Source organism: Amycolatopsis sp. NPDC102522 (assembly GCF_055584485.1).
In genome coordinates, this window is the sequence record NZ_JBVJLY010000032.1 from 381 (window position 1) to 83,387 (window position 83,007).

At 69.6% G+C, this 83,007-nt stretch carries 48 protein-coding genes and 1 pseudogene; 30 read left to right on the plus strand and 19 right to left on the minus strand.

Annotated features, from left to right (window positions below):
• The first annotated feature begins 299 nt into the window (after positions 1–299).
• From ACZ6YV_RS40945 to ACZ6YV_RS40955, 3 genes are all read left to right on the plus strand, one after another.
• Complete coding sequence (locus ACZ6YV_RS40945; RefSeq protein ID WP_465514781.1) at positions 300–1,028, plus strand: hypothetical protein; 729 nt, start codon at positions 300–302, stop codon at positions 1,026–1,028.
• The gene (locus ACZ6YV_RS40950) at positions 1,028–1,399 is read left to right on the plus strand and encodes a GntR family transcriptional regulator (RefSeq protein ID WP_465514782.1); all 372 of its coding nucleotides are present in this window, start codon (positions 1,028–1,030) and stop codon (positions 1,397–1,399) included. Before ACZ6YV_RS40945 ends, ACZ6YV_RS40950 begins: the two co-directional genes overlap by 1 nt.
• Before the next feature lie 102 nt (positions 1,400–1,501).
• Positions 1,502–2,830, plus strand: a complete 1,329-nt coding sequence (locus ACZ6YV_RS40955; RefSeq protein WP_465514783.1) for a nucleotidyl cyclase domain-containing protein — start codon at positions 1,502–1,504, stop codon at positions 2,828–2,830.
• Between the two features lie 20 nt (positions 2,831–2,850).
• Here ACZ6YV_RS40955 and ACZ6YV_RS40960 read toward each other — a convergent pair whose 3' ends face one another.
• Positions 2,851–3,357, minus strand: a complete 507-nt coding sequence (locus ACZ6YV_RS40960; protein ID WP_465514784.1) for a MarR family winged helix-turn-helix transcriptional regulator — start codon at positions 3,355–3,357, stop codon at positions 2,851–2,853.
• Between the two features lie 94 nt (positions 3,358–3,451).
• On the opposite strand from ACZ6YV_RS40960, the gene ACZ6YV_RS40965 reads away from it, so the two are divergent.
• Positions 3,452–4,375, plus strand: a complete 924-nt coding sequence (locus ACZ6YV_RS40965) for an EamA family transporter (RefSeq protein ID WP_465514785.1) — start codon at positions 3,452–3,454, stop codon at positions 4,373–4,375.
• Here ACZ6YV_RS40965 and ACZ6YV_RS40970 read toward each other — a convergent pair.
• Positions 4,326–10,670 carry an SDR family NAD(P)-dependent oxidoreductase gene (locus ACZ6YV_RS40970; protein WP_465514786.1) on the minus strand — a complete coding sequence of 2,115 codons (6,345 nt, stop codon included), beginning with the start codon at positions 10,668–10,670 and terminating at the stop codon, positions 4,326–4,328. The genes ACZ6YV_RS40965 and ACZ6YV_RS40970 overlap by 50 nt on opposite strands.
• A 149-nt stretch (positions 10,671–10,819) precedes the next feature.
• On the opposite strand from ACZ6YV_RS40970, the gene ACZ6YV_RS40975 reads away from it, so the two are divergent.
• Entirely contained in the window at positions 10,820–11,380 is a 561-nt protein-coding gene (locus tag ACZ6YV_RS40975) for a PE-PGRS family protein (protein ID WP_465514787.1), read from the plus strand.
• 110 nt (positions 11,381–11,490) lie between these two features.
• Here ACZ6YV_RS40975 and ACZ6YV_RS40980 read toward each other — a convergent pair whose 3' ends face one another.
• On the minus strand, positions 11,491–12,708 hold the full coding sequence (locus tag ACZ6YV_RS40980; protein ID WP_465514788.1) for a cytochrome P450: 1,218 nt from the start codon (positions 12,706–12,708) through the stop codon (positions 11,491–11,493).
• Positions 12,709–12,841: 133 nt separating this feature from the next.
• Between ACZ6YV_RS40980 and ACZ6YV_RS40985 the strand changes: the two genes are divergently transcribed.
• Together ACZ6YV_RS40985 and ACZ6YV_RS40990 are read left to right on the plus strand one after the other, a co-directional pair.
• On the plus strand, positions 12,842–13,774 hold the full coding sequence (locus ACZ6YV_RS40985; RefSeq protein ID WP_465514789.1) for an ATP-binding cassette domain-containing protein: 933 nt from the start codon (positions 12,842–12,844) through the stop codon (positions 13,772–13,774).
• A gap of 71 nt (positions 13,775–13,845) precedes the next feature.
• Complete coding sequence (locus ACZ6YV_RS40990) at positions 13,846–14,568, plus strand: ABC transporter permease (protein ID WP_465514825.1); 723 nt, start codon at positions 13,846–13,848, stop codon at positions 14,566–14,568.
• Here ACZ6YV_RS40990 and ACZ6YV_RS40995 read toward each other — a convergent pair.
• The 3 genes from ACZ6YV_RS40995 to ACZ6YV_RS41005 all read right to left on the minus strand — a co-directional run bounded on the left by ACZ6YV_RS40995 (position 14,552) and on the right by ACZ6YV_RS41005 (position 19,208).
• Positions 14,552–17,677, minus strand: coding sequence for an AfsR/SARP family transcriptional regulator (locus ACZ6YV_RS40995; protein ID WP_465514790.1), 3,126 nt, complete (start codon positions 17,675–17,677; stop codon positions 14,552–14,554). The two genes, ACZ6YV_RS40990 and ACZ6YV_RS40995, sit on opposite strands and share 17 nt — an antisense overlap.
• 83 nt (positions 17,678–17,760) lie before the next feature.
• Positions 17,761–18,312 carry a YbhB/YbcL family Raf kinase inhibitor-like protein gene (locus tag ACZ6YV_RS41000; protein ID WP_465514826.1) on the minus strand — a complete coding sequence of 184 codons (552 nt, stop codon included), beginning with the start codon at positions 18,310–18,312 and terminating at the stop codon, positions 17,761–17,763.
• Between the two features lie 134 nt (positions 18,313–18,446).
• The gene (locus ACZ6YV_RS41005) at positions 18,447–19,208 is read right to left on the minus strand and encodes an NBR1-Ig-like domain-containing protein (RefSeq protein WP_465514791.1); all 762 of its coding nucleotides are present in this window, start codon (positions 19,206–19,208) and stop codon (positions 18,447–18,449) included.
• A gap of 254 nt (positions 19,209–19,462) precedes the next feature.
• Here ACZ6YV_RS41005 and ACZ6YV_RS41010 point away from each other — a divergent pair, with 254 nt between their 5' ends.
• Positions 19,463–20,284 (plus strand): peptidoglycan-binding domain-containing protein, encoded by an 822-nt coding sequence (locus tag ACZ6YV_RS41010; RefSeq protein WP_465514792.1) that lies wholly within the window; start codon positions 19,463–19,465, stop codon positions 20,282–20,284.
• Between the two features lie 65 nt (positions 20,285–20,349).
• Positions 20,350–20,751, plus strand: coding sequence for a hypothetical protein (locus ACZ6YV_RS41015; protein WP_465514793.1), 402 nt, complete (start codon positions 20,350–20,352; stop codon positions 20,749–20,751).
• A 19-nt stretch (positions 20,752–20,770) separates the two neighbouring features.
• Here the strand turns inward: ACZ6YV_RS41015 and ACZ6YV_RS41020 are convergent, their stop codons facing one another.
• Positions 20,771–21,454, minus strand: a complete 684-nt coding sequence (locus tag ACZ6YV_RS41020) for a helix-turn-helix domain-containing protein (protein WP_465514794.1) — start codon at positions 21,452–21,454, stop codon at positions 20,771–20,773.
• Positions 21,455–21,598: 144 nt separating this feature from the next.
• Here ACZ6YV_RS41020 and ACZ6YV_RS41025 point away from each other — a divergent pair, with 144 nt between their 5' ends.
• Positions 21,599–22,414 carry an oxidoreductase gene (locus ACZ6YV_RS41025; RefSeq protein WP_465514795.1) on the plus strand — a complete coding sequence of 272 codons (816 nt, stop codon included), beginning with the start codon at positions 21,599–21,601 and terminating at the stop codon, positions 22,412–22,414.
• Positions 22,415–22,574: 160 nt separating this feature from the next.
• Here ACZ6YV_RS41025 and ACZ6YV_RS41030 read toward each other — a convergent pair whose 3' ends face one another.
• Together ACZ6YV_RS41030 and ACZ6YV_RS41035 are read right to left on the minus strand one after the other, a co-directional pair.
• Positions 22,575–22,796 carry a hypothetical protein gene (locus tag ACZ6YV_RS41030; RefSeq protein WP_465514796.1) on the minus strand — a complete coding sequence of 74 codons (222 nt, stop codon included), beginning with the start codon at positions 22,794–22,796 and terminating at the stop codon, positions 22,575–22,577.
• 62 nt (positions 22,797–22,858) lie between these two features.
• A complete protein-coding gene (locus ACZ6YV_RS41035) occupies positions 22,859–23,476 on the minus strand; it encodes a TetR/AcrR family transcriptional regulator (protein ID WP_465514797.1) in 618 nt (205 codons plus the stop codon).
• Positions 23,477–23,544: 68 nt separating this feature from the next.
• Here ACZ6YV_RS41035 and ACZ6YV_RS41040 point away from each other — a divergent pair, with 68 nt between their 5' ends.
• The 4 genes from ACZ6YV_RS41040 to ACZ6YV_RS41055 all read left to right on the plus strand — a co-directional run bounded on the left by ACZ6YV_RS41040 (position 23,545) and on the right by ACZ6YV_RS41055 (position 26,503).
• Positions 23,545–24,186 carry an MSMEG_1061 family FMN-dependent PPOX-type flavoprotein gene (locus ACZ6YV_RS41040; protein WP_465514798.1) on the plus strand — a complete coding sequence of 214 codons (642 nt, stop codon included), beginning with the start codon at positions 23,545–23,547 and terminating at the stop codon, positions 24,184–24,186.
• A 13-nt stretch (positions 24,187–24,199) separates the two neighbouring features.
• Positions 24,200–25,105: a PDR/VanB family oxidoreductase gene (locus ACZ6YV_RS41045; RefSeq protein WP_465514799.1), complete on the plus strand. Its 906-nt coding sequence runs from the start codon at positions 24,200–24,202 to the stop codon at positions 25,103–25,105.
• A gap of 60 nt (positions 25,106–25,165) precedes the next feature.
• The gene (locus tag ACZ6YV_RS41050) at positions 25,166–26,122 is read left to right on the plus strand and encodes an alpha/beta hydrolase (RefSeq protein ID WP_465514800.1); all 957 of its coding nucleotides are present in this window, start codon (positions 25,166–25,168) and stop codon (positions 26,120–26,122) included.
• Between the two features lie 84 nt (positions 26,123–26,206).
• On the plus strand, positions 26,207–26,503 hold the full coding sequence (locus ACZ6YV_RS41055; RefSeq protein WP_465514801.1) for a DUF1540 domain-containing protein: 297 nt from the start codon (positions 26,207–26,209) through the stop codon (positions 26,501–26,503).
• Positions 26,504–26,796: 293 nt separating this feature from the next.
• On the opposite strand, the gene ACZ6YV_RS41060 is transcribed toward ACZ6YV_RS41055, so the two are convergent.
• The 5 genes from ACZ6YV_RS41060 to ACZ6YV_RS41080 form a co-directional block, all read right to left on the minus strand.
• Positions 26,797–27,027 (minus strand): hypothetical protein, encoded by a 231-nt coding sequence (locus tag ACZ6YV_RS41060; RefSeq protein ID WP_465514802.1) that lies wholly within the window; start codon positions 27,025–27,027, stop codon positions 26,797–26,799.
• Between the two features lie 99 nt (positions 27,028–27,126).
• On the minus strand, positions 27,127–27,816 hold the full coding sequence (locus ACZ6YV_RS41065) for an FG-GAP repeat domain-containing protein (RefSeq protein ID WP_465514803.1): 690 nt from the start codon (positions 27,814–27,816) through the stop codon (positions 27,127–27,129).
• Between the two features lie 163 nt (positions 27,817–27,979).
• On the minus strand, positions 27,980–30,160 hold the full coding sequence (locus tag ACZ6YV_RS41070) for an RICIN domain-containing protein (RefSeq protein WP_465514804.1): 2,181 nt from the start codon (positions 30,158–30,160) through the stop codon (positions 27,980–27,982).
• A 159-nt stretch (positions 30,161–30,319) separates the two neighbouring features.
• Positions 30,320–31,198 carry a helix-turn-helix domain-containing protein gene (locus ACZ6YV_RS41075; protein ID WP_465514805.1) on the minus strand — a complete coding sequence of 293 codons (879 nt, stop codon included), beginning with the start codon at positions 31,196–31,198 and terminating at the stop codon, positions 30,320–30,322.
• Between the two features lie 18 nt (positions 31,199–31,216).
• Positions 31,217–33,037, minus strand: coding sequence for a glycoside hydrolase family 15 protein (locus ACZ6YV_RS41080; protein ID WP_465514806.1), 1,821 nt, complete (start codon positions 33,035–33,037; stop codon positions 31,217–31,219).
• A gap of 141 nt (positions 33,038–33,178) precedes the next feature.
• Between ACZ6YV_RS41080 and ACZ6YV_RS41085 the strand changes: the two genes are divergently transcribed.
• Positions 33,179–34,510, plus strand: a complete 1,332-nt coding sequence (locus ACZ6YV_RS41085; RefSeq protein WP_465514807.1) for an MFS transporter — start codon at positions 33,179–33,181, stop codon at positions 34,508–34,510.
• A 90-nt stretch (positions 34,511–34,600) separates the two neighbouring features.
• On the opposite strand, the pseudogene ACZ6YV_RS41090 reads toward ACZ6YV_RS41085, so the two are convergent.
• The 3 genes and pseudogenes from ACZ6YV_RS41090 to ACZ6YV_RS41100 form a co-directional block, all read right to left on the minus strand.
• Positions 34,601–34,840 (minus strand): annotated as a pseudogene (locus ACZ6YV_RS41090) (ion channel); the annotation flags it as partial.
• 179 nt (positions 34,841–35,019) lie between these two features.
• Entirely contained in the window at positions 35,020–35,364 is a 345-nt protein-coding gene (locus ACZ6YV_RS41095; RefSeq protein ID WP_465514808.1) for an SHOCT domain-containing protein, read from the minus strand.
• Between the two features lie 93 nt (positions 35,365–35,457).
• The gene (locus ACZ6YV_RS41100; protein ID WP_465514809.1) at positions 35,458–38,079 is read right to left on the minus strand and encodes a winged helix-turn-helix domain-containing protein; all 2,622 of its coding nucleotides are present in this window, start codon (positions 38,077–38,079) and stop codon (positions 35,458–35,460) included.
• A 160-nt stretch (positions 38,080–38,239) separates the two neighbouring features.
• Here ACZ6YV_RS41100 and ACZ6YV_RS41105 point away from each other — a divergent pair, with 160 nt between their 5' ends.
• Together ACZ6YV_RS41105 and ACZ6YV_RS41110 are read left to right on the plus strand one after the other, a co-directional pair.
• A complete protein-coding gene (locus ACZ6YV_RS41105; RefSeq protein ID WP_465514810.1) occupies positions 38,240–38,596 on the plus strand; it encodes a hypothetical protein in 357 nt (118 codons plus the stop codon).
• Positions 38,593–38,865, plus strand: coding sequence for a hypothetical protein (locus ACZ6YV_RS41110; protein ID WP_465514811.1), 273 nt, complete (start codon positions 38,593–38,595; stop codon positions 38,863–38,865). Before ACZ6YV_RS41105 ends, ACZ6YV_RS41110 begins: the two co-directional genes overlap by 4 nt.
• Positions 38,866–38,939: 74 nt before the next feature.
• Here ACZ6YV_RS41110 and ACZ6YV_RS41115 read toward each other — a convergent pair whose 3' ends face one another.
• Positions 38,940–39,446, minus strand: a complete 507-nt coding sequence (locus tag ACZ6YV_RS41115) for a DUF1269 domain-containing protein (RefSeq protein WP_465514812.1) — start codon at positions 39,444–39,446, stop codon at positions 38,940–38,942.
• A gap of 201 nt (positions 39,447–39,647) precedes the next feature.
• Between ACZ6YV_RS41115 and ACZ6YV_RS41120 the strand changes: the two genes are divergently transcribed.
• The gene (locus tag ACZ6YV_RS41120; RefSeq protein WP_465514813.1) at positions 39,648–40,112 is read left to right on the plus strand and encodes a DUF7144 family membrane protein; all 465 of its coding nucleotides are present in this window, start codon (positions 39,648–39,650) and stop codon (positions 40,110–40,112) included.
• A gap of 143 nt (positions 40,113–40,255) precedes the next feature.
• Entirely contained in the window at positions 40,256–42,757 is a 2,502-nt protein-coding gene (locus ACZ6YV_RS41125) for a winged helix-turn-helix domain-containing protein (protein WP_465514814.1), read from the plus strand.
• A gap of 8 nt (positions 42,758–42,765) precedes the next feature.
• On the opposite strand, the gene ACZ6YV_RS41130 is transcribed toward ACZ6YV_RS41125, so the two are convergent.
• Positions 42,766–43,977 carry an AI-2E family transporter gene (locus ACZ6YV_RS41130; protein ID WP_465514827.1) on the minus strand — a complete coding sequence of 404 codons (1,212 nt, stop codon included), beginning with the start codon at positions 43,975–43,977 and terminating at the stop codon, positions 42,766–42,768.
• Positions 43,978–44,527: 550 nt separating this feature from the next.
• Here ACZ6YV_RS41130 and ACZ6YV_RS41135 point away from each other — a divergent pair.
• The 11 genes from ACZ6YV_RS41135 to ACZ6YV_RS41185 all read left to right on the plus strand — a co-directional run bounded on the left by ACZ6YV_RS41135 (position 44,528) and on the right by ACZ6YV_RS41185 (position 82,559).
• Positions 44,528–45,880 carry a hypothetical protein gene (locus ACZ6YV_RS41135; protein ID WP_465514815.1) on the plus strand — a complete coding sequence of 451 codons (1,353 nt, stop codon included), beginning with the start codon at positions 44,528–44,530 and terminating at the stop codon, positions 45,878–45,880.
• Positions 45,881–46,250: 370 nt separating this feature from the next.
• Entirely contained in the window at positions 46,251–47,282 is a 1,032-nt protein-coding gene (gene vanH / locus ACZ6YV_RS41140; protein WP_465514816.1) for a VanH-AOV family D-lactate dehydrogenase, read from the plus strand.
• A 1-nt stretch (position 47,283) separates the two neighbouring features.
• Positions 47,284–48,327 carry a D-alanine--(R)-lactate ligase gene (gene vanA / locus ACZ6YV_RS41145; protein ID WP_465514817.1) on the plus strand — a complete coding sequence of 348 codons (1,044 nt, stop codon included), beginning with the start codon at positions 47,284–47,286 and terminating at the stop codon, positions 48,325–48,327.
• Positions 48,324–48,932 (plus strand): D-Ala-D-Ala dipeptidase VanX, encoded by a 609-nt coding sequence (gene vanX / locus ACZ6YV_RS41150; RefSeq protein ID WP_465514818.1) that lies wholly within the window; start codon positions 48,324–48,326, stop codon positions 48,930–48,932. The genes vanA and vanX overlap by 4 nt, the downstream gene beginning before the upstream one ends.
• A 1,141-nt stretch (positions 48,933–50,073) precedes the next feature.
• The gene (locus ACZ6YV_RS41155) at positions 50,074–51,039 is read left to right on the plus strand and encodes a streptomycin biosynthesis protein (protein WP_465514819.1); all 966 of its coding nucleotides are present in this window, start codon (positions 50,074–50,076) and stop codon (positions 51,037–51,039) included.
• Positions 51,040–51,479: 440 nt separating this feature from the next.
• A complete protein-coding gene (locus ACZ6YV_RS41160) occupies positions 51,480–52,343 on the plus strand; it encodes a prephenate dehydrogenase (protein ID WP_465514820.1) in 864 nt (287 codons plus the stop codon).
• 161 nt (positions 52,344–52,504) lie between these two features.
• Positions 52,505–54,457, plus strand: a complete 1,953-nt coding sequence (locus ACZ6YV_RS41165; protein ID WP_465514821.1) for an ABC transporter ATP-binding protein — start codon at positions 52,505–52,507, stop codon at positions 54,455–54,457.
• Positions 54,458–54,459: 2 nt separating this feature from the next.
• A complete protein-coding gene (locus ACZ6YV_RS41170; RefSeq protein ID WP_465514822.1) occupies positions 54,460–63,858 on the plus strand; it encodes an amino acid adenylation domain-containing protein in 9,399 nt (3,132 codons plus the stop codon).
• A 761-nt stretch (positions 63,859–64,619) separates the two neighbouring features.
• Positions 64,620–76,757, plus strand: a complete 12,138-nt coding sequence (locus ACZ6YV_RS41175; protein WP_465514823.1) for a non-ribosomal peptide synthetase — start codon at positions 64,620–64,622, stop codon at positions 76,755–76,757.
• A gap of 19 nt (positions 76,758–76,776) precedes the next feature.
• Positions 76,777–82,353, plus strand: coding sequence for an amino acid adenylation domain-containing protein (locus ACZ6YV_RS41180; protein WP_465514824.1), 5,577 nt, complete (start codon positions 76,777–76,779; stop codon positions 82,351–82,353).
• Complete coding sequence (locus tag ACZ6YV_RS41185; protein ID WP_378242044.1) at positions 82,350–82,559, plus strand: MbtH family protein; 210 nt, start codon at positions 82,350–82,352, stop codon at positions 82,557–82,559. The genes ACZ6YV_RS41180 and ACZ6YV_RS41185 overlap by 4 nt, the downstream gene beginning before the upstream one ends.
• Positions 82,560–83,007: the final 448 nt, after the last annotated feature.

An 83,007-nucleotide genomic window follows, 5' to 3' on the forward strand; every position in this document is an offset into this window, starting at 1 on the left:
GGGGGGTTGGTTGTTTGGTGTTCGTTCTCCCTTACATCCTACCCCAACACCCCCCCCCCCCCCCCCCCCCCCCCCCCCCCCCCCCCGCCAGGCCCGCGCGGCGCAGCAACCCGGGCGACCCGCTGTGACCACGAAGCGTTTGCCCTGCCTCTCGGTTATTGAGAAGCAGGGTTACCCGGCCTTCGTGACAGGTCCGGTCAGGCGGGACTGTGTGGATTTCTGGTCATCCAAAGCGCCCGCGGTGCGGCACGACGTCCAGTCTTGTATCGTGTACTTGATACAAGACTGGGAGGCTGATCGTGCCGTTCGACAACATCATGGCCACCGCTCTGTTCATGGGCCTGGTCGGGCTGGTGCTCCTGATCCTGCTGTGGCCGGGCGAGAAGCAGGGCGCCAAGGTGCTGCGACGGTGGGGCGTCGACGATCCTTCGCTGTCCGACGTCGACGAGGCCGTGCGTTATCTGCGCCGCCGTCGGTTCTGGTATCCGTGGCTGTACCTGGGGTTGCCGCTGCTGGCCGAGTCCGCCGGGGTGCGCGGGGGCGACACGTCGTTCTTCCTGGCCACGCTGCTCGTCGGCGCGCTGATCGCCGAGGTGCTGGCGCAGCGGCCGCGGAAGGGTGCCCGCCGCGAGGCGGGGTTGGACCGGCGTGGGGTGCGCGGGCTCATTCCCGTCTGGGGCCTGGTCACCTACGCGGTGATCGTCGTGGCCGCGGCGGCGTGGCTCGTGGTCCATCGCTGGTGGGCGCTGCTCGGGGTCGCCGCGGCCGTCTCGGCGGTCACGTGGCTGGTCATCCTGCTCGCCGTGCGCCGACCGTCCACAGGGGACAGTGTGGCTGACACCGCGTTGCGGGTTCGGAGCGCGCGGGTCGCGGCGGGGCTGGGGCTGGCTGCCACCGTGACACTGGCGATCCCGGAGGTGACGAACTTCGGCTCGTGGATCCTGGTCGTCGGCGGGTTCGCCGGCTGGTACCACCTCGCGCACCGCTCGCGGGCCGAGGTCGCCCGGTCGCGTCCCGAAGCAGCCTGATGCCGCTGAAGGTGGTCGTCGACACGGATCTCGGGATCGCGCCGTGGCGGCAGGTCCGGGACCGGATCGTCCAGTTGATCACCACCGGCGCGCTGGCGCCGGGCACCCGGCTGCCGTCCATCCGGCAGCTCGCCAGGGATTTGGCGCTGGCTTCGGGCACGGTGGCGCGCGCCTACCGCGAGCTGGAGGAGGACGGTTGGGTGCACACGGCTCGGGCTAGGGGCACTGTCGTCGCCGAAGCCGCCGACCGTCCGGGTAAATCCGCCCTATTGCGGGCCGCGGCGGACGAATACGCGCGTGTCGCTCAGGAACTCGGCGTCGAACCGGGCGACGCGCTGACTGCCGCGGCCGCCGCACTGAGTGCGGACTGATTCGGCCGTCCGCCGATTTGCGCTTTCCTTCTGGGCAATGGTAGGAACGCCTCGCTGTTGCCCGGGGAGGGGTGACCAGGCTGAGAAAGGCAGGCGGGTTCCGTGGATGAGCCGCTCCAGAAAGCGGTCGTCATGGTCGACGTCGCAGGTTTTGGCGCGAGAAGCAACCCGCATCAGCTGACGGTGCGCGAGTGGCTTTTTTCCACACTCGAAGAGATTCTCGTCGGGAAAGGTCGTTCGCAGCCAGGTTTCTCCCTCGACGAAAGGGGCGATGGTGCCCTCATCGTGATTCCGCCTGACATTTCGTTGACCCGGGTCGTGCGTGTTTTCACGGTGGACCTCGCCCGGCGGGTGCGTGAGCGGAACGATGCCAGCCCTGTGGCACAGCGGATCGCTCTGAGGGTGGCCGTGCATGTCGGGCTGGTGCACGCCGATCCCTGGGGTTCGGTGGGGTCGGATGTGAACCTTGTGGCCCGGCTTGAGGGCGCCAAGACCTTTCGGCGGATGATGCGATCGGCCGAGGCCGATTTCGGCGTGATTGTTTCGGGCGCTGTTTACGAGCAAGTCGTCCGCCATCATTACGAGGACATAGATCCAGCAGATTACCGGCGGATATCGGTTTCCAGCAAAGAGACCCGCACCCGGGCATGGGTGACCTTCGCTGGTGCCGGGTCCCCGAGTAAACGAAGGCGCTTCGATAAAAGCCGAAATAGAGCCCTTATCGTCGTGATCGCGGTGCTTGTGGTGATCGTTGTCGCGGGCGCGGTCTTGATCGCCGTGCCTTCGACGACCGAGGACGGCCCCGTCTACCGGATTCCGTTCACGGCTCATGCGGAGTATCTGCTTGAGGACTATCCGACGGCCGTTCACTCCGAATCGCTCACCCCGGACGGCATCCCCGGATCGAGGTACTGCCGAGATCTGGAGAGTGCGGTCGTTCGGCGAGGCGGATGGTTTGCCAGTGGGACACCGGTGCGTCTCACGCTGATCGGGCTCGGCGGCCGGACGGTGGTGATCCGCGGGATCCAAGCGCGGATCGTGGAACGGGGGAAGCCTGCGACCGGAACGGCCTTCGCATGCACACCCTGGAACAGTGCCCACCCGAGCATTCCACTCGGCGTGGATCTGGACGCCCCGGATCCTCGTGTGAGGAAGGCGCCAGAACGAGTGAACGGGTCACCTTCCTACTTCGCCGACACCGTGGTCGAGTTGGCTCCCACGGAAAGTGTCACCTTCGACATCAAGCCGATCACCGAGGACTGTGCGTGCGGTTGGGTGGTGCATCTTTCGTATGTGGATGAAGGGCAGGTCCGGGAAACGGAGATCGGAGGGAAGGCGGGCCAACTGCTCCGTACGTCGTCGGTCCGGTCCGCGGGACAGAGATACTCCGAAACCGGCGGTGTCTGGCGGCGCATTCAGGGTGAGCGATGATCTCCTGTTCGTTGATCGGGTCACTCCAGTGACGTGTCGCCGAAGTGTTCGAGCAGCAGTCGCAGGGCGCCGACCAGTTCGGCCCACTGCGCGGGCTTGAGGTCGGGCAGAAGCCGAGCCTCGTTCTCCAGGTGGAGCACGAAGACCTCGTCCACCATCCGCCGTCCCTCGTCGGTCAGCCGGATCTTGACCGAACGGCGGTCGTCGCTGTCGCGCACGCGCTCGACCAGGCCTTTGGTCTCCATGCGGTCGATGCGGTTCGTGATCGCCCCCGACGTGACCATCGCGGCCTTGAGCAGCGCGCCCGGGGTCAGGCCGCCGGCCTGCCCGGAGCGGCGGAGCGTGGTGAGTACGTCGAACTCCCACGATTCGAGGCCGTGCTCGGTGTTGAACTCCTTGAGCTTCTTGTCGAGGATCCGGGAAAGCCGCTGGAGGCGCCCGATCACCTCGGCGGGCCAGAGCTTGTCTTCGAGGTCCGGCCGCTCGTGCCGCCAGAGCCCGATCACCGCGTCTACCGCGTCGGCCACGGGACACCTCCACTCATCTCAACATTAAGAGACTTGACATTGACAGAACTCGCTGGTGTTATCTCAACGTTGAGATTATCAGTGAGGAGACATCATGGCGATCATCGCCGAGCGACCCGCCGTCCCGACCGAGCAGGCGCCCGCGAAACCGACACTTCGCGACGCCGGGCTCGCCGCGCTGGCACCGGCCAGCTGGGGCACCGTCTACGTCGTCACCGCGACCATGCTGCCCCCGGATCGGCCCCTGTTGGCCGCCGCGCTGCGGGCGCTCCCGGCCGGGCTGCTCCTGCTGGCTCTGACCCGCCGGCTCCCGCGCGGGTCCTGGTGGGGGAAGACGGCGGTGCTCGGGATGCTCAACTTCGGCGCCTTCCTGCCCCTGATCTTCTACGCCGCGTACCACCTTCCCGGCGGGGTCGCCGCGACCCTCGGCGCCCTGCAACCCCTGCTGGTGGCCCTGCTCGCGTTACCGATGCTCCGCGTCCGGACACCGGCGCCGATCCTGCTCGCGGCGATCGTCGGCGCGGGCGGCGTCGCCCTGCTGACCCTCTCGTCGGAAGCCCATCTCGACCCGCTCGGCCTGGCCGCCATGCTCACCGCCGTCGCGCTCATGGCCGTTTCCCTGGTCCTCACCAAGAAATGGGGCCGCCCCGAACACCCGCTCGCGATGACCGGCTGGCAGCTGACCCTGGGCGGGCTCGTCCTCGCCCCGGCGACACTCCTCTTCGAAGGCCTCCCCGGCTCGCTGACCACCGCGAACCTGATCGGCTACGGCTACATCGGCATCGTCACCACCGCGCTGGCGTACCCGCTGTGGTTCCGCGGCATCGACCGCCTGGCCCCGACGTCGGTCTCCCTGCTGACGCTGACCAACCCCCTGGTCGCCACGGCCGCGGGTTTCCTGGTGCTCGGCCAGACCCTCACCGGCTGGCAGCTCACCGGATTCGCCATCGCCCTCACCGCCTTGACGCTCAGCCAAACGCTCGGGGCCGTTCGTGCAGGAGCCCGGCGAGTTCGGTGACGGTCGGATGGTCGAACAGGACGCGCGCGGGGACCTCCACCCCGGTCAGCTCCCGGAGCCGGGTGCGCAGGTCGATGACGGCCAGCGAGTCGAGCCCGAGGTCGGTGAACGGTTTGTCCTCGGGGATCGTGGCGGGGTCGTGGTGGCCGAGGACCTCGGCGAGCTCGACGCGGAGCAGGTCTCGCAGCTCCTCCTCGGCGGGATCGTCCGGCCAGCGCCGATCCGGTGACGGCGGTGCCGGGCGGCCGAGTCCTTCGGCGATCGGGGGCAGGCCTGCGGCGGTGGGGTCGAGCCGGGCGGCGATCAGGACCGGTTCCGCGTGCCCGAGCGCGGCGTCGAACAGGGCCATTCCCTGCTCCAGGGTCAGCGCGGCCACCCCGGAGGCTCGGATGCGATGCCTCGCCGCGTCGGGGATCTGCGAGCCGAGCCCGATTTCCAGGTCCCAGAGACCCCAGGCGATCGACGTCGCGGGCAGGCCCTCGGCCCGTCGCCGGACGGCCAGCGCGTCGAGAGAGCGGTTCGCCGCCGCGTAGTTCGCCTGTCCGGCATTGCCGAAAATGCCTGCCAGCGAAGAAAAGAGCACGAACGCCGAAAGCGGAAGATGCCGGGTGGCCTCGTGCAGGACTTGGGCGGCGTCGGCCTTCGGACGGAAAACCGTGTCGAATCCGGCGGGCGTCTGAGCGGTGAACGCGGCGTCGGCGACGACGGCGGCGGAGTGCACCACGGCGGTCAGCGGCGGGTCACAGGAGTCGACCAGCTGCCGGACGATGGCGGGATCGGCGATGTCGGCGCCGACGATCCGCACGTCGGCGGGCAGCTGCCGGAGCTCTTCCGCGCCAGGCGCGTCCGGGCCGCGGCGGCTGACGAGCAACAGGTGCCGGACACCGTGCGCGGACACGAGATGCCGGGCCAGCGCCCCGCCGAGCCCACCGGTGCCGCCGGTGATCAGCACAGTTCCCGCCGGATCGAGCGGCCGGGCGGACGCGGGCGCGGTCCGCGCGATCCGCAGCGCGTGCGGCACGCCGTCCCGGATCGACAGCTGGGGTTCGGGGTTGCCGCCGACGAGTTCGCGCACCTTCTCCACCGGCAGCTCGGTGGCCACCACGGTGATCAGGCCGCGGTACTCGGCCGAGGCCGCGGTACCGAGCCCGAAGACGGCGGCCGCCGCCGGATCGATCTCGTCGCGGGTGACGACGACGGTGCGTTCTCCGCGCGGCAGCGTGTCCTGCAGCTCGGTGAGCACCTTGGCGGTTAGAGGCAGTACGTCGTCGCCGTCGCGCGTGTCGATGATCCGAACATCGTCGGCGCGCGCGGCCGGCACGGGGAGCCATCGCGGGCGGTAGAGCATCGTGCTCCCGGCGGGCAGCGGCCGGGTGAACAGGGATTCCACGAGCGCGACAGGTGTTCCGTTGGGGTCGAACAGTTCGACGCGGACCTCGCCGGGGCCTGTCCGTACACAGTGGACTCGCCCCCGGCGCTCGCCGGGGGCGAACACGTGGACGCCACTCCAGAGGAACGGCACGCGCACCTCGGCGTCCGGCGGTTCGGCCAACGCCAAGGTGTGCACGGCCGCGTCGAGCAGGACGGGATGCACTTCGAACCGGCCGTCGACACCTTCGGGGAGCGCGACGTCGGCGAACAGTTCGTCGCCGTCGCGCCACAAACCCGTCACCGCACGGAAAGCGGGACCGTAGTCGAGGGCCGCGTAGGCCCGGTCCAGGTCGACCGGCCGGGTGGCGGGCGGCGGCCACTCGCCTTTCCACGGCTGCGCGACGACGTCGGACGGCCGCAGCCTGCCCGTGGCGTGCCGTGTCCAAGCTTCGGAATCCCGGGCGTAGAGGTCGATCCGGGGTCCGTCCACGACCACTTGGAGCGCGACGTCCTCGGCCGGGCCGAGCCGCAGCGGCGTTTCGATCGTCAGCTCGGCCACGCTCATCTTACCCGCGTGCAAGGCGAGTTCGACGAAAGCGGTCGCGGGAAACAGTGTCGTGCCACTGACGACGTGGTCGGCGAGCCACCCGTGCGTGCGCACGCCCGCCGAACCGCCGTGCACGATCCTGGGGGAGTCGGGCGCGACCAGCGCAGGGCCGAGCATCGCGTGCCCGTCACCCGCCGGGCTCCGGAGCGGTTGCGGGTCGAGCCAGAAACGCTCGCGCTGGAAGGGATAAGTCGGCAACGAAAGACGGCGCGCCGTGCTGCCGTCGAACACCGATCGCCACGACACGGGGACTCCGGTGGTGTGCAGCTCGCCCGCCGCTTCCAGTACCCCACGGCTGGAGTCCAGTGTGGACACAGTGGGGAGCACGGCTCCGGCGGCCCTGCTCAGGACGGCCGACGGGCCGATTTCCAGGCAGATACCGGTTCCTTCGGCGGCGACGGTGTCCAGCGCGTCGGCGAACCGGACCGTGTCCCTGGCGTGCCGCACCCAGTACTCCGGGCCAGTGCCGGTGAGCACGCGGCCGGTCAGGCCGGAGATCAGCGTGCTTTCCGGGTTGAGGTAGGTCAGCCCGGCGGCGACCTCACGGAACTCGGCGAGCATCGGATCGATCAGCGGCGAATGGAACGCGTGGCTGACGCGCAGCCGCGTCGAACCCGGCCACTGGGCCGCGATCGCTTCCGTCACGCTTCCGGCTCCAGACAGGACAAGGGATCGAGGGCCGTTGACCGCGGCGATCGCCACCTGGTCGGCGAATTCCCCGACCAGCGGCGCGACCTCGCTTTCGGCCGCCCGGATCGCGATCATCACGCCGCCGGGCGGCAACGCGGCCATCAGACGGCCGCGCGCGGCCACCAGGATCCCGGCGTCTTCGAGGGAAAGAACACCGGCGACGTGCGCGGCGGCGATCTCCCCGATCGAATGCCCGGCGACGACACCGGGCCGGACGCCCCAGGATTCCAGCAGCCGGTACAGGGCGACCTCGAAGGCGAACAAGGCGGCTTGTGCGTGATCGGTCCGGTCCAGCAGTTCGCCGCCGTCGAAAGCGACGTCACGGACTTTCCCGCCCAGTGCTTCACAAGCCGCGTCGAACGCCGTGCGGAACACGGGGAAAGCGTCCGAAAGTTCCTTGCCCATGCCCGCACGCTGCGCGCCTTGCCCGCTGAACAGGAACGCCGCCGTCGCCGGTCCGCGCACGATCCGGCCGCGGCGTTCGCCCGTGGCGAGTGCGCGCAGCGCGGCGAGATCGCCGGACGAGACCATCGCGCGATGCTCCAGCGAGGTACGGGTGGTGAGGGTGAACGCGACGTCGCCCTCGTCCCGGCCGCCCGCCGTCGCCAGCAGCCGGGAGGCGACCGCTCGCAGCGCGCCGTCGCCGGCGGCGCTCAGCAGCCACGGCGCGGTGAGCGACGCCGGCCGTCCGGCCTCGGCCGAAGGCGGCGCTTCCGAGACGAGGACGTGCGCGTTGGTGCCGCCGATCCCGAACGCGGAAACCCCCGCGTGCCGGGGTTTCGGCCCGGCACGCCATTCCCTGGCCTCGGCGAGCAGGGTCACGTCGCCCGCCGACCAGTCGATGCGGGGACTCGGATCGTCGGCGTACAGCGACGGCGGCAACTGTTCGTGCCGCAGCGCTTCCACCATCTTGATCACCCCGGCCACGCCCGCCGCGGCCTGGGTGTGCCCGATGTTGGCCTTCACGGACCCGAGCCACAACGGCCTGTCACGCCCGGCGCCGTACGCGGCGATCAGCGCCTCCGCCTCGATCGGATCGCCGATCGGGGTGGCCGTCCCGTGCCCTTCCACGGCATCGACGTCTGCGGCAGACAGGCGGGCGACGGCCAGCGCCGTCTCGATCACCGCGCGCTGGGCCCGTCCGCTCGGCGCCGTGATCCCGTTCGACGCCCCGTCGGAGTTGACGGCCGAACCGCTCACCAGCGCCAGCACCGGATGCCCGTTCCGGCGGGCGTCCGAAAGCCGCTCCAGCAGGACGACCCCCGCGCCCTCGGCCCAGGCCGTGCCGTTCGCGCCCGCCGCGTAGGAGCGGCAGCGCCCGTCCGGGGAAAGGCCGCGCTGGCGGCTGAATTCGAGGAACGTGCGCGGCGTCGACATCACCGTGGAGCCCCCGGCCACGGCGAGCGAACACTCCCCGGCACGCAGCGCGCGCACGGCCCAGTGCAGCGCGACCAGAGAAGAGGAGCACGCGGTGTCGACCGTGACCGCCGGACCGTTCAGGCCGAAAGCGTAGGAGATCCTGCCCGACGCGAGCGCGTGTGAGGACCCGATGCCCAGCCGTCCTTCCAGCTGATGCCCTTGCAAGCGACTGGCGTAGTCCTCGTTCATCACCCCGACGAACACGCCGGTGTCGCTGCCCCGCAACGTGGCTGTGTCCAGACCGGCGCGTTCGAACAGTTCCCACGACGTCTCCAGCAGGAGCCGCTGCTGAGGGTCGGTCGACAGTGCCTCGCGCGGCGACATGCCGAACAGGGCGGGGTCGAAGTCCGCGGCGTCGTAGACGAATCCGCCGCGACGGGTGATGGATCCGCCGATCCGGCCGGGGTCCGGGTCGTACCGCACGGCCTGGTCCCAGCCCCGGTCGGCCGGGAAGTCCCCGGTGGCGTCGACACCGCCGGCCACCAGGTTCCACAGGTCTTCGGGCGAGGTGACGCCGCCGGGGAACCGGCAGGCCGTCGCGACGATGGCGATCGGTTCGTCGCTGCCGGCGGGCGCGGTTCCCGCCGTGACGGGCCGTCGTTCCCCGGACAGCAGCCGGTCGAGTTCGCCGATGACCGCCGCCGGTGTCGGGAAGTCGTAGACGAGGGACTGGGGGAGGGCGAGGCCGGTCGCCTCGGCCAGCCGGTGCCGCAGGTGCACGCCGCCCAACGACGTCAGGCCCAGTTCGGCGAACGGCAGGTCACGCCATCGCTCACTCGCGTCTCCTTCGCACAGTTCGGCGACCGCCTCGCGCACCAGCGCTTCCACGTCGTCGGCCGGGGGAATCCGCAACTCCCGCCGTAGTGCCTTTCCCGACGGCGTCCGCGGAAGCCGCTCGACCAGGTGAAAGGCCACGGGAACTTTGTAGGGGGAGAGCCGCTGACGGCACAGACGGCGTACCTCGTCGAGGTCCGGCTCGTCGGACACGAGGAACGCCACCGGCACCGCGCCGAGGACCTCGTCGGGTCTTCCCGTCACGAGGACGTCTTTCACCGCGGGGAGTTCGGCGATGACCGCCTCGATCTCCGTCGGGTGCACGTTCTGGCCGCCGCACACGATGAGGTCGTCGGCCCGTCCGTCGAGCGTGAGCCGTCCGTCGGCGAGGCCGCCCAGGTCGCCGGTCCGGTACCAGCCGTCCACGCCCGCCGCGCTCGGCGCCACCCCGGGACCGCGCACCTCGATCTGCCCGTCGACGAGCCGGATCTCCATACCCGGCACCGGAATCAGGCCCTCCTCGCCGTGGACCTGGACGGCGATCTTGCCGCTGGTCTCCGTACTGCCGTAGCCGTCGAGGACCGGGATGCCGAACAGGTCACGGACCGCGGCCCGCGCCGACGGGGTGCAGGGCGCGCCGCCGGACAGGCACAGGCGTGGTGCGGGGAGCGTGCCGCGGACCTCCTGCCGCAGGTTCAGGAAGGTCGCCGGGACTCCGGCGAGGACGCCGCCGGGATACGCCGTGAGCGCTTCCCGCAGGTCGTGGCCGACGATCCGGGTGTGCGTGCCCAGCGCGATCGTCCCGGCGAAGGCCAGCGACAACGCATACGCGTGGTGCAGCGGAAGCGGCCAGAGCAGAGTGTCTTCGCCGGTGATCCCGTACATCGGGCCGTAGCACGCCGCCGACGACCAGAGGACCGCGCGCTGTGTCGTCAGGACGCCTTTCGGACGGCCTGTCGTGCCCGAGGTGTACAGCAGCCAGGCGGGCTCGTCGAGACCGAGATCGTCGCGCGGTTCACCCTGGGACGGCATCGGCTCGTCCTCGACGAACACCACCCGCATCCGTGGCCGCTCCGCCTGGATTTCCCGCACGGCCGCCGCGTACCGGGCCTCCGTGATCAGCAGGACGGCGCCGGAGTCGTCCGCGATCCGGGTCAGCTCGGCCGCCGTCGACCGCGCGCTCGCCGGAACCCCGATCCCGCCCGCGCGCAGCACCGCCAGGCAGTACTCGGCGAACTCGACGCGCCCGCCGAGGTGGATCAGGACCCGGTCGCCGCGGGCGATGCCGAGCGCGGTCGCCAACCGGCCGCTCGAGTCCAGCAATTCCCCGAAAGTCAGGGTCCGGTACTCGTCGGTGAACGCCGACCGAGCACTCGGCAGTTCTCGCAACAAAGTCACCAATGGCCGCAGCGGCCCGCCGCGAATCTCGGTCATTACACGAAGGTATAGCCGCGCTGCTCCACGCTGGTACAAATGGACGCGGCCGCGAACACAGCGAAGTCTTTTCTTGCCCGATCGTGCACTTTCCGCCGACGGATCGCGCATTCCAGACTGGATGTTCCGCAGTGAACCCAGGAGGAAACATGACGGAGACCGCGGCCTCGGCCGAAGTCGCACAGATTTTCGAAGCCGTTGAGGGCGAACAGAAAATCCACGTTCCGACGGACGCGAAGTGGGGCCGGTTCACGTTACGAGGAGGGCAGGGAGGACACGGCAACGCGGATTCCGGCGGCCCCGGCCACGGCGCCGAGGTCGAAGCGACCGTGCCGGTCAAAGGCGGGGAAAAACTCAAAATCCAGGTGGGCAAACAAGCAGGCAGATCGGGCGGTTCCGGATTCCGCACCGGTGGCAGAGGCGGGTCCGGGGAAACCGATTCCGGCCGCAACGGCGGAGGCGGCGGTGGAGCGAGCGCGGTCTGCCGCGGCGACGTGCCGTTGATCGTCGCGGCCGGTGGAGGCGGCGCCGGCGGCGCGGGGTACGCGCTGGACGGCGGTGGAGGAGGCGGGGGCGGCAAGTCGGGCACCAACGACTCGGCGGGCGGCGGCGGTGGCGCCGGGGCTTCGTACTACGTCGAGGGCGCCCGGAACCCGTCGATCCACAAGACCGGTGCGAAGGGGAACCGTTTTAGAACTCGTGAGTGGTAATGACGGTTCTAACGACACTTACCACTCACGAGGACGGTAAAGGGGACATTCACCGTCCCCAATGCCACATTCGGCGCACACCACTCACGAGCGTCAAGCCTTACCGGTCCTTATTCCGTCCAGGTGACCGGCAACGCATGCACGCCGTAGATGTTCATGTCGGTCTTGAGCTTGACCTCGTCGGCGGGGACGGCGAGCGCGAGGGTCGGGAAACGGCGCAGCAGGCCCTCGAAACCCGCGCGCATTTCGATCCGCGACAGCTGCTGGCCGAGGCACTGGTGCACGCCGTGCCCGAACGAGAGGAGACCGCGCGCGTTGCGGTGGATGTCCAGGGTGTCGGGAGCCTCGAAGCGCCGCGGGTCGTGGTTGGCGGCCAGCAGCGAGACGATGACCGTCGAGCCCGCGCGGATCGTTTCGCCGCCGAGTTCGAGGTCTTCCGTGGCGTAGCGGAAGAAGATGTCGGCGACGGACAGGTAGCGGAGGAGTTCCTCGACGGCGCCGGGGAGCAGCTCCGCGTCGGCACGCAGTTCGGCCAGCTGCTCGGGGTTCTCCAGCAGCGCGAAGGTGCCCAGCGCCAGCATGTTCGCGGTGGTCTCGTGCCCGGCGAGCAGCAGCAGGAAGGCGGCACCCGCCAGCTCTTCGATGGTGAGGTCGTCGTAGCGGCCCAGGTCGGACAGGATGTCGTCGTCGGGAGTCTCGCGTTTGCGGGTGACCAGTTCGGTGAGGAAGGTGTTCATCCCGATGAACGCGGCCATCTTCTCTTCCAGCGTCTGGTCCCGGACCATGAGCTGGGCTGAGTTGGCCTGGAAGTTCTCGCGGTCCTCGTAGGGGACGCCGAGCAGTTCGCAGATCACCAGCGACGGCACCGGCAGCGCGAACTCCTTGACCAGGTCCACCGGCGGGACCAGCTTCGCCATCGCGTCCAGATGCTGTTCGGTGATCTCGACGATGTGCTCTTCGAGCTGCTTCATCCTCTTCACGGTGAAAGCGCCGGTGAGCCGCTTCCGCAGCCGCCCGTGGTCCGGCGGGTCCATCGCGACGAACATGCCCGGTATCGGCGGGGAAGGTTCGGTCGGGGCGGGCATCCCCGGGGTCTCGTACGGCATGTGCAGGATGCCGATGTCCTGCCGCGAGCTGAACCGGGTGTCGGCCATCATCTGCCGGACCTCGTCGTAGCCGGTGACGAGCCAGCCTTCGTGACCGTCGGGGAAGACCATGGGACTCACTGGGCGGGCCGCGCGCAGCCGGGTGATCTCGCTGGGCGGGTCGAAGGGACCCGCGTCACGCTGCATCGGGAGGCCCTGCGGGACGGGAACCGTCTGAGTCATCGGGTCGCCTTTCGTGGTGGTTGTGAAGACCACTGTCCTCGGAGCGCCTGACACGCGGCTGACACGGCGCTGACACCACCCGTGTCAGCGCCGTGGCGGGGGCATGTCAGCAGGGCCGCCCAGAGTGATGCCCATGAACGACACAGCGATTGCGGTCTCCGGGCTGCGAAAGACCTTCGGCGACAAGGTCGTGCTCGAGGGGATCGACCTGGAAGTCCCCGCGGGCACCATCTTCTCGCTGCTCGGCCCGAACGGGGCGGGCAAGACGACCACGGTGAACCTGCTGACCACCTTGATGAAGGCCGACGGCGGGACGGCCAGGGTCGCCGGGCACGACCTCGTGACCGAGGCCAAGGCGGTGCGGGCGGCGATCGGCGTCACCGGCCAGTTCGCGGCGGTCGACGAACTGCTGACCGGGCAGGAGAACCTGCAGCTGATGGTGGACCTGAACCGCGGCGCCGCGGGCAAGCGGGTCGTGCCCGAGCTGCTGGAACGCTTCGACCTGACGGAATCGGCGCGGAAGCCGGCGTCGACCTACTCCGGCGGCATGCGCCGGAAGCTGGATCTGGCGATGACGCTCGTCGGCGACCCGCGGATCATCTTCCTCGACGAGCCGACCACGGGACTGGACCCGCGCAGCCGTCGCACGATGTGGTCGATCATCCGCGAGCTGGTGGCGGGCGGCGTGACCGTCTTCCTCACCACTCAGTATCTCGAGGAAGCCGACCAGCTGGCCGACCGGATCGCGGTCCTCGACCAGGGCCGTTTGGTCGCCGGCGGCACGCCCGACGAGCTCAAGCGCCGGATGCCCGGCACGCATGTCCGGCTCCGGTTCACCACCGTCGCCGAACTCGACTCCGCGGCACGGATCTTCCCAGGCGCCACCCGGGACGACGAGACGCTGGCCCTGCGGGTCCCCAGCGACGGCGGGACGAAATCCCTGCGTTCGCTGCTGGACCGGCTCGACGAGCACGCGCTCGCCGCCGAAGAGTTCTCCGTCCACACCCCTGATCTCGATGACGTTTTCCTCGCCCTGACGGGCCACGACACGGAGGCCGCGAAGTGATGACCACCCGGACCACGACCACGCAGACCAAGACCACCTCGACCGCGCGCGCCAAGTCCCCTTCGCTGGTGATGCTCCGCCGCAACTTCAAGCACCTCACCCGCAATCCGACCTCGGTGTTCAACGCGATCCTGATGCCGGTCGTGATGATGCTGATGTTCGTCTACGTGTTCGGAGACGCGTTCAGCGTCGGCGTCGACTACATCGACTACGCGACACCGGGCCTGATGCTGCTGGCCGTCTGTTACGGCCTCGGCGGCACCGCGACGGCGGTGAACTCCGACATGACGAAGGGCATCATCAACCGTTTCAAGGTCATGGACGTCTCCCGCGGCGCGGTGCTGACCGGGCATGTCGTCACCAGTCTGCTGACCAACCTGATCGCCATCGCGGCGCTCACCGGAGTGGCGTTCCTGCTGGGTTTCTCCCCGGCGGCGGGTTTCCTCGACTGGCTCGGTGTCATCGGCATCGTCGTACTGCTCGGTTTCGCGGCGGGCTGGCTCACGATCGCGCTGGGCTTGGCGGCGAAGTCCCCGGAAACCGCGGGGATGGCGTCGGTGCCGCTGGTCATGCTGCCGTTCTTCAGCAGCGCGATCGTGCCGGCGGAGAAGATGGGACCCGGGCTCCGGGAGTTCGCGGAGTACCAGCCCTTCACCCCGATCATCGAGACCCTGCGCGGGCTGCTCAACGGGGCCCCGGCCGCGGGCGACGTGCTCCCCGCCCTCGGCTGGTGCGCCGGGATCGCGCTCGTCGGCTACCTGTGGGCGTCCTCGACGTTCAAGAAGCGAGCGTGACCTCGACCAGGTGCTTCCATTCCGCAGTGGTGCCTTCTCGCGCCGCCTCCGCGAACTTCGTTTCGCCGAGGCGGCGCAGCACTGTCTCCTCGATCCGAGTCACGTCCGGACGTGACCGGTCCGGCAGCCCACGCAGCTCGTCGGCCGCCGCGAGCAGCCGCGCGGCCTGCTCCGGATCGTCGCGGCGCAGGGCGAAGTCCGCGATCCCGACGATCATGTGGGCGATCAGGGGTACGTGCCGCACCTCGGCCGCCGCCTGCCAGGCCGCTTCCCGGTGCTCCCGTGCCTTGTCGAGGTCGTCCGCGAAATAGCCCAGCAGGTCGTTGGCGATGGCACGGACGTGTCCCAATTCCGCTTCGTCGCCCATCACGCTCATCGCGATGTCGAGCTCCCGTGCGGCTTCCCCGGTCTCGCCGCGCCAGTGCGCGAGTTCCGCGCGGGCGAGGGCCAGCATGCCGAGCGCGCCCGGCCACGTGACCTGTTCGGCGCACCGCTGCGCTTCGGCCGCGGCGGCCGCGCTGGCCTCCTCGTCGCCCATCAGCCAGTACAGCTGCGCCTGCCGCGACCGCAGCCGGATCAGGTCCTCGACGGATCCGACCTCGGTCACCACCGTGATCGCCTGTTCGTAGTACTCGCACGCGGTCGCGAACTCGCCGCGGGTGGCGATCCGGTCCGCGAGTTCGGTCAGGGCGAACGAGATCCCGAACCGTTCGCCGATGGCCCGGAACTCGGTGAGCGCCTGTTCGAGATAGGTGTCCGCCTCTTCGCCGGGATGGCCGAGCGTGATCCGCATCTTGCCGAGGTGCAGCCGCGCCATCGCGCGGACCCACGCGTTTTCGTTCTCCAGCACCGGTTCCCAGGCGGACAGCGTTTCCTCACCGGCCAGCATGCGCACCAGCGGGGCCACGAGCCCGAGCAGCGGATGGTTGTCCTCGCTCTTCTGTCCGAGCCGGTACGACTCGTGGATCCACTTCTCCGCGGTGTATTCGTCGGCGAAGCCGGAGCTCACGAACAGCGAGACGAGGCCGTACACGATGGCCGCGACGTTGTCGGGCACTTCGCCCGGTGTCTCGACGGCCGCCTTGACCAGTTCCATGCCTTCCGTCCGGTGCCCGCTGAGCCACCAGTACCAGCCGCAGGCCGCCGCGAGCCGCATCGCCGCCGGTGCCTCGGCCGCCGCGAGCGCGCGGCGCATCGCGGAGGTGATGTTGTCGTGGTCGGCGTTGAGCTTCGCGAGCCATTCCAGTTGCTCGGCCTGGCGGAGCATCGGTTCCGCGGTCTCGGCGAGCTCGATGAAATAGGCGAGATGCGCGTCGCGCGCCAGCGCCGATTCCCCCGCCTCGGCGAGCCGGAGTTCGGCGTACTCCTTGATCGTGCCGAGCATCCGGTAGCGCGGTGCTTCGTCGCCCGCGGCGACCAGCAGCGACTTCTCGGTCAGCGCGGTGAGCAGTTCGAGCACCTCGTACTGCTCGACGGCTTCGCTCACGCAGACGTGCTCGGCCGCTTCCAGGCTCGCCCCGCCCGAGAACACCGAGAGCCGGCACAGGACCGTCCGCTCGGCGTCGCTCAGCAGCTCCCAGCTCCAGTCGACCATGGCGCGCAACGTCCGGTGCCGGGGCAACGCGGTCCGGCTGCCGCCGGTCAGCAGGCGGAAGCGGTCGTCGAGCCGGTTGGCGAGCTGGTCGATGGACATGGTGCGCAACCTGGCCGCGGCCAGTTCGATCGCCAGCGGCATCCCGTCGAGCACCCGGCACACGCGCGCCATCGTGGCCAGCGTGGCTTCGTCGGCCACGAAATCCTTGCTCACCGCGCTCGCCCTGTCCCGCAGCAACCGGACGGCGGGGGAGGATTCGATCTCGCCGGGAGCGGCGTGCGGGTCCGGCAGTGCCAGCGGCACGACCTGCCACAACGCCTCACCGGTGATGCCGAGCGGTTCCCGGCTCGTCGCCAGGATCCGCAGACGGCGGCATTCCCCGAGCACTCGATGTGCGAAGGCCGCGGCCTGCTCGATCACGTGCTCGCAGTTGTCGAGGATCAGCAGGACTTCCCGGTCACGGATCGCGGCGATGACCCGCTCGGCGGGCTCGGCGCTCGGTGCGTCGCCGAGCAGCGCGTCCCGCAGGCCGAGCGCGGCCAGCGTCGCTTGCGCGACATCGCCGTCCGGGCCGATGGCCGCGAGTTCCACCAGCCAGGCCCCGTCCGGCAGGTCGCCGAGCATCGTGCGCGCGGTTTCCGTGGCCAGCCTGGTCTTTCCCGAACCGCCGGGCCCGATCAGGGTGGTGAGCCGGTGCTCGGCGACGAGTCCGCGGACCTTGGCGACATCGGTTTCCTTGCCGACGAAACTGGTCAGCTCGGCGCGCACGTTGGTCTTGCGGTTCTCCTCCCGCCGTCCCAGCTCGCCCCGCAGCAGCGCGACATGCACCGCGGACAGCTCCGGCGAGGGGTCGACGCCCAGCGCGTCTGCCAGCGCTTCCCTCGTGCGCTGGTAAACGAGCAGTGCTTCGGTGTCTCGCCCTGTCGCGGCGAGGGCCCGCATCAGCGCGGCGACGAGCCGCTCGCGCAGGGGATGCGCGGCCGCCAGGTCGGTCAGTTCGGTGACCAGTTTCGCGCCGTGGCCGAGTTCGAGCTCCGCGTCGAACCGATCCTCCATGGCCGTCAGGCGAAGACCTTCGAGCCGGGTGACCGCCGCGTCGAACGCGCCGCTGTCCTGCAGGCCGACGTCCTGCATCGCGGCACCGCGCCACAGGGCGAGGGCTTCACGCAGCCGCCTCGCCTCTTCGTCGCCGCTCGCCTGGCCGAGGAGGCGCTCGAACCGCACGGCGTCGACGTCTTCGGGCGCGACCTTCAGCCGGTAGCCGTCCGTCTGCCCCTCGACGACCCCTTCCGGCAGTACCTTCCGCAGCCGGGAAACCAAGCGCTGCAAGGCGTTCGTCGCGTCGGCGGGCGGCTGCTCGCCCCAGATCCAGTCGACGAGTGTCGCCTTCGGGACCACTCGGCCCGGGTCGAGCGCGAGGGCGATCAGCAGCCCCCGCAGCCGGGCACCCGGCACGTCGGCGAGGCCGCCGTCATCCGTGCGAACCTCGAAGGAGCCCAGCATCCCGATCTGCATTGGGCCGATTTTGCCACGGATGATCGGCGGGCCTCCCGTCGCGGACACCGGTTGGCTCTGCGTATCCCGCCGGTGTCACCGAGCTACGACTCGCCGCTGATCCTCGCCGTGCCGATCGAGGCCGCGGCGATCGCCCTGGCGGCGGTCTGCGTCGACGAACTGGAGGTCAGGCTGGTGAGCGACGCCTGGTTGAGCGCGTGCAGGACGAACTCGTAGGTGTTCACGGTCGAGGGCGAGCACGGACCCTGGTAGCCGTAGAGGCTCGCGCTCCCGCGGTAGTAGATCTGCCTGGCCCCGGCGGGAACGGGCGGCTTGTAGACGTGCTGGACGTTCTGGGGGAGCGAGGCCGCGGCCGGCGGGATGTCGTAGATGACCCAGTGGATGAGGTTGTTGTTGTCGAGGTCGCGCATGACGATCGCGTAGCTCTTGGCCGCGGCGGGAGCGCCCGACCACGCCAGCGGCGGCGACTCGTTCCTCTTCGCGGGGTCCTGGCCGCCGCCGCTGGTGCACTCGTGGACCTTGGGGATGAGGCCGCCGTTGGCGAAAGCGGTACTGGACAGGGTGAACGCGTTTTGCGTCGCCGAGGCCGCGGGGGAAAGGCAGGCGGCGGCGAGGGCGAACAAGGCGCAGAACACGATTCTCGTTGTTCTCACTGGAGACTCCCGAGGAATTTTGTGATTTCCGTGCGCGGAATTCAGCGTAGGCAGCACGGAATGCGGCGGCTAGCGCACTTTTCCGGTCGAACGAGGTGTTTTCGCCGGGATTCGCCTCAGGGGCGCACGAGCACGGAGAAGTAGATCGGCTTGTTGCCGGGGAACAGTTCCCGGTCCTGTTCGTCGACCATCTTCCAGAACACCTTGCAGTCGGCGGGGGCGGACGGCGGGGTGCTCACGGTGACCGTCACCTGGACGTTCCCCTGCGGCGCGGTGTCGTTGACCGGGATCCGGTCCGGGGTGCGGCAGGCGCCGGGCGCGACCGGGAGGTCGGTGCGGCGCAGGTACCGCTTCTTCCACTCGACGGTGCCGCTGTTCTTGATCTCCCACACCTTCACGAACTGCGTGCCCGGTTTGACCACGGTGTCGTCGGGGATGGTCACGTCGGCGACGAAACTGCTCGAATCGCCGGGATGCGGCGGTCCGGGCTCGCCCGGCAGCAGGAGGACGACGACGGCGGCGATCGCGGCGACGAGCACGAGGGCCAGCGGCACCAGGACCCGCTTGGACCGCCACCTGGACCGGGTGGGCACGGGGTCAGGCTCGCGCTCGGCGGACAGCACGAGCTGGACGCCCTGCCAGCGGGCGTGCCACTCCTCTTCGTCGCCGCCGCAGGCACGGACGAACTCCCGGACGGTCTCCCACGGCTGCAGCCGTCTGCCGGTGACGGTGAGGTGCAGGGTCGCGTGGGACACCGCGCCGGACTTCGCGGCCATCTTCCGGAAGGAGGGCTCACCGGCCCCCGTCCGCAGCTTCCGAAGCCCGTCCATGAACGCTTCGAGCTCCGGCGCCCGTTCTTCCGCTTGCGGTCCCGGCACGCTCCCCCTCGCGTTCGTGTCCAACGTGACAACGATTTTCGTCACTCTGCGCGGCCAGGTGACTATATCGCGAACTTCGTCCGGATCGCCGTGCCGACCAGCGGGGCTGTCCTGGTCGAGGCGCTGTCAAACGCTGTCAACCTGCGGTTTTTGACGTCAGACGTTCCGTCCAGGTGGTTCCGGACGGTCCCTCGTCCAGGGCAGTGTCGGTCACAAGCTGTTCACAGGGAGCAGCACCGAGTGAAGGAGCAGTCATGCGCAAGGTGGCAACCGCCGCGATGTTCACCGCTCTGTCCGGCGCCGCGCTCATGGGGGTGACGGCGGGACAGCCTGCGGTGGCCGCGCCGTCGGTCAACATGGAGGCCGTGATCAAGGCGGCCATGTGGGATCCGTACAAGGCCGACCAGGCGATCACGCCGGGCTCCGGCCCGAGCGTCAAGGTGGTCGAAGAGGCGCTGGCGGCGAAGAACCTGCTCGACAAGAAGCAGGTCGACGGTCACTTCGGCACCTCGACGGTCAAGGCGTACGAGAAGTACCAGAAGTCGCTGGGACACAGTGGCCTGGCCGCGACCGGGCTGCCGGGCAAGGGTTCGCTGACCGAACTGGGCAAGGGTCGCTACACCGTGACAGCGCCGATCAGCGTCGGGTCGAAGACCAGCCTGGACGGAAAGACGGTGAACAAGCGCACCGCAGACATGATCGCGGCCGCGGAGAAGAAGGCCGGGGTCAAGTTCACCGTCACCCAGGGCTCGTACAACGCGGGCGGTGTCGGCGCCTCGGGCGGCACGCACGACGGCGGTGGCGCCGTCGACATCTCGGTGAACAACATCTCGAACAAGAACGCCGCGGTGAAGGCGCTGCGCGAGGTCGGGTTCGCCGCGTGGCACCGCACCCCGAGCCAGGGCGACTGGGCGGAGCACATCCACGGCATCGCGATCAGCGACACCGACATGTCGCCGCAGGCGCAGGCCCAGGCCGGTGACTACTTCAAGGGGCTCAACGGCCTGGCGAGCCACGCCAAGGACGACGGCCCCCAGGTGAAGAAGGTGACCTGGGAAGAGTCCAAGCGCGGATGACCTCAGGGCGTTTCGAGAAGGGCGGGCGGCTTCGGCCGCCCGCCCTTCTCCGTAAAGTCGCTCTCGTGGACGACATCATCGCGGACCTGGACACCACCGGGTTCACCGTGGTCGAGGGGTTCGCCGTGCGGTTCTTCCGGCGGGAGAACGTGCCGGGGCACGGGTTGCGGTTCGTCGACGGCGACAACGTCCTGCTCGCCGAATTCTCCTGGTGGGACAACGTGGAAGTGACCTTGCGAGGGTGGACGCTCGACGACATCCCGCTGGGCACCCCGCAGGAGCCGTTCTGGGAACTCGACCAATGCTGGCACCTGCTGATCTGGCGCGAGGGCGAGGACGTGCTGATCGCCGAGACGGACGACCCTGGGGATTCGGTGTTCGAACGGCGGTCGCGAGTGCCCGCTTCGGACTACCTCGACGCGTGGAAAGCCGCTTTAAGCGAGGCCCGCGAACTGTCGGACGGATAGACGCCTCCCGCGTTGTGTGTCACCGCAGGCTTGTCCGCCGCCAGTGTTCGGCCGCCTCGCTCATGTCCTGGTGCAGGTGCCGGAAGAACCGGCTGGTGGCCTCCATCCGCGCCCCCGCCGGGCCGTCGAGCAGACCGGCGCCCCGCCGGGTGACCTCCGCCCACTTGGTCATCGCTTCGAGACTGGCCTGCCAGGCCCGGTAGCCGAACTGGTCGTCGATGACGTACCGCTGCCGCCTGCCTTCGCGTTCGCGGCCGATCAGGCCGCGTTGCCCGAGCCAGCCGACGGCCTTGGACACCGACGCGGGGCTGACCTCCAGCCGGGCGGCGAGTTCGGCGGCGGTACTGCCGCCGGTGTCCCCGGTGAACAGGCAGGCCAGCACCCTGGCCATCATCGCCGGGACCCCGGTCGCGGCCATCATCTCGGCGAACTCGCGCTCGAAGTCGCTCAAGGCTTCCGGGGTGCGCCCGGCGGGTTCGGCGACGGGAGGCGTGCCGGGTTTGCGGCGGCGCGCCCGCCATCGCGTCGCCTGCTGCGCCCGGCCTGCCCGGTAGCCGTGGGCGCCGCCGTTGCGCGCCACCTCGCGGATGACCGTCGATTTCGGGCGTTCCATCCCGCGGGCGATCTCGGCGTAGGTGAGCCCCGCCGTCAGTCCCGAGGCGATCTGCCGGCGCTCGTCGTGGGTCAGACGGTCTCCCGGCACCTGTCCTCCTGCTTCGGTGCATTCAGCTTCAGAGTCATTGCATCGATTGTAAGCCTTTCACCTGGACAGACAGCGAATCGACGTTGCTGCAAGAGGAAAACCGGTGTTTCGTGAGCGGTGAAGAGATCGGGAGGTGCACACGGGATGACGACCAAGGTCTGCCTGGTCACCGGCGCTTCGTCGGGGATCGGCCACGCCACCGCGCTGGAGCTCCTGCGCGCCGGGCATACGGTCTACGGCGCCGCGAGGCGCGTGGAGAAGATGGACGACCTCCGCGCGGCGGGCGGCCATCCGCTGAAGATGGACGCCCGGGACGAGGACGATCTCCGCCGCGCTGTCGACACCGTCCTCGACGAGCAGCAGCGGATCGACGTCCTGGTCAACAACGCCGGAACGGTCCTGCACGGCGCCGTCGAGGACGTGCCGCTCGACAGCGCGCGCGACCAGCTCGAAGTCAACCTCCTCGCGCCGGCCAGGCTGGTGCAGCTCGTCCTGCCCGCCATGCGGGCGCGGGGATCCGGCACGATCGTCAACGTCTCGTCGATCGGCGGCGAGATCGCGTTGCCGCTCGGTGCTTGGTACTACGCGTCGAAGCACGCGCTCGAAGCCTTCTCCGACACACTTCGCATGGAAGTCGAGCCCTTCGGCATCGACGTCGTGATCATCCAGCCGGGCATCATCAAGACCGAGTTCGAAGACCGGACGTCCGCGCAGCTCCGGGAGATCTCCGGCGGCGGGGCGTACGGGGCGATGGCGGAAGCCATGGCACGGCACGGCGAAACCGGGCTCAGCGACGGCTCCGACCCCTCGGTCGTCGTGGAAGCCATCCGCGGCGCCATCGAGTCCGACCGGCCGGAAACGCGCTACGCCGTCGGGCACCTCGCCGAGAAACTCCTCGAACTCAACAGAACCCTGCCGGACCGCGAGTTCGACAAGCTCGCCACTCGCGCGACGAACTAGGGCGTGTTTCACAAGTCATGTTCGCGGTCTTCGCGCCCAGGTGGTCCCTGACGGCACGGGCGGATGCGCCCGAGTACGACCCGGTACGAGGGCGATCCGCCCGCACCGTCAGGAACCACCTGGATCACGAAGCCCATCGAACAGACTTGTGAAACACGCCCTAGCCCGGCTGCTCTTCGGCGGGCTCCGACTTCCGGCGGGTGCGCGCGACGCCGACCCACAGCAGCGCGGAGACGACGGCACCCGGCACCGTCGTCAGATAGACCGGCCACGCGCGGAAACCCGACACCCACAGCATCGTGGCCAGGCCGAGGGTGATCAACGTCCATGCCAACGCGAGAGTGCCGCCTCTCCGCTGCCAGCGAGCGACGAGGTCGCGCATCCTGTTCTCTGCTCGGATCACACCGGTGAGTACCCGCTCAGCGCCTGGTCAACCCCCGAAAATCAGGTGCGCAGGTAACCGGTGATCATCGTCACGAGTTCGTTCTCCAGCCGCGTGACGTCGATGGAGCCGGGCGCGGCGATGAGGTGGTGCACGGTCATCTCCACCGTCGACGCGACGAGCCGGGACGCGGTGTCCTTGTCCTGGACCCGGACTTCGGGATGAGCGTTGAGCAGGTCGAGCAGATCGTCGATCATCTCCCACTTCACCCGGGTGACCCGCTCCAGCACTTCCCCGGAGCGCGGCGCCTGCTCGATCATGATCCGCAGCAGCTGCGGATCGTCGAGGTGGTTGTCGATCACCGTGCGCACGAACGCCCTGATGATGGTCTCGAGCGGTTCGGGCGATTCTTTGTAGCGACGCAGCGTGGCTGTGCCGCGGTCGCCGTCGAGGTGGCGGGTCAGCAACTCGGCCAGGATCGCGTCCTTGTTCGGGTAGTACTGATACAGCGAACCGATCGAGACGCGGGCCCGTTCGGCGATGCGGTTCGTGGTCCCCGCGGCGTACCCGTACTCGGCGAAAATGTGAGCAGCCGCGGTGAGGATGCGCTGCCGGGTCAGCTCGGCGCGGACCTGGCGAGGCTGTTTACGTGGCTGGATGCGGCGCTGGTCCGACGTCATGGCACTCCCGGGTGAAGCGGCGTGAAAGCGAGTAGCGGACGGGCTGAACAATTGCTCATAATTGTGCCATGACCAGCAGTTATCTCGTCAATGAGACGCGTCCGCGCCGGATCTCGTACGAGGAGGTGCGTGCCCGGCTCGGCGAACCGGAGGCGATGATCAAGGCCAAGGTCCACGACCGCGTCGACAAGCACGGCCACCGCTTCATCGCCCATGCCCCGTTCGTGGCGATGGCGACGGCGGACGCGACGGGGCTGCCCGACTGCTCACCGCGCGGCGACTACCCGGGTTTCGTCAAGGTGCTCGACGAACGCACCCTGGCGATCCCCGACCGGCCGGGCAACAAGCTCGCCGACTCCTTCCGCAACCTCGCCGAGAACGACGGGATCGGCTTGATGTTCGTGGTCCCCGGTCTGCGGGAAGTGTTCCGGGTCAACGGTCACGCGTATCCCACCGACGAGCCGGACGTGCTCGCCCGGATGCGCACCGAAGGCAAGCCGGCGGAACTGGCGATCGCCGTGGAGGTCGCCGAGACGTTCTTCCACTGTGGGCGGGCGCTGGTCCGGTCCCGGCTCTGGGATCCCGCGAGCCAGGCGCTGGCGGACGAACTGCCGTCCGCGGGCGAGATCGCCACCGAGCAGATGGGCCTCGACCTCGATCCGTCGGTGCTGGAGGAAATGCTCGAAACCAGCTACCGGCAGCTGTACTGAGGGGATTTCGCTGATGCAGAAGACCATTCTCGACCGTGTCGAGCCGGTCGCCGAAGGCGCCGTGTCACTCGTCCTGCGCGGCGCCGAGGGCCCGCTGGCCCCCTGGGAGCCGGGCGCGCACGTCGATCTGGCGTTGCCGAACTGGCTGACCCGGCAGTACTCGCTGTGCGGGGATCCGGCCGATCGCGGCAGCTACCGGGTCGCCGTCCGGCACGACCGGCTCAGCCGGGGCGGCTCGGAGTACATCCACCTGTTCCTGCGCACGGGCCGCACCCTCGAAGTCTCGTTGCCGCGCAACAATTTTCCGTTGCTGCCCGCGCCGGAATACCTGTTCCTGGCCGGTGGGATCGGCATCACCCCCATGAAGCCGATGCTGGCGGCGGCGATCGCGGCGGGCGCGTCGGCCAGGTTGGTGTACGTGGGCAGGTCTCTGGCCGCCATGCCGTTCGCCGCCGAACTCCAGGCCGCCTACGGTGACCGGGTGCGCGTCCACGCCACCGACGAGCACGGCAGACCCGATTTCGCCGCGCTGGCGGCAGAGCTCGGCCCGAGGGCGCTGGTTTACTGCTGTGGCCCCGCTTCGATGCTCGACGCGGCCGAAGCGGCGTTTCCCGCGCAAGGGCTGCACCTCGAACGGTTCCGGCCGGTGGTCAAGGAATTCGCGCCCCCTGAGCCTTTCGAAGTGAACTGTGTCCGATCAGGACGGACGGTGCCTGTCGCCGCGGAAGAGTCCCTGCTGGACGCTTTGAACCACGCGGGGTTCCGGATCCCGTCCGGGTGCCGCGAAGGGGTTTGCGGCAGCTGCGAGATCGGCGTCGTCGGCGGCGAACCGGAGCACCGGGACGACATCGGCGCGCCGCCGGGGCGGATGTACTGCTGTGTCTCACGTGCGTCGTCGCGGCTCGACCTCGATCTCTGACCTTGTCGTATACAGCTTGCCGTATACAGGTTGTCGGCGCCGGGTGGCTAGGCTCGCGCGATGGTCGAGCCCGCATACGATCCCGAACTCGCCGCCGTGCTGCCCGCGCTGGCGGGCCACGTCCCGGTCGGCATGACGGCGGAGCAGCTGGAGCGCTTCCGGGCGTTGAAGTTCCCGTCCATCGAAGAGCAGATCGGCGACCGTCCGGTCACCTGGACCGACCACACGATCCCCGGCCACGGCGGCGCGGAGATCCTCGTCTCGGTCATCGCGCGCGAGGACCACCGCGGCGGCGGGCCGGGGATCTATCACGTCCACGGCGGCGGAATGGTGATGGCCGACCGGTTCGCTTCGGTACACCCGCTCGTCGACTGGGCGATGAAGTACGACGCGGTCGCGGTCACCGTCGAATTCCGCAGGGCGCCGGAACATCCGCATCCGGTGCCGGTGGAGGACTGCTACGCCGGTCTGGAGTGGATGGCCGCGCACGCGGACGAGCTGGGATTCGATCCAAACCGGCTGGTCATCTTCGGCGGGAGCGGCGGCGGTGGGCTCGCCGCGGGCGTCACGCTGCTGGCGCGGGATCGAGGCGGACCGAGGTTGTCCGGGCAGGTGCTTCAGTGCCCGATGATCGACGACCGCAACGAGACCGTGTCGGCGCGGCAGTACGACGGGGTCGGCGTCTGGGACCGGACCAGCAACCTGACGGCGTGGACGATGGTCTTGGGGGAGCGTCGGGGAGCCGCCGACGTCTCGCCTTATGCGGCTCCCGCGCGCGCGACGGATCTCAGCGGTCTGCCGCCGACGTTCATCGACGTCGGCGCTGTCGAAGTGTTCCGGGACGAGGCCGTGGCGTACGCGAGCGCGATCTGGGCCGCCGGCGGCGAGGCGGAATTGCATGTCTGGGGCGGCGCCTTTCACGGCTTCCACGACCTCGCGCCGGAATCCGCTGTCGCCCGATCGTGCCTCGCCGCACGGGAATCCTGGCTGGAACGGCTACTCGCCAGACGTGAATGAATTTCCCCGAATTGCCGCGCGTGGAGAGCGGTGTAACCCTGGTCATACCGAACGACACCACCACCACGATGTACAGGAGTCGTTATGACCACCACCGAAATGCCCGCTGTCCACGAATGCACGGTCAGCGGATGTTCGTACAACCACGACGGCTGTCACGCTTTCGCCATCACGGTGGGTGGCGACAATGGATCGGCCGATTGCGGAACGTTCGTCCCGCTCAACACCAAAGGTGGCCTCGATCGGGTGACCGCGCAGGTGGGAGCCTGCTCTCGGTCCGATTGCCGTCACAATTCCGCTTTGGAATGCACCGCATCGAGTGTCCGGGTGGGACCGGGTGAAGGTGACCATGCCGCCAATTGCCTGACCTACGCTCCGTAGGCGGCCTGTCCGATTGATGTCGGCATGCACGGTTCTGTGCTGAGTCGTGAGCGGTAAGTGTCGTTCTAGCGCTCTTTGTCACTCACGACCCCCTTTGCGAACCGCTCAACCGGGTACTTTGGCGGGAAAGTTGTCCCTTGTGGACAGTCGAGGTCACGTCGCGAAGGCCGCTAGTGTGAAGCCGTTCGCAACGCTTGCCGCCCCCCCAGCATCGCGTCCAGCGCGTGAAGGCCTCCTTCCCTACCCTCAAGGTGGTGAAGGAGGCCTTCACGGAGTTCAGGTGGCGGCGGGCCTCAGTTGGGGACGCGCAATTCGGTGTTGCCGTTGAAGAACACGCATTCGCCGCTGGGGAAGTAGAGCAGCCTCAGGCCTTCGCATGTTCCTGCCTGTTCGTCCCCGGTCCCGGCCCAGCGGCCGACGACCGTATAGGAATCCTGGGTGGCGGAAGCGGGTGCCGCGACGGAAACCGCGGCGCCGACAGCGAAGACCGCGACACCGACACCGGTGGCGAGTTTACGAAACATCGAGCTTCTCCCATCGTCTTTTCGCCTGCGTGGGAAACGTAACAAGGTCGCGAACCGAGCTCCGGCTGAAAGGTGTTCGCGGGCAACAGGTCTGCCCGATCAGCTGCCGGTCTGGCCGCAGGTGGTGGCGTCGGCGCTCAGCACCGGGTCGGTGACCGGGCGGTGGTCGATGGCGACGGTGTTCTGGGTGGTCAGCGCGCCGTCGCGAAGGGTGTAGACGGTGCGGGTGCCGCTGTAGGTCAGCGGGTCGGCGCTGATGTCGTCGGCTTCGGCGGCGACGGTTTCGAAGGTGCGGCCGCCGCCTTCGAGCGGGGTGCACTGGTAGCCGAGGTGCGCGGCGACGCCGCCGCCTTCGGCGATCGAGAGGGGCTTGCTGTCGTTGTCGACGACCTGGCTGAGGTTGCGGCCGTCGAAGTGCAGGGCGGTGAAGAAGGTGGTGTTGGCGCCCACCGACTGGGTGACGATGAGTTCGGCGCGGCCGTCTCCGTTGAGGTCGGTGACGCGCGGGGCCTCCAGCGGGACGGCGCTGTCGGCGCCGAGGTGGATCGAGGTGAACGTGCCGTTCACGGTCGCGGAGATGACCTGGTCGTTGTCGCCGGTCAGCTGCGCGGTGACGGTTTCGAGTTCGCCGTCGCCGTCGAGGTCCGCGACAGTGGTGACAGGGTCGCCTCCAGGGGCGGCCAGCGGGTTGCTCAGCGGGCCGGCCAGCGCCGGGACGATGGCGGCGAGGCTCAGTGCGGCGGCGACGCCGGTGATGGTGGCGGTGCGGACGATTCCCTTGTGCTTCATGGTGTTCTCCCTCCACGCTTCGGTGAGCTTTTCACCGAAAGTGCTCTCACAAGGGGAGACGGTTGCGGATCATGGACGTGCATCGAGAGTGTGATGGGCCACACAAACGCAACCGGGCGGCCCGCCACCCGAAAGGGGGAGGGCCACCCGGCAACAATGCGGACTACTTGATCGCCCACAACTGAAGTGCGGAGCCGGTGTCGGCCCGTTGGGTGACGGCCGCACCGTCCGAAGTGGACGCTGTCGTCAGCAGCAGATTCGACCGGACGCTGGCGATCTTGTAGGTGCCGTCAGGCTGCTTCGCCGCTGTCCAGCGCTGATTGGGCCCGCCGGTGCACGTCCACTGGACGACCCGCGCGCCCGCGCTGGTGGCCCCGCCCTCGACGTCGGCGCACAGTTTCGAATGCGTGTTGGTCAGGGTGTAGGAACCGTCGGACTGCTTGGTGAACAGCCACTTCTGGTTGGCGCCCTGGTTTGGCGCCCAGGTGACCAAGGGAGTGCCGGTGGCCGTCGACGAATCCGGGTCGTCGAGGTTCTTGCCGGACGCGGTCAGCGTGTGGACCCCGTCGAGCGTGCCCGCGCCGGCGTCGGTGAACTTCAGTGTCTGCTCGGCCGCGGTCCGCCCGTCGCCGACGGCGTTCCCGCTGGTGTCGGTCCAGGAGCGCAGCGGGGTGGTCTCCGCCGAACGCGACGTCTTGCCGGACAGGCCGAGCACGAGCCCGCTGTAGCGGTTCACCAGCCGGAAGGTTCCCTTGTCCACAGTGGACGGGATGACGAACCACTGCTGACCGACCGTCGAGGACGACGTGACCGTGGGTTTCGCACCCCAGGCCCGGCCCGCCTGCACGGCGTCGACGCCGAGGAACTGGCCGGTGGCGGCGTTGGTGACGCGGTAGGAGCCGTCGCCGTCGGACGAGAACTGCCACGCCTCACGGTCGGTGCCGGTCGTACTCGCGACGGACGTCGTCGCGCTTCCGTTGCCCTGCGCGAGAACCCGGCCGTCGCCGAGGCCGATGCGGTACTTGCGGGAAGTGTCCACAGGGGACGGTGCGGGAGCGGACGACGTGATGGTCTGGGTGGTGTACTCGCCGCCCGCGTCGCCGGAACAAGCCACCGCGCAGTACGACCGGAACTGCTTGCCGATGATGGTCGAGTTCGTCTTGTTCGCGGCGTCGACGAACCAGCGGTACCAGGACTGGTTGGTGTAGCTCCCGGTGTCGCCGATCAGCCGCCATTTCTGCGTCGCCAGGTTGTCGGTCGCGTAGTACCGCTGGGGGACGACGCTGTCCACGGCCTCGGGCGCGCCGATGTAGAGCCCGAGATGCGCGTTGTAGGCGATGTTCATGATGAACAGGTCGGCTTTGCGCGGCAGCTGCCCCGCGGCGATCTGCTGGCTGACGTTGCCGGTGTTGGCCGGGTCGTAGTCGTCCGCGACGGGCGTGTAGCCGGTGTCGCCGGCGGCGGACACCGGAGTCATGTTGCTCTCGCGGCCGCCGACGCCGGGCTGGGTCCAGCCGCCGTCGAACCACTTCTGCCACGAACCGGTCGCCATCTTGGCCGAGATCGGCGAGCGGGCGACGTGCGCCAGCCCGACCATCGGGCCGCCCGCGCCGGCCTTCGGCACGATGCGCGAGCCGTAGTAGACGTAGAAGTACCCGGAGGCGGTGTCGACGAACAGGCGCGGGTCGCCGTCGCCGTAGTCGAACGTCTGATGCGGGAAGGCCGTCGTGTCCCCGCGTTTCGTGCTGTAGGGCGAAGTGATCGCGTGGTCCTTGATGGACCAGGTCTTGCCCTGGTCCTTCGAGACCGCCATGTCGATCGCGTCGTAGTGCGAGAACGAGTACGCGCCGAACGGTTCGGGCGTGAACTCGTTGTGGATCAGGCCATACCAGTCGCCGGTGTCCGGATCGACCCAGGTGCCGACGAGGTCGCAGAAGTTCCGCTGCGAGTAGCCCGAACCGGCGGGCGGATTCGTGGACTCCTTGCCGGTGGGGCTGTTGTTGCACCGCCAGGTCGTGTCGTCGTTGCGGTCGGCCGGGTTGGCCGGGTTGACCGCCTTGCTGATCGGGTTCTTGGTGAAGCTGTCGAAATCGCGTCCGCTGTAGAAGTCCCACTCGCGCGGCTGGTCGGCGCCGTAGAGCGCGGCCGCCTGCTGGAAGTAGAACGTGCCGTCCTTGTCGACATAGCTACTCGCCGGGGTGTCGGTGGTCGGGCTGAACGACTTCTTGGCGTCGACCGTGATGGTGTACGTCGCGTCCGGCGGCGCGGCGTCGGACGACGCCGGTACCACCGTGGTCGCCGCCACGGCCAACGCCGCGGCGCCGAGAAGAGGCAGGGTCCGCATGACTCTCTCCCAAGGGTGACCCGCACCACAGTTGGCGGGGCGGTCGCCGATGTTATGAACGTTACTGCGCGTAAGTCAACGCTTTCGCTCAACTTCAAGCGTTGTTCATGCACTTAGTGCGCGGAAAGTCCAAGCGGTGCCGCACGGAAGTCCAAGGGGTCAGTCGGGCACCAGCGGCGGGTCGTCGGGCGAGGGGATCCGCGAACTCCAGCCACCGGGGACGGCCTGGACGCGTGACTCGCGGAAGCGTCCGGGGGAGACCCCGGCCCGGCGGGTGAAAAGCCTGCTGAAGTAGGCGGCGTCCTCGTAGCCGACCGCCTGGGCCACCTCCTGGACCGGCATCCGCGTGGTGGCCAGGAGTTCCTTCGCGCGGTTGAGGCGGAGCGTCAGCAGATGGTCCTTCAGTCCCGATTCGGTGCTCCGGCGGACGGCGGCGCGCAGTTCGGGCAGCGTCATGCCGCGGCGGGCCGCGATCTCCGCGACGCTGATCGGCAGCAGCGCGTCGCGCGCCAACGCCTCCAGCAGGGAGCCGTCGCTGGGGGTGCTGTCGGCGGCCCGCCGCAGCGCCACCAGCAGATGGTGCACGGCCGCCGAGGCGTCGACCTGGGCCAGCGGGCTGCCGCCCCGCGCGCAGCGCACGATCCGGCTCACGATGTCGCGGACGACCTCGACGTCGCCCAGCGGCACCACCGGCGTCCCAGGGGTGACGTAGCCGAGCTCCACGTAGGCCTCCACGGCGCTGCCGTCGAAGTCGACGAAGCACTCTTCCCAGCCCTGCCCGGGGTCGGGCGCGTAGTGGTGCCCGACCCCGGGGACGAGCCACAGCAGGGCGGGCGCGACGACCTCCTGCCGTTCCCCGCCCGCCACGGCGAACCACCCGCGCCCCTTGGACACCACGACGGCCACGTAGTGATCGAGCACACGAGGCCCGACGACGGGCAGCGCGCCGTGCTGCAGCCCTACCCCGAGGCACACCAGGCCCAGCCGTCGGTGCACGGCGGACGGTGTGAAGTACCGCATCCAGGTCCGGTAACCCATCCCCGCATCTTCGCGCAATCACCCCAGGGCGGCGTCGAGGGTGACCGCGGCGTCGATGAGCGCGAGATGGGTGAACGCCTGCGGGAAGTTGCCGAGCTGCTCGCCGCTCGGCGCGATCTCCTCGGCGTAGAGACCGGCGTGGTTGGCGTAGGTCAGCATCTTCTCGAACGCCGCCCGCGCTTCGTCCAGCCTGCCCGCCCGGGTCAGCGCGTCGACGTAAGCGAAGCTGCACAAGGAGAACGTGCCTTCCGAGCCCGCCAGACCGTCCGGGGACGCCGCCGGGTCGTACCGGTGGACGAGGCTGTCGGTGACCAGGTCGTTCCCGATCGCGTCGAGGGTGGAAAGCCACAGCGGGTCCCGCGACGGGAGGAAGCCGGTGCGGGGCATCCGCAGCAGCGACGCGTCCAGTTCGTCGCCGGTGTAGTGCTGGACGAACGCCTGCCGTGTCCGGTGCCAGCCCTGGTTCAGGATCTGGTCGTAGATGCTGTCGCGCTGCCACGTCCAGTCCTCGATCGGGGCGGGACGGCCGTGCGTGGTCGCCATCCGGAGGCCGCGGTCGAAGGCGACCCAGCTCATCAGGCGGCCGTAGGTGAAGGACCGGCGCCCGCCCCTGGTCTCCCAGATGCCCTCCTCGGGCTGGTCCCAATGCTCGCCGAGCCAGTCGAGCGCCGCGCGCACGGCGACCCAGCCGCGGTGGGGCAGCTCGAAACCCGCCCTGTCGGCGGCGAAGACGCTGTCCAGCGCCTCGCCGTAGATGTCCAGCTGCAGTTGTCCCGCCGCGTCGTTGCCGATCCGGACCGGGGTCGAGCCGCGATACCCGGACCAGTGCGAGAGGTCTTCCTCGCCGAGGTCCGTCGAGCCGTCCACGCGGTAGAGCACGGCCAGCGGCCCGCCCTCGCCGCGTCCTTGGCCGCCTTCGCGGATCCTGTCGCCCAGCCAGCCGCCGAACCGGGCGGCCTCTTCGGCGAAGCCGAGAGCCAGCAGCGCGGAGACCGAAAACGACGCGTCCCGCACCCAGGTGTAGCGGTAGTCCCAGTTCCGTTCCCCGCCGAGTTCCTCCGGCAGGCCGAGGGTGGGCGCGGCGACCAGCCCGCCGGTCGGCCGGTAGGTGAGCAGCTTCAGGGTGATCGCCGAGCGGGTCACGATCTCCCGCCAGCGCCCGCGGTAGGTGGAGCGGGCCAGCCACGAACGCCACCAGCCCACTGTGTCGTCGAACAGGTCGGTGAACTCGCCGAGCCGGATCTCCCGCGGCGGTTCCGCGGTGTCCGTTTCGAGCACCACCCCCCGGACCTGTCCCGCGGTCAGGCCGAGCCGCAGGTGCACGTCGTTCCCTTCGATCCGTGTCTCGGCGAGATACTCGTCGTCGGGTTCGCGGACCGGGTGCAGCGTCAGCGACAGTTCACTCGAAACGAAGACGGCGCCGTGCCCGAAAAGGATCGCTTCGTGCTGGCGGCGGCCGTAGTCGAACCGGGGCGCGACCACCATGTCGAAGGTGATCTTCCCGCGGACACAGCGCACCAGGCGGGCGATCCGGTGCTTGGCGGTCGCGGCGCCGTCGAGCGGCGGCATGAAGTCGACCACCTCGCCGATCCCGTCCGCACTGGAGAACCGGGTGATCAGGACCGCGGTGTCCGGGTGGTACATCTGCCTGCTCGTGTACGGCCCCGCGGGGTGGATGCTGAACCGGCCGCCGCGTTCGTCGTCGAGCAGCGCGCCGAAGATCGACGGTGAATCGAAGCGCGGGCTGCAGAACCAGTCGATCGACCCGCCGGTGGTGACCAGTGCGGCGGTCTGCAGGTCGCCGATCATTCCGTGATCGGCGATCGCGGTTTCGGGCATCGTGCCTCCTCGGGTATCGGGAGCGGTCGGTGAGATCACCGTCGTCCCGGCGGGCGGCCACTGCCTCATCCGGCAGGGGTGAGGTGGCCGGGGTGCCGGTCACGACACCGTGTGCGGCACCCGAGAAGGAAGGCCCCGCCGATGATCGTGCCGCCCTTGGCCCTCGCCCAGTTCATCGCCAGCTATGCCGCGACGACGATGACCGTGGCCGTGAGCGTGATCGCCGCGGACCTCGGCACGACGGTGCTCGGCGTCCAGACCGCGATCACGTTGTTCACCCTCACCATGGCGTCGCTGATGGTGCCCGGCAGCAAACTGACCGACGTCCTGGGCCGCAAAAGATGTTTCCTGCTCGGCCTCGCCGTCTACGGCGCGGGCGCGCTGCTCGCGTCGGCCGCGCACGGGACGGTGACCCTGATCCTGGGGTACTCGCTGCTGCAGGGCATCGGGTCGGCGCTGATGATCCCGCCGATCTACATCCTGGTCACCGTCACCAGTCCCGACGTCGAGACCAGGGCCCGCCGGTTCGGCGTGGTCAGCGGCGCGGGCGCGCTCGGGGCCGCCGCCGGGCCGCTGCTGGGCGGGCTCGTCACGACCTGGCTCGGCTGGCGGGCCTCGTTTCTCCTGCAGGTACTCGTCGTCGGCCTGATCGTCCTGCTGGCCCTGCGGCTCACGGAGCCGCCGGGACTGCCGGCCAGGACCCGGTTCGACGTCGTCGGCGCGGTGCTTTCGGCGGCGGGCCTGTTCTGCGTCGTGGTCGGGATCCTGCGGATGGGCAGCTCGATGTTCTGGATCTTCGCCGGGATCGGCGCCGGGATCCTGTGCGTGTTCGCCGCGCACCTCCACTCGCGGGAACGGGCGGGCCGCGAACCACTGGTGTCCTCCGCGCTCTTCCATGACCGCGCCACCCGCCTGGGGCTGGTCACCCAGCACGTGCAGTGGCTCGTGCTCCAGGGCTCGTTCTTCGTGATCGCCGTTTTCCTGCAACAGATCCGCGGCTACGACGCCATCGAGACCGGGCTGATGCTGACGCCCGCGACGGTCGGCATCCTCGCCGCCTCCGCGGCCGCGGGCCGGATGGCCCGGCGGCACTCACAGCGCCGCCTGATCCGCGGCGGCTTCGTGGTCGCCATCGCCGGGCTGGTGCTCGTGCTCCTCCTGGTGCGGGCCGATTCGGGGGTGGCGGGTGCGGTGCCGGGGCTGTTCCTTCTCGGCGCCGGAGTGGGGATCATGCTGACCGCGTCGGTGAACCTGGTCCAGTCGGGCAGCCCGGACTCGGCCCAGGGCGACATCTCGGGGGTCTCGCGCAGTGTGTCCAACCTGGGCTCTTCGGTGGGGACGGCGCTGGCCGGCTCCGTGCTGGCCGGGGTGGTACGGCCGGGCGGGACGTCCTTCGCGCTGGCACTCGCCACCCTGACGCTGGCCGCGGTGGTGGGGCTCATCGCCGCCCTCTTGCTTCCCAAGCCGCGGTGAACCGTCCGATGTGGACGAACGCCGGTGCCGCACGGCGGTCACGATCAACCGCAGGGCGACGCTCAGCACGATCAGGTTCGCCACCATCTGGATCGTCACCAGTATCCGCGCCGTCGCCGAAACCGGTGCTATGTCCCCGAAACCGACCGTGGTGAACATCGTGACCGTGAAGTACAGGGCGTCCGTCCTGCTCAGGCCCGTGCCGAACGAACCGGGGCGGTCCTGGCCGAGGATGTAGTAGACGTCGGCGAACAGCAGCAGGAACAACGGCACGATCAGGGCGAGCGCCTGGATGCCCTGCAGGGCGGGGAACGGTGAACGGAGGATCATCCGCACCTCGGCGACGACGAGGAAGGCCACGACGGCGAGGCCACCGGCGAAGGCGGCCACGGTCCAGGTGTGCACCCCTTGGTCGACAGGGAGGAGGTAGTACAGGCACAGCAGCGCGGTGACCGTGAGCAGCGGCCGCAGTATCGCGAGATGGAAGAACCGCCAGCCGGGCGCCGCGGTCAAGACGAGAGCGCCTTCCGCTTGAGGACAAGGAACTCCTCCTCGGTGATGACCCCGTCGTCCCACAGGCGTTTCGCGTCGGCGATCCGCTCCGCGGCGTCTCTGTCCACTGCGGATGAACGGGAATGTCTTCCCTGGGTGCCGAGATAGAGAAGGACGCCGACGAACGGCAGCACGAACACCAGCACCGTCCAGCCCGCCTTGGCCCAGCCGGAAACGCCGGGCCTGCGGTAGAGGTCGGTCAGGACGAGGAACAGGAGCCAGAACCAGGCGATCCAGCAGAAGAACACCAGCATCGTCCACATCAGCTCGGAGAACGGGTAATCCGCGCTCGCCATGGCCATGATCTCTCCTCACACTGGATCGGGCGTGTCCGGTTCACTCGACCGGATCCAGGGCGTACTCGCCTCACCCGAGCTGGGTGAGGCGAGCAGTGTTCAACCTGTGAAGTCGGTGACCTCGGTGTCCAGCAGGCCGCGCCGGAGCGCGGTCGCCACGGCGTCACGTCTGCTGCGGACGTCGAGCTTCGTGTAGATGCCGCGGACGTGGGTCTTGACCGTGTTCGGCGAGACCGTCAGGTCCTCGGCTATCTCGTCGATCGACCGCTGGGTGGGCAGCAGGCGCAGCACGTTGCGTTCCCGTTCGGTCAGCGGTGCCGGCATCTGCGGGGTGCGCAGTTCACGGCGCAGGGCGAGCACCTGACAGGCGAACCGCTCACCGGAGCCCAGCCTGCCGAGCCGAGCGGTCAGGAACGTGATGACGTCGGAAGGGGCGAACACGAAGGGGAACCGGACATCGCCGGATTCGGCGGCGCGCAAGGCCTCGTCCAGAGACCGCACCGCCCGCTCCCGCGCCCCGGCCGCCAGCGCCGCCCGCACTCCGATCAGCGACGCTTCGATCCCCGACCACGGCAACAGCATCGGCGCGTCCTCCTCCGACAGTGAACGCAGCACGGAACTCGCCGCGCCCTGCCTGCCGAGCCTCAGCTGGGTCCTGGCCCGCATCAGCAGCAGCTCACCCGAACCGGCGATGGTCGGCTGGGCCCAGCGGAAGGCCTCCCGCGCCTGGTCCGCCGCACCGAGCCGCAACGCCGCCCGGTGTTCCAGCATCGCGCACCACGCCGCGTGCTCGGCGGAGAAACTCCGCCCGGTGCCGAGCCGCGTGCGTGCCCGCCGCATCCGCCGCAACCCCGAATGCCAGCCGCCGAGCTCGAATTCGGCCGCGCCGCGCAGGGTTTCGGCGATGAGGCCCAGGTTCCGGGCCGCCCTGGCGGGCGCGTCGCCCAGCATCCGTCCGATCTGCTTCGCGTGTTCGACGCACTCGGCGGCTTCGCCACGCAGTAAGGAACCGAAGGCGAGCTGGGCGGACACCTGGGCACCTTCGAGCGAGCGATGCGGATCGTGCGCCGCGTGGCGGGCCAGCACCCGGCGGGCCAGCGTCTCCATCACCCGGTAGTCGCCATCGGACCCGGCGAGCCCGCTCAGCGTGATGAGGCACTGGGTGACCAGGAAATGGTGATCCGCGCTCTCGGCGGCGTCGGCGACACGGGACAGGGCGTCCCGTGCCGCGCCCCGGTCACGGCGGGCGGTCAGGGTGCCGATCCGGTGCAGGGCCGCCAATCCGCTGAGCCCGGTGTCCGCCGCCAGATGCTCGTCGATCTGCTCGGCCGCGCGGACGGCTTGTGCCGGGCCGCGATCGACCTGCGCGAGCCGGGAGCGCACGAGCTGCCGCAGTACGGTCAGCTCCGCTTCCGGCTCGGCGGGCCAGGCCACGTCCGCGCAGCTCAGCTGCGACTCGGCCGCCGACGGCTCCCCTCTCTCCAGATGCAACGCGGCCGAGACCAGCGCGAGCAGGGGAGAGGACACGGCCCGCCGGTCGCCGAGGACGGCGAGCCCGAGCCGCAGCACGTTGTGCTCGCCGGTGAGGAACAGCGTCACCGCGTGACGGCGCAACAGTTCGCCGACGCGGGTGGTGTTCCCCGAGCGGACACTGTGCAGCAACGCGGAGGCGGGCCGGTCGTGTTCGGCGAACCAGCGCGCCGCCGACGCGTGCAGGCTCCGCGTCCGTTCCGGAGCCCGGCGAAGCAACTCGGCCCGCAGGTAGGTGCGCAAAAGAGGCGGTAGCCGGTGACGAGCCGGGGTCCCGCCGGATTGGACCACCTGCCCGGCCGGTTCGCCGAGTTCGCGGAGCATCGCTTCCGCGTCCGGCCGGTCGCCCAGCGCGGCCGCGAGTCCGGCCGGGACCTCCTCGCAGATGCTGATCGCGCGCAGCAGGTCCCGCTGGGCGACGGTCAGGGGAGCGAGCACCTCGTCGGTCAGGTAGTCGAGCACCGCCCGGTCCCGTCCGGCGAAGAAGTCGGCGAGATTCCCTTGCCGTGCGGCGGAAGCGGCGGCGAGCCGCAGCCCGGCGGGCCAGCCGCCCGTCCTGGTGACGAGCAGTCCGACCTGGTGTGGCGGGATACCCGGCCCGGTCGCCCCGGCGAGCGTTCCGGCCTCCTCCGGGGAAAAACGCAGGCGGTTCACGCCGACTTCCAGCAGCCGGCCCGCGACGCGGGCGCGCACCAGCGGCAGCGGCGGCTCACAGCGGCTCGAGATCACCAGGCGCAGCCCCGACGGCTGATGCCGGAGAAGCGCCTGCAGTCCGCGCCACGTGCCCGGATCGGTGATCTCCTGAGCGCCGTCGAGGACGAGCAGGACGGGTTCGTCCACCGTGTCCAACGCGTCGGCGAGCGTGGCCAGGAAAGTGAGATCCGTGCCGGGGGCGGCGGGGACGGCGAGTGTCCGCACCGGATTCCCCGCCGGGATCCGGTCGCAGCCACTGAACGCTTCGAGGATCGCGGACCAGAAGAGCCGGTCGTCGTTGTCCTCGGCGTCGGCGGACACCCAGGCGATCGCACCGCGGCGGCGGCCCGCCCAGTCGGCGAGCAGCACCGTCTTGCCGTAGCCGGCAGGCGCCCCGACGAAGACCATGGCCTGCTCCGCCCCGTCGTCGAGCGCGGTGAGCAAACGCGGCCGGGAAACGAGATCCCCCGGTGGTTCGGGGATGGTCACCTTTGTCATCGGAACTCGTCTTCGCGGCGAAATGTCGTGGTTCTTCATCATGCGCCAGCCTCCTTTGCGGCCATTTTCACATCGTCCCGGCGGATCCTGCCACGCAATTCGGCCGTCTCACCCGCGTTGGGCGAGGAAAAGGACACGCCCACCCAGAATCGTGTGCCCCGTGAAGGCTCGTGGAGATTACTGGAGAAATCAGAAAGGCCGGAAACGGCCGACGTCGGTATTCATCGCGACGCAGTTCTTCTGGATCGGCCCCGTCGAGTTCGTGGCACTCGACGTCCTGCGGACCGGTCGCGTCGGAGCCGAGGCGGTACTGTTCTCACTCGCCGTCCTGTTCGCCACCCTGACCTCGGTGACCTCGATCCGGCTCGCCGTCAGGGCCGGTCTCGACCTGTTCGCGAGGCTGGTGTTCCTGCCGTCGAACACCTGGTCGTCGATCATGTCGGCGGTCGATCTGGCGATACTCGCCGCCGCGTGGTTCCTGGCGGGGCGGGCCGGAAGGGGGAAGGGGAACCGATGAGCCTGTCGATTCCGGCCCAGGGTGGACCATTGGCCGGAGTGAATTACGTCTTCCGGGGCAGCGGCCGAATCCCCGAACAGGCGAACGGGGCGGTAGACGATTTCCGGGGAATGCTCGTCGTCCCGGTCGGCACGGAGATGATCGTTTTCGGCACCGTGACCGATCAAGGAAGCATTTCCCGCATTCTGCGGACGCTCGAGGCGCTCGGGATGCGGGTGGACTCGGTGCACCGAGTCCGGGAACTACCCGAATACATGACCATTCGATAATCCGTCCGTGAAGGCCTCCTTGAGGGACCCTGGGTCCCTCAAGGAGGCCTTCACGGACTTACCCGTCGTATGCGTCAGCGCCGTTCGGGGAGCGGGAACTCGCCGAAAGCGGTCCGCAGCCGAGCCTCTTCCTCGTCGGAGAGATTAGTGGTCACCAGGGTGGCACCGGTCTCCTTGAACGGCTCCGCGACCCTGTCCAGGACGGTGCCGTCCGCCATCACGAACAGCGCGGACGTGCCCGGGACGACGCGCTCCCGGACGGTGGCGACGAAGTCGTCGTCGATGCCGATATGGGAGAGCGAGCCGGTCAGCGCCCCGATCGCCGCGCCCACGGCCATCCCCAGCAGCGGGACCAGGAAGATCAGGCCGAACAGCAGCCCCCAGAACCCGCCGCCCAGCGCGCCGGCGCCGGTCAGGGAGCCGAGGTCCTTGGTCTTCGGCTTCTTCCGGTCTTCGGGCCAGGTGACGTAGGCCGCGTCGGCGATCGAGATGAGCTGTTGCTTCTGCAGTCGTTTCAGCAGCTCGAGCGCCTTTTCGGCGCCTTCGGCGGTGGGAAAGGCCCATACGGTAAGCGAACTCATGACGTGGTCCTCCTCGGTCGGCGAATCGATCGTCCGAGCGGCACTGTTCCCGGCGCGCCGCCGCCCCGCATCGCCCGCGCAGTGTGAGGCGGAGACCGCTCCGGCCAGGCCTGATCTCACCTGACGCGGGCGAGGCCCCCGTCACGGTGGACGCACCATGATCGCCCGAGTCCACAGCCTCTCCTTCCGAAAAGAGGGACCATGAGCGAAAGAACGCATCACTGGACAGCCACCTCCGGGACCGGCCCGCCGCCGTCCCCGCCGGACCCGGCCACCGCCCGGTCCGGGCGGTCGGGCTGGATCTGGTTCGCCGGGTCGATCACCGTCATGGCAGGCCTGTTCACCGCGGTGGAAGGACTGGTCGCGCTGTTCGACCGGAACTACTACCTGCTCGGCCCCTCGGGGTTGCTCGTCTTCGACCTCGGCGCCTGGGGGTGGATCCACCTGATCGTCGGGGCCCTCGCCGTGCTCGCGGGGAGCGCGTTGTTCACCGGAGCTCCGTGGGCCCGCATCATCACGGTCGTGCTCGCCGGCTTCAACGCCTTGGGGCAACTGGTGTTCCTGTCCGCGTACCCGATCTGGGGCGTGGTGGTCATCGCGCTCGACGTCCTGGTGATCTGGGCGGTGCTCGTGCACGGGGACGAGGGCAAGTACGAGATCTGGTGACCTGTAGGCCATTCCGGTGATCAGTACAGTCGTGGCCTCCGCCGGCGTACACGCGGAACCGGGGTCGCGATCCTTCGGACGATCGAGAGGTTGACTTGCCCGCTCGAACGACGACGCGGTCCTGGCGGATCCCCGGAGCGAAGGTGACGGTGCCGCGGGTGCCGGGCATCTTCATCCCGCGTTCCCGGCTCATGGCCCTGTTCGACCGCGTCACCACCCGGCCGGTGACGGTGCTCCGGGCTCCGGCCGGCTCGGGAAAGACCACGGCACTGGCCGGGTGGGCCCGCGATCGGCGGGACGTCGCCTGGGTTTCCTTGGACGACGACGACAACGACGAACGCCGCCTGTGGGCGGCGATCCTCCTCGCGCTGCGGCGTAGTCCCCGGCTACCGGAGGACGGTTCGCTGTCCCGGCTCGGGCCACCGACGCCCGGGCGGCGCACCGAGTTCCTCGCCGATCTCGGCGACGCGTTCGCCGGACTGCGTGAACCGGTGTCGCTGATACTGGACGACGTCCAGGAGATCACCGGTCCGGAATCGCTGGAAGCGCTCGCGGCGCTGGCCCGGCACCAGCCGCCGATGCTGCGGCTGGTGCTGGCCACCCGGGCCGAGCCGAAACTCCGGCTGGCCCGCCTTGAGGTCGAAGGCACGCTTTCGAGGCTCGGTGCCGTCGAACTCCGGTTCAGCGCGGAGGAGACAGCATGCCTCCTTCGTGCCACCGGGGCCGAGGTGAGCCAAGACCGTGTCCGCGAACTCACCGAGCGCACCGCGGGCTGGGCCGCCGCGCTCGGCTGGGCCGCGGTGTCGGTGCGAGACGCCGAGGACGCGGACGGACTCGTCGCTGCGGTCGGGGGCGACGAGCTCGCCGTGGCCCGGTTCTTCGCCGACGAGGTGCTCTCGCGGCTGCCGTCGGCGACGTCGGATCTCTTGCTGTGCATCAGTGTCTGCGAAACGGTGAGCGCGTCGCTGGCCGCCCGACTGTCGGGTTCGCCGGACGCCGGGGTGACACTGGACGAACTGGAGCGGGAGACCGGTCTGGTCGTGCGCACCCCTGCCGACACCTACCGCCTTCCCACCCTGTTGCGCGGTTTCCTGCAGGCGGAAATCGCGCGCCGAGCCCCCGCGCGGGTTCGGCGGTTGCAAGGGATCGCCGCCCGCTGGTACGCCGGGGAAGGCCGGTTCGGGGAAGCCCTGACACACGCGGTCGCGGGGCGCGATCGCCAACGCGTCCTGCACCTGGCGCGGGACCACGCGGTGCGCCAGGTGCTGGCGGGCGACGGGGCCCTGGTCCGGGGAGCGCTCGCCTATCTGGGGGAGGGGGCGTTGACGGCGAGCCCGCGGCTGCGGCTGGCGTCCGCGCTGGAACACGTCCAGCGCGGGGAGTTCGTCGCCGCCGCCACCGATCTCGGTGACGACGGCCTGCGGCTGCTGGCCGTACCCCATCTCGCGCTGGTGACGGGGAGCAGGCCGCCCGAGATCGCGGTGCCCCCGGTGGCGCGGTCGCCGGAGGCCGTCGCGTGGGACAAGCTCGACCTGGTCTGGCGGTCCCTCTACCGGGGCGCTCGCCGCCACGCCGTCACCCGCGCGGAAGAAGCGCTGCGCGCGGCACACGGAGAACGTCTGGAACACCTCGTACTCCACAGCAGACTCGCGCTCGCCGTCGCGACCGGGCTGCTCGGGGACCACACGGCGATGCGGCGGGCGTGCATCAGCGCGCTCGCCGTCGCCCGGCGGCACGGCTGGCGCCGGTCACCGGGCGTCGCCGAATGCCATCTGATGCTGGCCTATGACGATCTGATGCGCTTCGAGCCGGTGGCGGCGGCGGGTGAACTGGCACAGGCTCCGAGAACGGAGGTGCCCGGATCCACGCCGGTTCTCGGCCCGCTCCGCGGGTTCTTCGAGGGCATGGTCCGCTTCGACAGCGGTGACCGGGCGGCGGGCTCGCAGGCCATGCGGGTGGCCCGGCGCCGGCTCGTGGACCTCGAACTGCCTCGCGAGATCACGGCGATCTGCACGGTGGCGGAACACCACGCGGCGCTCGTGGTCGGCGAAGGACTGCACGCGGCCGAGGTGTTCGCCTGGGCGCAGGAGAGATTGCCGGGTACCGCCGAACTGGCACTGCTCCAGATTCGGGCCCACCTCGCCGTCGAAGAGACCGACCTGGCCGAGAAGGTCCTGCGCGCCACCGCGTCGGCACCCGCGCTGCTGCCCTCCACGCCGGTGGACACCTGCCTGGCGGAGACCGCGCTCGCGTTGCGTTCCCACCGGCGGACCCTGGCGCTGCACGCCCTGGACCGTGCGCTCACCCTCGCCCGGCCGCACCGGCTGGTACGCCCGTTCGCGCTCGCCGAGCCGCGGGTCCGGAACCTCTTGATCGATCATTCGGGCGGTTTCGGCTCGCTGGACGGCTTCGCCCAGTCGGTCCGAGGCAGACTCGTCCCCCACACCCCGCCCAGCGAACTGACCGACCGCGAGCAGGTGGTGCTGCAGCGGCTGCCGTCGCAGCGTTCGCTGGACGAGATCGCGTCGGATCTCACGGTCTCGGTCAACACGGTGAAGACCCACGTCCGGTCCATCTACGGCAAACTCGGGGTGAACAACCGCCGGTCGGCCGTGGTGGTGGCGCGCCACCACGGCCTTACCTGAGCGGGCGGTCACCCAGGCTCCCGGTTCGGCGCGCACAGCAGCGCCTCCGCCCAGCGGGCACGGGGATCGACGTCGATGAGCAACGCCTTCGCCAGCAGCGTCGCCGGCACGGCCAGGACAGCGCCGAGCGGGCCGAGCAGCCAGGTCCAGAACACCAGCGCGAGTACGGTGACCAAAGTGGACAGACCGACCGACTCCGCGACGAACCGTGGCTGGATCAGCGACTGCACCACGAAGTTCAGCAGGACGTATACGGCGATCGTCACGACCATGGTGCGCCAGCCGCCGTCGAGGAGTGCGATGAGCGCGGGCGGGACCACCCCGATCACGAAACCCACGTTCGGCACGTAGTTGGTGACGAACGACAGCAGACCCCACAGCACGGCTGCCGGGATGCCGAGCAGCGCGAGCGCGACCGTGTCGAGCGCCGCCACCACCCCGCCGAACACCGTCGTCACGACCAGATACCGCCGGGTGCCGAAAGCGAAACGCCGCAACGCCGTGCTGACCCACGGCCGATCGCGCGCTATCCGGCCGAGCCGCTGCCCCGCCCACGCCGATTCGGTACTGAGGAACAACATCAGCGCGAGCAGGAAAGCCAGGTTCGTGACCAGGCCACCGACGCCCGCGAGCAGGGAGCCGGCGAAACCGACCAGCTTCCCGGCGTCCACAGAGGACAGCATCTCGCGCAGCTGCTGATCGCCGACCCCGAACCGGCCGAGGAACGCCATCCCGTCCCGGAGCAGTTCGTCGGCCTGCCCGGCGTACCGGGGGAGCAGGGCCGACAGTTGCGCGAGGGACACCACGACCACCAGGAACAGCGCGAGCAACGCGGCGTACACGGTGACGACCAGGACGGCGACCGTCAGCCACCGGGGCAAACCCTTGCCCCGCAACCAGGTCCGCACCGGATCGAGGGTGATCACGATGACGAGGGCGAGGAACACGGGCCCGACGAGCCAGGCGACGGCCTTCACTCCGGCCAGCACGATGACCGCGGCGGCGGAACCCAGCAGCACCACCAGCGCGCGAGGCAACTGCGTGCCGGTGGCGCGCTGGTCCGAGGGCGGCCACGAAACCGGTGGCGCGCCGGTGTTGAGCTTGCCCGCGAACCCGCGGATCGGATGGCGGGATTCCCGTCGCCGCCCCGTTCTCTGGCGGCGACGGGTCCATCGAGGGCGGCGGAACCGGTACGCGGGGAATTTGTCGAGTCGCGCCATGGGCATCCTCCGGAGACTGTCTGGTGTTGCCCCACGGTGGCAGGGTTTCGCCGTCGGAAGGTCACCCGGTGCGGGCGAAAGCTCCAGTGGGCGTGAGTGGCTCGGGTCGCTCTGGGGGCGGTCGTGTCGTTGAGGTGTCCCCAATGTGGCGTTGGGGACGTTGGGTGACCCCAACGTCACATTGGGCGCGGGCCTGGGGCACCGGAACCCGGCGGGAGGTGAGGTGAAGGGAACCTTCCCCGCGTGCGATGCGGCGAAAGTCCCCTTCAGTAGCCTGACACGCTTGCCGCACCCCTCAATAGCCGTCCCTTGTGGACAGTTGCGGTCGATGTGTCGCGAAAGTGGTGCGGCCGCGCGCCGTCGCCGGATAACGGCGACGCCCAAGGATCGTGACCTGAAAAAAGGGGAATCCGCTCGCCCCGCCACTCGCTGAAGGCGAAATCCTCAGCCGTGCTCCAGCGCCTGCGCGACCACCGGAAGTTCCGGTATACGTGGAATGGACAGCGCCGCCGGGGAGGACGGCACGGCGCGTCAAAGCAAGGGGGATTCAATGTTCGACGCACGTATTGTCGCCGATCAAGTCAGCCCGGCCGCCAAGCCGAAGATCAGAATTCTGTTCTACACGGATTTCGTCGGCTTCAGCGGCAACGGTGGTTTCGCACTGGGCATTCTTCGCGATCTGATCTTGGCGAATCAGCCGTTCTTCGCTCAGATCGAGATCGATTTGATCAATAGGCACGACGGCGGGCACGCCGCCAACAAACTCACTTCCGGTGTACTCGGCAGATACGAGCAGGTGTGGTTCTTCGGTCTGGCGCAGTGCAATATGCCGGGACAGCCGGAGAACGAACTCGTGGACGCGGAGGTCGCCGCCCTGCGGACCTGGATGGACGCCGGCGGCGGTGTGCTCATCAGCGGCGACCACTCCAATCCGCGTCCGCCGGGAGCGGATCCGTCACTGGCCGAGTACCTGAACCTGGGGCGCGCGCTGGGGCACCGGGTCCCGCGCGCGGGTGAGCTGCGGGTGTGGAACGACCGGCCGGATTCGAGTATCGAGTTCAGCCACAACACCCACCAGCCGGACCCGTGGGGCAGTGACGTCAACCAGCCGATCCCGAACGATCTCGACCCGTACCCGCAGGAGCTGATCCTGCGGCGGCGGCTCGGCAGGCCGCACCCGTTGTTCCAGGGCAGGCGGGGCCCGATCACCGTCTTCCCGGACCACATGCACGAGGGTCAGCTGCTCATCCCCGAGCGGTTCCCGGCGGACGTGTGGCCGTCGGGCCGCCTTGGCCAGCCGAAGCCCGAGATCGTCGCGCACGGCACCGACAAGCGCAACGGCGCGGTCTACGGCGTGTCCAGTGTGTACGACGGGGCGGCCGCGGGTGTCGGGCGGATCGTGGCCGACGCCACGTGGCACCACTATTTCGACCTCAACCTGTGGGGGTTCCAGAAGGGCGGCGAGGTGCTCGAACGCCTCACCGAGTACTACGTGAACCTCGCGCTCTGGTTGACGCCGAGGCTGGTCAAGCAGGAGATCAACGGGCAGCTGCTGTACTGGCTTTCGCACAGCCTGAGCGTCCGGGCGGTGCTGCCGGAGGGCTTCCGGGTGCCGGGGATCACCGCGGCGGGCCTGGTCCGCGAGGTCGCCGGGCAGGGTGTCCTGGACGACCTGGTCTGGCCCCTCGAAGGGACGCCGGGGGTGCCGGAAGAGCTGCTGCTGGGTGCCGTCGTCAAGGCCTCCGTCGACGCGCTGAGCAGCGCGGATGTCGAGGCGTTCGACACCGTGGACGTCCTCGAACGGGGTCTGCGGGCCGGCACCGAGGAGTACGCCGCCGAGCTGCGGGCGGCGCTCGGCGAGCTCGACGGCCTGGACGAGCTCATCACCCAGGGTCTCCGCTGACCTGGTTCCGCATGCTTGAAGGCCCCCTTTTCTGCGTTCGGCGCGAGGGGAGGGGGCCTTCGACCAAGGTCGGCGCCGGGGTGAGAGCACCCCGTGATCGAGTGGGTACAAAGCGTGGAGGAGTATCGGTACCGCTATGGCTTTGTGGCATCCGTCACGGGACGGTTTCGTCACTCGGTCCTGGCGGGCAAGATCTACCGCAAGGCGACCGTGACGCAGGTGAGCGAGGACGATTCGACCCCTCCGAGCAGAGGGTTCGTCCTGGCTGTTCAACGCGGCGCGCACTCGGTGCTACCGGTTGGTAACATATTGTCGGGGCATCGAAAACCCCATAAGAGACGGCAAAACCGCGCTGCCTACAATGTCGGGCATGACCTACAGCGAACCAGCGCGATCAGCTGCCCCCCGCACCGGATCGCTGGCGTCCGCGTCCCCCTCGGCCGTCTTGACCAGGGGAATCACGATTTATGGATGCGGACAGGACGAGGCCGCCTTGTTTCGGGAGATGGCGCCTCGTTTCGGCATAATGCCGACCATCGCGGAGGCGCCGGTATCCGAGGCCAATATCGAACTGGTTTCGGGAAACCGTTGTATCAGTGTCGGTCATAAGACCCCGATCACGAACTCCATTCTTTCCGCGCTCGCCAAGGCAGGTGTGGAATACATCTCCACGCGGAGCATAGGCTTCAACCACATCGATGTGACCTACGCCGAGAGCGTCGGTATCACCGTCGGTAACGTCGCCTACTCGCCCGACAGCGTCGCCGACTTCACGCTGATGCTGATGCTGATGGCCGTGCGCGACGCCAAGTCCATCATCCGCCGGACGGAAGTCCACGACTACCGGCTGAACGAGGTCCGCGGGAAAGAACTGCGCGATCTGACCGTCGGCGTGGTCGGAACCGGGCGGATCGGTGTCGCGGTCCTGGACAGGCTGCGCGGTTTCGGTTGCCGGGTGCTGGCCTACGACACGCTGCTCACCGCCCCCGCCGATTACGTCTCTCTCGACGAATTGCTGCGGGAGAGCGACATCGTGACGCTCCACGTGCCGCTCAACACCGATACCTACCATCTGCTCGATCAGCGGGCCATCGAGAAGATGAAGCACGGCGCGTACATCATCAACACCGGACGTGGTCCGCTTATCGAGACCGAGGCCCTCATTTCGGCCCTGGAAAGCGGCAAGCTGGGCGGAGTGGGGCTGGATGTCCTCGAAGGAGAGGAAGGGATCTTCTACGCCGACTGCAGGAACAAGACGATCGAGAGCAAGACATTGCTGCGGTTGGAGAAACTGTCGAACGTTCTCATCAGTCCGCATACCGCCTACTACACTGACCACGCGCTGAGTGACACTGTTGAAAACTCCATCATCAATTGTCTCAAATTCGAAAGCGGGAAGTAGCATGGATAGGTTGAAAATCGGAATTCTGTTCGGCGGGCTTTCCGAAGAACATCCTATCTCCATCAAGTCTGCGCAAGAGGTCTCGAAGAGCCTCGACCTCGAGAAGTACGAGCCGTTCTACATCGGGATCACGCAGAGCGGTTCCTGGATGCTGTGCGACGGCCCCTCCGCAGACTGGGAGCAGACCGCGAACCCCCGTCCGGCCATCGTGTCGCCGGACCGCGGCGTGCACGGGCTCCTCGTCCTGGACGAGGGCAAGTACGAGACGATCGCCCTCGACGTCGTGCTGCCGGTCCTGCACGGCAAGCTCGGCGAAGACGGCGCGATGCAGGGCTTGCTGGAGATCTCCGGCATCCCCTACATCGGCTGCGACGTCCAGAGCTCGGCCATGTGCATGGACAAGTCCCTCACCTACGCCGTCCTCCGCAGCGCGGGCATCGCGACCCCGGAGTTCTGGATCGTCACGGCGGACAGCGACGTCGACGCCGACCAGTTCACCTACCCCGTCTTCGTGAAGCCGGCCCGTTCGGGTTCGTCCTTCGGCGTCAGCAAGGTCTCTTCGAAGGAAGAGCTGCCCGCCGCCCTGGCGGAGGCGCGTCAGTACGACGGCAAGGTCCTGATCGAAGGGGCCGTCGTCGGCAGCGAGATCGGCTGCTCGGTAATGGGCAACGACGAGGACCTGCTGACGGGCGAGGTGGACCGGGTCGCGCTGACCCACGGGTTCTTCAAGATCCACCAGGAAGAGAGCCCCGAGACCGGTTCCGAGAACTCGAGCTTCATCGTTCCCGCGGACATCCCGGAGGAGGCGAGCACGCTCGTCAAGGAGACCGCGAAGGTCATCTACCGCACGCTGGGCTGCCGGGGACTCGCGCGGGTCGACCTGTTCCTCAAGGAAGACGGGACCGTCGTCCTCAACGAGGTCAACACCCTGCCGGGGCTCACCTCGTACAGCCGCTACCCGCGGATGATGGCCGCCGCCGGCATCTCGCTCGGTGAAGTGGTCGACAGGCTCGTGACGCTGACCTTGGCGGGTCGTAACGGATGAAGGATGATTTCGTCTTCGTGGACGAGGTCGTCTCCGGCATCCGCTGGGACGCCAAGTACGCCACCTGGGACAACTTCACCGGCAAACCGGTGGACGGCTACCTGGTGAACCGCGTCGCCGGCACGCGTGCGTTCTGCGCGGCGTTGGAGAAGGCACGGGACAAGGCCGAGTCGCTCGGCTTCGGCCTCCTTCTCTGGGACGTTTACCGCCCGCAGCGCGCCGTGGACCGTTTCGTGCGCTGGGCGGAGGAGCCCGAAGACGGCCGGAAGAAGGCCAGGCACTACCCGAACATCGATCGCCCCCAGATGTTCGAACAGGGCTATGTCGCCACCAAGTCGGGTCACAGCCGGGGCAGCACGGTGGACCTGACGCTCTTCCATCTGGACACCGGTGAACTCGCCGACATGGGTGGCGACCACGACGTGATGGACGTCGTCTCCCATCACGGCGCGGCGGGTGTCACGGAAGAACAGGAAAAGAACCGCAAACACCTCTGTTCCGTCATGGAGGACAGCGGCTTCAGCTCGTACGAGTGCGAGTGGTGGCACTACAGCTTGAAGGACGAACCGTATCCGGACACCTATTTCGACTTTCCGATCGGCTGATCGGAAAGAAGGAGACCGGTGTCCGCCCGGTCGGTGATGTCGATGCCGCGGGTGCCCTGAGTGGCACTCGCGGCATCGCCGTCTTCTGACAAAGTCTGTCTTCCTCACTCGACCGGGGTAGCCCGAACCGTGGGTATATCCGGAAATCTTCCTCCCGATCGACCGGTGTGCGCCCGTCTCCGGGTGAAGAAGCGGAGAACACCAGGTTCCCGCCGGCTGCCGCGACGTGGACGGTTCAGGGTCGCCTTAACCCTCGCACTCCCCACTTTGCTCCCGGCGCTCGTCCCTCCCCGGTATCGCATAGGGGGAAGAACCGTGCGATAGCGGACCAACCGTTGAGAGCGCCGACTCGACCGTTCGTGTGAATAAGTGTCGAAGATCGGAACGGGGCGACCGGGTGCCGTGATCATCCCACGTTTGAAATCAAGTCCCGCGAATGGACTAACGGACCCCGTGGACGGCTCGGTCACCATGTCCGTGACCTGCGCAGGCGGTAGTGCGCTACTTACCGTCGGCGATCGAGTCAATACCGAAGTTGAAGTTTCGAATATTGATCTTGGGCACCCGCTTCGCTGCGGAATTACCCTGTTCGTCAATTGCCGACAACGATTTGCCGTGCCATGCTTCAGTGGTGTGCAACCCGCTGGGGTTGACCGGGTGCGCACTTACTGGGGACTCGAGGGGGGGCGACGGTGTCTCGCGATGCAGTCATAGATTCCGGCCGGTGAGCCACTGATCCGAACCGGTGTCGAGAACACCAGATCGAAACTTCCGAGATCTCGCTCCGTGGTGGGTTCCGGCTTCTTCGGGCTGAACGGGTGTAGGCCCTTGCCGGACCGAAGCCGCTGAGCGAATGTCTTGGGGAGAGCTTCAGCCGGGCGAGAGAAGGATTTCCTTCCGCCTCGGTGGTTCGTCGGAACACACGCCGCCACCCGGTCAGCTGGGAGACCGTGGAGGCGGCCCGCGCACGCGGGCTCGCCGGTGGCGTTTTCAGTAGTCCTCACCGTCGAGGACGCCCGCCGCGCGGCGGAGATCCGCGCCGGCCGGGATCGTGGTGTCCAACCACCGAAGCCAAGCAGTTGGACGGTGGGTTCCGCAGCCATGTCAAAAAATGACGAACAACAGATTCAGTGGGGGCTAGGTGGATCCGACGAGAGTTGACCTGTCCGCTCTCCCGGTCGTCGAAATCGAGCTGTCGCGGCTGTCGTCCGTGTGCTCGCCGCGAACTTCGGGCGAGGATCCGGACCACGTCGAGACATTGCTGTCCACAGAATGGGAGCTTCCGCCCATTCTCGTGCACAGACCGACGATGCGGGTGGTCGATGGCCTGCACAGGCTCAAGGCGGCGCAAGTCAGAGGCGACACGAAGATTCAGGCAAGATTCATCGACGGCAGCGAATCCGATGCCTTCGTCCTGGCCGTGGAAGCGAACATCCGGCACGGCCTGCCGCTCACCTTGGCGGATCGCAAACGAGCGGCCGTCCAGATCGTCGGAACGCATCCACAGTGGTCCGACAGGCGGGTGGCCTCGGCGACGGGGATCTCCGCGGGCACGGTGGCGGATCTTCGCAAACGTGGTGGGGACAGCGGGAACGAGGCCAGGATCGGCCGGGACGGGCGCATCCGGCCCGTCGACAGCTCGGAACGGCGGAAGCTCGCCGCCGACCTCATCCGCAGTGATCCCGGTCTTTCGCTCCGGCAGGTCGCCAAGCAGGTCGGCATCTCCCCGGAGACGGTCCGGGACGTGCGCGGCAGGCTGGAGCGCGGCGAGAGCCCGACCCCGGACGGGACCAGGAGACTGAGGGCCAAGCCGGATCCGATGAACCTGACGGAATCCGACCTTGGCCACACCATGGACCGGGAACGGCTCACCGTGCTGGAGCGGCTCAAGGCCGACCCGGCGCTGCGGCTGAGCGAGGTCGGCCGGATCCTGCTGCGGATGCTTGCCATGCATTCCCTGGACGGGAACGAATGGGAAAGGATCCTGCACGGTGTCCCGCCGCATCTGTACGGCGTGGTCGCCGGATTCGCCAGGGAACACGCCAGGGTCTGGGCGGGGTTCGCGGATCACCTGGAGCACCGGGCGACCGATCTGGCCGCGCGATGACCCCGGAAGGCGTCGGGTAGGCGAAGAACGCAAGACCGGCTTTCGCCGGTGATCGGGGCGAAGGGGATCTTCCCGCGCGACATGCGGTGAAGGTCCCCTTCGCCCCGTCTTTCTCTTGGTGAGGGTTAAGGCAAAGGTGCGGTTGAGGTGTCCCCAATGCCACCTTGGAGACATTCCGGGGTCGGTGGGCTCGGTGTCGTGAAGGCCGCTTTGAAGACGGTCAACGTCCTGAAGGGCCCCTTCAGGACAGTGACGTAGCGCGGGTCTGGGGCGCCGGAACCCAGCGGGAGGTGACGCGAAGGGAACCTTCCCCGCATGCGATGCGATGAAAGTCCCCATCACCAGCCCGACACGTTTGCCTTACCCCTCAATAACTCACAAGACTTACTGCCAAAGCCCTGCGGCTCGACATCCCCCGGAGCACGGCCTAAGAAGGAGGAGTGACCATCGAGAGTGCGCTTGTCGACGGCACCGGACTGATCGGCACCTCGGCCGCGTTGGCCCTTCGAGAGAAGGGCGTGACGGTCTACCTCTCCGACATCGACGCGCAGGCCGTCCGGCTGGCGCGGAAGCTCGGCGCGGGGCGGGAATGGACCGGCGAGGAAGCCGACGTCGCGGTGATCGCCGTACCGCCGCACCTCGTCGGGGAACGGCTGGCCGAGCTGCAGAAACTAGGTGCCGCAAGGACTTACACCGACGTCGCCAGCGTCAAGGTCGAGCCGATCGCCGACGCGGAGCGGCTCGGCTGCGACCTGACCTCCTATGTGCCGGGACATCCGCTCGCCGGCAGGGAACGGTCCGGCCCGGCCGCCGCCCGCGCCGAGCTGTTCCAGGGCCGTCCCTGGGCGCTCTGCCCCGGTCTCCGTACCGACGCGGAGGCCTTGAGACGGACGCGGGAGCTGGTGACGCTGTGCGGGGCGACGGCCGTCACCGTCGGCGCGGCCGAGCACGACTCGGCGGTGGCGCTGGTGTCACACGCCCCGCATCTGGTGGCGTCGGCGATGGCGGCGAGCCTGCAGGGCGGCGACGACGTCGCGCTGGGCCTGGCGGGGCAGGGGCTGCGCGACGTGACGCGCATCGCCGCCGGGGATCCCTTGCTGTGGCAGCGGATTCTTGCCGGGAACGCCGTGGCCGTGGCCGGGGTGCTCGACCGGATCGCGGCCGACCTCGCTGCGGCGGCTTCGGCGTTGCGGTCCGGCGATCCGGCAGGGGTGACGGATCTGCTGTGGCGTGGCGTCGCGGGTCACGGCCGGATCCCCGGTACCCGCGGCGGCCGAGAACCGGCAGGTTCCACAGGACGCTAGGTGAAACGACGGTTTCCCGGTGGGGCGTCGGCTTCCGCCCTGCGGCAAGGCCTTCACGAACGCGTCCAAGTGCCGAAAGTGCTCGCTTGGACCACTCGTGGACATCGACTCGATTCAGCACGATTGAGATCGCCGACTTGGCGTGTGAGAGAGGTGACCGAATGGACGTGGTGTTGCGGTTCGGGGGGGTGGACAAGAGCGATGACGATCCCGATCCCTGGGTCACCAAGGTCCACAAGGGAACGGTGCGCCGGGTGCTCACCTACTTCCGCCCGCATATCGGCAAGGTGGCGCTCTTCGTTCTCGTCGCCGCACTGGAGGCGCTGATCGTCGTCGCGACTCCGTTGCTGCTGAAGGAACTCATCGACGAAGGCATCGTCAAGAACGACGTCGGGGTCGTGGTCCTGATGGCCTGCATCACCGCCGGGCTCGCCTTCGTGGCCGCGGCGCTGGCGCTGGTGTCCGGCTACATCTCCGGGAAGATCGGCGAGGGGATCACCTACGACCTCCGGGTGCAGGCGCTCGAACACGTCCGGCGGCTGCCGATCGCGTTCTTCACCCGCACCCAGACCGGGATCCTGGTCGGCAGGCTGCACTCGGAACTGATCATGGCGCAGCAGCATTTCACCGGGTTGCTGATGGCCGCCACCGGCGTGGTCATGGTCGTGGTGGTGCTGGCCGAGCTGATCTACCTTTCGTGGCTCGTCGCCGTCATCACGCTGGTGCTGATCCCGATCTTCCTGGTGCCCTGGATCCGCGTCGGCCGGGTGATCCAGAAGCGCAGCGTGGCGCAGATGGACGCGAACACCGGCCTCGGCGGGCTTCTCCAGGAGCGGTTCAACGTCCAGGGGGCGATGCTCTCCAAGCTCTTCGGCCGCCCGGCCGAGGAGATGGCCGAGTTCAAGGAGCGGTCCGGCAAGATCCGCGAAATCGGCGTGAGCCTTTCCGTCTGGGGCCGGACCGCGTTCGTCATGATGGCGCTGATGGCCTCGCTCGCCACGGCACTCGTCTACGGGATCGGTGGCGGGCTCGTGCTTGCCGGGGCGTTCCAGCTCGGCACGCTGGTCGCCATCGCCACCCTGCTCTCGCGGCTGTTCGGGCCGATCACCCAGCTGTCCGGGATGCAGGAGCTCGCGCAGACCGTCGTGGTGAGCTTCTCCCGGGTCTTCGAGCTGCTCGACCTGAAGCCGCTGATCCAGGAACGCCCCGACGCCGTCGAGCTCGAAAAGAACAAGGCACCGGACATCGAGTTCGAGAACGTCCGGTTCCGCTATCCCACCGCGGACGAGGTTTCGCTGGCGTCGCTGGAGCACCTGCGGACAGAGCGGGAGCGCGGCGAAGTGTCGCCGGACGTCCTGCGCGACGTGAGCTTCCACGTGCGGGCCGGCACCCTCACCGCGCTCGTCGGCCCGTCCGGCGCGGGGAAGTCCACCATCACCCACCTGGTCTCCCGGCTGTACGACCCGAACTCCGGGACCGTTCGCGTCGGCGGGCACGACCTGCGGGATCTCACCTTCGATTCGCTCCGCGACACGGTGGGCGTGGTCAGCCAGGACGCCTACCTCTTCCACGACACGATCCGGGAGAACCTGCTCTACGCCCGCCCGACCGCCACCGAGGAAGAGCTGGTCGAGGCGTGCAAGGGGGCCCAGATCTGGGACCTGATCGAGTCTCTCCCGCTCGGGTTGGACACGGTCTCGGGTGATCGCGGCTACCGCATGTCTGGCGGGGAGAAGCAGCGGCTGGCCATCGCCAGGCTGCTGCTGAAGGCGCCCTCGATCGTCGTACTCGACGAAGCCACCGCTCATCTGGACTCCGAATCGGAGGCCGCCGTCCAGCGGGCGCTCAAGACCGCGCTGCGCGACCGGACCTCGATGGTGATCGCCCACCGGTTGTCCACGATCCGCGAGGCCGACCAGATCCTCGTGATCGACGGCGGCGGGGTCCGGGAGAGCGGGACACACGACGAGCTGCTGGCGGCGGGTGGTCTCTACGCCGAGCTTTACCGCACGCAGTTCGCCAACCCGGACCGCGACGCGCCCAAGCCGGAGCTCGAAGAAGCCGAAGTGGAAGAGCCCGAACCGGCGATCCAATACATGGGTTTCGGAGGTTGACGATGAATTCCGCAGCGCGGACCACTCGGACGGTGCTGGAGCTGTTCGCGTCGCACGTGGACCGGACACCCGACGCGGTGGCCGTGGTCGACGGTGACCGGGTTCTGACGTACCGGCAGCTCGATGAGGACGCGGGCAGGCTGGCCGGGCGGCTGGCCTGCCGGGGCATCCGCCGCGGCGACCGGGTCGCGGTGATGATGGGCCGTTCCGCGGATCTGGTGGTGGCGCTGCTTTCCGTGTGGAAGGCGGGGGCGACGTACGTTCCGGTGGACGCCGCCTACCCCGCGCCGCGCGTGGAATTCATGGTGACGGATTCGGCGGCCGCGCTGACGGTGTGCTCGGCCGCCACGCGGGCCGCCGTCCCGGCGGGGACGGCGTCGCTCGAAGCGGACGCCGTCACGGACGAGGACGCGGGCGACGTGCCCGCCGACGCGGTGCGCCCGGAGGACCTGGCGTTCGTGATGTACACGTCCGGCTCGACGGGCACGCCGAAGGGCGTGGCGATTTCGCAGCGCAGCGTCGCGGAACTGGTGCGGGATCCCGGTTGGGCGATGGAGCCCGGCGAAGCGATCCTCATGCATTCGCCGCACGCCTTCGACGCGTCCCTGTTCGAGGTCTGGACGCCGCTGGCGTCCGGCGCGCGGGTGGTGATCGCCGAGCCGGGTGCGGTCGATGCCCGGCGCCTGCGGGAAGCAGCCGCGGCCGGGGTGACGAGGGCGTACCTGACCGCGGGGAGTTTCCGTGCGGTGGCTGAGGAATCGCCGGAATCGTTCGCCGCCTTCCGCGAAGTGCTGACCGGCGGTGACGTGGTGCCCGTGCACGCGGTGGAGCGGGTGCGGGAAGCCTGCCCCCGAGCGCGGGTACGGCATATGTACGGCCCGACGGAAGCGACGATGTGCGGGACCTGGCATCTGCTGGAGCCGGGTGACGTCCTGGGTTCGGTCCTGCCGATCGGACGTCCGTTGTCGGGTCGCGGGGTCCGGGTGCTCGACGAGTCGCTGCGGCCGGTGAAGCCGGGTGTGGTCGGCGACCTGTACCTCTCCGGCAGTCTGGCCGAGGGCTACTTCGACCGCGCCGGGCTGACGGCGGAGCGGTTCGTGGCGGATCCGGCCGAACCGGGGCAGCGGATGTACTGGACCGGGGACCTCGCCCAGTGGACCGCCGACGGTGAGCTGCTGTTCGCGGGCCGGGCCGACGATCAGGTCAAGGTCCGAGGGTTCCGGATCGAACCCGGCGAGATCGAGGCCGCGCTGATCGCCCAGCCGGACGTCCAGGACGCCGTGGTGGCGGCGATCGACGGACGGCTGGTCGGCTATGTGGTGGCCGAGCACGTGGATCCCGCTCTCGTCCGCGAACGCCTCCGGGCGGTTCTGCCGGAGTACCTGGTTCCGGCTGTCGTGCTGACGTTGGACGCGTTGCCGCTGACCGGCAACGGCAAGGTGGACAGGGCGGCGCTGCCCGCGCCCGAGTTCGCGGCGAGCGCCACGGGCCGTGAACCCGGCACCGAGGCCGAGCGTGTCCTTTGTGGACTGTTCGCCGAGGTGCTCCGGCTCGACAGGGCCGGTGTCGACGACGGTTTCTTCGAACTGGGCGGGGATTCGATCCTCGCGATGCGCCTGGCGGCACGCGCGGCCAAGGCGGGCTTGCTGGTGACGCCCGCCCAGATCTTCGAGGAGACGACTCCCGCCCGGCTCGCGGCCGTGGCGAGCGACCTCCCGGCCGACACGTCCGACAGGCCTGACAACGGTCCTTTGCTCACCCTGACCGAAGCGGAAGAGGCGGAGCTGGCGATCGCCGCTCCGGGCGCCGACGAGATCTGGCCGCTGTCCCCGCTGCAGGAGGGGTTGCTCTTCGAAGCGATCCTCGACGACCAGGGTCCCGACATCTACCAGGTGCAGGTGATCCTGGAGCTGAACGGGCCACTGGACGAGACCAGGCTGCGGGCCGCGTGGGAAGCGATCGTCCGGCGGCACGCCGAACTCCGGCTGACCTTCCACCGGCTCGAGTCGGGCAAGACGGTGCAGGCCGTCCACGGTGACGTCACCCTGCCCTGGCAGACGGAGGATCTGACCGGCGCCGAAGACGTCGACGCGGCCTTCGAGGCCCTTGCCGTCCGGGAACAGGCGAAGCGGTTCGACCTCGCCGCGGCGCCGCTGGTCCGGCTGGTGCTGGTCCGGGTCGGTGAGGACCGGCATCGGCTGCTGGTCGTCATCCACCACATCCTGGTCGACGGCTGGTCGGTCGCTGTCCTGCTCAACGAGGCTTTCGAGGCGTACACGTCGGACGGCCCGTTGCCGGGACTCCGGGGCGGCGCCTCCTATCGCGACTACCTGGCCTGGCTGGACCGGCAGGACAAGGACGCGGCACGCGAGGCCTGGCGGGCGGAACTTTCCGACCTCGACGAGCCCGCGCTGATCGCGTCGGCGGCCCCCGCGACGGACTACGACTACCGCGTCACCCACCTGTCGCCGGAGCTGCACACCCGGCTGCTGGAGTTCACCCGCGAGCGCGGGCTGACGCCGAGCACGGTGGTGCACGCCGCCTGGGCGATGGTGCTGGCGCGGCTCACGCGGCGGACCGATGTGGTGTTCGGCACCATGGTCGCGACCCGGCCCGCGGAACTGGCGGGCATCGAGTCGATGCCGGGCCTCCTGATGAGCGCGATGCCGGTCCGGGTGACCTTGGACGGCGGGCAAGCGGTCGCGGACATGCTCACCGACCTGCACGGCCGTCAGATGGCCCTCATGCCGCATCAGCATCTGGGGCTGCCGGAGATCCAGAAGGCGGCCGGACCCGGCGCGACCTTCGACACGCTGCTGGTGGTCGAGAACTACCCGCGTGAGTACGCCGGCCAGTACACGTACCTGCGCACGATCGAGGGCACGCACTATCCGCTGACCCTCGGCATCACCCCGGGGGACCGGTTCAAGATCCAGCTCGGCTACTGGCGGGGACAGGTCCCCGAGGCCGTCGCCGACTCGCTGCTGGACTGGTTCGTCGGCGCCATCGGCGCGGTGGTCGCGGATCCGGCGGCCCCGGTGGGGCGGATCGGCGTGGGCACGGCCGAGGTGCGCGAGTGGGCCCCGCCCTTGGTGGCTGGGGAACCGCTGCCGACGCTGGTGGGACAGGTGGCGGCGCGGCGGCCGGACGGCGTGGCGCTGGTGGACAGCGCCGGCGAGCTGTCCTACGCGGAGCTGTGGGAACGGTCGCTGAAGTTCGCGGCCGTGTTGCGCGCCCAAGGAGTCGGGTACGAATCCCGGGTCGGCCTCGTGGTCGGCCGGTCGTCCTGGTGGACGGTGGGCATGCTGGGCGTCATGCTCGCGGGCGGCACCTTCGTGCCGGTGGACCCGGCGTATCCGGACGAGCGCAAGGAAACGATCTTCCGGAGCGCGGATCCGACGCTGGTGGTGTGCGCGGGAGCGACGCGAGGAGCGGTGCCCGCGGAGTTCGCGGACCGGCTGCTGGTGATCGACGAGGTCGAGCTGCCGGCGAGTCCGGAAGCCGAGCTGCCGCAGGTGGATCCGCGCAGTGCGGCGTACGTGATCTACACGTCGGGGTCGACGGGTACTCCGAAGGGAGTCGTCGTCACCCACACCGGGCTGGGGAACCTGGCGCTGGCGCATATCGACCGGTTCGGGGTGACCCCGGCGTCGCGGGTCCTGCAGTTCGCGGCGCTCGGCTTCGACACCATCGTGTCCGAGGTGATGATGGCGCTGCTTTCGGGAGCGACGCTCGTGGTGCCGCCGGAGCAGGAACTGCCGCCGCGGATGGCGATGTCCGAAACGCTGGAACGGTGGGCCATCACGCAGGTGAAGGCTCCGCCGTCGGTGCTGGCCACCGTCGACGTGTTCCCCGACCGGGTGCAGACCGTGGTCGCGGCGGGGGAACTCTGCCCGCCCGGCCTGGTGGACCGGTTGTCCGGCGAGCGGCGGATGATCAACGCCTACGGGCCGACCGAGACCACGATCTGCGCGACGATGAGCATGCCGTTGTCGCCGGGGCAGCAGCCGATCCCGTTCGGCGGGCCTGTCCCGGGAGTGCGCGGTTACCTGTTGGACTCGTTCCTGCGTCCGCTGCCGCCCGGTGTCACCGGTGAGCTGTATCTGGCCGGGATCGGCGTGGCCCGCGGCTATCTGGGCCGTCCGGCGCTGACGGCCGAGCGGTTCATCGCCGACCCGTTCGCCCCCGGCGAGCGGATGTACCGGACCGGGGACCTGGCGTACTGGACCGACGAGGGCGAACTGGTGTCCGCCGGCCGGGCCGACGACCAGGTCAAGATCCGCGGCTTCCGGGTCGAACCGCGCGAGATCGAATTCGCCTTGTCCGCCTACCCGCGGATCACCCAGGCCACGGTGACCGTTCGCGAAGAGCGCCTGCTCGCCTACGTGACGCCGGGCGACATCGACACGCAGGCGGTGCGGACGCATCTCGCGTCGCGCATGCCCCAGTACATGGTGCCCGCGGCGGTGGTGGCACTGGACGTCCTGCCGCTGACGGCGCACGGGAAGATCGACCGGCGCGCGCTGCCCGATCCCGATTTCGCCACCGGCGCGCCCACCAGGGAGCCCGCCACCGAGACCGAGCGGACCATGTGCGACCTGTTCGCCGGCGTGCTCGGCTTGGCACAGGTCGGGGTGGACGACAGTTTCTTCGATCTGGGCGGGGATTCCATTCTTTCCATGCAACTGGCGGCACGGGCGCGGCGTTCGGGACTGACGTTCACCGCGGCGGACGTCTTCGACGGCAAGACCCCGGAGCGGATCGCGCAGCTGGCGGAGGTTTCCGCGCCGCCGGAACAAGGTCGTGCCCCGCAGACCGATGGCGTGGGCGAGGTCGCCTGGACACCGGTGACGCGGCTGCTGGGTGACGGCGTCGCGGGGCCGGGTTTCGCGCAGTGGATGGTCGTGGGAGCGCCTTCGGATCTGACGGAGAAGGCGTTGCTGGCCGGGTTCTCGGCCGTGGTGGAGACGCACGACATGCTGCGGGCGCGGGTGATCGACGGTCGCTTGGTGGTGGGCGAGCGCGGGTCGGTGAACGTGGCCGGGCTGGTCACGCGCGTCAGGCTCGACGGTCGTTCGCCCGACGAGGCTGTGGAGGACGCGGCGCGAGACGCCGTGAGCCGGTTGGACCCGTCGGCGGGGGTGATGGCGCAGGCTGTGTGGCTCGACGCCGGACCGGATCAGCCGGGGCGGTTGCTGGTGGTGGCGCACCACCTGTCGGTCGACGGGGTGTCGTGGCGGGTTCTGCTCTTGGATCTCCAGGTGGCCTGCGAGGCGGCCGCCGCGGGACGGAAGCCGGTGCTGGAACCGGTGGGCGTGTCGTTCAGGCGGTGGGCTGGACTGCTGAAGGAGTGGGCGGTCTCCCCGGAGCGGGTCGGCGAGCTGGCGGCGTGGAAGGCGATCCTCGGGCAAGAGGATCAGCCGGCCGGCAAGGCTTCGGAAGGCGAGGTTCGCTCGCGGTCGTGGGTGGTGCCCAAGGCGTCGGCGTTGGTCGGGCGGGTTCCGGTGGCGTTCCACTGCGGGGTTAACGAGGTCCTGCTCGCGGGGCTGGCCGGAGCGGTGACGCGCCGGCGCGGCGGGGACGCGGTGCTGGTGGACGTCGAAAGCCATGGTCGGCACCCGGTCGGCGGCACGGATCTGTCCCGGACGGTGGGCTGGTTCACCAGCGCGCATCCGGTGCGGCTGGCCGTGGCGGGGACCGATCTGGCGGACGCGCTCGCCGGTGGCCCGGCGGCCGGGCGATTGCTGAAGCTGGTCAAGGAGCAGTCGCGGGCCGTGCCCGGCGACGGGCTCGGCTACGGCCTGCTGCGGTACCTCAACGACGTGACGGGCCCGGTGCTGGCGGACTTGCCGTCGCCGCGGATCGGGTTCAACTACATGGGCAGGTTCGCCGCCGGTGAGAAGAGCGGTGTGCGAGCTTGGCAGCCTGTCGGCGACATCGGCAGTTCGCTGGAAGCCGGGATGGGCCTGCCGCACGCGCTCGAAGCCAACGCGATCGTCCAGGATCTTCCTGATGGTCCCGAATTGACGCTCATGCTGGAGTGGCAGGACGGTGTGCTGGACGAGGCCGAGGTCGAGCAGCTGGGCCAAGGATGGCTCGACATGCTGTCCGGGCTGGCCCGTCAGGCGGACGATCCCGCCGCGGGCGGGCACACCGTGTCCGACTTCGCCCTCGTCGACCTGGAGCAGGCCGAGATCGAGGCCCTCGAGGCCGAATACGCCGACGCCGGTGGGGTGGCCGACGTGCTGCCGCTTTCGCCGCTGCAGCACGGGCTCGCCTTCCACGCCGGCTATGGCGGTGACGGCGTCGACGTCTACACCGCGCAGGCTGTGCTGGAGCTGACCGGTCCGCTGGACCTCGGGCAGCTGCGGAAGTCTGTGCGCGGGCTTGTGGACCGGCACGCGAACCTGCGCGCCGGATTCCGGTACGCCGCCGCCGGGACCGCCTATCAGGTGATCCCCGGCGCCGTCGAAGTGCCAGTGTCCTTTGTGGACGTCTCGGGTTCGGCGGATCCGGAGGACGAGGCGGCGGCGGTGGCCGCGGCAGACCGGGCACGGCCGTTCGACCTGGCCAAGCCCCCGCTGCTGCGGTTCACGGTGGTGGCCTTGGGTCCCGACAGCCACCGGCTGGTGCTGACCAACCACCACATCCTGCTCGACGGCTGGTCGACGCCGCTGCTGGTGGACGAACTGCTCACGCTGTACCGCGACGGAGCGCCGGCGCCGGTCAACCCGTATCGGGAGTACCTGGCCTGGGTGCGCGAAACCGATCGGGACGCGACGATCTCCGCGTGGCGCGAAACCCTGTCGGGTTTGCCGGAGCCGACCCTGGTCGCGGCGGACCGGGAGGTTCCGGTCCAGGTGCCCGGGCAGATGTGGGCCGAACGGGACGAGGTGTTCGCCGACGCGTTGGCGGCGCGGGCCCGCGAGTGCGGGGTCACGGTCAGCACGATGCTGCAGGCGGTGTGGGGCCTCGTGCTGGCGGCGATCACGGGACGCGACGACGTGGTGTTCGGGGCGGTGGTGTCCGGGCGCCCGGCCGAACTGCCCGGGATCGAGACCATGGTGGGGCTGTTCATCAACACCGTCCCGGTCCGGGTCCGGATGCGGCCGGGGCACACCTTCGCCGAGCTGGTGCGGGAGGTCCAGGACGAGCAGATCGCGTTGCTGGCCCATCACCACGTCGGGCTCGCCGACATCCAGCAGACCGCCGGGCTCGGCAAACTGTTCGACACCCTCGTCGTCTACGAGAACTACCCCAAACCGGCCGGGACCGCCGAGGCGGACCAGGATCGGTTGCGGGTACAGGGAATGACCGCCGCCGACGCCACTCATTATCCCTTGGCACTGGCTGTCGTCCCGGGCGACATCCTGCGGCTGCGGCTGGAGCACCAGCCAGCGCTGTTCACCACCGAGCAGGCCGCCGCCGTGCTGGCCCGGTTCACGCGGGTGCTCGAAGCCGTCGTCGCCGATCCCCGGACACCGCTCGCGGTGGTGCCGATCCTGTCCGGCGCCGAACAGCGAGAGCTGGAGGCGCGCAACGACACCGCGGTGCCGGTGCCGGACCGGACGCTGCCGGAATCGTTCGCAGCGCAGGTCGCCGCCACCCCGGAAGCGACCGCGGTGATCTCCGAAGACCTGTCGCTGTCCTACGCCGAACTCGACGCCCGCGCCAACCAGTTGGCGCGCCTGCTCATCGAGCGGGGCGCCGGGCCCGAAAGCCTGGTCGCGGTGATGCTGCCGAGGTCGCCGGAACTGGTCGTCACGGTGCTGGCGATCACCAAGACCGGCGGTGCCTGGCTGCCGATCGACCCGGTGTATCCGGCCGATCGCGTCGCCTACATCCTCGACGACGCCGCCCCGGCGCTCGTGATCACCACCGCCGCGCTGACGGCGTCGCCCGCCGGTGCGGTGGTGATCGACGATCCCGAGACGGTGGGCGACCTGGCGGGCCGCGACAGCGCGCCTGTCACCGACGCCGACCGCAGTCGACCGCTGGATCCGCGTCATCCGGCGTACCTCATCTACACCTCGGGTTCCACCGGTCGCCCCAAGGCCGTCGTCGTCACCCATCGGAACCTGGCGAACTACCTGTTCCACTGTGGACGGAAGTATCCAGGACTGCGGGGACGATCGCTGCTGCATTCGTCGATCGCCTTCGACCTGACGGTCACCGCGATGCTCACGCCGTTCACCGTCGGGGGAGCGGTTCAGGTCGGCGCGCTGGAAGACCTGATCGGCACGGTGGAAAGCGCTCCGGCGCTGTTCCTCAAGGCCACGCCGAGCCACCTGAAGACGCTGGACACCGGGTCTCGGGAAAGCGCCGTTCCGGGCGATCTGCTGCTCGGCGGAGAACAACTGTCCGTCGACACGATCGTGCAGTGGCGCCGGACGTACCCGAACACCGTCGTGGTCAACGAATACGGGCCGACCGAGGTGACCGTCGGGTGTGTCGAATACCGGCTCGAACCCGGGCAGGCGCCGCCGTCCGGCGACGTGGTGCCGATCGGCACTCCGATGACGAACCTCCGGGCGTTCGTGCTGGACTCGTGGCTGCGGCCGGTGCCGCCGGGTGCGGTGGGCGAGCTGTACGTGTCCGGCGAGGGTGTCGCGCGGGGCTACCTGGGACGGCAGGGATTGACCGCGACGCGGTTCGTGGCCGATCCATCCGGCTCCGGTGATCGGATGTACCGGACCGGGGACCTGGTGCGCTGGAACCCCGACGGGGAACTGGTGTTCGCCGGTCGCGTCGACGACCAGGTGAAGGTGCGGGGATTCCGCATCGAGCCCGGTGAGATCGAGGCGGCGCTGGTGGCGCACGAGTCGGTGGGGCAGGCCGTGGTGCTGGCCCGCGACAGCGCGTCCGGCAAACGGCTCATCGGCTACGTGACCGTCGCCGGGGAGTCCGCAGTGGACGTTGCTGTGATCCGCGAGGCCGTCGCGGCCCGGCTTCCGGAGTACATGGTGCCCGCGGCGGTGGTGGTGCTCGACGCGCTTCCGTTGACGGCCAACGGGAAAGTGGACCGGGACGCGCTCCCGGATCCCGACTTCAACGAACGCGTATCGGGCCGGGAACCGGTCACGGAAGCCGAGCGGCTGCTGTGCGCGCTCTTCGCCGAAGTGCTCGGCCTGGAGCGGGCCGGCGCGGACGACAGTTTCTTCGAACTGGGCGGGGACTCGATCCTTTCGATGCAACTGGCGGCGCGGGCCCACCGCGCGGGAATGGCCTTCGGGGCGCGCGAGGTGTTCGAGCAGAGGACGCCCGCGGGGATCGCGGCGGTCGTGGAACGGGGCGCGGGTTCGCCTGCCGCTGTGGAGCATGTCTCGTCGGATGTCGCGCTTCTTGAGCTTGATCAGGACGAGATCGATGAGTTCGAGGCTGAGTTCGAGAGCGGCCGGTAGTGGGGGGTGCGGTGGGGTTTGGTCGGGTTGGTCGTGAGTGGTGAGTGTCGTTCTAACGACAGTTACCACTCACGACCAACTGGACGCGGCTGGGACCTGGGTTGGTTGCTTCCCTGCTGGGGCTTTTCCCGGCTGGGTTGTTAGTCGCAGGGTTTGAGGGGCGCGACCTTGATCGACGGAGGATTGGGGACGTTGAGTGTTCCGGATCTTCCGTTGATCAAGGTCTGGGATGGGGTGGTCTTGCGACGGTGAAGGAATTGGGACGTTCAACGTCCCAATTCCTTCACCGTCGATTCGGGTACTGGCCGGGAGCGTCGCGAAAGCCACTTTCGGGACATCAGGCGTCGCGAAAGTGGCTTTCGCGACATCGGTTTCGGACCGCGGGCGAGCGAGTGGCTTTCGCGACACCTGCTGGCGGTGCCGCGTCGAGTGAGTCGCCGGTGCGGCGGCAAAGATGGGGAGCAAGGCGATGTGTCGCGAAACGTGGGTCGGGTGGGTGTCGCGAAAGCCACTTTCGGGACATCAGATGTCGCGAAAGTGGCTTTCGCGACATCGGTTTCGCCACGCCAAACCTGACTGATCCGCATCATCGAACCCCGGCTGGACATGTTGTCCGGCAAGGCCGGGCAGGTGGATGATCCCTGCACGGGGGATCTTCCGAATACGACGTCGCTCTCCTCGATCCGGTTCCAGAACCGGGTCGAGGAATTCAAGCTGAGTTCGGCGAACTTCACGCCCTTCGCTGATTGAGGGAGATATTGATGAACCAGTCGCGGATCGAGGAAATCTGGCCGCTGTCGCCTTTGCAGGCCGGGTTGCTCTTCCACGCGGTTTACGACGGCGAAGGGCCTGACGTCTACGTAGGTCATTGGATCCTGGATCTGGACGGACCGGTGGACGCGACCCGGCTGCGCGCGGCTTGGGAGACTCTGCTGACCCGGCATGCCCCGCTGCGCGCGTGCTTTCGGCAGCGCAAGTCGGGTGAGACGGTGCAGATCATCGCCAAGCAGGTGGACCTGCCGTGGCGCGAGGTCGACCTTTCCCAACACGCCGACCCCTCCGAGGCCGTCCGAGAGTTGGCCGAGCAGGACCGCACGACGAGGTTCGACCTCGCGCGGGCGCCGTTGCTGCGGCTGACCTTGATCCGGCTCGGCGACCGCACGCACCGCCTGGTGGTGACCTGCCATCACACGATCATGGACGGCTGGTCGCTGCCCATCGTGCTCGACGAGATGGCGAAGCTGTACGGCGGCTCGGGGGAGCTGCCGGAGGTGACGTCGTACCGGGAGTATCTCGCGTGGCTGGGCCGTCAGGACAAGGCGAGGTCGCTCTCGGCCTGGGCGGAACGGATGGAGGGGGCCGACGAGCCGACGCTGGTGGTGCCCGCAGACCCGGGTCGCGCGCCTGCCGAGCCGGAGAGTGTCGAGGCTGAACTGCCGGAGGACCTCACGCGGGCGCTGGCCGGGCTGGCCCGTCGCCAGGGGCTGACGCTGAACACGGTGGTGCAGGGTGCGTGGGCGCTGGTGCTGGCGCAGCTGACCGGCCGGACGGACGTGGTGTTCGGGGCGTCGGTGTCGGCGCGCCCGCCGGATCTGCCCGGCGTGGAGGGGATGGTGGGGCTGTTCCTCAACACCGTTCCCGTGCGCGTGCGGCTGAACGGCTCGATGCCTGTCGCCGAACTGCTGACGGATCTGCAGAAGCGGCAGTCGGCGCTCATCCCCGATCAGTATGTGGGGCTGGCGGACATCCAGCAGGCGGCCGGTCCCGGCGCCGTCTTCGACACGTTGATCGTCTTCGAGAAGTTCCACCATGATTCCGGCGAATTGGGCTCCGCGGAGACCTTCGGCATCCAGGTGCATCAGGGCCGGGTGGCCGCCCATTATCCGCTGACGCTGGTCGCCGTCCCCGGCGAGTCGCTGTACTTCAAGCTCGACTATCTGACCGATCTCTTCGATCGTGACACCGCGCTCGCCATCGTCGAGCGGTTCACGGGCGTGCTGCGGCAGCTGGCGGGCGCGGGCGACCTCACGGTGGCCGGCGTCGAGGTGACGAGCGCGGCCGAGCGCGCCTTGGTGGTCGACGCCTGGGGAGCGTCGTCCCAGGCGCCGCCGAGTCTGACGGCGCCGGAGCTGTTCGCCGGTCAGGTGGACAGCCGCCGTGACGAGGTTGCGGTGGTCGACGGCGATCGGGCGTTGTCGTACGGAGAACTCGCCGAGCAGGCGGAGCGCCTCGCCGGTTTCTTGCACGACAAGGGAGTGCGGCGCGGGGACCGGGTGGCCGTGGTGCTGGACCGGTCGCCCGAGCTGATCGCGACGCTGCTCGCGGTGTGGAAGGCGGGCGCGGCGTACGTGCCGGTGGATCCCGCCTACCCGGTCGAGCGCGTGAAGTTCATGCTGGCGGATTCCGCGCCCGCGGCGGTGGTGTGCGCGAAAACGTACCGGGAAGCCGTGCTGGACGTCGGCCTCGATCCGATCGTCCTGGACGATCCCCGGACGCGGCAGGCGGTGGCGGAGTCCACTCGCCTGTCGGCGGGCACGAGCGCCCAGGACCTCGCCTACGTGATGTACACGTCGGGTTCGACGGGGACGCCGAAGGGTGTCGCGGTGTCGCACGGCAACGTCGCGGCGCTGGTCGGCGAACCGGGGTGGCGAGTGGGTCCCGGCGACGCCGTGCTGCTGCACGCCTCGCACGCGTTCGACATCTCGCTGTTCGAGCTGTGGGTGCCGCTGGTGTCGGGCGCGCGCGTGGTGCTGGCCGGAGCGGGCGCGGTGGACGGCGAGGCGCTGGCGGGTCACGTGGCCCGTGGCGTCACGGCCGCCCACCTGACCGCGGGCGCTTTCCGCGTGCTGGCCGAGGAATCGCCGGAGTCGGTCGCCGGTCTGCGCGAGGTGCTGACCGGTGGCGACGCGGTCCCGCTGGCGGCGGTGGAGCGCGTGCGGCGAGTGTGCCCGGACGTGCGGGTGCGCCATCTCTACGGTCCGACGGAGGCCACGTTGTGCGCGACGTGGTGGCTGCTCGAACCCGGTGACCGGACGGGATCGGTGCTGCCGATCGGACGACCGCTTCAGGGGCGGCGGGTCTACGTCCTCGACGCGTTCCTGCGGCCCGTGCCCGCCGGGGTGGCGGGCGAGCTGTATGTCGCCGGAGCCGGTGTGGCGCAAGGCTATCTGGAGCGTCCCGGGTTGACGGCCGAGCGGTTCGTGGCCGATCCGTTCGTTCCCGCCGGGCGCATGTACCGGACCGGGGACCTGGCGTACTGGACGGATCAGGGCGTGCTGGCCTTCGGCGGGCGCGCCGACGACCAGGTGAAGATCCGCGGCTATCGCGTGGAACCCGGCGAGATCGAGGTGGCCCTCGCCGGTCTGCCGGGGGTCGGCCAGGCCGTGGTGCTGGCCAGGCACGAGCACCTGATCGGGTACGTGGTCGCCGAAGCGGGACGCGACGTCGACCCGGCGTGGCTGCGCGAAGAGCTCGCCGAGACGCTGCCCGAGTTCATGGTCCCGGCCGTGGTGCTGGTGCTGGACGAGTTGCCGTTGACGGTCAACGGAAAGGTGGACCGTCGGGCGCTGCCCGAACCGGACTTCGCGTCGAAGTCGGTGGGCCGGGAACCGGTCACCGACGCCGAACGAGTCCTTTGTGGAGTGTTCGCCGAAGTCCTGGGCCTCGACCGCGTCGGGATCGAGGACAGCTTCTTCGAACTCGGCGGCGACTCGATCTCGTCGATGCAGGTCGCCGCCCGTGCGCGGCGCGAGGGGATTTCCCTTACCCCGCGTCAGGTTTTCGAGCTGCGAACCCCGGAGCGCCTCGCGGCTTTGGCGCAGGAGGCGGGCACGGCGCCGCGCGCCGAGGTCGTCACCGGCGTGGGGGAGATCCCGCGGACGCCGGTGATGCTCGCCCTCGGGGAAGACGCGACGCGCCCCGGCTTCGCGCAGGTGCGGGTCGTCGTCACCCCGGCGGGCTTGAAGCTGGACGCGCTGGTGAGCGCCGTGCAAGCGGTGCTGGACGCGCATGATCTGCTGCGGGTCCGGGTGGAGCCGGACGGTCGGCTGATCGTGCCCGAAAGCGGTGCGGTGGACGCGGCCGGCCTGGTCACGCGGGTGGCCGCAGGGACGGCGGAACTCGACGAGGTCGCCGAGCGCGAGGTCCGGGCGGCGACGGGCACGCTGGACCCGTCGGCGGGGATCATGGCGCGGGTCGTGTGGGTCGACGCCGGGGACGCCGAGCCGGGCCGGTTGGCCTTCGTGGCGCATCACCTGGCGGTGGACGCGGTCTCGTGGGGGATCGTGCTGCCGGATCTGCAGGCGGCCTACGACACGGCGAGCTCCGGCGGAACCCCCACCCTGGAAGCTCCCACGACGTCGTACCGGCAGTGGGCGCGACGGCTGACCGAACAGGCGATCGGCGAGAGCACCGTGGCCGAACTCGAGGACTGGGCCGCCGTGCTGGAGGGCGCGGACCCGGCACTGGAGCAGGACACCGGGCAGCATGCCGGGCAGTCGCACTCGTGGTCCACGCGCCTTTCCGGGGCCGAGGCACGGAACCTGGTGGCGCTCTTGCCGGGAGCGTTCCACTGCGGGATCCAGGACGTCCTGCTGGCGGGTCTCGCGGGTGCGGTGGCGCGGGTGCGCGGTACCGGCGCCGGGCTGCTGGTGGACGTGGAAGGGCATGGCCGCGAAGCCGCCGACGGCGAGGACCTGCTGCGCACCGTGGGCTGGTTCACCAGTGTTCACCCGGTCCGCCTCGAACTGTCCGATGTGGACCTCGCTGCCGCCGGACAACTGCTGAAGACCGTGAAGGACCAGATCCGCGCCGTTCCCGGCGACGGATCCGGCTACGGGCTGCTGCGCCATCTCAATCCCGACGCTCGAGCGAGGCTGGCCGGGTTGCCGTCCTCGCGGATCGGCTTCAACTACCTCGGCCGGACCGTCCTCGCTCCCCAGGACACCGCGTGGCAGCCAGGGGGCGAGGGGCCGCTGGGTGGTGGCCCGGACATGGTCCTCGCCCACGCCGTCGAGTTCAGCGCGGAAGTCCAGGACACACCGGACGGACCCCGGCTGGGGCTGGCCATCGACACCCGGGAATCCGACTTCGCCACGGTGGAGCGGCTCGGCGAGGCCTGGCTGGAGACGCTGATCGGTCTCGCCGCGCTCGCCGGGGATCCCGACGCGGGCGGGCACACGCCGTCCGACTTCGAGCTCGTCGGCCTGACACAGCGGGACGTGACGGAGCTGGAGGCCGCGACGCCGGGCTTGGCGGACATCTGGCCGCTGTCGCCGCTGCAGGAAGGCATGCTCTTCGAACGGGCCTTCGACGCCGACGGGGTCGATGTCTATCAGAGCCAGCGGATCCTGGACCTCGACGGACCGCTCGACGCGCGACGGCTGCGCGCGGCCTGGAACCAGGTTCTCGCCCGGCACGCGTCGCTCCGCACCGGCTTCCACCAGCTGGGTTCCGGCGAAACGGTGCAGGTCGTCTCGGCCGTGGCCGAAATCCCTTGGCGCGAGGCGGATCTGTCGCACCTCGACGAGGTCGCCGCGGCCGTGGAGGTCGAACGGCTGCTCGCGGAAGATCAGGCTCAGCGGTTCGACGTGACCAAGCCGCCGTTGCTGCGGCTGACGCTGATCCGCCTCGGCGCCGACAGGCACCGGCTCGTGCTGACGTCACACCATGTCGTGCTGGACGGCTGGTCCACGCCGCTCATCGTGGGCGAGGTGTCGACCGCCTACGCGGGCGGGCAGATCCCGTCGGCACCGTCCTATAAGGACTATCTGGCTTGGTTGGGTCGTCAGGACGACGACCGGACGCGCTCGGCATGGGCGGCCGAGCTCGCCGGCGCGGACGAACCGTCCCTTGTGGACGTCGACGCGGGCAAGGCGATGGTCATGCCCGGGGACCACGCCGAAGTGCTGTCCGAGGAGACAACCCGCGCGCTCACCGAGCTCGCCAGGGGAAACGGTTTGACGACCAGCACGATCCTGCAGGCCGCCTGGGCGCTGGTGCTGGCGCGGCTGGCGGGCCGGACGGACGTGGTGTTCGGGTCGGTGGTGTCGGGGCGGCCGGCGGAGGTGCCGGACGTCGAGCGGATGGTGGGGATGTTCATCAACACCGTCCCCGTCCGCGTGCGGCTCGACGGTGCTCGGCCGGTGCTGGAGCTGTTCCAGGACCTGCAGGGGCGCCAGGCGGCGCTGACCGAACACCAGTACCTGGGGCTGCCGGAGATCCAGAAGGCGGCAGGCGCGGGCGCTGTTTTCGACACCATCGTGATGATCGAGAACTACCCGCACACCGCCGACGGTCTCGGCGACGACGACGGGGTCGCGATCAGCTCCGTGGTCACCCGGACCGGCACCAGCTATCCGCTGACCATGAACGTCAGCCTCGGGGATCGCTTGCGGATCAACGTGTCCTACCGGCCCGACAGGCTCGGCGCCGAAGCGGCCGCCGAGGTCGCCAGGCAGGTCGTACGGGTCCTGGAACAGGTGGTGGCGCGGCCTTCGCTGCCGGTGGGCCGCCTCGGCGTGACGAGCGAACCGGCCCGCGAGTCGGTGGTGGAACGCTGGAACTCGACGGGAGAAGCGGCCGACACGACGTCGGTGCCGGAGTTGTTCCGCCGCCAGGCTGTCGCTTCGCCGGACGCGGTGGCGGTCGTGGACGGGGAACGAGCCCTGTCCTACGCCGACCTCGACCGGGAATCTGACCGGCTGGCCGGACAGCTGGCCGGTCTCGGCGTGCGGCGTGGTGACCGCGTCGGCGTGGTGATGGCGCGCGGCGCGGACCTGCTGGTCGCCCTGCTCGCGGTCTGGAAGGCGGGTGCCGCGCAGGTCCCGGTGAACGTGGACTACCCGGCGGAACGGATCGAGCGGATGCTGGCCGACGCCGGGGTCTCGGTCGCGGTCTGCCTCGAAGCGAGCCGCAAGGCGGTGCCGGACGGGGTCGAGCCGGTGCTCGTGGACGCCCCGGCGATCGGCGCCACGCCGCTCGTCTCGGTGGGAGCGCACGACGTCGCGTACGTCATGTACACGTCGGGATCGACAGGCGTGCCGAAGGGTGTCGCGGTGCCGCACGGAAGTGTGGCGGCGCTGGCGAGCGACCCGGGGTGGTCGCAGGGCCCCGGCGATCGTGTCCTGCTGCACGCGTCGCATGCTTTCGACGCGTCGCTGGTCGAGATCTGGGTGCCGCTGGTCAATGGAGCGTGCGTGGTGGTCGCGGAACCGGGCACTGTCGACGCGGAGCGGCTGCGCGAGGCGATCTCGCGCGGCGTGACCACCGTCCACCTGACGGCGGGCGCTTTCCGTGCGGTGGCCGAGGAAGCGCCGGAGTCCTTCCGCGGCCTGCGGGAGCTCCTGACCGGCGGGGACGCGGTCCCCCTCGCCTCCGTCGAACGGATGCGCCTGGCCTGCCCGGACGTCCGGGTCCGGCAGCTCTACGGCCCGACCGAGATCACCCTCTGCGCCACGTGGCTCGTCCTCGAACCGGGGGACGAGACGGGCGGGATCCTGCCGATCGGCGGTCCGCTGGCCGGACGTCAGGCCTATGTGCTCGACGCGTTCCTGCAGCCGGTGGCGCCGAACGTGCCCGGCGAGCTCTATCTCGCCGGAGCGGGACTGGCGCACGGCTACCTGGGCAACACCGCGTCGACCGCGGAACGGTTCATCGCCAACCCGTTCGGGCCAGGGAGGATGTACCGGACCGGCGACCTGGCGCGCTGGACGGAGCGGGGCGAACTGCTGTTCGGTGGGCGTGCCGACTCGCAGGTGAAGATCCGGGGCTACCGGGTCGAACCCGGCGAGATCGAGGCGGCGCTGACCGAGGTCCCCGACGTCGCGCAGGCGATCGTAGTGGCACGGGAAGAACGTCCCGGCGAAAAGCGGCTGGTCGCCTACGTGACCGCGGAATCGGGACAGGGACTGGAATCCGACGCGGTCCGCGAGCATCTCGCGGCCCGGCTGCCGGAGTTCATGGTGCCCTCGGTGGTGCTGGTGCTGGACGGCTTCCCGTTGACACTCAACGGAAAGATCGACCGCGCGGCGCTGCCCGCCCCCGAGTTCACGCCGAGGGCAGCCGGTCGCGAACCGCGCACCGAGACCGAGCGGGTGCTGTGCGACCTGTTCGCCGAGCTCCTCGGGCTGGACCGGGTCGGCGCCGACGACGGTTTCTTCGAGCTGGGCGGGGACTCGATCCTCTCGATGCGGTTGGCCGCCCGCGCGCGCCGCGAGAATCTCGTCTTCGGGGCCAAGCAGGTCTTCGAGCAGAAGACGCCCGCTGGGATCGCGGCGGTCGCCGAGCACGGCGGACAGGCGCGGGCCGAGGACACCGAGGGTGTCGGTGAGGTCCCGTTGACGCCGGTGGTGCGGGCGCTGCTCGAACGCGATCCGCTCGGGCTGACCCGGGAAGGCATGGCGCAGTGGGTGATCGTCGACGTGCCCGCAGACCTTTCCGTGCCCGCGCTGGCGGCCGGACTGGGCGCGGTGCTCGACACGCACGATCTGCTGCGGGGCCGGATCGTCGAGACCGAGGGCGCGGAGCCCAGGCTCGTCGTGGCCGAAAGGGGAACGGTCGACGCGGCGACGCTGGTCGAACGGGCCACCGGGGGCGACCTCGACGAAATCGCGAGTGACGCGGCGGCACGCCTGGATCCCGTCGGCGGCGTGATGGTGCGGGCGGTCCTGGTGGACGCCGGACGGCTCGTGGTGGCCGCGCATCACCTCGTGGTCGACGTGGTGTCGTGGCGAACCCTGCTGCCTGACCTGCAGACGGCCTGTGAAGCCGCGATCGCGGGCCTGCGGCCGTCGCTCGATCCGCCGGACGTCTCGTTCCGGCGCTGGTCGCGGACGCTGGCCGACGAGGCGATGCTCCGGACCGGCGAGCTGGCGACGTGGACGGCGATCCTCGACGGCGCGCGGTCGCGGCTGGGCGAGCTCGATCCCTTGCGCGACACCGTGTCGAGCGCGGGACGCCGGTCCTGGACCGTGCCCGCGGGCACGCTGGTGGAGAAGGCCACCTCGGCCTTCCACTGCGGTGTCCACGAGGTCTTGCTGGCCACCCTGGCCGGCGCCGTGGCCGGTTGGCGCGGCGGCACCGCCGTCGTGGTGGACGTCGAAGGCCACGGCCGTCAGCCCCTTGGCGAGATGGACCTTTCGCGGACGCTCGGCTGGTTCACCGACGTCCATCCGGTCCGGCTGGACGTCACCGGCGCAGACCCGGCCGAGGTGAGCGCGGGCGGCGACGCGGCAGGCCGATTGCTGAAGCAGGTCAAGGAAAACGTGCGAACCGTGCCCGACGGCGGGCTCGGCTACGGGATGCTGCGCTACCTCAACGCCGAGACGGGGCCGGTCCTCGCGGCGCTGCCGAAGGCGGAGATCGGGTTCAACTACCTCGGCCGCTTCTCGTCGGGCTCCGACGGTGCCACGCGCCCTTGGCAGATAACGGGAATCGTCGGCGGCGCGGCCGAGCAGGACACGCCGTTGCGGCACGCCCTGGAGATCGACGCCGTCGTGGCGGACGGCCCGGACGGACCCGAGTTCAGCCTGACCGTGACCTGGGCCCGGCGGATCCTCGACGACGCCGAGGCGGAGTCGTTCGCCGACGCGTGGCTCGCCATGTTGACCGGCCTCGCCACCCACGTCGACGGCGGCGGTGCCGGGGGACACACGCCGTCCGACTTCCCGCTCGCCGCGCTGACGCAGCGAGAGGTGACGGAGGTCGAGGCCGTCGCGCCGGATCTGCTCGACATCTGGCCGCTTTCCCCGCTGCAGGAAGGTTTGCTGTTCCACACCGCCGACGAGCACGGCCCGGACGTCTACGCGAGCATGCGGACCCTCGCCCTCGACGGCCCGCTGGACGTCGCCCGCTTCCGCGCGTCCTGGCAGGCCTTGCTCGACAGGCACGCCGCCCTGCGGGCGAGCTTCCTCCAGCTCCGGTCCGGGACGGCCGTGCAGGCGATCGCCCGCGAGGTGACGCTGCCCTGGCGGGAGACGGACCTTTCCGGGCGGCCCGAAGACGAGGCCCTGGCGGAATTCGGCAGGCTCGCGGACGAACAGCACGCGGAGCGGTTCGATCTGGCCCAGGGGCCGCCGCTGCGCCTGCACCTGGTGCGCCTCGGCGAACGCAGGCACCGGCTGATCGTGACGTCGCATCACATCGTGGTCGACGGCTGGTCCCTGCCGCTCATCGCCGCCGACGTGCTGGCGGCCTACGAAGCGGGCGGTGACGGCCGGGCGCTGCCCGCCGCGGCGTCGTATCGCGACTATCTCGCCTGGATCGCCCGTCAGGACAAGACGGCCGCCCAGGAGGCGTGGCGGACCGAACTCGCGGGCCTCGACGAGGCGACGCAGGTCGTGCCGCCGGAGTCGATCCTCACGCCGCTCGCGCCCGAACGCGTCCGGTTCGAACTCGGCGACGAGCCGAGCAGGCTCCTGGCGGAGTTCAGCCGCCGTCACGGCGTCACGCCGAACACGCTCTTCCAGGGGCTCTGGGCACTGCATCTGGCCCGGCTGACCGGACGCGAGGACGTCGTCTTCGGCGCCGCTGTGGCCGGACGCCCGCCCGAGATCCCCGGCGTGGAGGTCTCGATCGGCCTGTACATGAACATGCTTCCGGTCCGGGCCCGCCTCATCGGCGCCGAACCGGTCGTCGATCTGTTGAAGGGCTTGCAGGAACGGCAGGTCGCGTTGCTGCCGCACCAGCACCTCGGGCAGAGCGAGATCACCAAGTCCGCCGGCCGCGGCGCCGCGTTCGACACGATCGTGGTGTTCGAGAACTATCCGCCCCCGCCGCCCCGGTTCGACGGTCCCGACGCGCTCGTCCTGAGCCCGGCGGGGAATTCGGACGACGACGGGCACTATCCGCTGTCCCTGCGAGCGTCCGTGGCGGGAGGCCCCGTCCGCGGCGAACTCATCTACCGGCCGGACGTGGTCGACCGGGCCGGGGCCGAGGAGATGGTCGCGTCGCTGCTCCGCGCGCTCGACCAGGTGCTGGCCGAGCCCCGGACGCCGGTGGGCCGGATCGGCCTGCTCGGCCCGGAGCAGCGCCGTCTGGTGGTGGACGAGTGGAACCGGACCGACGCGCCACTCACGGAGAAGACGCTGCCGGTGCTGGTCCGCGAACAGGCGGAGCGGACGCCGGACGCGGTGGCCGTCCAGGACGGGACGCGGAGCCTGACGTACGGCGAACTGCTCGGCGAGGTCGAAGCGCTGGCCCGGCTGCTCGTGGGGCTGGGCGTGCGGCGGGAGACCCGGGTGGGCGTGGTCGTCGGTCGCTCGGCCGAGCTGGCCGTGACCCTGATGGCGGTTTCGTTCGCGGGCGGGGTTTTCGTGCCCGTCGACCCGGACTATCCCCGTGAGCGTGTCGAGTTCATGCTGGCGAATTCGGCACCCGAGGTGCTGGTGTGCACGAAGGCGACCCGGGAGGTCGTGCCCGTGGGGTTCGCGGGCACGGTGCTGATGCTGGACGAACTGCCCGCCGCCGATCCGGGCGTCGAATTGCCGCCGGTGGCAAGGGAAGACGCGGCGTACGTGATCTACACGTCCGGGTCGACAGGGGTGCCCAAGGGTGTCCTGGTCACCCACTCCGGGCTCGTCAACCTGGGCTACGCGCATATCGAGCGGATGGCCGTGACGTCGTCCTCGCGGGTCCTGCAGCTGTCCGCGATCGGCTTCGACGCCATCGTTTCCGAGCTCTACATGGCCTTGCTGGCCGGCGCGACCCTGGTCCTGCCGGACGCGGCGAGCATGCCTCCCCGGATGACGCTGGGCGACGCGATCCGGCAGGCGGGCATCACCCACCTGACCGTGTCGCCGAGTGTGCTCGCGAGCGAGGACGACCTGCCGGACACGCTGCGGACCGTGCTGACGGGCGGCGAGGCCCTGCCCGCCGCGCTGGTGGACCGCTGGTCGCCGGGCCGCCGGGTGATCCAGGCGTACGGGCCGACCGAGACGACCATCTGCTCGACGATGAGCGCCCCGTTGTCGCCGGGACACGACCAGGTCCCGCTCGGCGGCCCGATCCACAACGTGCGGCACTACGTGCTCGACGCGTTCCTGCGGCCGGTGCCGCCGGGCGTGGTCGGCGAGCTGTACATCACCGGCGTCGGGCTGGCTCGCGGCTACCTCGGGCGGCCCGGCCTGACGGCGGAACGGTTCGTCGCCAGCCCGTTCGCCCCCGGCGAGCGGATGTACCGCTCCGGCGACCTGTTCCGCTGGACCCGGGAAGGCCAGCTGCTGTTCGCGGGCCGGATCGACGCGCAGGTCAAGGTGCGCGGATACCGGGTCGAGCCCGCCGAGATCGAGGCCGTGCTCGCGGAGCATCCGTGGGTCGGCCAGGTCGTGATCTCCGTCCGCCGGGACGGGCCGGGCGACAAACGGCTGGTGGCCTACGTCGTGCCGTCGGCCGAAGCCGCCGACGGGAACGGCGCGCTGACCGCCGCGCTGCGGGAGCTGGCGGCCGAACGCCTGCCGGACTACATGATGCCCGCGGCGTTCGTGGCGCTGGAGAAGATGCCGCTCACCCCGAACGGCAAGCTCGATCATCAGGCACTGCAAGCCCCCGACTTCGCCGCGCTGTCCTCGAAACGGGCCCCGCGCACCCCCGCCGAGGCGAGGTTGTGCGAACTGTTCGCGGAAGTGCTCGGCCTGGAGCAGGTGGGGCCCGACGACAGTTTCTTCGAACTCGGCGGCGACTCGATCACCTCGATGCAGCTTTCGGTCCGGGCTCGCGGCACCGGGCTGAAGCTGACCCCGCGGCAGGTGTTCGACGAGAAGACACCGGAACGGCTGGCGGCGATCGCCCGGGAACTCCCGGGTGAGGACGAGACCGCCGCGGCGCCGGAACCCGCCGGGGGCACGCTCGTCGCCCTCTCCCCGGACCAGATGGACCTACTCGAGGCCGGGCTGGCCGAATGACCGCCTTAAGGAGCACATTGTGACCGTTGACGACACTCGCGCGAAGCGTCGCTCCAGCGTGGAGGACGTCTGGCCTCTTTCCCCGCTGCAGGAGGGAATGCTCTATCACACCGCCCTCGACGACGAGGGTCGTGACACCTACACCGTGCAGACCGTCTACGCCATCGACGGACCGCTGGACGCCGGTCTGCTGAGGGTGTCTTGGCAGGCACTCGTGGACAGGCATGCCGCACTGCGGGCCTGTTTCCGCTATGTCAGCGGCGCGCAGATGGTGCAGGTGATCGCGCGGGACGCGGAAATCCCTTGGCGTGAAACGGATCTCGCCGGGCTGCCGGACGACGTCGCCGACAGCGAGGTCGACCGGCTGGCGGGCGACGAGCTCGCCGAGCGGCTGCGCATCGAGGCGGCGCCGCTGATGAAACTGCACCTGATCCGGCTCGGCCCGGAGCGCCACCAGCTCGTGCACACACTGCACCACGTGCTGGTCGACGGCTGGTCGATGCCGATCCTGCACCGAGAGCTCGCCGCGATCTACGCGGCGGGCGGGGACGCGTCCGGCCTTCCACCGACAGTGTCCTATCGGGACTATCTCGCCTGGCTCGGCAAGCAGGACAAGGAAGTGGCGCGCGCGGCCTGGCGGGACGAGCTCGTCGGGCCGGACACGCCGACCACGGTCGCCGCGCCCGATCCGGGCCGCGTACCGGACATCCACACGACGGTGGTCGAGCTGTCCACGGAGCTGACGGACGGCTTGGCGCGGTTCGCGCGCGGCAACGACCTCACGCTGAACACCGTCGTGCAGGGCGCGTGGGCCGTCGTGCTGGCGCAACTCGCGGGCCGCGACGACGTCGTGTTCGGCGCGACCGCTTCCGGGCGGCCCGCCGACCTGGACGGCGTGGAGGCGATGGTCGGCCAGCTGCTCAACACCCTGCCGGTGCGGGTCCGGCTCGACGGCGGGCTTCGCGCCGTCGAGCTGTTCGCGCGGCTGCAGCGCGACCAGTCGGCGCTCATGGCCCACCAGCACCTCGGGCTGCAGGACGTGCAGGCCGTCGTCGGACCCGGCGCGGTCTTCGACACGCTCGTCATCTACGAGAACTTCCCCCGCAAGGGACTCGGCCGGGCATCGGACGAGGGCCTGACCCTGATCCCGGTGAAGCGCGGGCGCAACTCGTCGCACTACCCGTTCACGCTGATCACCGGACCCGGCGAGCGGATGCCGCTGATCCTCGACTACGACCGGACCCTGTTCGACGCCACGGCCGCCGAATCGGTCGTCGGTGCGATGGCACGCCTGCTGGAGCGGCTTGTCGCCGAGCCCGACGTCCTCGTCGGCCGTCTGACCCTGGCGAGCGAGGCCGAGCGCGCCCTGGTGGTGGACGACTTCAACGCGACCGCGGGCCCGGTGCCGGGGGAGTCCGTCGTCCAGCTGTTCGCCCGGCGGGTGGCCGCGGCGCCGGAAGCGGTCGCGATCACCGCCGCCGACGGCGCGAACCTGACCTACGCCGAAGTCGACGGCGCGTCGGATCGGCTGGCGGGCTACCTCGCCGGTCGCGGCGTCGGTCGTGGCGACCGTGTCGGGGTGGCCATGGAACGCTCGCCGGAGCTGGTCATCGCGTTCCTGGCGATCTGGAAGGCGGGCGCCGCCTACGTCCCGGTGGACGTCGAGTACCCGGCCGAGCGGATCTCGTTCATTTTCAGCGATTCCGGCGTCTCGACCGTCCTGTGCACGGAAGCCACCAGCGCTGTCGCGCCGGAGAACGCGATCGTGCTCGACGCGCCCGCGACGCGCGCTGCCATCAACGACTGCGCGGCGCCGGAGATCCGGCCGCACGCGGGCGATCTGGCGTATGTCATGTACACCTCCGGATCCACCGGCCTGCCGAAGGGCGTGGGCATCCCGCACGGGGCCGTCGCCGGTCTGGCGGGTGACGCGGGCTGGCAGATCGGGCCCGACGACGGCGTGCTGATGCACGCGACGCACGTCTTCGACCCGTCGCTCTACGCGATGTGGGTGCCGCTCGTCTCGGGCGCCCGTGTCCTGCTCACCGAGCCGGGGGCGCTGGACGCGGCCGGGGTCCGGCAGGCCGTGGGACGCGGCGCGACCTTCGTCCACCTCACCGCCGGCAGCTTCCGCGCGCTGGCGGAGACGTCGCCGGAATGCTTCGACGGCCTGGTCGAGATCGGGACCGGCGGCGACGTGGTTCCCCTGCAGTCGGTGGAGAACCTGCGGCGGGCCCAGCCCGGTTTGCGCGTGCGCAACACCTACGGGCCGACCGAGACCACGCTGTGCGCGACGTGGCTGCCGATCGAACCCGGTGACGTGCTCGACCGGGAGCTGCCGATCGGCCATCCGATGACCAACCGCCGGATCTACGTCCTCGACGCCTTCCTGCGCCCGGTCGCGCCGGGGGTGGCGGGTGAGCTGTACATCGCGGGCACCGGGCTGGCGCGGGGGTACCTGAACAGCCCCGGCCTGACGGCGGACCGCTTCGTGGCGTGCCCTTTCCTTGCCGGTGAACGCATGTACCGCACCGGGGACAGGGCGCGCTGGACCCGTGACGGCGAGATCGTGTTCCTCGGCCGCGCCGACGACCAGGTGAAGATCCGCGGCTACCGGGTCGAGCTCGGCGAAGTGGAGGCCGTGCTGGCGGCCCAGCCGGGAGTGGTCGAAGCGGTCCTCCTGGCGCGGGAAGACCAGCCGGGCGAGAAGCGCCTTGTCGGCTACTTCGTGTCCGACGGCGGCGACGCGGGGCCGGAGGAGATCCGGCGGCAGATGGCGCTGGTCCTGCCCGACTACATGGTCCCGATCGCGGTCGTCGCCCTGCCCGGCCTGCCCGTCACCCCCAACGGCAAGGTGGATCGCCGGGCCCTGCCCGCCCCGGATCTCGTGGGACGCGCGTCGGAGAAGGCGCCGGAGAACGAGACCGAGAAGGTGTTGTGCGCGCTGTTCGGCGAGATCCTCAGCGTGGAGCAGGTAGGTGTCGACGACGCTTTCCATGACCTCGGCGGCAGTTCGGCGCTGGCCATGCGGCTCGTCGCGCGGATCCGGGAGGAACTCGGCGAGGACCTGCCGATCCGGCAGCTGTTCTCCTCGCCGACGCCCGCCGGGCTGGCCAGGGCTCTGGCCGCGAAGTCCCGCCCCGTCCTCGAAGTCGCCCAGCGGCCGGACCGGGTGCCCCTCACCGCCCGGCAGCTGCGCGCCTGGCTGCTGGCCGATCCCGGTGGCGAGACGGCGGGTCTGACCACCTCGGTCGCCCTGCGGTTGCGCGGCAAGCTGGACGTGCCCGCGCTGACGGCGGCGCTCGGCGACGTCGCGACCCGGCACGAGCTCCTTCGCACGACTTTCCCCGGCGACGTGCAAAGCGTGCACCAGCACGTCCACGACGCCCCGGCGGTCGAGCCGACGCCGGTCCCGGCCACCGAGGAGGACCTTCCCGGGCTGCTCGCGGAGCGGCGCGAGTCGGCCTTCGACCTCACCAAGGATCTGCCGTGGAGATGTGACCTCTTCGCGCTGTCGGACAAGGAGCACGTCCTTCACCTGCAGGTGCACCGGATCCTCGCGGACGATGACTCGCTGGACGTGTTCTTCCGCGATCTGGCGGCCGCGTACGGCGCGCGGCGCGAAGGCCGTGTCCCGCAGCGTGCGCCGCTGGCCCTGCAGTTCGCCGACTACGCGCTCTGGGAGCGGCGGCTGCTCGAAGACGAGGACGAGCCGGGCAGCCTGATCAACGAGCAGATCTCCTTCTGGCGGGACAACCTGGCGGGCATCGACGGGGAGACGGTGCTCCCGTTCGACCGGCCGCGGCCCGCCGTCCCCTCGCGGCGCGCCGATACGGTCGCGCTGCGGCTGGACGCCGGCCCGCACGCCCGGCTGACGGCGGCTGCGGAGTCGACGGGCGCGGAGACGCACCAGCTGGTGCACGCCGCGCTCGCCATGCTGCTGACCGGCTACGGGGCGGGCCACGACCTGGTGATCGGCACGACGCTGCCCAGGGACGAGGAGCTCTTCGACCTCGAACCGATGGTCGGACCGTTCACCCGGCCGCTCGCCCTGCGCACGGATCTCTCGGGCGACCCGGACTTCCTGGAGGTCGTCAGCAGGGTGCAGGAAGCCTTCCAGGCCACGGAACAGCATCTGGACGTGCCTTTCGAACGGATCGTCGAGCTGCTTGACCTGCCCGCCTCGCTTTCGCGGCATCCCGTGTTCCAGGTGGGACTGCGGGTGGACGAGGAGGACATCGACGGCTGGTCGGCGGCGGAACTGCCCGCCCTGCGCACCAGCGTCGAACCCGGCGGGACCGAGGCCATGGAGCTGGATCTCGCGATCAAGCTCACCGAGCGCTTCGATGACGACGACAACCCCGGCGGTCTCGAAGGCGCGCTGCACTTCGCCACCGACCTGTTCGACCAGGCCACGGCCGAGTCGGTGGCCCGGCGGCTGGTCCGCGTCCTCGAACAGGTGGCGGAGGATCCGCAACGGCGGATCAGCGACCTGGATCTCTTCCTCGACGACTTCGAACGCGGCCGTCCGCCCATCGCCCCGGCGCGGTGGGCCGGGGCTGTGCCCCAGGTGGTCGCCGACCTCGCCGGGGACGACCCGGTCGGCGCGCTCGTGCTGGACGACAGGCTGCGTCCCGTCGCTCCGGGCACCGTCGGCGATCTCTACGTCGTCGGCCCGGCCGTGGACGCGGGACCGGCCGAGCTGCCGACCGTGCCGTGTCCGTTCGGGGAGGAAGGGCACCAGATGCTGCGCACGGGCCTGCTGGCCCGGAAGACCCCCGCGAAGACCTTGGTCGTCGTGGGCGAGCGGCGGCGGGCGAGCACTTCGGTGAAGACCGGCGACTTCGAGATCCTGCTGCCGCTGCGGGCCGACGGCGACCGGCCGCCGCTGTTCTGTGTGCACGCGAGCGGCGGCTTGAGCTGGAACTACGAGCCGCTGCTGCGGTACCTCCCGGCGGATCAACCGGTCTACGGCGTGCAGGCACGCGGCCTGGCCCGGACCGAACCGCTGCCGGGCAGCGTCGAGGAGATGGCGGCCGACTACCTGGGCCAGATCCGCGCCGTGCAGCCGACCGGGCCGTACCACCTCCTCGGCTGGTCGCTCGGCGGCCGCATCGCGCAGGCGATGGCCAAGGTGCTGGAGGCGGAAGGGGAGAAGGTCGGCCTGCTGGCCCTCCTCGACGCCTATCCCGTCTACATGGGACGCAAGACGACCGGCGCCGCGAGCGAAGAAGCGGCCCTGTCGAAGCGGAACCAGGCGGACCTGGATCTCGCGGGTCAACTGGTCAAGGGGGAGGCCGCCCGGTCGCGCCTGGAGGCTGTCATGCGCAACCTCTGGGACGTCGGGCCGAAACACGTCTCGTCGCCCTTCGACGGCGACATCCTGCTCTTCGTGGCCACTGTGGACCGTCCCGAGCATCTGCCCGTCTCGGTGGCGAAGGCCAGCTGGAAGGACTTCACCAGCGGGGCCATCGAGACCCACGACGTCCCGTCCAACCACTACGACATGGTGCAAACCGCGGCGCTGGGCCAGATTGGAGCCATCGTCGCCGAAAAACTCCGGCACCGCCCGGAAGGTGAAAGGACACAACGATGACGAACCCGTTCGACAACGAAGCCGGTTCCTTTTTCGTGCTGGTCAACGACGAGGGCCAACACTCCCTGTGGCCGTCCTTCGCGGAGGTGCCCGCGGGCTGGACCCGTGTGCACGGCGAAGCCCCCCGCCAGGAGTGCCTCGCCTACGTCGAGGAGAACTGGACGGACCTCCGGCCGAAGAGCCTCATCCAGGAAGTCGGCGCCTGAGGAAGGCGTCCAGCCGCTCAACGCGGACGGTTGGACGGCCGCGGTCGTGAGTGGCCGCTCCGGAATCGCCTGGCTGCGGTCGTGAGGGGTAAGTGTCGTTAGAGCGACCCGAAACGCTCACGACCCACCGGCGGTGTTCGGTCACGGGAGCCCGGGCCGCTCCGGAACCGTCCGGCCGCGGTCGTGAGTGGCGCGGCGACGCAACCCCTCACCACACCGTGATGCCTCCAATGTGGCGTTGGGGACCTTGAGCGCCCCCAACGCCACATTGGGGGCATCCTCCCTGCTGGGAGCGCTGGCCCCCTTCACGGTTGTCCAGCGGCCGTGTCGCGAAAGCCACTTTCGCGACATCAGATGTCCCGAAAGATGCTCCTATTGATGTCAAGGGGTGTGGGTGAGGTCTGTGGTGAGTGCTCGGTGGATTTCGCGGGCTATGTAGCGTTTGAGG

Excerpts from the sequence above, each read along its gene's own strand:
- ACZ6YV_RS40950 (WP_465514782.1), top strand. The coding sequence starts at position 1,028 with ATGCCGCTGAAGGTGGTCGTCGACACGGATCTCGGGATCGCGCCGTGG.
- ACZ6YV_RS40965 (WP_465514785.1), top strand. The coding sequence starts at position 3,452 with ATGGCGATCATCGCCGAGCGACCCGCCGTCCCGACCGAGCAGGCGCCC.
- ACZ6YV_RS40970 (WP_465514786.1), bottom strand. The coding sequence starts at position 10,670 with ATGACCGAGATTCGCGGCGGGCCGCTGCGGCCATTGGTGACTTTGTTG.
- ACZ6YV_RS40975 (WP_465514787.1), top strand. The coding sequence starts at position 10,820 with ATGACGGAGACCGCGGCCTCGGCCGAAGTCGCACAGATTTTCGAAGCC.
- ACZ6YV_RS40980 (WP_465514788.1), bottom strand. The coding sequence starts at position 12,708 with ATGACTCAGACGGTTCCCGTCCCGCAGGGCCTCCCGATGCAGCGTGAC.
- ACZ6YV_RS40985 (WP_465514789.1), top strand. The coding sequence starts at position 12,842 with ATGAACGACACAGCGATTGCGGTCTCCGGGCTGCGAAAGACCTTCGGC.
- ACZ6YV_RS40990 (WP_465514825.1), top strand. The coding sequence starts at position 13,846 with ATGCTCCGCCGCAACTTCAAGCACCTCACCCGCAATCCGACCTCGGTG.
- ACZ6YV_RS40995 (WP_465514790.1), bottom strand. The coding sequence starts at position 17,677 with ATGCAGATCGGGATGCTGGGCTCCTTCGAGGTTCGCACGGATGACGGC.
- ACZ6YV_RS41010 (WP_465514792.1), top strand. The coding sequence starts at position 19,463 with ATGCGCAAGGTGGCAACCGCCGCGATGTTCACCGCTCTGTCCGGCGCC.
- ACZ6YV_RS41025 (WP_465514795.1), top strand. The coding sequence starts at position 21,599 with ATGACGACCAAGGTCTGCCTGGTCACCGGCGCTTCGTCGGGGATCGGC.
- ACZ6YV_RS41030 (WP_465514796.1), bottom strand. The coding sequence starts at position 22,796 with ATGCGCGACCTCGTCGCTCGCTGGCAGCGGAGAGGCGGCACTCTCGCG.
- ACZ6YV_RS41035 (WP_465514797.1), bottom strand. The coding sequence starts at position 23,476 with ATGACGTCGGACCAGCGCCGCATCCAGCCACGTAAACAGCCTCGCCAG.
- ACZ6YV_RS41040 (WP_465514798.1), top strand. The coding sequence starts at position 23,545 with ATGACCAGCAGTTATCTCGTCAATGAGACGCGTCCGCGCCGGATCTCG.
- ACZ6YV_RS41045 (WP_465514799.1), top strand. The coding sequence starts at position 24,200 with ATGCAGAAGACCATTCTCGACCGTGTCGAGCCGGTCGCCGAAGGCGCC.
- ACZ6YV_RS41050 (WP_465514800.1), top strand. The coding sequence starts at position 25,166 with ATGGTCGAGCCCGCATACGATCCCGAACTCGCCGCCGTGCTGCCCGCG.
- ACZ6YV_RS41055 (WP_465514801.1), top strand. The coding sequence starts at position 26,207 with ATGACCACCACCGAAATGCCCGCTGTCCACGAATGCACGGTCAGCGGA.
- ACZ6YV_RS41060 (WP_465514802.1), bottom strand. The coding sequence starts at position 27,027 with ATGTTTCGTAAACTCGCCACCGGTGTCGGTGTCGCGGTCTTCGCTGTC.
- ACZ6YV_RS41065 (WP_465514803.1), bottom strand. The coding sequence starts at position 27,816 with ATGAAGCACAAGGGAATCGTCCGCACCGCCACCATCACCGGCGTCGCC.
- ACZ6YV_RS41070 (WP_465514804.1), bottom strand. The coding sequence starts at position 30,160 with ATGCGGACCCTGCCTCTTCTCGGCGCCGCGGCGTTGGCCGTGGCGGCG.
- ACZ6YV_RS41075 (WP_465514805.1), bottom strand. The coding sequence starts at position 31,198 with ATGGGTTACCGGACCTGGATGCGGTACTTCACACCGTCCGCCGTGCAC.
- ACZ6YV_RS41080 (WP_465514806.1), bottom strand. The coding sequence starts at position 33,037 with ATGCCCGAAACCGCGATCGCCGATCACGGAATGATCGGCGACCTGCAG.
- ACZ6YV_RS41085 (WP_465514807.1), top strand. The coding sequence starts at position 33,179 with ATGATCGTGCCGCCCTTGGCCCTCGCCCAGTTCATCGCCAGCTATGCC.
- ACZ6YV_RS41095 (WP_465514808.1), bottom strand. The coding sequence starts at position 35,364 with ATGGCCATGGCGAGCGCGGATTACCCGTTCTCCGAGCTGATGTGGACG.
- ACZ6YV_RS41100 (WP_465514809.1), bottom strand. The coding sequence starts at position 38,079 with ATGACAAAGGTGACCATCCCCGAACCACCGGGGGATCTCGTTTCCCGG.
- ACZ6YV_RS41110 (WP_465514811.1), top strand. The coding sequence starts at position 38,593 with ATGAGCCTGTCGATTCCGGCCCAGGGTGGACCATTGGCCGGAGTGAAT.
- ACZ6YV_RS41115 (WP_465514812.1), bottom strand. The coding sequence starts at position 39,446 with ATGAGTTCGCTTACCGTATGGGCCTTTCCCACCGCCGAAGGCGCCGAA.
- ACZ6YV_RS41120 (WP_465514813.1), top strand. The coding sequence starts at position 39,648 with ATGAGCGAAAGAACGCATCACTGGACAGCCACCTCCGGGACCGGCCCG.
- ACZ6YV_RS41130 (WP_465514827.1), bottom strand. The coding sequence starts at position 43,977 with ATGGCGCGACTCGACAAATTCCCCGCGTACCGGTTCCGCCGCCCTCGA.
- ACZ6YV_RS41135 (WP_465514815.1), top strand. The coding sequence starts at position 44,528 with ATGTTCGACGCACGTATTGTCGCCGATCAAGTCAGCCCGGCCGCCAAG.
- vanH (WP_465514816.1), top strand. The coding sequence starts at position 46,251 with ATGACCTACAGCGAACCAGCGCGATCAGCTGCCCCCCGCACCGGATCG.
- vanA (WP_465514817.1), top strand. The coding sequence starts at position 47,284 with ATGGATAGGTTGAAAATCGGAATTCTGTTCGGCGGGCTTTCCGAAGAA.
- vanX (WP_465514818.1), top strand. The coding sequence starts at position 48,324 with ATGAAGGATGATTTCGTCTTCGTGGACGAGGTCGTCTCCGGCATCCGC.
- ACZ6YV_RS41165 (WP_465514821.1), top strand. The coding sequence starts at position 52,505 with ATGGACGTGGTGTTGCGGTTCGGGGGGGTGGACAAGAGCGATGACGAT.
- ACZ6YV_RS41170 (WP_465514822.1), top strand. The coding sequence starts at position 54,460 with ATGAATTCCGCAGCGCGGACCACTCGGACGGTGCTGGAGCTGTTCGCG.
- ACZ6YV_RS41175 (WP_465514823.1), top strand. The coding sequence starts at position 64,620 with ATGAACCAGTCGCGGATCGAGGAAATCTGGCCGCTGTCGCCTTTGCAG.
- ACZ6YV_RS41185 (WP_378242044.1), top strand. The coding sequence starts at position 82,350 with ATGACGAACCCGTTCGACAACGAAGCCGGTTCCTTTTTCGTGCTGGTC.